74 protein-coding genes and 1 pseudogene (1 of these 75 running past the window's edge) are annotated in these 115,343 nt (G+C 47.5%); 64 read left to right on the top strand and 11 right to left on the bottom strand.

Translation table 11 applies throughout. The annotated features are described in order from the left end of the window. The coding region (locus AC1DLI_RS18415) for an alpha-glucosidase C-terminal domain-containing protein (protein WP_477605101.1) at positions 1–989 on the top strand (989 nt) is incomplete at its 5' end. A gap of 1 nt (position 990) precedes the next feature. Here AC1DLI_RS18415 and AC1DLI_RS18420 read toward each other — a convergent pair. Then, positions 991–1,956, bottom strand: coding sequence for a helix-turn-helix transcriptional regulator (locus AC1DLI_RS18420; RefSeq protein ID WP_477605103.1), 966 nt, complete (start codon positions 1,954–1,956; stop codon positions 991–993). A 348-nt stretch (positions 1,957–2,304) separates the two neighbouring features. On the opposite strand from AC1DLI_RS18420, the gene AC1DLI_RS18425 reads away from it, so the two are divergent. From AC1DLI_RS18425 to AC1DLI_RS18495, 15 genes are all read left to right on the top strand, one after another. Next, positions 2,305–2,727, top strand: coding sequence for a nuclear transport factor 2 family protein (locus tag AC1DLI_RS18425; protein WP_477605105.1), 423 nt, complete (start codon positions 2,305–2,307; stop codon positions 2,725–2,727). Between the two features lie 568 nt (positions 2,728–3,295). Next, positions 3,296–7,534 carry a GH32 C-terminal domain-containing protein gene (locus AC1DLI_RS18430; RefSeq protein WP_477605107.1) on the top strand — a complete coding sequence of 1,413 codons (4,239 nt, stop codon included), beginning with the start codon at positions 3,296–3,298 and terminating at the stop codon, positions 7,532–7,534. Between the two features lie 999 nt (positions 7,535–8,533). Beyond that, entirely contained in the window at positions 8,534–10,144 is a 1,611-nt protein-coding gene (locus tag AC1DLI_RS18435; protein WP_477605109.1) for a cellulase family glycosylhydrolase, read from the top strand. A 177-nt stretch (positions 10,145–10,321) separates the two neighbouring features. Continuing rightward, the gene (locus AC1DLI_RS18440) at positions 10,322–10,747 is read left to right on the top strand and encodes a VOC family protein (RefSeq protein WP_477605111.1); all 426 of its coding nucleotides are present in this window, start codon (positions 10,322–10,324) and stop codon (positions 10,745–10,747) included. A 281-nt stretch (positions 10,748–11,028) separates the two neighbouring features. After that, positions 11,029–12,345: an epoxide hydrolase family protein gene (locus tag AC1DLI_RS18445; RefSeq protein WP_477605113.1), complete on the top strand. Its 1,317-nt coding sequence runs from the start codon at positions 11,029–11,031 to the stop codon at positions 12,343–12,345. Between the two features lie 217 nt (positions 12,346–12,562). Beyond that, the gene (locus AC1DLI_RS18450; protein WP_477605115.1) at positions 12,563–12,745 is read left to right on the top strand and encodes a hypothetical protein; all 183 of its coding nucleotides are present in this window, start codon (positions 12,563–12,565) and stop codon (positions 12,743–12,745) included. A gap of 50 nt (positions 12,746–12,795) precedes the next feature. Further along, entirely contained in the window at positions 12,796–14,244 is a 1,449-nt protein-coding gene (locus AC1DLI_RS18455; RefSeq protein ID WP_477605117.1) for a spore germination protein, read from the top strand. Between the two features lie 11 nt (positions 14,245–14,255). Next, positions 14,256–15,404: a Ger(x)C family spore germination protein gene (locus AC1DLI_RS18460; RefSeq protein WP_477605119.1), complete on the top strand. Its 1,149-nt coding sequence runs from the start codon at positions 14,256–14,258 to the stop codon at positions 15,402–15,404. 7 nt (positions 15,405–15,411) lie between these two features. Then, complete coding sequence (locus AC1DLI_RS18465; protein ID WP_477605121.1) at positions 15,412–16,515, top strand: GerAB/ArcD/ProY family transporter; 1,104 nt, start codon at positions 15,412–15,414, stop codon at positions 16,513–16,515. Further along, positions 16,512–16,715 carry a hypothetical protein gene (locus AC1DLI_RS18470; protein WP_477605123.1) on the top strand — a complete coding sequence of 68 codons (204 nt, stop codon included), beginning with the start codon at positions 16,512–16,514 and terminating at the stop codon, positions 16,713–16,715. Before AC1DLI_RS18465 ends, AC1DLI_RS18470 begins: the two co-directional genes overlap by 4 nt. 1,225 nt (positions 16,716–17,940) lie before the next feature. Then, complete coding sequence (locus AC1DLI_RS18475) at positions 17,941–18,420, top strand: DinB family protein (RefSeq protein WP_477605125.1); 480 nt, start codon at positions 17,941–17,943, stop codon at positions 18,418–18,420. 75 nt (positions 18,421–18,495) lie between these two features. Continuing rightward, positions 18,496–18,834, top strand: a complete 339-nt coding sequence (ytxJ, locus tag AC1DLI_RS18480) for a bacillithiol system redox-active protein YtxJ (RefSeq protein WP_477605503.1) — start codon at positions 18,496–18,498, stop codon at positions 18,832–18,834. Positions 18,835–18,940: 106 nt separating this feature from the next. Next, positions 18,941–19,684 (top strand): SDR family NAD(P)-dependent oxidoreductase, encoded by a 744-nt coding sequence (locus AC1DLI_RS18485; RefSeq protein ID WP_477605127.1) that lies wholly within the window; start codon positions 18,941–18,943, stop codon positions 19,682–19,684. A gap of 439 nt (positions 19,685–20,123) precedes the next feature. Further along, on the top strand, positions 20,124–20,741 hold the full coding sequence (locus tag AC1DLI_RS18490; protein WP_477605129.1) for a TetR/AcrR family transcriptional regulator: 618 nt from the start codon (positions 20,124–20,126) through the stop codon (positions 20,739–20,741). 342 nt (positions 20,742–21,083) lie between these two features. Then, the gene (locus AC1DLI_RS18495) at positions 21,084–26,936 is read left to right on the top strand and encodes an OmpL47-type beta-barrel domain-containing protein (RefSeq protein WP_477605131.1); all 5,853 of its coding nucleotides are present in this window, start codon (positions 21,084–21,086) and stop codon (positions 26,934–26,936) included. 289 nt (positions 26,937–27,225) lie between these two features. Here the strand turns inward: AC1DLI_RS18495 and AC1DLI_RS18500 are convergent, their stop codons facing one another. Both AC1DLI_RS18500 and AC1DLI_RS18505 read right to left on the bottom strand, forming a co-directional pair. Continuing rightward, positions 27,226–29,577 carry an MMPL family transporter gene (locus AC1DLI_RS18500; protein ID WP_477605133.1) on the bottom strand — a complete coding sequence of 784 codons (2,352 nt, stop codon included), beginning with the start codon at positions 29,575–29,577 and terminating at the stop codon, positions 27,226–27,228. 47 nt (positions 29,578–29,624) lie between these two features. Then, positions 29,625–30,239 (bottom strand): TetR/AcrR family transcriptional regulator, encoded by a 615-nt coding sequence (locus AC1DLI_RS18505; RefSeq protein WP_477605135.1) that lies wholly within the window; start codon positions 30,237–30,239, stop codon positions 29,625–29,627. Positions 30,240–30,505: 266 nt separating this feature from the next. Between AC1DLI_RS18505 and AC1DLI_RS18510 the strand changes: the two genes are divergently transcribed. From AC1DLI_RS18510 to AC1DLI_RS18530, 5 genes are all read left to right on the top strand, one after another. Continuing rightward, entirely contained in the window at positions 30,506–30,940 is a 435-nt protein-coding gene (locus tag AC1DLI_RS18510) for a MarR family winged helix-turn-helix transcriptional regulator (protein ID WP_477605137.1), read from the top strand. 97 nt (positions 30,941–31,037) lie between these two features. Next, a complete protein-coding gene (locus AC1DLI_RS18515; protein ID WP_477605139.1) occupies positions 31,038–32,801 on the top strand; it encodes an ABC transporter ATP-binding protein in 1,764 nt (587 codons plus the stop codon). A gap of 43 nt (positions 32,802–32,844) precedes the next feature. Further along, a complete protein-coding gene (locus AC1DLI_RS18520; RefSeq protein WP_477605505.1) occupies positions 32,845–34,581 on the top strand; it encodes an ABC transporter ATP-binding protein in 1,737 nt (578 codons plus the stop codon). 338 nt (positions 34,582–34,919) lie between these two features. Beyond that, positions 34,920–35,495, top strand: a complete 576-nt coding sequence (locus AC1DLI_RS18525) for a LysE family translocator (protein WP_477605141.1) — start codon at positions 34,920–34,922, stop codon at positions 35,493–35,495. Between the two features lie 25 nt (positions 35,496–35,520). After that, positions 35,521–36,300, top strand: a complete 780-nt coding sequence (locus tag AC1DLI_RS18530; protein ID WP_477605142.1) for an AraC family transcriptional regulator — start codon at positions 35,521–35,523, stop codon at positions 36,298–36,300. Positions 36,301–36,400: 100 nt separating this feature from the next. Here AC1DLI_RS18530 and AC1DLI_RS18535 read toward each other — a convergent pair whose 3' ends face one another. Continuing rightward, on the bottom strand, positions 36,401–37,861 hold the full coding sequence (locus AC1DLI_RS18535) for an MFS transporter (RefSeq protein ID WP_477605144.1): 1,461 nt from the start codon (positions 37,859–37,861) through the stop codon (positions 36,401–36,403). 363 nt (positions 37,862–38,224) lie between these two features. On the opposite strand from AC1DLI_RS18535, the gene AC1DLI_RS18540 reads away from it, so the two are divergent. The 8 genes from AC1DLI_RS18540 to AC1DLI_RS18575 all read left to right on the top strand — a co-directional run bounded on the left by AC1DLI_RS18540 (position 38,225) and on the right by AC1DLI_RS18575 (position 47,051). Continuing rightward, positions 38,225–39,274 (top strand): ABC transporter substrate-binding protein, encoded by a 1,050-nt coding sequence (locus AC1DLI_RS18540; protein WP_477605146.1) that lies wholly within the window; start codon positions 38,225–38,227, stop codon positions 39,272–39,274. A 94-nt stretch (positions 39,275–39,368) separates the two neighbouring features. Beyond that, a complete protein-coding gene (locus AC1DLI_RS18545) occupies positions 39,369–40,880 on the top strand; it encodes a sugar ABC transporter ATP-binding protein (RefSeq protein ID WP_477605148.1) in 1,512 nt (503 codons plus the stop codon). A 2-nt stretch (positions 40,881–40,882) separates the two neighbouring features. Beyond that, positions 40,883–41,926, top strand: a complete 1,044-nt coding sequence (locus tag AC1DLI_RS18550) for an ABC transporter permease (RefSeq protein WP_308996793.1) — start codon at positions 40,883–40,885, stop codon at positions 41,924–41,926. Then, positions 41,916–42,884 (top strand): galactofuranose ABC transporter, permease protein YjfF, encoded by a 969-nt coding sequence (gene yjfF / locus AC1DLI_RS18555; RefSeq protein ID WP_477605150.1) that lies wholly within the window; start codon positions 41,916–41,918, stop codon positions 42,882–42,884. The genes AC1DLI_RS18550 and yjfF overlap by 11 nt, the downstream gene beginning before the upstream one ends. Before the next feature lie 35 nt (positions 42,885–42,919). Next, positions 42,920–43,963, top strand: coding sequence for an ABC transporter substrate-binding protein (locus AC1DLI_RS18560; RefSeq protein ID WP_477605152.1), 1,044 nt, complete (start codon positions 42,920–42,922; stop codon positions 43,961–43,963). Positions 43,964–44,163: 200 nt separating this feature from the next. Continuing rightward, positions 44,164–44,988, top strand: a complete 825-nt coding sequence (locus AC1DLI_RS18565) for a uroporphyrinogen-III synthase (RefSeq protein WP_477605154.1) — start codon at positions 44,164–44,166, stop codon at positions 44,986–44,988. Further along, complete coding sequence (locus tag AC1DLI_RS18570) at positions 44,985–46,148, top strand: benzoate/H(+) symporter BenE family transporter (RefSeq protein WP_477605156.1); 1,164 nt, start codon at positions 44,985–44,987, stop codon at positions 46,146–46,148. The genes AC1DLI_RS18565 and AC1DLI_RS18570 overlap by 4 nt, the downstream gene beginning before the upstream one ends. Before the next feature lie 120 nt (positions 46,149–46,268). Continuing rightward, positions 46,269–47,051, top strand: coding sequence for a PhzF family phenazine biosynthesis protein (locus AC1DLI_RS18575; RefSeq protein WP_477605158.1), 783 nt, complete (start codon positions 46,269–46,271; stop codon positions 47,049–47,051). A gap of 91 nt (positions 47,052–47,142) precedes the next feature. Here the strand turns inward: AC1DLI_RS18575 and AC1DLI_RS18580 are convergent, their stop codons facing one another. The 3 genes from AC1DLI_RS18580 to AC1DLI_RS18590 are packed head-to-tail and all read right to left on the bottom strand — an operon-like array spanning position 47,143 to position 51,499. Continuing rightward, the gene (locus AC1DLI_RS18580; protein ID WP_477605160.1) at positions 47,143–48,108 is read right to left on the bottom strand and encodes a sugar ABC transporter substrate-binding protein; all 966 of its coding nucleotides are present in this window, start codon (positions 48,106–48,108) and stop codon (positions 47,143–47,145) included. Position 48,109: 1 nt separating this feature from the next. After that, a complete protein-coding gene (locus AC1DLI_RS18585; protein ID WP_477605163.1) occupies positions 48,110–49,693 on the bottom strand; it encodes a response regulator in 1,584 nt (527 codons plus the stop codon). A 12-nt stretch (positions 49,694–49,705) separates the two neighbouring features. Then, positions 49,706–51,499 carry a sensor histidine kinase gene (locus AC1DLI_RS18590; RefSeq protein ID WP_477605165.1) on the bottom strand — a complete coding sequence of 598 codons (1,794 nt, stop codon included), beginning with the start codon at positions 51,497–51,499 and terminating at the stop codon, positions 49,706–49,708. 369 nt (positions 51,500–51,868) lie between these two features. Here AC1DLI_RS18590 and AC1DLI_RS18595 point away from each other — a divergent pair, with 369 nt between their 5' ends. The 10 genes from AC1DLI_RS18595 (at position 51,869) to AC1DLI_RS18640 (ending at position 71,131) form a co-directional block, all read left to right on the top strand. Further along, entirely contained in the window at positions 51,869–53,536 is a 1,668-nt protein-coding gene (locus AC1DLI_RS18595; protein WP_477605167.1) for an extracellular solute-binding protein, read from the top strand. Positions 53,537–53,620: 84 nt separating this feature from the next. After that, a complete protein-coding gene (locus AC1DLI_RS18600) occupies positions 53,621–55,369 on the top strand; it encodes a sensor histidine kinase (RefSeq protein WP_477605169.1) in 1,749 nt (582 codons plus the stop codon). Further along, positions 55,362–56,996, top strand: a complete 1,635-nt coding sequence (locus tag AC1DLI_RS18605) for a response regulator transcription factor (protein WP_477605171.1) — start codon at positions 55,362–55,364, stop codon at positions 56,994–56,996. Before AC1DLI_RS18600 ends, AC1DLI_RS18605 begins: the two co-directional genes overlap by 8 nt. A gap of 363 nt (positions 56,997–57,359) precedes the next feature. Further along, on the top strand, positions 57,360–58,352 hold the full coding sequence (locus AC1DLI_RS18610; RefSeq protein WP_477605173.1) for a hypothetical protein: 993 nt from the start codon (positions 57,360–57,362) through the stop codon (positions 58,350–58,352). Between the two features lie 259 nt (positions 58,353–58,611). Then, positions 58,612–60,639, top strand: coding sequence for a glycoside hydrolase family 43 protein (locus AC1DLI_RS18615; RefSeq protein WP_477605175.1), 2,028 nt, complete (start codon positions 58,612–58,614; stop codon positions 60,637–60,639). A 209-nt stretch (positions 60,640–60,848) separates the two neighbouring features. Next, on the top strand, positions 60,849–65,108 hold the full coding sequence (locus tag AC1DLI_RS18620; RefSeq protein WP_477605177.1) for an endo-1,4-beta-xylanase: 4,260 nt from the start codon (positions 60,849–60,851) through the stop codon (positions 65,106–65,108). A gap of 340 nt (positions 65,109–65,448) precedes the next feature. Further along, the gene (locus tag AC1DLI_RS18625) at positions 65,449–66,186 is read left to right on the top strand and encodes an ABC transporter ATP-binding protein (RefSeq protein ID WP_477605179.1); all 738 of its coding nucleotides are present in this window, start codon (positions 65,449–65,451) and stop codon (positions 66,184–66,186) included. Continuing rightward, on the top strand, positions 66,140–67,207 hold the full coding sequence (locus tag AC1DLI_RS18630) for an efflux RND transporter periplasmic adaptor subunit (RefSeq protein WP_477605181.1): 1,068 nt from the start codon (positions 66,140–66,142) through the stop codon (positions 67,205–67,207). The genes AC1DLI_RS18625 and AC1DLI_RS18630 overlap by 47 nt, the downstream gene beginning before the upstream one ends. A 150-nt stretch (positions 67,208–67,357) precedes the next feature. Continuing rightward, entirely contained in the window at positions 67,358–70,234 is a 2,877-nt protein-coding gene (locus AC1DLI_RS18635) for an ABC transporter permease (protein WP_477605183.1), read from the top strand. Between the two features lie 3 nt (positions 70,235–70,237). After that, complete coding sequence (locus AC1DLI_RS18640; protein ID WP_477605185.1) at positions 70,238–71,131, top strand: ABC transporter ATP-binding protein; 894 nt, start codon at positions 70,238–70,240, stop codon at positions 71,129–71,131. A gap of 123 nt (positions 71,132–71,254) precedes the next feature. Here the strand turns inward: AC1DLI_RS18640 and AC1DLI_RS18645 are convergent, their stop codons facing one another. Next, positions 71,255–72,016 carry a response regulator transcription factor gene (locus AC1DLI_RS18645; RefSeq protein WP_477605187.1) on the bottom strand — a complete coding sequence of 254 codons (762 nt, stop codon included), beginning with the start codon at positions 72,014–72,016 and terminating at the stop codon, positions 71,255–71,257. A gap of 279 nt (positions 72,017–72,295) precedes the next feature. Between AC1DLI_RS18645 and AC1DLI_RS18650 the strand changes: the two genes are divergently transcribed. The 17 genes from AC1DLI_RS18650 to AC1DLI_RS18730 all read left to right on the top strand — a co-directional run bounded on the left by AC1DLI_RS18650 (position 72,296) and on the right by AC1DLI_RS18730 (position 101,071). Then, positions 72,296–73,678, top strand: a complete 1,383-nt coding sequence (locus AC1DLI_RS18650) for an ABC transporter substrate-binding protein (RefSeq protein ID WP_477605189.1) — start codon at positions 72,296–72,298, stop codon at positions 73,676–73,678. Positions 73,679–73,776: 98 nt separating this feature from the next. After that, the gene (locus AC1DLI_RS18655; protein WP_477605191.1) at positions 73,777–76,662 is read left to right on the top strand and encodes an extracellular solute-binding protein; all 2,886 of its coding nucleotides are present in this window, start codon (positions 73,777–73,779) and stop codon (positions 76,660–76,662) included. A 45-nt stretch (positions 76,663–76,707) separates the two neighbouring features. Next, entirely contained in the window at positions 76,708–77,637 is a 930-nt protein-coding gene (locus tag AC1DLI_RS18660) for a carbohydrate ABC transporter permease (RefSeq protein WP_477605507.1), read from the top strand. Between the two features lie 4 nt (positions 77,638–77,641). After that, the gene (locus AC1DLI_RS18665) at positions 77,642–78,511 is read left to right on the top strand and encodes a carbohydrate ABC transporter permease (RefSeq protein ID WP_364153391.1); all 870 of its coding nucleotides are present in this window, start codon (positions 77,642–77,644) and stop codon (positions 78,509–78,511) included. A 16-nt stretch (positions 78,512–78,527) separates the two neighbouring features. Continuing rightward, complete coding sequence (locus tag AC1DLI_RS18670; RefSeq protein WP_477605194.1) at positions 78,528–79,994, top strand: hypothetical protein; 1,467 nt, start codon at positions 78,528–78,530, stop codon at positions 79,992–79,994. Further along, positions 79,987–80,613: a YIP1 family protein gene (locus AC1DLI_RS18675; protein WP_477605196.1), complete on the top strand. Its 627-nt coding sequence runs from the start codon at positions 79,987–79,989 to the stop codon at positions 80,611–80,613. Before AC1DLI_RS18670 ends, AC1DLI_RS18675 begins: the two co-directional genes overlap by 8 nt. A 16-nt stretch (positions 80,614–80,629) precedes the next feature. After that, a complete protein-coding gene (locus AC1DLI_RS18680; protein ID WP_477605198.1) occupies positions 80,630–83,188 on the top strand; it encodes a DUF5696 domain-containing protein in 2,559 nt (852 codons plus the stop codon). After that, positions 83,185–84,099, top strand: coding sequence for a carbohydrate ABC transporter permease (locus AC1DLI_RS18685; RefSeq protein ID WP_364153401.1), 915 nt, complete (start codon positions 83,185–83,187; stop codon positions 84,097–84,099). Before AC1DLI_RS18680 ends, AC1DLI_RS18685 begins: the two co-directional genes overlap by 4 nt. 16 nt (positions 84,100–84,115) lie before the next feature. Then, entirely contained in the window at positions 84,116–85,063 is a 948-nt protein-coding gene (locus AC1DLI_RS18690) for a carbohydrate ABC transporter permease (protein WP_477605200.1), read from the top strand. A gap of 104 nt (positions 85,064–85,167) precedes the next feature. Continuing rightward, the gene (locus tag AC1DLI_RS18695) at positions 85,168–86,451 is read left to right on the top strand and encodes an endo-1,4-beta-xylanase (RefSeq protein ID WP_477605202.1); all 1,284 of its coding nucleotides are present in this window, start codon (positions 85,168–85,170) and stop codon (positions 86,449–86,451) included. A 106-nt stretch (positions 86,452–86,557) separates the two neighbouring features. Then, positions 86,558–88,750, top strand: a complete 2,193-nt coding sequence (locus AC1DLI_RS18700; protein WP_477605204.1) for an ABC transporter ATP-binding protein — start codon at positions 86,558–86,560, stop codon at positions 88,748–88,750. Further along, complete coding sequence (locus tag AC1DLI_RS18705; protein WP_477605206.1) at positions 88,750–89,247, top strand: DUF1854 domain-containing protein; 498 nt, start codon at positions 88,750–88,752, stop codon at positions 89,245–89,247. Before AC1DLI_RS18700 ends, AC1DLI_RS18705 begins: the two co-directional genes overlap by 1 nt. Before the next feature lie 40 nt (positions 89,248–89,287). Next, positions 89,288–90,814 (top strand): glycoside hydrolase family 43 protein, encoded by a 1,527-nt coding sequence (locus AC1DLI_RS18710; protein WP_477605208.1) that lies wholly within the window; start codon positions 89,288–89,290, stop codon positions 90,812–90,814. A gap of 85 nt (positions 90,815–90,899) precedes the next feature. Next, entirely contained in the window at positions 90,900–91,886 is a 987-nt protein-coding gene (locus AC1DLI_RS18715) for a glycoside hydrolase family 43 protein (RefSeq protein WP_477605210.1), read from the top strand. A 133-nt stretch (positions 91,887–92,019) separates the two neighbouring features. After that, complete coding sequence (locus AC1DLI_RS18720; protein WP_477605212.1) at positions 92,020–93,036, top strand: endo-1,4-beta-xylanase; 1,017 nt, start codon at positions 92,020–92,022, stop codon at positions 93,034–93,036. A gap of 72 nt (positions 93,037–93,108) precedes the next feature. After that, positions 93,109–94,635, top strand: a complete 1,527-nt coding sequence (locus tag AC1DLI_RS18725; RefSeq protein WP_477605214.1) for a glycoside hydrolase family 43 protein — start codon at positions 93,109–93,111, stop codon at positions 94,633–94,635. 247 nt (positions 94,636–94,882) lie between these two features. Next, a complete protein-coding gene (locus AC1DLI_RS18730; protein ID WP_477605216.1) occupies positions 94,883–101,071 on the top strand; it encodes a family 43 glycosylhydrolase in 6,189 nt (2,062 codons plus the stop codon). A gap of 250 nt (positions 101,072–101,321) precedes the next feature. Here AC1DLI_RS18730 and AC1DLI_RS18735 read toward each other — a convergent pair whose 3' ends face one another. Next, entirely contained in the window at positions 101,322–102,383 is a 1,062-nt protein-coding gene (locus AC1DLI_RS18735) for an NAD(P)-dependent alcohol dehydrogenase (RefSeq protein WP_477605218.1), read from the bottom strand. Positions 102,384–102,432: 49 nt separating this feature from the next. Next, a pseudogene (locus tag AC1DLI_RS18740) lies at positions 102,433–102,609 on the bottom strand (Nif3-like dinuclear metal center hexameric protein); the annotation flags it as partial. A gap of 381 nt (positions 102,610–102,990) precedes the next feature. Here AC1DLI_RS18740 and AC1DLI_RS18745 point away from each other — a divergent pair. The 6 genes from AC1DLI_RS18745 (at position 102,991) to AC1DLI_RS18770 (ending at position 111,635) form a co-directional block, all read left to right on the top strand. Next, a complete protein-coding gene (locus AC1DLI_RS18745) occupies positions 102,991–105,201 on the top strand; it encodes a helix-turn-helix domain-containing protein (protein WP_477605220.1) in 2,211 nt (736 codons plus the stop codon). Positions 105,202–105,395: 194 nt separating this feature from the next. Next, positions 105,396–106,370 carry an ABC transporter permease gene (locus AC1DLI_RS18750; RefSeq protein ID WP_477605222.1) on the top strand — a complete coding sequence of 325 codons (975 nt, stop codon included), beginning with the start codon at positions 105,396–105,398 and terminating at the stop codon, positions 106,368–106,370. A gap of 56 nt (positions 106,371–106,426) precedes the next feature. Beyond that, positions 106,427–107,290: a carbohydrate ABC transporter permease gene (locus AC1DLI_RS18755; RefSeq protein WP_477605224.1), complete on the top strand. Its 864-nt coding sequence runs from the start codon at positions 106,427–106,429 to the stop codon at positions 107,288–107,290. A gap of 87 nt (positions 107,291–107,377) precedes the next feature. Further along, on the top strand, positions 107,378–108,961 hold the full coding sequence (locus tag AC1DLI_RS18760) for an extracellular solute-binding protein (RefSeq protein ID WP_477605226.1): 1,584 nt from the start codon (positions 107,378–107,380) through the stop codon (positions 108,959–108,961). An 83-nt stretch (positions 108,962–109,044) separates the two neighbouring features. After that, the gene (locus tag AC1DLI_RS18765) at positions 109,045–110,499 is read left to right on the top strand and encodes a glycosyl hydrolase family 28 protein (RefSeq protein ID WP_477605228.1); all 1,455 of its coding nucleotides are present in this window, start codon (positions 109,045–109,047) and stop codon (positions 110,497–110,499) included. Between the two features lie 215 nt (positions 110,500–110,714). Continuing rightward, a complete protein-coding gene (locus AC1DLI_RS18770; RefSeq protein WP_477605230.1) occupies positions 110,715–111,635 on the top strand; it encodes an NAD(P)-dependent alcohol dehydrogenase in 921 nt (306 codons plus the stop codon). Between the two features lie 220 nt (positions 111,636–111,855). Here AC1DLI_RS18770 and AC1DLI_RS18775 read toward each other — a convergent pair whose 3' ends face one another. Further along, the gene (locus AC1DLI_RS18775) at positions 111,856–112,668 is read right to left on the bottom strand and encodes an alpha/beta fold hydrolase (RefSeq protein WP_477605232.1); all 813 of its coding nucleotides are present in this window, start codon (positions 112,666–112,668) and stop codon (positions 111,856–111,858) included. Positions 112,669–112,871: 203 nt separating this feature from the next. Here AC1DLI_RS18775 and AC1DLI_RS18780 point away from each other — a divergent pair, with 203 nt between their 5' ends. Together AC1DLI_RS18780 and AC1DLI_RS18785 are read left to right on the top strand one after the other, a co-directional pair. After that, positions 112,872–113,240 (top strand): hypothetical protein, encoded by a 369-nt coding sequence (locus AC1DLI_RS18780; RefSeq protein WP_477605233.1) that lies wholly within the window; start codon positions 112,872–112,874, stop codon positions 113,238–113,240. Between the two features lie 141 nt (positions 113,241–113,381). Continuing rightward, positions 113,382–115,343, top strand: partial view of a winged helix-turn-helix domain-containing protein gene (locus AC1DLI_RS18785; RefSeq protein ID WP_477605235.1) — the 5' portion only. Its footprint extends 588 nt past the window's final position; 1,962 of the gene's 2,550 nt are visible here — the first part of the coding sequence; its start codon is at positions 113,382–113,384; its stop codon lies beyond the right edge, outside the window.

The following is a 115,343-nucleotide window of genomic DNA, read 5'->3' on the forward strand; positions in this document are numbered from 1 at the left end:
GGGTAATGAATCGCGGAAGCGTAGATCACATCCTGACCAAAAGCAATCCGGAATATTTTACACGAAATGAGAGAAACGAAGTTTATTATGAAGTTCCGAGTCGGGACTATTTTGCCGGATTAAGCTTTGATAACAGAGATATGAGAGCATACATCATGAAAGCGATGACGTATTGGATCACCGAGTATGATTTTGATGGATTTCGATTAGATGATTCAGATATCACTCCTTTTGATTTTTTATCAGAAATAAGACAGGAATTAAGTAAAGTGAAGGACGATATCGTCCTAATTTCACAATCCTACGATGAATATCACCATCTGGAATCATGTAATTTAACTTATGATGGCAGTCTTAGATTAGCGATTAAAGACATGGCGGATCGAAAAATAACCCAGAACGATTTTATTCAGATTTATAATTCCTATGTATACAGCTTCCCAAAAGGTGCATTACGAATGAGATGGCTGGAAGAAAAGGAATGCTCAAGAATCTGGGCCTGCTTGGGGGAGCAAATGGCAATACCCGCAGCGTCTATATTGTTGACCGTTGAAGGCGTTCCATTTATCATGATGGGGCAAGAATTTAACGAGCGAACTTTAGATACCTGGGCCTCTTTATTTGATGAATACCAGTTGAACTGGGTTCATTTTGATGAAAAGATGTTTAACCATTATAAATCCCTTATCCATCTTAGAACCAACCACACTGCTTTGTGGAATGGAGAGCTGCAATTTATTCATCATTCAGAAGAAATGGTTTTGTCTTATATTAGAAGGAGCGAGAAAGAGGAATTGCTGATCGTCGTTAATTTATCTGGCAATCCGCTCGTTGTAAGCTTTGAAGAGAGTAGGGCGGCGACTAAATATTTAAGTGAAAATAAAAATTTGATTTACCGATCTGGAGAAGATGAAGGCAGTCCCGAAATGGGGAAACATGATTTGTTTATTAATGCCTACGAAACTCAAATTTATCAACTGTCTAAATGATTTAGTGCGAGGTCGTGTAAAGACTTAATATATCTTTCGTGCGTTTGATGATCAAGTCTCGAATAAGTGCCGGCTCCATCACAACGGCATCCGTACCCCACTGCATAATGGTATCGACTACACAAGGCACATCGGAAGCTTGTATCGTTTTTATGATCGTCCCAGTTTCATCTTTATGGATCGTCATTCCTTGGGACATCCAGAAATCTGATTTACATTGCCATACGCCGCGTTTGTTCAATTCGACCTTTAGTGTCAGTGTTTGGTCTAAATCTGATTCCACTTTATTAGGAAATACCCAGTCGGTAACATGATGATTGCTTAAGTCCACCTTTTCCACGGCTTCCGTAGGAACAGCAAAGGAAAGGATACGGTCTACACGGAAAGTTCTGTAATCCTGCGATTTATAACAATAAGCCGGACAATACCAGAAGCCGTTCATTGTGTATACTCCAATCACCTGGATATCCCTGCTGGAAACACCATTCTGTGATTCATAGGAAACGGTGATTCTGCTCTGGTTGAGTGATGCCTCAAGCAAATCGGATAAAAACGGGGTTTTCAATGGGCGGTTGGGGACCCAGAAAAGGATTTTTGAACGCATCTGGTCTATTTTATTCTTAACTTTAGAAGGCAAATAATGATAAAACTTTTTCAAAGCGGCTTGTGTCTCTGATTCGAAAGGCAATTGGCTATAGTATTTTAATGATTCAGCGATAAAAAATAGCCCTATAGCTTCGTTCTTAGTAAAACGTATCGCAGGTAAGGTATGATCTTTAAGTATATGATATCCCCCGTTGATGCCTAACTCGGAGTATAAAGGGACCCCCATCTCAGATAGTTCCTGCAAATCTCTTAGAATTGTTCTTTTGGAAACTTGAAACTCCTCGGTTAGATCCTTTATATTAAATTTCTTCTTGGAACTGATCGTCATGAGAATGTTTAATAACCGCTGGGATTTATTCACTGGAGTCCTCCGCTCATTCTAACAGGTTAACAAATTATACTATAAATGTGCCGGTACTGTACCGGCTGCCTTCTATTTGGATAAAGGGGAAGTGTGACAGCGCTTCCTCGTAATTTGCCAGGACGAGTGGCAAGAACACTGTCAAAACGGTAATTTAGTATTTGATGACGTCGTTTGCTTGGAGAAGCCCCCCCCTGAGAGAGGATTAGGCAATCATTTGAGACGAATGGGATAACGGCCGCTTTTTCATTTACTGCATAATAGGAAAAGAAGAAGGAACTAGGAAGGATGATCTTCATATTCCAATGTAGGACTTAACAATATAGAGATCGCCGATCTGAGGTCCAAATGGTTAAAAGTAAAAGGATTGGATTAAAAATGATAGTAAAAAGGATTGATACAAATATGGAACAAGCAATTATAGATCTTTCAAAGAATAAATGGGACTGGATGAGGGAGAGACAACTAGACGATTTAAGTAATCTCTTTCACGAAAAAGCCGTTTTCGTGCACATGGGGGCTACATTTTCTAAAAACGAGGAAATTGACGTAATTAAAAACGGTTCTATAATTTATAAGAATGTAGATATTCAAGAAACATCTGTTCGGCTAATTGGCACAACTGCCATTCTTCTAAATAAAGTACGCCTGGTAGCTGTTGTTGGGGGAAATGAAGTGACGAATCCATTTGTGGTTACAGAGGTATATGTGTTACAGGAGGATCAATGGAAACTGGCATCAATGTCTTTCACAAGGCTGTTAGCACCATAAAGTACTATTGGTAGTAATATCAGTAATTCATAAAGCCGAGATCCAGTGCTGGAGTAACCAGTGTCGGGTGACAAGAACATTATCTCATTAAGTGCCGCGTATATCGCGGCTTTTTCATTTTATGGGATAAGGTTCTCCTAAATATAAATACAAATCTATAAACGACAAGGCTTTTATCCGTTTTATATACAGATGTATAAAATACAGAATTTATATGATAGTCCAAAGCATTATAGCGTTACTGTAATAATGTTTTATCAACGAGTTGAGCTCGTCGTGTAATGGAGCTGGTCTTCAGGTTGATAGTGGAGATACAAATAACTTTTGGAACTTAGTCCGCTGTCACTTTTAACGTAGAAATTAAAAGAAAAAATCCGAAGAAATTGAAAGTTTTCTGCTCAAGCTGACTATATACTGTCTGAGAAGGCGAGCACTCACTTGAGAATCGGCACGGAAAGTGTTGGTTCTGCATATCCGAAAGGAGGAGAATCGGACGGATAAGAGGTTTTACGCGATAAATTGTATACGCTTACATAATTAATTACACTATGATGGGAGAAGTCTAATCATGAGAAGAAATAAACTCTTCAAACTAGGCGCGCTTCTGGCTGCGGTCATTGTCAGCTCAATGCTTCTTGCGCTTCATACGTCTGCCGTTGCCGAGTTCTATTCGAACGTGCCAGGCTACGTGCCGGTTACGGGAACCTGGTCCGTGCAGACCGGCGAGGGACTTAAAGGAATCAGCGTCGCAAGCGCCAATGCGCTTAGTATGACGAATGCGGCAAGCGATACTAATTTTACGCTTGAAGCGGATGTGAAGGTAGACGCCTCCACTCCTTACGGCGTAGGCTCGCTCGTGTTTCGGGCGGCAGAAGACGGCAGCAAAGGCTACGCGGTGAGCATAGATCCGAATTTGGGACAGATCCGGCTGTTCGATCTGGCGACTGGCTCGAGCGTCGGGACTCCATACAGCACATCGCTAAATACGAATACTGCCTACCATCTGAAGGTTACGGCGGACGGACCTACGCTCAAGGTCTATTTGGGCGGCACGCTTGCGATTTCCGTCAGCGACACCAAATACTCCAAAGGTAACTACGGTTACAACGTTTTTAATGGAACAGCCTATTTCCAAAATGTAACCGCTTACGATGTATTTACAAATTTAACCGGTTGGATGGTTTCCTCCGGTACATGGACTTCGACCTCGCTCGGCCTGCGGGCTTCGGCGGCAAGCGGTCAGAATGGCTACTTTATGGCCGGCCAAAGCGCGGACAGCTTTACATATGAATCCGACGTGCTCATTGAAAGCAACTATGCCGTCGCCACGATGCTGTTCCGCTCCAATTCGGCCGGCACACAGGCCTATGGGCTGCAGGTTGACGCGAATATGGACCGGCTTCGCTTGTTTAAGACGAACGGCGATGTTACGTTGGCAACCCAAACCGTCACAATCGATACAGGTAAAGTATACCAGCTTAGAATTAAGGCAGATGGCAGCGCTATTAAAGTATATATTCAACAAGTAGGCTCGCAGATCTCGACCGGCTACACGCCGGCCATCTCGGTGACGGACTCCAGCTATATCTCCGGCCAACTGGGGCTCGCCGTCTACAACGGCAGTGCCGTGTTCCAAAATATCCGCATCAGCGATCTGAACACGAACTTGTACGGCTGGACCGACACGGGCGGATCCTGGACGCCGCACCTTGGTGGAGTCAAAGCCGTCAGCGCTGGTACAATCAATACGTTCCGTATGGCGGAGAACGCCTCGTCAGATTTTGTGCTGGAGGGCGATCTGAAGGTCGATGCTGTAACACCTCTCGGTACCGCCGCACTCGTCTTTAGGGGGAACGCGCAGGGCACCTCCGGCTACGTTGTGAACCTCGACCCGAACCTCGACCAGGTGCGCCTGTTCAACGCTAACGGGGGAAGCACGATTGCGTCGGCAAGCCATACGATCGATGCGGGCAAGTCATATCATCTGGAGGTCAACGCTGTCGGCTCCAGCATCAAGATTTACCTTGACGGCTATGCCACACCGGTTATCGCGGTGACCAATACCAGCTATTCAAACGGCAAAATCGGGATGAACGCCTACAATGGCAAGGCCTATTTCCAGAACGTATACGTCACGGAAGCAAGCGAATGGTACAACGAGCCTTATCGTCCGCAATACCATTTCACATCGCCGCGATACGCGGTCGCCGATCCGAACGGGCTGGTCTATTATGATGGGGAATACCATTTGTTCCATCAAGAAGGCGGCAAGTGGGCGCATACGGTCAGCACGGATTTGACTAATTGGAAAAACCTCCCGATTGCGATTCCTTGGAATGACATGGGGCATGCATGGTCCGGCTCGGCGATCGTCGATGAGGATGACGTTACCGGTCTGTTTGGTGGAGGTTCGGGGCTGCTCGCCTACTACACCTCGTTCAATCCAGACAAAACGAAGGGCAATCAGAAAATAGGCCTCGCCTACAGCACTGACAAAGGACGCACGTGGTCTCTCTACGGCAGCGACGCTATTATCGAAAATCCGGGAGGCGTAAATGGCAGCTGGGATTTCCGCGACCCGAAGGTGATGTGGGATGAAGACCATTCCAAGTGGGTCATGGTCGTCTCCGGCGCCGATCATATCCGGTTCTATACATCGACGAACCTGCTCGACTGGATGTATGCCAGCTCCTTCGGCTACGGCGATTACCTGCACGGCGGAATTTGGGAATGCCCGGATTTCTTCCAGCTCCCTGTGGACGGCAATCCAGCGAACAAGAAGTGGGTGCTGACGATTAGCACTGGAGCGATCCGGGAGACGGACGGATCGTCTTCGGAATATTTTGTAGGCAGCTTTGACGGAACGACGTTCACCAGCGACAATGCCGCATCAACGGTTCTTCGCAGCGAGCAGGGCAAGGATATGTACGCCGCTATGTCGTTCGCAGACATACCCGCTGCGGACGGACGGCGCATTCAGCTCGGTTGGATGACGAACTGGGACTACCCGTTCAGCTACCCGACTCGCTCGTGGAAAGGACAATTGTCCATCCCGCGCGTCATTACGCTGAAGAACTATGCAGGCGAAGGCGTCCGGCTCGTGCAAACGCCGGTGTCCGAGCTTCAGTCGCTGCGCGGAACGGCCGCTTCCTTCAGTGATACGACCGTCACCCCATCGACGTCAAATATATTGGCGAATTTCTCGGGCACAGCCTATGAAATCGTTGGCGAGTTCGAAATTCCGTCAACCGACGTCTCGACGGAATTCGGCTTCCGCCTTCGCGATCTAGGAGGTCAGAAGACGTATGTCGGCTACAAGCCTGGACTGAGCCAGATGTTCGTTAACCGGACCGATGCCGGAAAGGATGATTTCACCACCTACTTCTCAGGCTGGCAAGATGCAACGGTTGCGCCGATGAACAACCGGATTAAGTTGCATATTTACGTCGACCAGTCCTCGATCGAGGTGTTCGGGAACGATGGTAAAGTCGTGTTCTCCAATGTCATCTTGCCAGGCGATGCAAGAGATGGGCTCACCTTCTACACGAACGGCGGAAATGTGAAGGTCGTTTCGCTTCAAGTGTATCCGCTTGCAAACACGTGGCGGAACGAGCCATCCTCCGGCACGAATCCACAGAAGGTTGTCATGGATCGTACGCGCATGTTTCTGACGCCGGGGGCGACCGAGCAACTGTATATTGCCGTTCTTCCGCAGAGCACAACCAATAAAAACGTCACATGGAGCTCCAGCAACACGGCAATTGCTACAGTGTCGGCAGTGGATTCCAGAAGCGCAAACGTAACGGGGGTTGCACTCGGCCGGGCGGTCATTACGGCTACGACGCAGTCCGGTGGAATAATCGGCCAAACCGTCGTCGAGGTTGGAGGCGCTTTTAACACGAACCTAACCGGATTGGCAGAACCGGATACGGGACGCTGGTACAACTCTGCGGATGGCATTGCGGGCACTTTTGATCAAGATACGAACTACATCTCTACGGTTTCGGCAGACAATTTCACGTATGAAGCGGATATTCGTATTGATTCCTCGGGCGGAGCCGGCTCCCTGCTCTTCCGATCAAACTCGGATGGTTCAAGCGGGTATTACCTCAACGTGGACCCGAATTTCCGTATGATCCGGTTATTCTACAAGCTGAACGGAAGCTTTAGCCCTAGCCAGATGCTGGCAAGCGCTCCGGCCTTTATTCAGCCGGGCAGAACCTACCATGTCAAGATCATCGCCAACGGCACGAATATAAAGGTTTACTTTGACCATGCAACGTCGCCGTCCATCGATGTGAACGACAGCGCTTTCTCCAGCGGTTATTTCGGACTAAACGCCTTCGGAGGCATCGCCTATTATCAAAATGTATACTGGTGGACGGAAGTAACGAGCGGTTCCGTCTATCGGCTGGTCAACATAGGCAGTGGCAAGTCGCTTGATGCGTCCGGCACCTCAGACGGCTCCAACGTTCAAATCTGGTCTTCGCTTGGAGCTAACAACCAAAAATGGACGATAACGTCGAATACAGACGGTACGTACACGCTCACCTCGGCAGCCAGCGGCAAAGTGCTTGACGCGGCAGGTTCCGGAGATAGCTCCAACGTTCAGATATGGCAAAACTTCGGCAACGCCAATCAGAAGTGGAACATCACGCTGAATAACGACGGCACATTCAAGCTGAAGGCGTCGAACAGCGGCAAAGCATTGGATGTCGCAGGCGGAGGAACCGCCGACGGTACGAAGGTGCAAATCTACTCGAGCAACGGGTCGTCCGCTCAGAAGTGGCAGCTGATCAAGGTGTAATAGAACGGGGCAGGCGTCTTCTTGACGCTTGCCCTGAATAATATCATCTCATGTTTATGAGATCTCCCATCTGATTAGGGGAGATGAAAGTCAGTTTTGCCCGAAATCTTCCTATATTTCCAAGGAGGATTAGAACTATGGCGCGTCTGACGCAGTATCCAGTTGCAGGATTTATTAACCTTTATAACAATAAACTGTACATATAGCTGTACATATATATAGCTGTATGTATTTTGAGGCGCAGGTCGGACAAGAATTACAGGGTTCCCCCGGGAGGTATAGCACCACAGCATTGTAGAAGGATTGAAGCTATGCGTGCATCACTATCACTTCTGCGGTTACTGATCGAAAATATTCATAATGTTTATAAAAATCGAATCGCTTCGTGCCGGTCCGAAACGAGCTGCAGCACTGCGTTATTTCAATCAAGAGAGAGGCGTGCTTTGGATTCGCGCTCAAAAGAGTGCTGATGGAGCTGAGGTATGCATTTTACTGATAGAATCTTAGGTTTAAAGATGTTTCGAGTGAAAAAGAGTTTCTTGAATACTGTATAAATGAACTTCATCCGTTTCAGTTCGATGCAGTAGTCTAAAAAATTGATGTCCATACTTCCAGATTGTTCGGATACGATAGCTGTTTTGTGTATAAGTGAAAGTTGATTATAAAAGACTTTATTAAAATACATAAGAATACACATTATCATTTCCACGCAGTGTATCTTCGTTAGGATGAGGTCCTGACGTCATTTTCGCACAGCTTTTTCTACCGTTTCATTTTATGAAAGCACTTTCAATGTTTTTATATGATTTTTGTGGAAATTTATGGGGTAATTTATATGCTTCTATAATTGTATAATCAAAATGCACCACCAGTCTCCAGGAAGAAATTCCAAGAGACTACATAAATAGAAAGGGGGAATTAATAGAGTCGATTTCGGATGGGAGGTTCTTTCGTTGTAGTTATTTCATAATGAAGAAAAAAGAGACGGAGGTTTTTGGCATGTTGTCAAAAGTTAAGTCATTCAGGGTCTATTTATTAGCCATGGTATTGGTGTTTATAACGGTCATTTCCGGTTGGAGTCCGGTAGCATCAGCAGCAGTAACAGCTGATTTCACACCATTAAATGCTTCACAAATTGTTTTTGAAATGGGCGCGGGCTGGAATTTGGGAAACCAGCTTGAAGCCAATTCTAACGGTACACCTAGCGAAACGGCGTGGGGCAATCCTACTGTAACACAGGCTCTCATTCAAAAGGTGAAGGCAGCAGGATTTAAAACAATCCGTATCCCTGTTTCGTATTTGAATTATATAGGGAGTGCACCAAATTATACGATTAATTCTACATGGCTGAACAGAGTTAAAACAGTCGTTGACTATGCCTACAACGAGGGCTTGCATGTAATCATTAACATTCATGGAGACGGTTACAATTCAGTTACCGGGTCTTGGCTGTTGGTCAATTCAAGCGATCAAACAACGATTAGAGCAAAATATCAAAAAGTCTGGCAGCAGATCGCAAATACGTTTGTAAATTATGATGAGCATTTGATCTTTGAATCCATGAACGAAGAATTTGATGGTACTTATGGCACACCTAACACCACATACTATTCAAATCTTAATGCTTATAATCAAATCTTTGTAGATACCGTAAGACAAACCGGAGGAAACAATAGTGCAAGATGGCTTCTTATTCCTGGCTGGAATACTAACATTGATTATACAGTTGGTAATTATGGCTTTGTGCTTCCTACAGATAATTATAGATCTTCTTCTATTCCGAGTTCTGAAAAGAGAATCATGATATCCGTTCATTATTACTCGCCTTGGGACTTCGCTGGTGAGGAATCCGGCACAATAACCCAATGGGGAGCAACAGCTACCAGCGCATCGAAAAAATCAACCTGGGGACAGGAAGAGTATTTGGATTCGCAACTGAAGTCCACGTATGATAAATTCGTAATACAAGGATATCCTGTGGTCATCGGTGAATACGGTTCCATAGATAAAACTGCCTTTGATTCAACGAATAATACTTATCGTGCGGCATTTGCAAAAGCATTAAGCGGGACTGCAAGGAAATACGGTTCTGTACCTATTATTTGGGATAATGGAGTCAACGGACAGTATGGTTTTGGATTGTTTAACAGGTCTACCAATGCTATAACTCAGCAGGGAATTATTGATGCGATCATGAGTGTTATGGGTACTTATAAAATGAAGAATGTTACTACAGGTATGTATATTGACGGCATAGGCCGTACGACAAACGGCTCAAATGCAGGCCAATGGAGCGAAAGCTCCAGCATCAACCAACGTTGGGTAATGGAATTCTACGGAAGCTATTACAAAATAAAAAATGTAGCTACTGGTTTGTATATTGACGGAATGGGCCTTACCACAAACGGCTCCATTTGCGGGCAGTGGAGCAACGGTACCAGCAACAACCAGCGATGGGTATTGGAAGCCTATGGAAGTAATTACAGGATAAAAAATGTTGCTACCGGACTTTATTTGGATGGCGGGGGCAATGCTACAAATGGCTCCGACTTGAAATTGTGGAGCAGCAACACCAGTACCAACCTGCAGTGGCAGTTTGTTAATCCCTAATTGTAACAAAAACAAATGGATGGTTCGGAAGTCAAAAACATTGTCCCATTCCCGAGGGGAGGGAGGTAGCATCATTAAGCTAACGGGAGATTGGTTTAAAAAGAAATCGTAAATTTTGTGTTAATTTGTTTATAATAATTTGAGATTAGATCAAAATTTTAAATAGAGGTGTTTCTTATGATTTTAGGTATCAACCCTTATTTAATATTGAATGGAAATGGACAGGAAGCTGTTTCATTTTATGAACATGCATTCAATACAAAGACCCTTATTCTTCAAAGATTTGGCGACATGTCTGGGGAAGAAGATACAAATCGATCTGATGAAGAAAAAAATCGTATCTTACATGCACATCTCAAAGTTGGTTCAACAGATTTAATGATTTCTGACACATTTACAGGTCTACCATATCAAATTGGCGATCAAACCACCTTATCTATTTTAATTAATGACGTTGAAACAACGAAAGAAGTATTCGGCAAATTACAAGATGGTGGTAAAGTGATCATATCATTACATGAAACTTTTTGGAGTCCTTTATACGGACAAGTAATAGATAAATTTGGTGTTACATGGCAGGTTTCAACACAGTCAGCTCAATAGTGAGTATGGCAAGAAATCGCTCATAAAGGTGCAGAGTTGAAATTTGCTCCACATGGCAAGAGGATTCCAGGTCAGTTTAACTGGAATCTTTTTTTGTGCTATTCAACTACAAATCGGGGAATAACTTGATCACATAAGCTTTCTCGACAGACTGAGAATAAGTCGCCACATCGTATCGGCTTGTTTTGTTTATTTGGAAAAAGTAGGATAACTATTCCGGTTTTGAGGGAACCTAATGATAAGGTTGACCCTAAACCTTTCTGAAAGGAGCGTTACAACATTTGGATTTGAACTGCAGCAAGTTCTGGTTTCGTATTGCTATGCTTGTGGCGTTATCCCTGGAATTGACAACGTTCGGCGCGTTGACCAAAACGGTTAATGCAAATTCGAAATCATATGGAATCCCACAAGAATCCGAAGCAGATTCAACAGCCATTCGACCGTTTCAGGTGCATATTCCGGAGTCGGAGCTTACCGATTTGCATAGGCGTATACTTGCGACAAGATGGCCGGACAAAGAAACGGTGTCGGATCAAACGCAAGGCACGCAGCTTGCAACGATGAAGAACCTAGCCCATTATTGGGCGAACGATTATGACTGGCGCAAATTTGAGGCCAAGTTGAACGCTCTGCCGATGTTCGTCACCAATATCGATGGGGAGGACATTCACTTCATTCACGTCCGATCGAAGCATGAAGACGCGATGCCAGTCATCCTTATGCACGGATGGCCCGGCTCGATTGTCGAGAAGCTGAAGGTAATCGACCCACTGACCAATCCCACGGCCTATGGCGGGAAGGCATCGGACGCGTTCGATGTCGTCATTCCGTCGATGCCTGGCTATGGGTTTTCGGGCAAACCGACCACGACCGGTTGGGGCCCTGACCGCATTGCTCGTGCTTATGGAGAGCTGATGAATCGTCTTGGTTACAAGAAGTATGTGGCGCAAGGCGGCGACTGGGGCGCCATTATAGCAGACGTAATGGGTGTCCAACAGCCTAGTGGACTAATCGGCATTCACACCAACTTGCCCTTTGTAGTTCCGTCCGATCCCGATATGGCGCTTCAGGCCGGCCGGGGCTGCCCGTCTGGTCTGACTGGCGAAGAAAAACGCGCATGCGAGCAGCTGGACTTCTTTTACAAGCATGCTGCATACGCCCTGATGATGGGAACGCGCCCGCAGACTCTTATGGGACTCGCGGATTCGCCTGTAGGTTTGGCCGCCTTTATGCTGGACCATGACGCGAAGAGCCTGGCGCTGATTACTAAAGCTTTCAACGGACAACCAGTGGGCCTCTCACAAGACGATGTCCTCGACAACATCACACTCTACTGGTTGACGAATACGCCGATTTCTTCGGCTCGCCTCTACTGGGAGAATAAATACCCGTTCTTTGGCATCAAAGGTGTTAAACTTCCCGTTGCCGTGAGCGTCTTTCCCGACGAGCTCTATGAAGCGCCGAAGAGCTGGACACAGAAGGCGTATCCGAATCTTATCTATTTCAACAAGCTCGACAAAGGCGGACACTTCGCGGCGTGGGAGCAGCCAGCGCTCTTTGTAGATGAGCTGCGTAATGCATTTAGGTTGCTGCGCTAAATCGAGTAGGAGGCGGTGACCAACCGCCGACCTCTCCCACCACCGTACGTACCGTTCGATATACGGCGGTTCATGAAATATTCCGTAGTGAGTTTTATCTGTCCGTTAAACTCTTCAAACCATTGGATTTCCAGTACTGGTTGTCTAATGCTCGTTGTAGAATCGGACTGCCTGCAGTTCGCCAATACCCTTTTCGGGTATTTTCCCGCGAAATCGTATGAAGGGGGCCCCTGACTTCGTCATTCGGCTGTTCCCTCTCCGTGGATTTTCGGCTTTCACCTGCCTCTATCTATCCTCGATTGTGGAATCGGCTCTCGTAGATGAGTTTGTCGTCAAACTCATGCTTGCCGCCGTTCCAATCGAAGAGGAAGAGGAATACGATCTCGGCTGGCTTCATTAGTATATTTTTCTAATGGTCGTACACAATAACTAATGATGGAGGGTTCAACAGTGCCTAAACTTTCCGCTACCGAGCCGATGCAGGAGCAAATCCGAAATCGTATGAAGGAGGCCCCTGACTTCGTCATTCGGCCGTTCCCTCTCCGTGGATCTTCGGCTTTCACCTGCCTCTATCTATCATCGATTGTGGAATCGGCTCTTGTGGATGAGTTTGTCGTCAAACCCATGCTTGCCGCCGTTCCAATCGAAGAGGAAGAGGAATACGATCTGGACGACCTGGGCTGGTTTCTTCGCCACATCCCCTTCGTCCAAAACAAGGAATGGACAGATGCCGATGAGGGCATCCGCCTGCTGCTGGAGGGCCAGTGTCTGCTGATTCCAACGCACGTTAACCGTTTCCTAAGCTTTGACGTCAAACGCAGTGACTATCGCAGTGTAACCGAGCCTCAGTCGGAAGCCACAGTACGCGGACCACGGGAAGGTTTCGTCGAAGACATCGGTCGGAACGTGGCTCTCATCCGTAAACGGCTCAAAAGTGAACATTTAGTTTTTGAACAGATGACCATCGGAACTAAGACGAAGACAAAAGTGTATTTGACCTATTTGCCCGACGTAGCCCCCACTGGCGTCGTAGAAGAATTCCGTCGTCGGCTGCAGGCCATCCAAGCTGACAGTATTCTGGAAAGCTCTTATATGGAAGATTGGATCCAAGACAAGACGTTGTCACCGTTCCCGCAACTCATCGCGACAGAACGGCCGGACGCGGTGACGGGCAAACTGTTGGACGGGCAAGTAGCGCTTCTCACCGACGGCACTCCGATGGCATTGATCGCTCCAGTGACATTTTTCCAACTCTTCTCTTCACCAGAAGATTACTACCAGAGGCCGGATATCGCCACACTGTCGCGATGGTTGCGAATGTTCGCTTTCATGCTCTCGATCTTCATCCCTGCTTTATACATTGCGGTGGTCACATTCCACCAGGAGCTACTACCGACTCCGCTCTTGATCAACCTGGCCGCGCAGCGGGAAGCTGTGCCTTTTCCGGCGTTCCTGGAAGCAATGATCATGATGGTCACGTTCGAGATTTTGCGTGAAGCCGGTTTGCGGATGCCTCGGATTGCCGGTCAATCGATCTCCATCGTCGGCGCGCTCGTACTCGGCATGACCACAGTCGAAGCGGGACTCGTCTCCGCGGCCATGGTCATCGTCGTTTCGATCACGGCCATCTCCAATTTCGTGTCGCCAATTTACGGCTTTGGCAATGCGCAGCGGATCCTCCAGTTCGTGTTCATGTTCCTGGCCGGCTTTATGGGGTTATTCGGTATTCTGTGCGGAACATTTTTTGTTTTGGTCCATCTAGTCTCATTGCGTTCCTTCGGTGTGAAGTACATGTCTCCCATTGCGCCTTTGATGCTGTCAGACTTCAAAGACACTATCCTGCGCGTTCCTCGGTTCTGGATGAAACGAAAACCTCAGATGTTCTCTAGGAAAAAATAGGGGGGCGAACATTGCGGAAATTATGGCTCTTGATCTTACTAGCCGCCTTACTTCTCTGTTCAGGTTGCTGGGACAAGAAGGAAATTAACGAACTGGCAATCGTCACCTCAGTCGGCATCGACCGGGAACCATCGACTGGCATGTATATTGCTTATTACCAAGTAATCAACCCACCGGCTCTCTCCTCCAGGCAAGGTGGCGGATCCGTGGCATCGGTTTATACGTATCGTTTCAAGGAATATAGCTTGGGCCGGTTCATGCAGAAAACGGCCACGATGATGCCGCGTTTGCTTTTCACCTCACATTTGCAGTGCTATATATTATCCGAAGAGGTGGCCCGTCATGGAATCATTGATATTCTCAACTACTTGGAAACGAGTCCCGAACTGCGTATGAACGCTTATGTGTTTGTGACAGATTCCCCTCTACATGCCGTAATGAACAGCTTTACGACACTCGAAAAGGTGCCCGGGCGCCATGCCACCTCGCTTGTTCGCGTTCTTTCTCGGGGGTCCTTTACGGGGGGCGTAGAGCCGATTCGTGTCAAAGACATCGCGTCAGGTATGGAATTCCGATTGCCGACACTCATACCGATGATTCACTACAGCGGCAAACCGGCGGAAACTACAAAGAGAATGGAGCAGATTGATGTCAGTGAACAAGCACCGTCCTTGTTTGCGGACAGCGCGGTGTTCTTCAAAGGACGCATGGAGGGACGCTTGGACAGTCAGAATAAATACTATTTTCACATCCTGAACACGAAATATCGGAAATTCACAGAAACGGTTAAAGTAGGCGGAAGTTACGTCGACGTCGAGACGAATAATGTCCATGTGAAACGGAAATGGGACCGATCCGCCAACCGTCTCAACATCCTCATTCATGCTGATCTCCGCATATTGAACAACCAACAGAATACCAAATTAACGTTGCAAAACGTACACAAGATCGAAAAGGCGTTTAATCGCGTCGTAGCGGACAAAGCGGAGAAGATGGTTGTGTTGGGAAGGTTAAAAAACTGGGATCTGTTGGGCTTGCAGGATGAAGGGGCTACTTCGGATTCATGGCGTCGGACGTCGGTGAGTTTCTCGGTCACTTCTGACGTAACGACGACCGGCAACAAGAGTGATCCCTATACCAAGGAAGGCAAGGAAGGATGAAGAGCATATGGAATCCGTCCGGCTCAGCGCGTGGCAGTTTCACTTGTTGACGCAAATCTATGTCATCGGTACTGCGTTTATTTTGCTTCCCGGCCCAATCATGGCGAGCGCAAAACAATATGGTTGGGTTGTCGTCATTTGGGCGACCTTGTATGGGCTGGTGCTTGCTTTCGGCTACTCGTACCTTGCCAAGCTGTATCCAGGAAAGACACTTGTCGAGATCGCTTTGCAGGCATTCGGCAAGTGGGCCGGCGGCCTCGTCTCGTTACTGTATATCGTCTTTTTCATCCAAATCGCATCGTGGGTAACCGGCAACCTTGGCGATTTCATGCATATTAACCTCATGCCACGCACACCTATTTCTGTATTCCATATCATGATATTGCTCGTCAGTGCGTACACAGTGTCGAAGGGGATCGAATCAATCGCCATGGTGAACGAACTTCTGGTGCCTTACCTCTATTTAGCGTTCTGGGTTCCGATAGTCATCATGCTGCGGGAGTGGAATTGGCATCATTTTCACGTCGCCTACCCTTTCCAGCTGAGCGACGTTGTTATTCAAACCCGATACGTGTTGGCGTTCCCCTTTATGGAGACGGTGGCGTTTTTGATGCTTATTCCGTTCGTGCAGAGGAAAGTGAAAATCGCGTTTATTACGGGAATCGCTGTCGCCGGCGCAATGTTGACCGCTTGCGTTTTTATTTCGATTGGGGTTCTAGGCGTGTATCGCGGCCAGCAATTGGTTTACCCAATCTTTTCGATGTTCCGCGAAATGAGATTTACCGGCTTCACCGAGCATTTGGAGGCGATTCTGGCTGTTAATATCGTGCTGGTAGTATGTATTAAGCTGTGCATACTATTCTATTGCGTCGTATTGGGCGTCTGCCAGCTGTTCAAAATTGAGAGGCGAAACATCGTCATTTATCCGATGGTGTGGGTCATTTCTGCGTATTCGCTGCTGTTTATGAATATCATCGAAAATCTCGATTGGATAAAAAAATATTTGTTCGAATACTACTCCTTATTTGCCGTGGCTTTTCCCGTTCTCTTCATCGTCGCGGCCAAATGGAGAGATAACGGTCGGCGGATGAAGAAGGACGGCTCTGCATGACGATTCTGGCCGCCGTCTATGCCCTAACCATCGGAATCGGTTATGCGATGCGAAAATTCGGCACTTACAACGGCAAAGAGACTATAGTTTTCCTATCAATCGCAACTATCGGAGCCGTTTTGTGGCTCAGTATCATTCTGCGTCATCCGTTAGATTTGAATGATGCGATCGCCTTCATCATCGAGTGGGTCCTGCCTTAAATCCACATTATTTCATCGGGATGAGAGAAATGACTGAGTGGAGCGTAGGCGCGATGCCTGAAAATTAAATTCGTCAAACTATTAATTTGCGTAATTAAAATAATAGGCCGGTATCCCCAAAGATGCGGCTTCTTGTTGTCGAACGCCAGAAACATCTACCGATAAATGACAAAAATCCGTAATAACGGGTCCGAATTATCCTGCCCGGTAGCGGAAAGCCCTACGGTATATATTTATAATGTGGCTTTATCGGCAATCTCTTTATTTTTTCTCCATGCTTCCGCAGTTTGCTTGCAAGATTCGCACTCATCGCTACTCACCCTCCTAATATAGGGATCTTTGAACTTAGATCAAAGTCTCTCCTTTTTCGTGATTCTTCCTTTTATTGAAACAAATTGAAACGTAAGCTCCAAATTATTGGACTTACGCTTTCCCTTTCCTTTTCAAATATTATTGATAACCCACATACGCAAGCGTCAAAATAATAGCTGCGATAATTAATGGTTTAATGTATGGACCTGCTTTTTCATCAATCGTTTGCCATTTATCTTTGAGCAGCATACCTATGTAAACATATAGAATGGAGTATGGTATTAAGGCTAGACCCGTGTAAAGTGTAAACTTACCTAGAGGCATTATGGCCATAACACCGGGAAGAGATATCGAATGACATACAATCGGAATAAATCTAGCTGTGAAGATCATGCCTGTTCCATAGTAGCAGTACTTGAATAACGGAAGTATGATAGCGTCGAATAAATGAAGATAAAAATTTTTTTTGGAGTTGACAATCCAAAAACGGTTTGTTAGTATGAGCTTCTGAGAATGGATTGAACACTCCATAAAATGAAGGAGGGACAGAAGACAGGATACATGAATTCGAATCCATCTAAAGCACTTATTACAGGAGGAACATTGTTGATTAACTATCCTGCCCGTTAGCGTAAAGAATAGCTCCCTCGTGGTAGCCATTCGCTTTTCAACTATCGTTCCCCGTTAGTATATACGACATGATAGACCTGGACTTTAGCGCAGCGACTTGAATGCGGCGCGGAGTTCTGAAGAAATCGCCGTGTTCGTCAGCCAGTAGAGCGTGATGTTGTCGAGGACATCGTCTCGCGTAAGGCCTCCGGCAAAGGCCTGAGAGATCAGCTCCAGACTAACAATCGGGAAAACCGAGCAAAATAATACAAGTTGTCTTAAAACAGAAAAGGAGCGATTTTAATTGAAAACAAATCTTTTTAACGAATTGGCTTTTATCAGAACTCAAACACTAAAAGCGATGGAGGGCCTAACAGAGGAGATGGCGGATCGAATTCCGGACGGTTTCCGCAACAACATCCGTTGGCATCTTGGACATATCTATTTGGTTACAGAGTTCTTAGCGTTGTCACAATTGAAACTTCCGTTGAATTTGCCGGAAAAATTTCCTGATCTTTTTGGTACCGGAAAATCGCCGTTGGACGAAGACGCTCACTTATTCCCATTGCCAACATTGCCAGAATTGAAGGAGTTGTTGGCTGGACAAATCGAAAGAATTAGACAAATTTTACCAGTTGATCGTTTGAACGAAACTGTATCTACTATTACAACATCAGGTGGAAATGATCTGGTTACTCCGGAGCAAGCACTTGTTTATAACCTGTATCATGAAGGAATGCACTTCTCGACTCTATCCTTGTATAAAAGAATGTTATCCAAATAAGATTAGATAAATCAGGAGTAATATGCCCACATGGGCGTTGGGCATGCGGAGCGTATGGGAAAGGGGCTTATTGAAATGAATTGGAAAGAGATAACGACAATTGAAGAGTGGAACGGAGTATTGGCTAAGTCGTCAGAACGTGGACAGATGATTTTGAAACATAGTACGAGTTGTCCAGTTAGCGCCAATGCGCTTCGTGAATATGAAGATTATTTAAAGAGTAATCCGAATCAAAATGTTGATTACAATCTCGTGAAAGTTATCGAATCACGCCCTGTATCCAACCAAATTGCTGAGGATATAAATGTGAAGCACGAATCCCCGCAAATGATTTATATTCAAAATAAATCTAAATATTGGGCTACTTCCCACTGGTCAGTTACGAAAGCGCATATGACAGCAGTACTTGAATAACGGAAGTATGATAGCGTCGAATAAATGAAGATAAAAAATATAGAGTTAACAATCCGAAATGGAGAATGGTTTAAACACTCCATAAAATGATAGGAGACAGGATAACATGAATTCGAATCAATCAACAGCACTTATTACAGGAGGAACAAGCGGTATTGGCCGGGCAGTTGCGAATCAGCTCGCCGCGCAAGGCATCCACGTCGTGGTTGCGGGGCGCAATGCTGACCGTGGCGAGCAGACGGTTGCGGCCATCCGCGCAGCAGGAGGAAAGGCGGATTTCGTGCAGACGGATCTTCGCGACGCGTCGAGCGCAAGAAGCCTGGCGAAGCGCGCAGTCGAACTGGGTAACGGCAGAGTCGACATTCTTGTCAACAATGCAGGAATCTTCCCGTTGGGACCGACGCATGAAACGACGGAGGATGATTTTGAACGCACGTACGCACTGAACGTCAAAGCACCATATTTTCTAGTCGCCGAACTGGCGCCGCTGATGGCGGAAAGTGGCAAGGGGGCAATCGTCAACATATCGACGATGCTCGCCGATTACGGAATGTCTGGTGTGAGTCTATACGGTTCGAGCAAAGCGGCTATCAACCTACTTACCAAAGCGTGGGCGGCCGAATACGGCCCAAGCGGTGTCCGTGTCAATACTGTCAGCCCAGGACCTACGCGCACGGAAGGAACTGACGCAATGGGCGAAGGTCTTGATCAACTTGCTGCCCAAGCACCGGCAGGCCGTCCTGCTTCAGCGGATGAGATTGCCGAGGCAGTTGTATTCCTCGCGACGGATCGAGCCAGCTTCATTCACGGCGCAAACCTTGCCGTCGATGGTGGACAAACCGCAGTTTAATTATTGACAGTCTCTCAGTTTTTTTCAAAGTTAAACCGAACCGGCATTACTTGAAACAACATCATATAGGATCTCATCCAAGTTCAGAAAAGGGGCGTGTCTTTAGATCTCATGACGATCTGAAGACACACTCCTTTTTTAGGACATAAGAAAGCAAACGGTAAATCAGATTCGGTTAACGGTCGTAAAGAAAACGATTAGAATCAACCGAGAGATTTTGCTTGTGAAAAGAATGAATAAATCCATTCAACTCGACTTCTATGAGAGTTCGACATAGTTCAATCCGCCCAGCACCGCTGAATCGCGGTAACGTTCTACCAAGCGATAAACAGGTTCGATCCCGTTCAGAAGAGAAACCACCTTCGCGAACGGCACATCATAAAGTTTTTTTATGGATTGTACATTCCATTTTTGTTATACTACATGCATGGAAAATATAATGGATGTCAAAACACAAGAGCAGCGGCTGACGAAAAAGGGAAAAGAGACACGCGCACGTATCGTCGCAGCCGCGGCCAAATTGATGTTTGATCGCGGAGTTGCCGGTACAAGCGTGGAAGACGTGCAGCGGGAGGCCAAGGTCAGCTCCTCCCAGCTGTACCACTATTTCAAGGAGAAGCGCGATCTCGTATTGGCGGTCATTGTGTATCAGACCGAACAGGTGCTGGATGCTCAGGAGCCTCTGCTGAGCCATTTGGACAGCATGGAGGCGCTTCGAATGTGGCGCGATGCGATTGTGAAGCTTCAAATTGAACGGCAATACCAAGGAGGCTGTTCGATTGGCTCGCTTGCCAGTGCGCTGGCGGATACAGATCCGGCAGCTCGCAGCGAGCTCGCAGCCGGATTTATGCAGTGGGAGCTCGCTATTCGTAGAGGACTTCGCGCCATGTATGACCGGGGAGAGCTGAGAGCCGATGCGGATCCGGATAATCTCGCGCTGGCGCTACTGACTGCGCTTCAGGGAGGCCTTCTTCTTACTCAGGTTCGAAAGGAGACGAGCCCGCTCGAAGCGGTAATGGACACCATGCTCGCGCATATCCGTACGTTCATCGTCTGATGTGCTAACAGGCGAGCGTTCAGAAGAATCCACCGAACGAGCAGCGAAGAACGTTTTTCAGCTGCACACAGCTCACGCGGTCGAGTTCATCGTCAAATATTTGATTGCTTCACCCGTTCGTCTTTCAAGAAAGTGTAAATGACAAAACAGAAGCCAAAATCACTTCACAAACAGAAAACCACGTCCTCTGGACGTGGTTTTCTGTTTTATACAAGGCGATTTAAAGAAAACGGATGAAAACGAATAATATTGCAATAGATAAAGCGTTTTCATGATGATAGTGTTGATCCTGATCATACGGAATGCTGCTTTATGATTTTAGTATAAGAGGAGGTTTTATGAATGCGAGTAAAGTTTCGAAGCGGTTTGTTTGAGAACGATTTCTATCCTAGGGGGACTGTAAGCAGCAGTAAGCACATGACATCAAGGGAGGTGAAAATGATGTTTCTGAAAGGGGTTAATTTTGGTAAAAGGTTTAATAAGCGTTTATTGGCCTTCGTTGTTTCCATCTGTTTGTTGGCAACGATCCTGCCTTTACCGGCGGAAGTATCTGCAGCGGAAACAACAGAGCTATCGATTATTACCGGATATCAGCCCATAATTAATGAGGTAATCGATGAAAGCGGATTCAAACATCCTGGTGTCGGACTAACTAAGGATATTCTTGAAAATTTGAGGACACAGGTACTGGCGCAAAAAGAGCCTTGGTCTACCTATTTTAATCAAATGCTCTTATCTTCGGCCGCTTCAAAGACCGTCACGTCCATCAATCAGAGCGGCGCGGACCCAACAAAACCGGCAAGTGATGCCTTTAACAGCCAGGGCTTTAACTCAAGATTTATAGCCGATGGTTTGAAGGCATATACCCAAGCCCTTTTGTATGTCGTATCCGGTGATGAGGTATATCGGGCGAATGCGATGCGTATTATCCGAATTTGGTCGCAGATGGATCCTGGGAAATACGTGTATTTTAACGATGCACATATTCACACGGGAATTCCGCTCAACCGCATGGTTTCTGCCGCAGAAATCTTGAGGTATACAAGCACGCAAAACGAAGAACTAGAGTGGACGGAGAAAGATGTGACCGATTTTACGAATAATCTAATAAATCCGGTCATTGAAACCTTCCAACACACGAATGATCGATTTATGAACCAACATCTTTATTCGCTGCTGGGAGCCATGTCAGGTTATATATTTACCGGTAACAGGGACCGGTATAATGAGGGAGTCGAGTGGTTTACCGTTAACAAGACCGCCGTCGATCAGGGGCAAAATGGAGCTATTAAGGCATTATTCAGACTGGTAGATACGAATATATTGACAGGGGAAGAGGTTGATCCCCCAGTAGTTCAGCATGTCGAAATGGGTAGGGACCAGGCGCATGGCGCTGGCGACGTAACCAATATGGAAATTTTATCGCGTTTATTGCTAGCCCAGGAAACAAAGGTAGATCCGGTGCTTGGGACGGTTTCTACAGCACCGAATGCTGTTGGCCCCTACGAATTCCTCGATAATCGAATCTTAAAAGCTGCGGACTATTTTGCCCGGTACATGATTGGTCACGATACACCTTGGATACCGGTTGCGGCACATACAGATGTAAATGGAAGTCCAACCATCGTGTATAAACAATTGGCCGGCGGTTATAGAGGAAGAATTGGCGGTAATGTATATGACCTTTACTATTACTATAAATATACGGCAGGATTAAATATGGAGACAGAAGCTCCATACTTTACCGAGATGTTTGCCAAGAGATTGCCTTTCTACTGGGAGTCGCCTGATGGAGGCGGGGATTATTGGCTTTATATCCCTGAAGAAGCGGAGGCCGAGGGTACACAGAATATTCCGAAGGCGATAACAAATCCGGATTTGAGAGAAATAGAGGATCGATACACGAAGCTAGACAGTCATTCGACGACAAAACAAGAGGGAGAGACTACCTTCGCTCAGATTACGGCAACGGAAGAGGGAAGCAGAATTGCATTTGTTGGCGCCGGCAGCGGGGAGAGAACCATTGCATTCAAGATTCGGACTAATGGCGTAGCGAAAATGGAAGTGTTTGGCGATACCGTGACGCTTCCGGATACAAAGGGGCAATGGAGATACATCAGCTATGCGTTCAATAATTTCCAAGGGCTCGGCGATCTCGTTTATTTTAATATAAAAGGAGCCGGCACTACGGTTGATATCGACCACATTCATTTAAAAGCCGGAGTACAGCTGACGCCTCCAGTATTTACAGCAGGCAACGAGCCATTATCTCTATTCACCTATTTGGGGTCTACAAACGCTGTTCATTTCGATTTCTCTGCGACAGACGCTGGCACAACGGATGTAGTTACCTATCAGGCTGATCATTTACCTGCAGGTGCGGAGTTCGATGAGACCACCGGCGCATTATCCTGGTCTCCGACACAAGCGGGAACGTATTCCTTTGTAGTGGGAGCGTCAGACGGCACTTCGGTTACGACCAGGGACGTTACCATTGTAGCGGCAAACGATCGGCAATCTGCAGTTAACGCCGTAATTGCGCCCTATCTTGCAGACACACTTTATATTACGTCAACGCTTGATCATTATCACAATGTTTATGCGGACGTAATGAGTCAAATTTCAAATGCATCTGATGAGGTTTTCTATCAGAAACTATTTGACTTGAATCATGCGGTTCAAAGTCTTCAAGTATTGACGCCTTTAATGGAAGACGGAAGCGTTAATTTTACGAATATGTTTGTTAGTTCAACAATGGGCAATGCCGTTCAGAACTGGTTGGATGGTACGAATGATAGTTTTGTGGGCTTTTTTACAGCGCAAGATCGGACTCATTACATGGATTTAGGGCCCAATTACAAAATTTCAGCAAATGCCTTCGAGCTTCAGGTAAGAGCTAGTTTTCCGGAACGAATTGGCGGCGTTGCTATGTTCGGATCCAATGATAAAGAAAATTGGACAAGGTTAACACCCGGCCTTACAACGGTTACGGAAGATATGCAGAGACTTGAGGTACAAGCCGGGCTCGAAAATGAGCAATACCGATTCTTGAATATGCAAATGATAGAGCCGTCGAGTACCATGCTGGAAGTCGCTGAGTTTAGAATCTTTGGTCAGCGCCATGAGACGGTAAACAAACTGGAGTCCGTTTCCGTCAGCTCGGATCAAAGCCTGAAAAATCGAATTGTTCCAGGGGATACGATCCGTTTGTCCTTCAAGTCTACAGAAATGATCAATTATGTGAATGTAAATATTCAGGGCCAAACGATAGCTGCCAGCACTGTTGACAATATCAACTGGACAGCAACGTTCGTTACGGATCAAAGTACACAACCAGGTACAGTGAAATTCAGGATCAATTACAAAACGGCAGCTGGAATGGATGCAGAGGAAACCATTTTTACAACAGACGGCTCTACATTATTTATTGCAGACCAGACAGCTTATGTTTCTAATGTGCTAGAGATTGCCAATCTTATTGATTCCAGTGGAAGAAATCCGGCCGATCTTTTGGCAACGGCTAATGCATTGTTTGATAAAAATTTAGGTAGCGTTACGGATTTCCGGCTAAATGGCAGCGGATATGGCGCTTACCTTACCTTTGACTTTAAAGAAGGTGGCCAAGCATTGCTTTCGAAAGTGGAAGTGATCGCAAGGCAGGATGGTTATGCCAGCAGAATTAATGGCACAGTGGTGCAAGGCTCCAACGACAACGCGACTTGGACGAACATCTCGGGTGCAGCATGGAATACAACGGAATGGCAGACGCTTTCGATTAACAGCACAGTACCCTACCGTTATATCCGCATAACCAATGGAAACAACTGGTATGGGAATATGGCCGAACTGCGGTTATATGGCTCTGTTGAATCCACGAACAAAATCGAGACGCTTTCGATCAGCTCGGCTCAGAGCCTTAAAAGCAGGATTGTGCCCGGTAACACGGTAAAACTGTCCTTCAAAGCAAAAGAAGCGATCCAAAACGTAAAGGTTAAGATTCAAGGCTTGGATGCAACGGTTAGTTCTGCCGATAACATCAACTGGTCAGCAGAGGCGACCTTGAATCAAGGTACGGCAGCAGGAAACGTGAATTTCGCTGTTGATTACAAGGGGCAAAGCGGAGTGGATGGATACCCGGCGACATCTACGACAGACGGTTCCAAGCTGTACATTGTCGATGAGTCCGATGTGATTCGCAATGTGACAAGCATCGCCAATCTCATTGATTCCACTTCAGGGAGATCTGCAGCAGCAACTTTATCAATCGTGAATAGTCTTTTTGACAGCAATTTAGGTTCGATAACTGATTTCCGTCTGAATGGAACTGGAGCGGGAAGCTATATTACCTTTGACTTTAAGGAAGGCAATCAAGCTGTACTGTCGAGTGTGGAGCTGATTGGAAGACAAGAAAGTAATCTATTCAGCAGAATAAAGAATACCGTACTCCAAGGCTCGAACGATCATACGAACTGGACTGATCTTACAACAGCAGCTATAGCATCAGGAGATTGGCAAAGCTTCACGGTCAGCAGCAAAGTTCCGTACCGTTATATCCGTGTATACAATTGGAGTAATTGGTTTGGAAATATGGCTGAACTGAGATTGCATGGGGTTGTAAAAGCGGCAGACCTGACCCCTCCGGAGACAACGGATGATGCACCGCAGGGATGGGCTGACAAGGATACCAAGGTAACCTTTAATGCCGCCGATGCAGATTCCGGTGTTGCGGCAACCTACTTCACAGTAGACGGGGGGGCGCAGCAAACCGGGAACTCGGTTACTTTGACCAGTGAGGGAGCGCATACGTTAGTATACTGGAGCGTTGACTGGGCAGGCAATGTGGAACAGCCGCATACGGCTGCGGTGATCATTGACAAGATGGTCGCATCTGTAAATCCTGAAGTACCTAACGGAAGTAACGGATGGTATACCGTGCCCGTAACGGTGACGTTGTTGGACTACGGGAATGTGCAGTACAGCGTGGACGGCGGAAGCAGCTGGAGCGTTTACGACGCGCCTGTCACCTTAGGACAGGAAGGGGCGAACCAAATGCTGTATCGTCCTATAACTGTAACGGGTTCTGTTAAACCGAAGTCGGTGGAGGTGAAGATCGATCTGACCGCGCCTCAGGTGGAAATGATCGGAGAAGCGTCGTATACGATTGATCAGACAGTCAACATTACATGCAGCGCAGCCGACACCGTATCCGGCGTCACTTACTCGCCATGCGGCGCACCGCTCGCGGATATCAAGGCGTATACGCTGGAGCCGGGTGTTCACAGCGTTACGGCGGAAGCGGAAGATGCGGCGGGACACCGCGGGTTGGCTGAACATTCGTACAGCGTATATGCGACATTCGACAGCCTGTCTGCGCTGACTGGGACATTCGCGGTAGAAACCGGCGCACTGGATTCAGAAAGCGTAGTAAACTCGCTGAAGCAGCAGCTGGCTAACGCCAAAGCGAAAGCCGAGCAGCGCAAAGGTACGGAAGCCCGTTCACTGCTACAGGCGTATACCTTGGAAGTGAACAAGCAAAGCGGCAAAGTATTCACACCCGAACTAGCCGCGGCACTGACGCGCTGGGCACAGTGGCTGCATGATGTAACTCCGCTTGCAGGCGGAGCACCGGGGAAACCGGTACTGTCCGACAACAATGGACACGACACGGGATTGAAAGACGGCAGCTATAGCGTAACCATGAACCTGTGGTGGGGGAACAACGGTACCAAGTTTAAGCTGTACGAGAACGGCGTGCTGATCAAAACACAGACGCTGACAGACAGCTCGCCGAGTGCGCAGACCGTGCAAACGGATATTGCTGGCAAAGCGAACGGAACATACATGTATACTTGCGAGCTGGCGAACAGCTTCGGCACGACAGCATGCGACCCGCTTGTCGTCACCGTCACCGATGCTGCGCCGGGTAAGGCGGTATTGTCCCAGGACAACTGGGATGGGGATGGGAATTACGGCGTCACGATGAATCTATGGTGGGGAACGAACGGTTCGGAATACCGATTATACGAGAATGGAGTAGTGATCGATACGCAGACGCTGAGCGCAGGGACGCCTGCTGCCCAGAAGGCGGTCACGAATTTTTCTGGCAAGGCGGCGGGTGTATACGAGTATCGTGCCGTATTGGTCAATGCGTCCGGCGAGACGTCCAGCGAGAAGATCACCGTAACCGTTAAGTAAGAAAGTTGACCGGTGCTGCGGGGAGTAAGTAGCTGATCAAGAAGAGTGCCTCTTTCCATTCGGAATGAGGCACTTTTTTGCGTGCGGTGTATATTCATCAGAAAAGGCTATGGAAACAACAGGTTTGCGCCAAAAAATCAAGCGGCACGAGCAGAGGGAACCTCGAAATTAATGAAGTGTTGATGTCTCATTATGTTCGAGAACCAAAAAAACGCCGGAGAATCCCCCGCTGAGCAGGGAATTCTCCGGCGTTCTTTATTGCGGAAATTTATCTTCTTCAAGAAAGGAATCAGTAAGCCCGACTAGGGTTAGTCTTGATGTCAGCGGAGCTTTCCTGGTCCTTCAGCTCTGCAAGCAGCTTATCGCCTTCGACGTCCAGGTTCGGCAGCATGCGGTCTAACCATTTCGGAAGCCACCAAGCTTTATCTCCGAAGACCGCCATGACTGCTGGTACGAGCGCCATGCGGACGATGAAGGCGTCAATAAGGATGCCAATGGCGAGCGCAAAACCGATCTGTTTGATCATGATATCATGAGCAAAAATAAAGCCGGCGAAGACGGACACCATAATCACGGCTGCGGCTACAACAACGCGGCTGGCCTGATTGTATCCGTGAACGACGCTCTCCGTTCCACGATGACCATGGACGTAAGACTCGCGCATGGAGCTGACCAAGAAGACCTGATAATCCATCGCCAGCCCGTAAAGAATGCCGGTAACCATAATCGGCATAAAGCTGAGCAGCGGGCCGCCGGTATCAAAGCCGAAGAGGGAGTGAAGCCATCCCCACTGGTACACGGCCGTAGTAATCCCGAAGGTGGCGAGCACACTGAGAAGAAAGCCGACCGTAGCTTTGAGCGGAACGATGATCGAGCGAAATACGAGCAGCAGAATAATCAGCGAGAGGATAACGATAATGCCGACGTAGAGAGGGAACACCTCTGCCAGTTTCGACGACATATCGATGTTGATCGCGGTGAATCCAGTAACGCCAATTTTAACGTCATGCGACTGCGCCATGCTGGAGTCGTTGGCACGAAGTTCTTGCACCATATCTCTCGTCTCTTTGTCCGTTGGCCCTGTTTTCGGTATGAGGCTAATAATGGCCATATCACCGGTTTTGTTAACGCCCATAGGCGTTACTACTGAAACATTATCATTCTGCTGAAGCTCCTGAACCAGCCCGCCCAGCGTCTCCATCGTTATGGCGTCCGAGGAATCTTGCGGCTGGGCAACTAGGAGCAGCGGACCATTGAAGCCTTCGCCGAAACCGTTTGAAATGGCGTCGTAGCTCTGTCTTGATGGAGTATCCAAGTTCGCCGTTGCACCCGACGGGATGCCCATTTCCATGTTTGCGACCGGGAGCGCTGCTGCGCCAAGTATAACAATGACGCCAACAATAATTAGCCAACGGCCCTTGGAAACGCCCGTTACCCAGCGGTGTGAGAATCCATGAGAAATTTTATTCGTTTGGCTGCTGCTCTTCGTGCGCGCTTTTGCCGAGCAGATGCGTTCACCTAGCAGGCCTAGCAGAGCCGGCAACAGGGTAAGTGCAACCAAAACGTTGACGAGGACGGCCAAAGCGGCAACAAGGGCCATCGCGGACAAAAAGCCAATCCCAATCACAAGCATGCCGCACAAGGCAATGATAACGGTTAAGCCAGCGAAAAACACGGCGCTCCCGGCGGTGCCGACTGCTCTGCTTGCTGCTTCCCGAGCGCTTAGTCCCTGATCGAGAATCATGCGGCGCTGACGGTTCACGATGAACAGCGAGTAGTCGATACCGACAGCAAGCCCGACCATAAGCGCCAGAACAGGCGTGAGATCGGTCATATGGATGAATTTCGAGAAGGCATATGCTCCTCCTACGCTTATCCCTACTCCCATTAGAGCGGTCAGAAGCGGCAAGCCTGCAGCAACAACCGAACCGAGTGTCATGAAGAGAACAACGGCGGCGACGGCAATGCCGATGGCTTCCGTCGAGCCGATTGCAGGCTTAGTGGAAAGCGAGTCGCTTGGCAGTGCAGTAATCCCAGTCTTCTCGACATTCATAACAGCATCGATTACGGAATCGGGGACCGATTCCGGCAGCGACATTTGCTGAACCGTGAATTGGAATTGGAACAGAGCAACGCTGCCATCCGAAGCGATCATGACGCCTGGTACCGGAACACCATCCACCATCATCGGGCCGTAAGGAGGCAATTCGCCTGCTGTTCCTTGAGCGGACCCGGCAGTTGCTTCCCCTTGCGCTGTCTGGCTGCCTTGCGCAGCCGCGTCGGTCATCGATGCTCCGGCTTGTGCAGCCAGTTCGATCGGATTAATAACATACTCAAGTTTGTATACCTCGTTAACGGCTTCGCTGATAGAGCTCAAGCGCTCCGGCGTATCCAAACGCTCGCCCTTTGGGGCCGTAAACACGATGCTTGCTTGTCCGCCTGAAGCTTCAGGCAGCTCTGCTGACAATTGGTCTAGCACTTTCTGCGATTCCGTGCCCTCAATTTTCATATCGGAACTGACATGTATTCCGTTGACTCCGAGCAGGGCGAGCACAACTCCGAGAATCGCGATCCAACTGACAATGAAATACCATGGCCTGGTATAGGCTGACTTGCCTAATCTGTACAGGAAAGTTGACATAGGTTAATGCTTCTCCTTTGCATGTAGAAATAAAGTAAGGTAATGAACTAGAATCCGTTACGCAAGTAACCGAACATGGTGTCTAAATAGTGATCGAGCGTAATAGCCTCCGGGGTTTCGGCGGCTGATTGACCTGGAAGCATCACGTTCAGGCTGCCGTCAAGCAATGGCAGCACGGCTCCGTAAACAGCACCGACGAGAAGGTGGATGTAGCCCTCGGGATAACGTCCATGGGATAACCCGCTCAATGTCTCCTGAGCGGATATTTGCAAACGGCGCAGTCCGCTGAGGATGTATGGCTCAAGTGACGGGTACTGCTTCGAGAGTGATACAAGCTGTTGTAATTTCACGAAATGCTCTGCTGTCAGCTGCATCTTCATCAGATGGTACAGGATCTCAAGCGGGGAAATGTCCTCGTTTAAGCGTGCAATCCAATCCTCAATTTCATCGGCGCCTTTGAAGATAAGAGCCGCCGACGCTACCGCTTCCTCCTTGCAGGAGTAGTGGTTCGCGAACGTTCTTCTGGAGTAACCGGCGTACTGCACAACATCCTCGACGACGAAGCCGTCCATTCCCTTTTCCAGAGCTAGAGCGAACGCTGCCTCGGCAAGCGCATTCGCGGTTGCTTCCCTTTTGATATCGCGTAGGCTTTGTTTGTTCATCATATAACGCTTAAGCGTTCACCTCTTTTCTGATAGACTGGCAGCTTTTTCAAATATAAATCCATATCTATATTATTGCCCAATGGGCAATGATGCACAATGAGCAAGTTGTTACGGATTTGTGGCGTTGAGGGGCAAAGTTAGACAAAGAGTGAAAAAAAGTCGGGATAGTACTATCAAGTAGTCGTAATTATGTTAGCTAACTAACAAGTATTGTGATAAAATGAGGAAAAAGCTGAATTTTGATAGGTAAAAGGGGGGCAAAGATGGACGTTGACCGATCGGTTGCGCTGGAGCTCAGAACGTTAAGAAATTTGTTGAAAAGACAGGTTGACGGGTTTATTAATCAAAAATACGCAGATCAGTTGACAGGCATGCACGGATGGGCGTTGAAATACTTTGTTGATAACCGAGACAAAGAGATTTTTCAACGCGATTTCGAAAACGAGTTCTCGATTCGTCGTTCGACGGCGAGTAAAATTTTACAGTTGATGGAGAAAAACAATCTCATTACGAGACAAGCGGTTCCCTACGATGCGCGATTAAAGAGGATTATGCTTACGCCTAAGGCCATCGAGTTCCATGAAACCATTATAGGGAAATACGTTGAATTGGAGCGTGAATTGAAGAAGGGCTTGTCGCGAGAGGAGCTGGATACGTTTTTCGCTGTCTTGGATAAAATCAAAAACAATTTGGAGTAGCAGTCGTCAGTATTGTCGGGACGGCTTTAATTAAAGTAATATTGTTAGTAAGCTTACAGTTCCATTGCTAACTACAGGGAGAAGGAGCGTTGGGTAGATGCTTAAGATTCTAAAGTATTTTAATCCGAAAAATGTTTGGTTTATTCTCATTAGCACCGCGTTTATTGTGTTCCAGGTGTGGCTCGATCTGAAGCTTCCCGATTATTTGGCCGAAATTACGAAGCTGGTGCAGACAGAAGGCAACTCCTTAAGTGAGGTGTGGGAGCCGGGCGCCTATATGCTGCTGTGTGCGATCGGGAGCTTACTTGCTTCCTTCATCGTCGTCTATCTCGTCGCACAGAGCGCTGCGTCGCTCGCCAAGAGGCTTAGGAGCCTGCTCTTCGATAAGGTCGAATCGTTTTCGATGGCCGAGATGAACCAATTCTCTACGGCGAGCCTAATTACACGCTCCACGAACGATATTACGCAAGTGCAAACGATCGTGGCCATGGGGCTGCAGGTCATGATCAAGGCGCCGATTCTAGCCGTTTGGGCGATTGTGAAAATCTCCAGCAAGAGCTGGCAATGGACGCTTTCGTCCGGCATTTCGGTTGCGCTGCTTCTGTTCATGATCGCGATCATCATCTTTTTCGCCATGCCGAAGTTCAGAGCGATTCAAGGATTAACGGATCAATTGAACCGGGTAACGAGGGAAGGGTTGACCGGACTGCGAGTCATTCGTGCCTATAACGCGGGACCGAGCCATGAAGCGAAGTTCGATCATGCGAATCGGGAATTAACCGATGCGAATCTGTTCACCAGCCGATTAATGGCGTTAATGATGCCTGTAATGAGTCTCATCATGAGTGGATTAAGCTTGGCAATCTATTGGATCGGCGGCTATCTGATCGCTGGGGCGGATGCGCCGGCAAGGCTTGGCTTGTTCAGCGATATGGTCATCTTCTCTTCTTATGCGATGCAGATCGTCATGGCCTTCATAATGCTTTCGATGGTCTTCTTCATGCTGCCAAGGGCATCAGTCTCCGCCAAGCGCGTTATGGAAGTGTTAAATAGTGAACCAAGCATCAGGGATGGCAGTATGAAATCGCCAATTGGCGCGAAGGTCGGAGAGATTGAATTCCGGAATGTCAGCTTCAAGTATGCGGATTCGGATGAATATGTACTTAGGGACATCAGCTTCGTTGCGCGCAGGGGCGAGACGGTTGCGTTCATCGGCTCGACGGGCAGCGGCAAGAGTACGCTGCTGAACTTAATTCCGAGATTTTATGACGTGTCGGACGGAGAGGTGCTCGTCCATGGGTTGAACGTGAAAGAGTACGCGCTGCGGGATCTGCATAACAAGCTCGGCTACGTTCCTCAGAAAACCGTATTGTTCAGTGGAACCGTGACGACCAACGTAGCCTATGGCGATAACGGGCGAGCAGCAGGCTCGGCCGACGATGTGAAGAAAGCGGTAGCGATCGCCAAGGGTGAGGAGTTCGTTGAGAAGCTGGAAGGCGGGTATGAGGGGAGCATCTCGCAAGGAGGCTCGAACTTGTCCGGTGGACAGAAGCAGCGGTTATCCATCGCCCGGGCTGTATTCCGTAAGCCTGACATTTACATTTTCGACGATTCCTTCTCTGCGCTTGATTACAAGACAGACCGTCAATTGCGCTCCATGCTGAAGCAAGAAACGGCTGGCGCTACCAGCCTGATTGTGGGGCAGCGAATCGGAACGATCAAGGAAGCCGATCTCATACTCGTTCTCGACGAAGGCAAGATCGTAGGAAGAGGCACGCATCAAGAGCTGCTTCAGACCTGCGAGGTATATCGTCAGATCGCGAACTCTCAGTTATCGAAGGAGGAGCTTGAAATTGGCTAATCAACAGGTCGCAACCAAGCAAAACATCGATTTCAAAGGTACAATGGGCAAGCTAGTCGCGTATTGCAGGCCATACGTTCCTCTTATTGTCGTGGCTCTGCTGTTGTCCGTCGTGGGCACTATCTTTACGATCATCGGTCCAAGTAAGCTGGAAGACATGACGAATCACATTACCGAGGGTTTCATGGGCGAAATCGACATGGACGCGATTAGCCGTATTGGTATTCTGCTTGCCGTCCTGTACGGATTAAGCGTCATCTTCTCGTTTTTCCAAGGCTACATTATGGCTACGGTAACGCAAAAGGTAACGAGAAGCTTGCGTACGCGCATATCGCAGAAGATCAATAAGCTTCCGCTGAAGTATTTCGACTCCACAAGTAACGGCGACGTGCTTAGCCGCGTCACGAACGACATTGATACGATCGGACAAACGATGAATCAGAGCGTCGGGATGCTTGTGACGTCCGTCACGATGCTGGTCGGCTCCTTGGTTATGATGTTCTATACGAACGTTTGGATGACGTTGACAGCTATCATTTCGACTTTTCTAGGTTTTGCATTTATGACCCTGATGATCAAGAAATCGCAAACACATTTCGTCCACCAGCAGGCGAACCTAGGTGCGATGAATGGCCATGTCGAGGAAATATACTCGGGCTACGATGTCGTTAAAGTCTATAATGGAGAGCGGAAGGCGAAGGAAACCTTTAACGAAATTAACGATAAATTATATGAAAGCTCATGGAAGTCGCAATTTTTATCCGGGTTGACGATGCCGCTCATGATGTTTGTCGGAAACTTCGGCTACGTGGCGGTCTGTATTGTCGGCGGAGCATTAGCGATGAACAATCATATTTCGTTTGGTGTCATCGTCGCTTTCATGCTCTATGTCCGGCTGTTCACGCAGCCCCTTGGGCAAATTGCGCAGGCCGCGACAAGTCTGCAATCGACTGCAGCCGCAGCCGCACGCGTTTTCGAATTTTTGGAAGAGAAAGAGCTCGAGGACGAGAACCATAAATCGAAGGTGCTTAAGGATGTTAAGGGGCAGGTGGAGTTCCGGAACGTTACCTTCGGGTATGATCCGAATAAGCTCATCATTAACGATTTCTCAGCCCGTGCTTTACCCGGCCAGAAGATCGCCATCGTTGGACCGACGGGTGCGGGGAAGACGACGATCGTCAATTTGTTGATGCGATTCTATGAGCTGAACGGCGGAGAGATTGTCATCGATGGCGTTCCGATTCAGGAGCTCCAAAGGGAAAATGTGCATGAACAGTTCTGTATGGTGCTTCAAGATACGTGGCTATTCGAGGGCACGATCAAAGAAAATATCGTCTTCAACAAGCAAGGTGTTACCGATCGCGAAGTGAAGGACGTCTGCAAGGCCGTCGGCATTGACCATTTTATCCGAACCTTGACGTATGGCTACGACACGGTATTGAACGAGCAAGTGAACCTTTCCGCAGGACAAAAGCAGCTCATTACGATTGCAAGAGCGCTCATTGCGAACGCCCCGCTGCTCATCCTCGACGAGGCGACGAGCTCAGTCGATACGAGAACGGAGCTTCTCATTCAGGAAGCGATGGACCGACTGATGGCGGGACGAACTTCTTTCGTTATCGCACACCGGCTGTCCACGATTAAGAATGCCGACATGATCCTCGTCATGAAGGACGGCGATATCATCGAGAGCGGAAATCACCGAGAGCTGCTTGCTGCGAACGGCTTCTATGCCGATTTGTACAACAGCCAGTTCGAGACTGCGGAAGCGGTCGTATAATAAAGACGTATGCTCAAAAAAATGAAAGAGAAGGCAGCCGGCTACTAATATGCTCCCCTTACGGTAGACAGGTGAAATAATAAAACCTGCTTCTGTAAGGGGAGCTTTTTTATGTTTAAAGAAAATACGGTGCACAGAAGCATAATTGTCATTGCAGCTTAAACGCCTATAATGGGAGAGCAATTACTATGACAAAGAGTCGCTCTATGACAAATTGTACCGCAATATTTTTTGCCACATAGATCCATGGCGGAAGAAGCTTTATATCTGCAATAATATACTATAGGCATTTAAATTTTAGATGTAGGATATGAGAAGAACTTAAAAGGAGTTTTCTCATGGATGTTACATCTTTTTTGCTTTACTGTATGATTGCTACCTTTACACCAGGACCTACTAATATCGTTATATTGTCCACTGTGCATAATTTTGGGGCAAAAAAGGCAATGATGTATACGTATGGAGCAACGATTGGTTTTGCTTTATTGCTTGTTATTTCTGCTATGTTGAATACGATGCTTATAATGGTCATCCCGAAAATATTAATTGTGATGCAGATAATCGGGAGCATTTATATGCTCTATCTCGCTTATCGAATTCATAAAAAGGATACATCAAACAGAGCTGTAAACCAATCGGCTACCTTGATGTCAGGCTTCCTTATGCAGTTTTTAAATCCAAAGGTAATACTTTTTACAATGACTGTAATTCCAAGTTTTATTATGCCTTACTATAGCGCAATCCCAGCGGTGACGATAAGTATTATAGTGATAACTCTGATTGGATTTTCAGCATTCACTACGTGGGTTCTTTTCGGTACAATCTTCAAGGAGTTTTTACAGAAGTATAAAAAGACTGTTAATGTAATGATGGCCTTATCTTTAGCTTATGCTGCAATCATGATATGGAATTAGGTAAGCTTATTAAGAGGTGAATGGAATGAACAAGTTTATCTATAAAAAATCCGCTGGTATTACTGCGTTGTCTGCAAGTATGACTGATTTTACGTATAAAAAGCACTCACATCAGGAGTACGCGATAGGTGTAACATTGCGTGGTATTCAACAGTATAATTTGGATGGCAGTTTACAATTATCCTATCCAAATGGCGTTATGCTTTTTAATCCAGAACAGGCACATGACGGAATGGCGCATGATGAAACAGGCCTTGACTATATTATGCTATATATTGAGCCACAATTGCTTTTAGAGGTTATTGAGAAAAAGGATTTTGTACGTTTTTCAACCCCTATTGTGTATGATTATGGGCTTGAACAAAAGATTTTAAGCCTTTCTCATGCAATATTAAGCGAAAAAGATGAGGCTTTGTGCAGCGAATTACTTTTATCCCTCACGGATAGCCTTATTCAAACTAATCTTTCCACTGACGATAAGAAATGTAACGCTCTAATTGGAAAAGCAAAGGATATGCTTAATTCCAACTTAGAAAAAGTACTTAAACTTGACGAGATCAGTAAAGAGCTTGCTTTATCGAAATTCCAGTTTATCCGATTATTCAAGGCTCATACTGGAATTTCACCATACCAATATTTTCTTAACTGCAAGATAGAGCGTGCAAAGCAGTTAATCGAAAAGAATGGAGATATTTATTCAGCAGTAGCTGAATGTGGTTTTGTTGATTTAACCCATCTAAACAAACATTTTAAAAGCGTATATGGAACAACAGCATTTGAATATATATCACATATGAGCGTATGAAGCTACTGAATAGCTGAAGAGAGGCCGCCGATTATATCGGCGGCCTCTCTTCTTGTTGTTGGAAAGCGATGATTTCACTCTTATAATTTGGAGTCTTTCGCTAGCGATTCAATGCTCCAGCTCTTTGCTTGTTGAAGGAGACCAAAACGGCAAATAGCAGCAGGATGACTCCTGTAAACGTAAATCCTTCAATTATGGTGAACGGCAGCCAGCCTAACACGGAAGAGCCGGCAACAACACCGAGAGAGAAGAAGGCATAGAAGTAACCATAAGCTTTCCCGCGCAGCTCTGCTGGCGTGGCGTTAATGAGCATCGTATTAATAGATGGAAACAAGAAGGCAAAGCCTACTCCATAAAGGCCTAACACGGAGTAGAGTGCGAATGTATTCGTTGATTGGCTAATAAGCAGCTGACTTAATCCCATTAAACCGATTCCTATGGCCATCGTTTTTGATGAGGCAACACGATCGAAGATACGATTCGTAGGAAGCGCAAATATTAGGACGGCAATGATCCCAAAAGTGCTCATTAAGGTGCCGCTTAATTTCGAATCATAGCCAAGCGTTTGAATATGCAAGGGTAACAAATAAGCGATAACGCCTTGTGAGAACATTAAGAAAAAGGCGCCGCCGTAAGCCTTTATAACGCCTGCATTGAAAATCGAGCCCGATGACGGAACGATAGTCTCGTTTTTCTCTTTCTTCGATATTTTGTACTTGCTGAGAAAAATGGCGGACAGGATGGCAAGTGTAAAACCCATAATAGATACCCACGTAAAAACAAAAGGCACGGAGGTTTTACTCGCCATAATGCCGCTGAAAGCAGGACCTATAATAGCGGCTAGTCCAACAAATGTACCGGTGAAGGCAACTTTTTTCCCCTGCTGATCATTTATCGTCGTATTCGCAGAGAATGTAAACGCAGCTGGAACAATTAATCCGGCGACAAAACCATGTATGATCCGAACGATAATCAAGAATGAGGGTTGATCAACAAAATGATAAAGCAGCAGAGCGCTGCTTGATAACAGCAATCCGACCATTAATATTTTGAAAGGCCCGACCTTATCGGTCATAATACCGGATAAAATATTGCCAAGCGTATTGGCTAACGAATATAGCCCGATAACAAAACCTACAATAAACGAGCTAGCACCGACGGATGTCGCAAATGTGCTCATAACCGGCAGCTGTGAGAATAAATCAAAAAAAGAAAAAAACACGATACTATAAACGAGCAGGGCATAGTTAAAAGGCTTCACACTGTATTTGACCTGCGCCTTCTTTAACTGCCAGTCCAGCAAGAAGTTCCCTAATGGTACAAACGCTGCGATTAATGCGGCAGCAGCCCAAAGAGGGCTCCATTTCACTCGAATTGCCGCATAAAGGATGGCTAGTGCATATAAACTGAAAATCCCGCCGTGAATACTGCCTACAATCGTGACTGCTACGTCTATCCCCCAAATATATTTCAAAGGCATAGCGATGCTTAGTAATACTAGTAATGAAATACCATCAAAAAGTCCTGCTATACGTAAAATGTAGATTGGATGTGATCGCACTTATGCTGCTCCTAATTTAAATTTTAAACGGATTACTCTATCTCTATTCTAACATTTTATTAGGCAAGTAAAATAGGAGGGTTAAGGCAAGTGTATGAATAAAAAAATCACTTAACGCCAATGAAAAAGGGCTGGCAAAGACGCCATTTTACCGCGTCTTAGCCAGCTCTTTTTTTATTTTCCGCCATCGAAATCTAAAAACACAAGTTTAGAATAAAAAAGTACACAGTTTTAGCCGCTTACTTAAAAAAACAAAAAAATTTAAAGGGAAACCGAAAGAGCCTCCGTATATCGACTTCATGAAAGCGGTTTATAATTGCCATACACCAGAGATGGTGATAACGAAAGGGGATGAAAGAAGAAATGAAAAGGTACAGAAAACTAGGAGCGACTGTCGCTCTATCACTCATGATGATTTTTAGCGCTGCTTGCGGGAGTAATGCAAATAACGGTAATACGGGTGGGGAGAACGCGGGTACGAATGCAGAGGCTGGAGCTGCTGCTAACGATAATGCCGTAAAAGCAAGCGGGGACAAAAAAATCACACTTGGTTTCTCGCAAGTAGGTGCTGAAAGCGGTTGGCGCTCAGCAAACACCAAATCGATTCAAGAGTCTGCAGGTGAAGTGGGCTACGATCTAAAATTCTCCGATGCGCAGCAAAAACAGGAAAACCAAATTAAAGCCATTCGTTCGTTTATTCAACAAAAAGTTGATGTAATCGGCTTCTCACCCGTTGTTGAATCGGGCTGGGACACGGTTCTTAAAGAAGCAAAAGACGCGGGCATCCCGGTCGTCCTGACCGATCGCGCCGTTGATTCGCAGGATAAATCGCTTTATGTTACCTTTATTGGCTCTGATTTCGTGGAAGAAGGCCGTAAAGCTGGTCAATGGTTGGTTGATCAGTACAAGGATGCACAGGAACCGGTCAATATCGTAGAACTTCAAGGTACGACAGGATCCGCGCCTGCGAATGATCGTAAAGCGGGTTTCGAGGAATTGATTAAGTCAAATCCTAATTTAAAGGTTATCGCATCGCAAACGGGTGATTTCACTCGTGCTAAAGGAAAGGAAGTTATGCAAGCCTTTTTGAAAGCCCATAAAGATATCGATGTTCTATATGCGCACAATGACGACATGGCACTTGGAGCTATTCAGGCAATCGAAGCTGCCGGTCTTAAGCCAGGCGTAGATATTAAGATTATTTCTGTAGATGCGGTTAAGGACGGCATGCAGGCTGCAAGCGAAGGGAAAATCAATTTTATCGTTGAGTGTAATCCGCTGCTTGGGCCTCAATTGATGGAAGCCGTACAAAATATTATGGACGGTAAAGAGATTCCGGCTCGCATTGTGACGGTAGAATCGACATTCACGTCCGAGCAAGCGAAAGAGGCTTTGCCGACACGGGCTTATTAATTCAAACTTATTTTAAATCAAGCGAGAAAGTCACTCGATCCAGCCGAATGCTGCCTCCAGAGTGGCTTTCTCATTTGAAAAGGAGAGATATCCAGTGAGTGAGCTTCAACCTGTTCTGCAAATGACGGGCATTCATAAAGGGTTTCCAGGCGTTCGTGCATTATCAAACGTGAATTTCCGTTTATTCCCGGGCGAGGTTCACGCTTTGATGGGGGAGAACGGAGCAGGTAAATCAACGCTGATTAAGGTACTGACGGGCGTTTATTCCATCGATAAGGGAACGGTTCTTTTGAACAATAAGCAAATTTCGGTTCAAAACCCGCATGAATCACAAGAGGCCGGAATCAGCACCGTATACCAGGAAGTTAATTTATGCACGAATCTTACGGTGGCGGAAAACATCTTTATTGGAAGGGAGCCAAGAAGATTCGGCCGTATTCTTTGGAAGGAAATGAACCGAAGGGCAGAAGAGCTTCTGCGCGATCGTCTTCATTTGCAAATCGATGTGACGCAGCCTCTACATGCTTATTCGGTTGCTATTCAGCAGTTAATAGCCATTGCGCGGGCGCTCAACATATCGGCTAAGGTGCTCATTCTCGACGAGCCAACCTCAAGCTTGGACAGCAATGAAGTAAAGCAATTGTTCACCATCATGAGAAAGCTGAAAAGCGAAGGTCTAGCCATCCTTTTCGTCACGCACTTTCTAGATCAGGTATACGAAATTTCAGATCGGATAACGATCCTTCGTAACGGCGAATTCATTGGAGAGTATCCGGCAAATAAACTGGCTCGAATCGAACTCGTTTCAAAGATGATTGGCAAAGAACTTAATTTGCTCGAGGACCTTCCAAAATTATCTAATGAGGTAGAGTCCCATAGGAATGAATTAGTAGTAGAAGCATCTGGGGCAGGGAGAAAGGGAGCGATAGAGCCCTTTGATTTGAAGCTCCATAAAGGAGAAGTAGTTGGACTCGCGGGTTTGCTAGGGTCAGGGCGTACGGAAGCCGCGCGTTTATTTTTCGGAGCTGACAGACCCGACGTGGGATCAGTCGTTGTTTCGGGGACGAAGCAAGTGGTTCATTCCCCTAGGAAAGCAATCGAACAAGGAATAGCATTTTGTTCGGAAAACCGCAAGACCGAGGGCATAATCGATGATTTAACGATTAGAGAGAACATTATTTTGGCTCTCCAAGCGACTCGCGGCTGGCATAAGCCAATTTCCCGCAAGCGACAGGATGAAATCGCCAACGAATATATTAAACTTTTGAATATTAATCCTCCTAATCCGGAGCATCTCATTAAAAACCTAAGCGGTGGCAATCAACAAAAGGTGCTGCTGGCAAGATGGCTGCTGACGGATCCTAAACTGCTGATATTGGACGAACCGACAAGAGGAATCGACGTAGGCGCTAAGGCAGAAATTCAGAAGCTTGTGCTATCGCTCGCAAAGAAGGGAATGTCGGTTCTCTTTATTTCCTCTGAACTGGAGGAAGTGCTGCGGGTTAGCAATCGCATAGCCGTACTGCGGGACAGACGCAAGGTAAAGGAAATCACAGACGAAAAATTCAGTCAGCAAGAAATTATGCAGACCATCGCAGGAGGATAAACATGATGAAACGGATGTTCAAACACCATCTATTTTGGCCTTTGAGTGTTTTAGGCGGATTGCTTTTATTTAATTTATTTTATTCTCCGGACTTTTTCTCAATTGTCATGAGAGACGGACATTTGTACGGCAGCTTGATCGATATATTAAATTTCGGAGCTCCTTTGATGCTCGTTTCCATTGGAATGACCATTGTCATTGCAACGAAAGGCATAGACTTGTCCGTTGGCTCCATTGTGGCCATCGCAGGAGCAGTTACCTGCATGACAATAAGCAAGGGGGCTGATCAAAATGCGCTTTCGCTTGTGTTAACAGGAATTGGAATGTCTCTCGTCCTCTCTTTAGTATTAGGAGTTTGGAACGGCATTCTCGTTGCCGGAGCGGGCATACAGCCAATTATTGCAACTCTTATTCTTATGGTTGCCGGCAGGGGTATCGCACAGTTGATTACAAGCGGCCAAATTATTACGGTTTCCAGTCCGACATATGCGTATATAGGAACAGGTGCGTTAGCTTCTCTTCCGTTTTCTATATTTGTAGTCCTATTTATATTCGTCATAGCTGCTTTATTAACAAGAAAAACGGCGTTAGGTATATTTATTGAGTCAGTCGGATCTAATCCGAATGCAAGTCGTTTAGCCGGTATCCGTTCCAATTTCGTTATCATTTCAGTTTATGTGTTTTGTGGTTTATGCGCGGGTATTGCGGGTTTGCTGCTCAGCTCCAACGTTTCTAGCGCCGACGGCAACAATGCAGGTCTCTGGTATGAGCTGGATGCGATCCTAGCCGTCGTTATCGGAGGAACCTCACTAAATGGTGGACGTTTTTACCTGACAGGCACAATCATCGGCGCGTTGATTATCCAGACGCTGACGACAACGATATACATGATCGGGGTACCGCCAGAAATTACACTCGTCGTTAAAGCCTTTGTTGTACTTGCCGTTTGCTTGATTCAATCGGAAACGTTCCGGCAGTCGATCGTCAAGAGATGGAAAACAAGGCATTACCCTGCAGAAAAGGAGATCGTACGCCATGCTTCTTAACCGTAGATACATCCCGATTTTAGTTACATTTGGTTTATTCATTATTATGTTTGCGGCAGGTTCCTTTAGATATACGGGCTTTTTTTCTCTTCAGGTTTTACTGAATCTTCTCATTGATAACTCATTTCTTCTTATTGTAGCAGTAGGGATGTCATTCGTTATTTTATCCGGGGGCATTGATTTGTCTGTCGGTTCGGTCATCGCTTTAACGACCATGATTTCCGCTAGTCTGATCCAGCAGCAGGGATGGCCGCCTGCAGTGGTCATTCCACTAGTCTTAATTATCGGATCCGTATTCGGTTACGCAATGGGCGCCATTATTCATTATTTCAAAATTCAGCCTTTTATTGTAACCTTGGCTGGAATGTTTTTAGCGAGAGGTCTTTGTTACATGATAAGCATTAATACCATTACGATTGATAATCCTTTTTACACTTCAGTCGCGCAAACCAAAATCCCATTGCCCGGCGGCAGTTTTGTATCGATTAGCGTAATCATAGCTATAGTCGTCGTGATAGCAGCTATCTACGTCGCGCATTATACTCGCTTCGGACGCAATGTTTATGCAGTCGGCGGCAGCGAGCAATCTTCCTTGCTCATGGGATTGCCCGTAGCCAAAACAAAAATAATGGTTTATACGTTAAGCGGATTCTGTTCCGCCCTTGCCGGAGTTGTCTTCACGTTCTACATGCTGTCGGGTTACGGGCTGCACGCAGTAGGACTCGAGCTCGATACGATCGCTGCGGTTGTAATCGGGGGAACACTGCTTTCTGGAGGTGTCGGTTATATTGCAGGAACCTTCTTTGGCGTATTGATTCAGGGGGTTATCCAAACTATAATTAGCTTCGAAGGAACTTTGAGCTCTTGGTGGACGAAGATCGTTATTGGTCTGCTGCTCTGCGTTTTCATTCTTCTACAGAAGGTTCTTAGCGCAAGACGCTCCACGATAAAGGCTTAATCGTTAATATGATCTTCCATGATTGAGGGGGACTTATGCGTAGTATTTTAAAATGGATGAGTATTCCCTTGCTTGTTTTTTTCCTCAGCGGTTGTTGGTGGGGAGCACAATCGGAACGAATGGTATCGAAGGATGATACGATTACGGAAACAGACCTGTGGACACCTCCGATTACGCCCACTGATGGTTTAGGGGAGAGAATCAAGCTGGGCTTTTCTCAGCTCGGAAGCGAAAGTGATTGGAGAAGGGCAAATACGGCTTCAATCACCGAAGCGGCTGAAGAAGCAGGAATCACACTAATTATGGAAAATGCCGAACAGTCTCAGGAAAAACAGTTCGAGGCCATTCGAGCCTTTATTAAGCAAAAAGTGGATGTCATTGCAGTTGCCCCGGTTGTGCAATCCGGCTGGGAAGCTATTTTGAAAGAGGTTAAGGAGGCTGGAATTCCGGTCGTCGTCTTGGATCGATCCGTTAACGTAGAGGATACATCTCTTTATGTTACATTTATCGGGCCGGATTTTTACGAGGAAGGAATTAAGGCGGCCAAGTATGCTATTGATAAAATGCGCAATCATCCGGGACCTATCCGCATTGCGGAGCTGGAAGGCACGATAGGATCCACACCCTCAATCGACCGTGGGAGAGGTTTTAGGGATGCCATTGCAATTAGAGAAGATATGGATATCATCTGGAGCCGTCCGGCGGAGTTTACCTTAAAGGAAGGAACCAGAGTGATGAGGGAGTTTCTGAAGGAAGCGGGAAGCGAACGTCCCGAGCTCCTATTTTCACATAATGACGACATGGCGATTGGCGCAATCGAGGCGATAGAACAATCAGGGCTTATTCCTGGCGAGGATATTATTATCATATCGGTAGATGGCACACGGCAAGCATTCGAAATGATGGTAGAAGGAAAAATCAATGCGGTTGTGGAGTGTAACCCGCTGCTAGGCCCACTGCTCATGCAGGCTACTAAGGAAATCATGGCGGGAAGAACCCTTCCGAAAAGGATGATCCCGCCCGAAGATATCTATACCCAGGAGAATGCTGCGACAGAAGTAAAGAATAGGAAATATTAGTCTTTTATGAATACAAGTGAAACCGCTGATTTGAGATTCAGCGGTTTTTTGTTGTTTTTGCCTATGAGAGTCTATTCGGTGATACAGATTGGATGGGTGTAAATACTCCACTTTTGGATGGTTTGTTTTAACGCTTTTTCTTTTATCATAGTGGATACATTGTAAAGGATAGCATGATACATGAGAGAGGAGTATCCGTAATGGCCAAGGCGCTGGAGGGAAAACGAATTGTTATCACGGGTTCCCGTAAACTAAGCGAACTCAGTGAAATTATTGAAAGACAAGGGGGGAATCCCCTTATTCGACCCCAACAAGGTACCCTGCTGCTCGCAGAAGAGGAAGTTGAGCGTGATCTGAACCATCTGGTTGAAAGCGGGACAGATTGGATCATTTTCACAACGGGAACCGGGCTTGAAGCCTTGCTTCAGCATGCAGAATCAATCGGTTTATACTCTCGGCTGCTCGACATAATCAAGCAATCTAAAGTCGCGGCAAGAGGGTATAAAACATTTGCGATGCTGAAGAAATTAGGTATTAAGCCGATTGTCGTTGATGATGATGGGACGACGCAAGGGCTTATTCGACAACTCCAAGCCTCTGATTTTGAAGGGCAAGGCGTAACAATCCAACTGCATGGAGAAGCAATGCCATCATTGGTTACCTTTTTCGAAAAGAATGGGGCTGTAGTCAGAGAGATCTTGCCATACAAGCATGTTGCTCCAGAAGATGAGGTATCGCGTCAGTTATGCAGGGAGATTATGGAGGGCAGCGTAGATGCGGTCTGTTTTACAACCGCGGTTCAAGTACGATATTTTTTTCTTTATGCCAAAAAAATTGGTTGTTATTCGGAAATAAATAATAGCTTCAATGGTCGAGTGGTTGCGGCAGCGGTGGGAAGAGTAACGGCCGAGGCATTGAAGGAAGAGGGAATAAGGCTGGTCATAGTGCCTGAAAGTGAACGAATGGGCGCCATGATTATCGAGCTTTCGCATTACTACAAGTATCAAGCGAGCTTAACGAGATGAAGCTTTATAAAGAACATCTCCTGACTGGAATTTTATCTGCGCTGCTTGCTTGCACCGGCGGTGCCGTTCTCATCATTAACAGCGCTTTGAAAGCAGGGTTTACTAACCCAGAGCTCATTTCCTGGATGTTTTCTGTGTACTTTCTCGGTGGACTTCTGAATGTTGGTTTGTCTTTCATCTATAAAATCCCCTTTGGCGGAGCGCATTCGATAACGGCAGCAGCTTTTTTGAGCACATCCATCGTCTATTTCTCCATTGAAGAGTTGGCTGGTGCAGCCATTATGTCGGGTGCGGTCATCGCTTTTTTCGGGATTTCGGGTTTAGGGGAAAAGCTTTTAGCCTTCCTTCCAGTGGCGTTAATGGATGCCATGCTTGCGGGATTGATTTTTAACCATATTGTACAAATTATCCCTGCCATTAAAGAGACGCCTTTTTTTGGAATGTTTGCATTGGCGGGCTTTTTTTTGTTTCCAAAGCTGATCAATAAATGCCCCCCGATTTTGGGCGTGATCGGATTGGGGATGCTAGCTTTATTCATCGGTTATGATTTACCTGAAATGGATGATATCCCATTTTCCTTGCCTTATATGGTTACCCCGGTATTTTCATGGAACAGCTTTGTGTCGCTTTCGGTGCCACTTGCGTTACTGGTCATTAGCAATGATATATTCGTTGCTTTAGCGGTGCTTAGGAAGAATGGATATGAGCCTTCCGCGGCGAGAACGATAACGGTAACAGGAGCAGCGGCTTCTCTCGTTGGCTGGTTCGGCGGCCACTCCGTTAACATAGGCGGGATGATGACGATGCTCTGCAGCAGTGATGAGGCTGGCCCAAAAGAAAAGAGATATTTTGCAGCTATTGTATCAGGCTTGCTTGTAGCGTTGTTCGGGTTGATGGCGTGGAAAGTGATTGCGTTTATTAAGACACTGCCTATTTCTTTTATCTGGATGATTACTGGCTTTTCTTTAATGGCTGTATTCATGAAAAGCATACAGTCAGCCTTCTCAAAGCCAGAGTACCGCTATTCCACTGTGTTTACCTTTGCAATCGCGGTATCGAATGTTAGTTTTATGGGCATTTCCGCTCCGGTCTGGAGTCTAGCCGCCGGCTTGTTTACAATGAAATGGCTTGGAGAGGGCAGAAATGCCGATGAAGGATAAGATCGCCTATCTTTGATTTATAAGAAAATTGAATGTCATACAATTTTTTATTTGATGGCAAACAATGAATGTTGTTACAATTCTCTTATCAGGAGTATGAAGTAAGGAAGGTAGATGAATATGAAATATTATGTCGTTGATGCGTTTGCCGAGAACGTTTTTGAAGGCAATCCAGCCGGTGTCTGTGTTATGGATGCTTGGCTTTCGGAAGAACTTATGCAGAAGATTGCGATCGAGAATAATCTTTCCGAAACAGCGTTTGCGGTCAAAGAAGAGGACGAGCTTTATCGGTTAAGATGGTTCACGCCAGGAGGCGAAATTGATTTATGCGGCCATGCAACGTTAGCAACTGCCTACGTAATCACTAACTTTTATGATACGGATAGCAAGCGTATACGATTCAAAACGCTCAGCGGAGAGTTAACGGTAATAAGAAACGGGGAACTGTACGAAATGGATTTCCCGAGCAGAATGCCGGAGGCGCAACCATTAACGGATCAGATGGTTGAAGCCCTTGGTATCAGACCTTCTGAAGCTTATCTTGGCCGGGATTTGATGTTCGTATTGGAGTCAGAGTCGGAAGTCATTAACATTGAACCGGATTTCACCAAGTTAGCTGGGCTGCCGGAAGGGCTGGGCGTATTGGTTACTGCTAGAAGTGATGAGTATGATTTCGTATCTCGATGCTTCTTCCCCAAATTAAATGTCAATGAGGATCCCGTTTGCGGTTCCGCCCATTGCAATTTTATCCCTTTTTGGGCAGCGCGTTTGAATAAGCAGGAAATGACAGCAAGACAGGTCTCCAAACGCGGCGGTACGCTGTATTGCAAACTTGTCGGTGACCGGGTAGCGATTAGTGGCCGAGCCGCACTCTATTCGATTGCTGAGCTTTATGTTGGATAAGATAATGAAGATAAGCAATCGGGAAAAGATAATTCAATAAACATATAACATCTAAGGGAAGACCCCAATAGGATAAAAGGTGAACCTAAGTTCATCTTTGATCATATTGGGGTCCTTTTTCAAGCTTTAAAATCCCAGTATTAATCATCTCTGGAATGGTTTCGCCCTCACTTACTTTCATAAGAGTTTCTATGATCTTTCCACCCCATTGATTTTCATATTGCGAAATAATAGAGGTCACTTGGCCATTAAGCAGTGCTTCTTCGATATTAGGTGTGGATCCAATACTAAGGACATACCGATTTAACCCATTTGCTTTCCAGATCAAAATAGAAGCAGAACTGGAAACAAAATCAAGGCTTAGGAAAGCATTGAAATGCGGATGTGCGTTAATCATATCTTCTAATTCCGTAATGGCGAGATCTTCACGGCCATCATTGTAACGAACCTCCAACACTTCTATTTCAGTCTCAGAGTTTAAATAGTCCAGAAGGCCTTCAAGTCTCTCCTTTAGGCTAAACATTTCCGACATTCCCGTTCCTACCATGACCATACCTTTTCCACCCAGCAGGAGATCCGTTGCTTTGCCGAGTTGTCTGCCTGTATCGTAGTTGTCGGCGCCGATATAGCTGAGCCGTTTGCTGTTAGGGGAATCTGTTTCAAAGCAAATGACGGGAATCCCTTGTTCTACCGCTTTATTAATGACGGGGGCAAGTGCTTCAGGGTTCACGGGCGCGATAGCGATACCGTCAACTTTCTGCTTTATCATCGACTCCATAATACGAATTTGCTGCTCCAGGTTGGCTTCATCAGGAGCCGAGACTAGCAGGCGAATGTTTGCCGCTTTTGCAGTGTTCTCTGCATTTTCGGTTATTTTCTCATAGGCTGGAATGGCCATTGGGAAGATGATACCGAATACGCGGTCCCTATTGGATGGTATGGTGCTGGGCTCTGATGAGTTCACCAGGCTAGTTGGAGGAGCCGACTGGCAGCTCACTGTAAACAGTGCAAGGAGTAAGAATATAAAAAACCAACTGCGTCGTTTAGGGAGCAGCATGTTATTTTCCTCCGTCTTCCGGTACATGTATCTTTTCATTTGTACTGCCTTGGCGCCTAAACTCCATGGGCGTCATACCTGTTACTTTTTTGAAAATATTAGAGAAGTAATGCTGATCGTGGTAACCGACCTCAAACGCGATTTCAAACGTTTTTCTGCGAGTCGTTTTAAGCAGCTCCATCGCTTTGCGGATTCGGGATTGCGTTAAATACTCAGTTAGCGTTTGGCTTGTTTCTTGACTGAACACTTTGCTTAAGTGACTGGGACTGACCCCGACATGTTTAGATACGACGTGTAGTGATAATTGATCATCATTGTAATGCTCATTAATGAATTGCTTGACGCTGGCGATCAGCTCACCGTATTGATCGGAGCCTTTAGATCGCCACAGCCACAAACGGTCTAATAAAATAAGCAGATATTGCACGCAATCTTCCCAGCATGCAATCTCCCTAATCTGCTGCTGCAGCTCTTGTATCGTGTCTGAGGTATGGTTTGAAGCCGTGAAGCTTTGCTTTGCGACACGGAAGGCCTCGAGTGTAATATCGTTTAACAAATAGCAGCCATACATGGATGATTGCCAATCAAGACTCCTGAGCTCGGCTGCGAATTCATTTACGAATGGTTCAGCCTTTACAGAACTTCCAATCTTCATGAAATCAACGAAGAGGTTGCGATCCAATAAGATATTGCTGATAGAAGATGCTTTAATAAAGTCTTTAAATGCCAATTTGTTTTGATTGGAAAGCCGTTGTAGGTTTTTATCATCATCTGCTTCCAAGAAGGAGCTGTGTATGCCTTGGAGACGGTCTTGTATGCTACCTACCCCTATTGACAGATCGCAGTTAAATAGTTCCTGCAGCTCATATCTGAGCTTATTGACAATGATGTTCATTGCTTCGGATATGGCCGTTTTATCGTTTTCTTTGATAATCCAAATCATGTCCGATCGGTTGCGTTTGTAAGAAAAGCCGGTAATCAATCTTTCCATTCGTTCTTTAAGGACATGCTCCACTTGCTCAGTACGTAACGATTCTTCGGATTCATGAACTCGAATGTCAATGATGGCAACTGCATAGTAGCGAGCGATTAAATTAATTGAAATATTGCCTGAGGTTTCAATTGCATCTGAGGTACTGATCAGGCCGCCGCACAGGTCGGAAAGTAATTTATCACTCGTATAAGTTAACTTCTTCTTGTCTTGGCGTTCTTTGTCGATTCTTCTGCTAATTTTGTGCAGCATTTCTATCAAATCAGAGGCACCAACAGGCTTGAGGCAATAATCCTCAACGCCGATTCGTAGTGCAGACTGGGCATAATGGAATTCGTCATGTCCCGTAAGAATAGCTATTTTGATATCCGGCATACGCTGACGAACGATCGTGCTAAGCTCTAGTCCGTTCATAAAAGGCATTTTAATATCGGTAATTAAAATATCCGGCATCCACTCTGCGATGAGAGGCAGTGCCATTTCCCCATCGGGAGCATCTCCACAGTAGATAAAACCCTCTTGCTCCCAATCCACGCAATTTCTAATGCTTTCTCTAATTAAAATTTCATCATCAATCAACATCACTTTTTTCATGGTGCTGCCTCCTTATTTCTTTGGTATACGGAGGGAGATACGAGCCCCTTCTCCTTCGATACTATCTAATTGCAGTCCGTAATGATCACCGAAATAAAGACGAAGCCTTTGATGCACATTATTTAAACCAAACCCTCCTTCGCCGGGTCCATCAGGCAGCTCGGCGTCTTTTGGCTGCTCAAGCTGACGTCTTAGCTCGGCTAACCGTTCGGGTTTGATGCCTATACCGTTATCCTCGACGTTCAAAATAATATTTCTCTCATTCTCGACATATCCGGTTATTCGAATTTTTCCCATGCCTCTTTTGTTTTTGATACCGTGATACAGAGCATTCTCGACTAGAGGCTGCAGGGTCATGCCAAGCATTGGATAAACCTGCAGTTCGGCAGGGACGTCAATTTCATAGGAGAGGATGTCTCTATAACGCATTTGCTGAATCGTTAAATAACTTTGAACATGCTCCAGCTCGGTCTTTAATGATATCCATTCTCTTCCTTTGTTGAGCGTAAGCCGGAAAAAGCGAGAGAGTGCTTTCACTAATTTGATTACGCTTTCATTTTTGCCTGCTTCAGCCATCCAGATGATGGATTCTAACGTATTATACAAAAAATGTGGATTAATCTGCGCCTGCAGTGTTCGCAGTTCTGCTTTCTGAACTTGTTCTTGTTCGCGAATACTTTTTTCTAGAAGCAGCTTAATATTCTCAAGCATGATATTAAAGCTGTTGCTAAGATCTGTAATCTCATCATGACCAGCCGGCTTTACCTTTGCTTCCAGATAGCCGCTCGCGGCTTGCTTCATTTTATTTTTCAGGATTTGAATGGGTCGAGTCAGCCGTTGTGTCAGAGATATATAAATGGCAATTGCAAAAACCGCGCTAAGAATTACGCTAGCAATGATCAGCATCCTAATTTCATTCGCTTCGAAAATGATTTCCCGCAATGGTGCCATGCCAATGATGGTCCAATCCGTTGTCTGCGATCTCACATGGACGACGAGGTTCTTATTTCCATCAATCGTTTGGACGAAACTGCCAGAAGCATTAGTGAATGTATTTGGCATTCCATTCCCCGCAGGAATGTTGATCTGTTCACCGGCGGAAGGCATAAAAATCGGGACTCCCTGTGGATCCAGCACATAGAAGAAGCCTGTTTTTCCAATGGTGACATTATCGCAAAATTGTTCAATAATAGAGTCATCAAGGTCGATGACGATAAAACCAATCACTTCATTTGTAATACGCTGCTGGATAGGTGCAATAATGGAAATGACGCTTTTGTCAGGGTAAGTAAAGCCGTCCAACCTATCGAACTCGGAGGAAGAGGACGGAGGTACCTTTAATACAAGACTCGGATCATTCGTCAATTGAACAAAATGCGGATTTCTGAGAGGATTATGGTCAATTTGAAAAAGTCCTCTACGCTCGCTGATTCCTTTACCATAGAGATTTACCATTTGAATGTTCAGTACGCTATCGTATTTGTATGTATCACGGTACATCTCAAAGGTACGTACGATTTCTTTGGCCTCCGCGTTTGTTTCGGATTGCGAGATCAGAAAATGAAGAACCTTCGGATTATTTCCGAGTTCTAGCAGCTTTTGCGTATCCTGAAAAAGCACATCGATGTTTCGGACGAGTTGATCCGCAACAAGGATTGTGGAGGCCTTACTGTGATCGGATACGGTATGATAAGATTTTTGATAGGATACAAGACCAACCACGAGCAGCGGGATTGATGTCAAAATAATGAACATCACCAGCAGCTTTGCACGCAGGCTCGATGTAATATGTCGTATGAGCTTCATACTTTTTTTCCTTTCTTATTAGGCCTTAACCTTAACTCATATTGCAATTACATCATATATCAAAAACAGTAAGTTGAAAGGGGAAAATGGAATTGTCGATAAAAAATACAACTTTTAAATAAAATTGTACACTTTCCATTACACTCCAAAGAAGAGGGCCAAATCTATATGAGTTCAAGAACGATCGATTGCTCAACTACTGAAAAATGCCTTTGTGGGAAATTATTTTTGAAAAAATAAGTAAAGATCGGGTAACGAAATAAAGATATGTGTCTTGTATGATCAGAATGCAATTTAGATAATTGTAATGTTACGGTTGTCGCAATCATTATATGTGAAATGGGGTCAGAACTGTTGCGGGTACCTATAATGAATAAGGCCAAGCTCATGCTGACTGTATTATTGTCTGTTCAAATTTTATCGGCATGCAGTCAAAGCGACAGTACGAATAATCAAATTCCTGATGGGAACGATCACGTGACCGAGTATCAAGACCTAGGATTAAGCAAGTATGATCCGCCGATAGAAGTTACCTTTGTGAGGGAAACCAGCGTCGGTATGGAAAACTTAATAGGATTACTGCCGGGACAAACGTTGGAGGACAACACTTGGAGCCGTTTTTATGAACAGGTGCTCGGCATTAAAATAAAGTACGATTGGATTGCCAAAGGCGATCTCTATCATCAAAAATTAGGCGTTGCGCTTGCTTCGGGAGATATACCCGAAGTAGTAAGGGTCAATGCGCAGCAGCTCAGACTGCTCAGTAATGCAGGATTAATTCAAGATTTATCCGAGGTTTACGAGAAATATGCCACTCCGCTTACCAAGCGAATCCTTAGTCAGGAAGGAAACGGTCCTTTCGATGCGGCGACGATCGATGGAAAGCTGATGGGAATTCCGGAAACGGGCTCCTCTATTGAAGGAGCCCAGTATATATGGATCCGAACGGATTGGTTGGATCAGCTTGGTATTAAACCGCCCCAAACCATGGATGACGTTTTGGCGATTTCGAAAGCGTTTACAGAAAAGGATCCGGACCAAAACGGCGACAATGACACGTTTGGGCTTGCGATCACGCAATATTTGTGGGATCCCGTCATGGGAATAACGGCATTTATGGCAGGTTATAATGCGTTCCCGAATATTTGGATTGAGGATGATTCCGGTAAACTCGCCTATGGAGGAATTCAACCGGAAGTGAAAGAGGCGTTAAAAGTACTGCAGGTCATGTATCGAAAGGGTCAAATCGATAGCGAATTCGGGTTTAAAGACGGCAATAAAGTGAAGGAGCAAGTCGCTGCCGGGAAGATCGGAATGCTGTACGGGCAGCAATGGGGGTCGTTTTTGGTTCAAGTGAGCCGCGATAACAATATTAATGCCCAGTGGCAGGCATTTCCGATCGTTTCTTTATCGGGAGTAGCGCCGAAGGTACCGCTCAGTTTCAGCACAAATCAGTTCCTTGCGGTGAGGAAGGACTTTAAACATCCCGAAGCCATCGTTAAGCTTTTTAATTTACACCTGGAGAAAAATTGGGGAGAAACGGCCGAATATGAAACTTACTATATCTCTCCGCTCCCTATATGGCAGCTATCCCCTGTAACCCCTTATCCGGCAAGGAAAAACCTGGAGGCGTTTCGGCAACTAGACGAGGCCCGCCGCACCGGGGATACTTCCGTGTTAAAGGACGAAGCCAAAGCCATACAGAAGAACATTGATACCTATCTGTCCGGAGATAAGAATAAGGAATCAGGGTGGGGATGGGAAAGGACATACGGTCCCTCAGGAGCCTTTGCGATCCTTGACCAATACGAAAAGAATAACCAGCTATTGTACGAAAATTTTGTTGGAGCCCCCACGGAAACGATGATTGAGAAACAAGCCATTCTGGATAATCTTCAACACGAGACTTTTGTTGATATCATTCTTGGCAGGCCCATCGAAGAATTTGATCAATTTGTTGAAGAATGGCATAAGTTGGGCGGGGAAAAGATGACAACAGAGGTAAATCAGTGGTTTGCAGGAAGAGAAAGCAAGTGATGATAAGGTGGACAACCTCTGGCTTTGTCTGCTATCAGCTTAAACATTTTAAACATACTTTAAAGCGGCTACGGAGGCGTTTTCTTGCTTAAATTTCCCGCCATATCAATACGAAATACAATCTTCGTCCGGCTGGTCTTTACTTACCTTCTCGTTATACTCCCCATCATTTTACTTGGGGCGTATTTGTATAACTGGAGCTACAAAAATGCTAGCCAGGATATATCGAGAGCAACCGTTAAACAGTTGACTTATTATTTAGAAGGATTAAACCGTGAACTCGAGTGGATGGAGCTTCAGCAATTCGATATTTTGGAGGATAGCGAACTAAATAAGCTTGCAGCCACTTGGGGGATGATGGATAACGCAGAAAGAAGATCAGGTTTGATCTACCTGCTGCATCAGCTTACCTCTTTCCAAAATAGCAGCCCCTATATCAAAGATATTTATGTGCATATCCGTACCATTAACAAAACGGTCTCGACGGCTAATGCGATCTATGATTTTGATTCGGAAAGGTTCGATTATTTTCGCTCCACTGCCGGAGGAAATGAGAACCGGCTTATTAATTGGAATAACACGCTTTATATGAGTGCTTCTAAACAAAGCGGGAAAAAGGGAGAGGAACCTTTATTCCTTGTCGAAATCGAATTGGACACGGAGAAGCTAAGGGATTCTTTGCATCAGATCAACATTTATCCGGATAGCGGCTCTTTTCTGATCTCGGTTACGACGGGCTTTACGTTAATGAGCCAAGGGAACTCTAACCCTATTAACCAGGACTACATGAGGGTAGCGAATGCATCAAGCGGCAGCACTTTTTTATTGAATATGAATGGCAAAAAGTATCATTTCAATAAAGCCAATTCCGAGAAACTGGGACTTACCGTCGTTACCTATTTACCCGAAGAAACGGTCAAAAGACCACTGAGCATTTTTTATAGATGGGCTTGGGTGTTCGCCATAACGTCATTTTTTGCCGTTGTTATCTTTTCCTATTCTTCTTATAAGATTATCCATAAACCGCTGCTGTCTCTCGTCCAGAGCTTTAAACGGATGGAAGGAGGTGCATTGAACATTCGAATCGAACACGAACAGAAAGATGAATTTGGCTATTTGTATACAAGATTCAACCATATGCTTACGAAATTGCAAAGCCTTATTGATCAGGATTTCAAACAAAAAATGATGATGCAAAAGGCAGAGCTAAAGCAGCTGCAATCCCAGATTAACCCGCATTTTCTGTATAACAGCTTCTTCATTCTGAACTCATTGGCCAAAACCGGGGATGTCGATCGGATCGAACAATTTACCAATATGCTTGGCGAGTATTTCAGGTTTATTACCCGAAACGGGGAAGACCATGTTTTATTGTCGGAAGAAACGAGACACTCCCAAATGTATACGGAAATACAAAAACTCCGATTCTCAAGACGCATTCGAGTGCAATTTGATGACTTACCGAAGGAAATGGAGCAAATCAAGGTACCAAGATTAATCATTCAGCCCATTATCGAGAACGCTTACGAGCATAGTCTCGAGAAAATGACAGAGGAAGGTTTGCTTCGCGTTTCGTTCGAGATGGATTATGCCGAGGCTCGAATCATTGTAGAGGATAACGGAGACAGCATTAGCGATTCCGAGATTGAAGCATTAAGGGAGCGGCTGGATCCTGCCGCCGAATCCTATGAAATGACGGGCGTGATCAACATTCATAGACGCCTTGTTTTAACATACGGGGAAGGCAGCGGCTTGAATCTATCAAGGAGCGAGCTGAACGGCTTGAAAGTCATCATTAGAATCAAGCTGCAGGAGGAGATTTGGAATGTATAGACTGTTAATCGTCGATGATGAAGAAATTATTACGGATGGTCTATACGAGGTGTTTAATCAACTCATGCCGGAAACGCTGGATATTTGTAAAGCCTATTCTGGCAAAGAAGCGCTAAATTGGATGTCCCGTACGAGAATCGATATCGTTCTAACCGACATTCGCATGCCCGGGATGAGCGGTTTGGAATTAACCGAAGAAATTCAAACCTATTGGCCAAGATGCAGAATCATTTTTCTCACCGGATACAGTGAATTCGACTATGCCTATAAAGCGATTCAAATGTCAAATGTCCGGTATTTGTTGAAAACGGAAGGGTACGCGAAGGTAACCCAAACTGTGCAAGAGGTCATGCAGGAATTAAATCACGGCATTCAAATGAATGAATTATTGGAGCAGTCCCGCGAACAGAAGGATACGCTTGAATTTATGGCGCAAGGGGATTACTTTAGGCATTTCCTGCAAGAGAGCCATGGTTTTTATGAGAATCAAGAAGTGTTAGTCCAAGATTTTGACAAATTAAATATTAGTGTAGATCCTAAAGCGCCAGTCGTGCTGGCCCTTGGCCGCTTATCGTATCCCGCTGGGGCTTCCTATACCGAAAGAAGCCAAATCCTTGCTTCGTCTAGAATCATATGGAATTCCTTTATGATGGATCAGACACGCAGCATTGGAATCGTGGATAAGTACGGTGACATCGTATGGTTCATTCAGACATCGCTGCACTCCGAGGAGAAGTTCAACAATCATTTCATGCGCTATTTGGAGGGAACGCTGGAACTGATACAGGAAGCATGTCTCGCATCCCTTGGTTTGACGATCGGCTTTACGATAAGCGGTGCTTCTTGTGAATGGGGAGACGTAACTCCGCAGTATGAGAGGCTTCGACAGCTTCAGCAGTTAAAAATCGGCGACGGTATTTCCATGATCTTGATGGACCGTTCCGATCAATACAATAGCTCTTCTATTAAAGAAGGATTTGTGCCGAGCCATAAAGCCGAGATCATGGAGGCGCATCTTGAGGCAGGCAGGGCTGCGGAATTTTTTGAGGATTTGGAAGAAATGTCGAGGTCCATGCTGCTTGCAAACGGAAAAGTCCAGCGAACGATCGAAGGGTATTATTCAATCGCGCTTGTCCTGCTCTCTTACATCAACCGAATGGGGCTGCACTGTCAAATCGAGGATAACGGAAAGCTTATGCGTCTCGATGACCATGCCTCCATGAAAGAGGGATTCCTATATCTTAAACAAATCGCGGATGCGATATTTAAATTCAAGCGCAAGGATGAACGAGACAGAGCTTCTCATGTCATCGAGCGGATATGCCAATTTATCGAGGAGCATTTAAGCGAGGACTTGTCTTTGGTTCGACTAGCGGAGATCCACTATTTTAATCCGTCGTACTTATCCCGCTTTTTCAAACAGGAACGCGGGATTAATTTATCCGAGTATATCGATAAATGCCGATTAAGAAAAGCAAAGGATCTTCTTAGAGACGGAGATTTGAAGGTGCGGGAAGTGGCTTCATTCGTAGGTTACGAGGCAGCCCATTCTTTTACCCGTTTTTTCAAAAAAACAACGGCATTGACACCCCAAGAATACCGTGACAGTTTATCCGTAATCGAATAAGTTACGTTCATGGTGAGTTTGCGTTTACGTATAGGATGGCTCAAGCTTTTCAATTTTTTGAGTGACGCACTTCAGGAGAAATCCGAAGTAAGTCATTTTTTTGAGCCGAGAAAAATGTAAATTGGAGAATAGTTTTTTCTATGAGTTCGTGATAGGTTCGTAAGTTCTGTTATTATTAGTGCGAGTTCATATAACCTTTAGACAAACTTAACTCCGTATTAACAACAAACCTATACACTTAGATAAGGAGACAAAACGAGGAGGGCCGAAGGTTGAACTTATAACTTTATTTTTGTACAGTTTACGGTGTCAGTCCTATGAAATTAGTCCAATTATATTATTATTTTTAATGGAGGTATCCGTATGTTTCAAGATCAAGCGTCGAGCCTTATTAAAAGGCAATTAAAACTACTCACAACTGTTGTTCTCTCCATTCTTATTTGGGGGATGTCTGTTTTGCCGATATATGCGGCAACTCCTGTGAAAACGGTTAACGCTTCGGCAACACTCGCATACAATCTCAAAGGACTTAATCACAATGTGGCTGTTCAGAAAGCTTACATCGCTTCAACGTATCTTTACGTAACTCAGCGGTCTGGGGGAACATGCTATCTTTCAAGGCTGCTCATTAACGGAAGTGACGCAACATACGTTGATGAAATGACCGTCACCAATGCCGGACATTGCCAAACCTTAGACATGTACACATACAATGGTATAAATTTCTTTTATTTTAGTTCAAAGTCGGATCCTTCAACATCGTATTACTGGTCGCTACAGGCAGCAAGGCTTCAATACTCGCCCGGCGCGACATATGATTATACGGATCTTCATCGGTTTACCTATATGAATTACGCTAATAAGACCGGTACAAGATTAGGCGAGACATACCGCGTTGATGCCGGCGGCAACAGTACCCATACCGTCTTCCGCATACAAACTATAGAAGGAAACGTAACTTGGTCCATTTATGACACGGTAAAATTGAACCAGCTTCTTGACAGCAATGAACAGGTACGAATGGACAGTGCGGCGGCGGTAGGTGCCTGCGTTACCAGCTTTACGCAGTCGGGCAGTGCTATAGTCAGACCGAACGGATCATTCCAGGGTACTGATATGCTCGATAATACGGAAATCTATACGTCAGGCGGCGCAGAAGGCGATACTCCGCAGATTGCTATGATGTCAAACACAGGAACATACAAAACCCTTGTGAATATTACAAATGTGGGAACCCATGAAATCGAGGGAGTACAGACAAAAAACGGTAACGTTTATTTTACTATAGTTACAGACCCAGTAAACAAAACAAACACGCAGAAAGTTTATTACGTTCCTGATAGCCTATTTACCTAACCGCCAAACCGGTCAGCCCCCGAAAGCTGTACCAAACCTAAAGTTAGAATAGTTATAGTGCCTTCACCGCTGCTGGAAAGAGCGATTGAAAAAGCTGGCAAGTTGAAAGCCTGTTGAGGAACCTCAACAGGTTTTCTTTATGTTCATATCTAAAAAACCTATAAATTGACAGGTGATTTATTAGCAATCGGCAGGTTGTTGCCTCTATGTGTAAGCGTTACACTTTTTACATATAGGAAGGGCAGGAGGCTGGCGGAACATGCTTGTCAAAAGGAAGCCATTTCTATTGATGGCTGCGGCTTTGGTCGTGGCAGCAGCCTTGATCTTTATTCTAATTCGTCCATTTGATTCCAATCCTAATTCGGAAAGGAACACGGGCGATAGCGGTCATGAAGCAGAGGGAAGCGAAACGCCATCCGTGTTAAAGGCCTATTTGAAAGAAGACGCTGTAGTGCTTAGCAACGAAAAGGGAATTGTTTATGATTTTCAACTATTAGTAGATGAATTTCCGGATGATAGAGAAGTTCATCGAATCAACGCAACCGCTCGTATACCATCAGCATTCGAGGTCGTTAGCATTGTTCCGAATTCAACTAATCTAAAGGCAGCGAATGATTTTAATTCGGTAAACGGCCGGTTGGAGCTTCATATCCAAAACACGGATGATTCCGCTATTTCATTTGCGAATTCGGACGCAAGCAGAGAATTGGCGACCATCAGATTAAAACTTAATCGGGAGTTGACAGTAGTCATGAATGAAGAAATTAAAGTGAATAGCATGGAGATCGGTTACTCCGACAACAAAACGGACTCGTATGACGTTAGCGGTGCCGTTTCCAAAGTGAGCTTCGCTCCGCTTGCCGGGGCGATCGGGAAGCTTCCTCCGAACGGAAACCCGGTTGTCTCCCATAAATTCGGCGCGGATCCGTATGCATTGGTATTCAAGGATCGCGTGTACCTGTACAATACGAACGACGTGCTGGAATATGACGGGGATGGCAACGTTAAAGACAATAGTTACGGCAACATTAACAAGCTGTCGATCATTTCCTCCGATGACTTGGTGAACTGGACGGATCACGGCGAGATCAACGCTGCAGGCCCGGAAGGCGCGGCAAAATGGGCGACGCAATCATGGGCTCCTGCAGCCGCCCACAAAGTCATTAACGGACAAGATAAGTTTTTCTTATACTTTGCCAATAATGCCAGCGGCATCGGTGTATTATCAAGCGACAGTCCAATCGGACCGTGGGTGGACCCGATTGGGAAGCCGCTCATATCGAGATCCATGTCAGCCGCGGCGGATGTAACCTGGCTCTTCGACCCTGCCGTGCTGGTAGACGACGATGGCAAAGCCTATATCTACTTCGGCGGGGGCGTTCCGGAAGGGAAAGATGAAATGCCGAATACCGCGCGCGTCATGCAGCTCAGCGACGATATGATCGGCGTTGTCGGCGAAGCGGCTTCAATACCAGCACCCTTTATGTTCGAGGATGCTGGAATCAATAAATACAACGGCGTTTATTACTATACCTATTGTTCGAATTTCTACAATGGCGCCCGTCCGGAAGGAAGCCCGCCAGCTGGTGAAATTGCCTATATGACGAGCGACAATCCAATGGGACCTTGGACGTATCAAGGAACGATATTAAAAAATCCGGGACATTTCTTCGGAGTTGGCGGAAATAACCATCATGTTATATTCCAATTCCATGACGCTTGGTACATTGCCTATCATGCGCAGACCTTATCCAAAGCAATGGGTGTTCCAAAGGGCTATCGTTCGACTCATCTGAACAAGGTTCTCTTTAGCGAAGATGGTTCCATTGGGGAAATCGCCGCGGATATGAAAGGCGTAGAGCAAATCAAGGATTTCAATCCGTTTGTCCGCGTTGCAGCGGAGACGATTGCGTGGAGCGCAGGGATTAACACGCAGCCGCTCTTGACGGATGCTAAGGAGCAAACGTCCGTTAAGCGGGCTGTCTCCGATATTGGCAACGGGGATTGGACGGCGGTTTCAAAAGTAAACTTCGGCAGCGGGGCAACCTCGTTTATGGCATTGGTTGCGAGCACGGAGGACGGAGGCAGTATAGAGCTGCGCTTGGATGATCCGGAAGGCAAGCTGATTGGAACGCTTGCCGTGCCTTCGACGGAAGGATGGAATCAATGGGTCGAAGTGAAAACGGAAGTCTCGGGTGCCGAGGGTATTCACGATCTATATTTCGTGTTTAATGGAAAGCCGGGTACGGAGTTATTTAAATTTTGCGCCTGGCAGTTTAGTAAATAAGCTGCTGAACCAATAGCGAGCGTGGAAGGCGCCAATCGGATGATCCGATTGGCGCCGCCATCTATCGGGGGGAAGATGACTATAAAAGCAGCAAGTGGTACATGTGTAAGACGCTTGTTGTGGACGACGAACAATGATGCCAGGAAGAACGCCCCGAAAGGGGCGTTTTTATGGAATAAATAATTTGAAGGTGAGGTGTTTTTATGATCATGAATGGCTGGAAACGAAAAATTTCACTTCTGTTAGTCTACGTTCTCGCGCTGACATCCGCGACGCTCAGCGCGCCGATGAGAACAAATGCGGAGGCAGTCTCGCTGTCCTTTGTATTCGAAGATGGAACAACGCAAGGGTGGTACGCGCGCGGGGATACGTTGTCAGTATCCGGGGATGAGGCGTACAGCGGCAGTCATTCGCTCTTGTCCACGGGCCGCACCGCAAATTGGAATGGACCAGGCTATAACCTGCTGCCTGTGCTGAAGCCGGACACCGAGTACCAATTGGAGGCCTTTGTGAAGCTGAAGGCAGGCGAGGGCGACACAACCGCCAGCATGTCGATGCAGCGTGTGTCTGGGGGCGAGACGAATTACGACTCGATCGTTTACAAGACGCCGGTTACGTCCGGCTCGTGGACGAAACTGTCCGCGCCTTATACTTTTACTGGCGACGTCTCGGAGCTGTCGGTTTACTTTGAGCTGCCGGATTCGCTCGGCTCGTTTTACGTGGACGAAATTACAATTACGGAAACGGGCAGCGGGCTGCCGGAACCGAACGCGACAGATTTTGAAGACGGCACGGTTCAGGGCTGGTTCGGACGCGGCGGCTCAGAGGTGTTGACGGCAACGGCTGCAGCAGCGCATTCTGGCTCCTATAGCCTGCAGGTGGAGGGAAGAACGGAGGGCTGGAACGGTCCGATGCTCGACATGACGCCGATCATGGCAGCCGGCAAAACGTATGCGCTTTCAGCCTGGCTGCGTTTGCCCGAAGGTACGCAGAATGCCCCTGTTTCGATGATGATCCAGCGAACGACAGGCGGTATCAACTATTACGAACGCGTCGGCGCCTTAACCGTAAGCTCCGGCGGCTGGCTCAAGCTGTCGGGTGAATACAAGCTTGCTGCCGCGTCCGAGAACGTGGCTGTCTACTTCGAATCGTTCGACCACCCTACTCTTGGCTTTTACATGGACGATTTCACGATGGAACAAATTCCGGACCCGGTGCCGATCGAAATTCAGACCGATATCCCATCGCTTAAGGATGTTTTCGCTGACGACTTCATGCTCGGATCAGCGTTCCTGGTTTCTGAAATCGCAGAGCCGGACGGACCGCACGCACAGCTGCTCAAGAAACATTTTAACAGCCTGACAGGCGGCAACGAGCTGAAGTGGGACGCGACTGAGCCCCAGGATGGACAGTTCGACTTTACGCGTGCGGACCAATCCGTTAATTTCGCCATCGATAACGACATTGCCTACCGCGGACATACACTCGTCTGGCACAGCCAGACACCGGACTGGGTGTTCTACGATGACGAAGGAAAACTTGCAAGCAAGGAACTGCTCTTTCAGCGGATGAAGCGGCATATTGATACGTTGGTCGGCCGTTACAAGGGCAAAATTTACGCTTGGGACGTCGTGAACGAGGTTATTGAACCCGCAGATCGGAGTGGCATGCGGAACAGCCTATGGTATCAAATCGCAGGCGAGGAATTTATTGAGAAAGCATTCGAATACGCACATGCTGCGGATCCGGACGCCAAGCTGTTCATTAACGATTACAATACGCATCAACCGGAAAAACGGCAATATTTGCATGACTTAATTAAGCGTCTGAAGGACAAAGGCATTCCTGTGGACGGCGTCGGCCACCAAATGCATATCGATATTCAAAATCCGTCGGCGCAGGAAATCGACACAACGATCAATGCGTTCACCGATCTTGGCATTGAGCAGCAGATTACCGAGCTCGACATGAGCAGCTATACGAACGGCACGGATTCCTGGGAGTCGTTCCCTGTTGAACTGCAGATCAAGCAGGCTAATCGATATAAGGACATTTTCGACGTGTTTAAGAAATATAAGGACGAAATAACTGCCGTGATCTTCTGGGGCAAGGATGACGGGAACACTTGGCTAAGCACATTCCCGATCGTTCGACGTAACTGGCCGCTGCCGTTCGATGAGCGGCTGCAGGCGAAATATGCGTATTGGGGACTTGTCGATCCGAGCAAGCTGCCCGTCGAAATCAAGGATGCGACGGCAACCGCCGGAAGCGCGATAGTCGATGGTCAATCGGAAGAAGCGTGGAACCGGGCGCCGGCGGTGTCCATTCTCAAGGCCGGGGAAACCGCTGGTGCTTTCAAGGCGCTTTGGGATGATAGTCGTCTATACGTTACCGTAGACGTATTCGACAAGACGGTGAGCGACAACGATGTGGTGGAGATTTATATCGACGGCAATAACGGCAAAACGGTCTTATACGAAGCGGATGACATAAAATACACGTTTGGGCGGAGCGGAGCAACTCCGCAAAATACGGGGGATTACAAGGCCGTCAACACCGCTGACGGATACCGGATCGAGGCTTGGATACCAATGGAGGGCGCTGTGCTCGGCAGAGAAATCGGATTCGATGCCCGAATCGTTGACCAATCCGGGGAGAACTTGACGGTAACGTCGTGGAACGACACGACGGACTCGCAGGATTCCGATACATCGGGGTTCGGCGTGCTTGCGCTCGGCGAAGGCCCTCTCTATACGGCGGCGGTAAAAGGAACGCCTGTCATCGATGGCATCATCGACGCGCTTTGGGACGATGCGAATGAAATCGCAACCGACCGCTGGGTAATCGGGTCAAGCGGTTCGACCGCTAAGGTCCGGACGCTTTGGGATGAAGGCCGTTTGTACGTATTGGCCGAAGTGACTGACTCTCTTCTCTCGAAGCAGAGCGCCAATGTGCATGAGCAGGATTCGATTGAAATTTTCGTCGACCAGAACAATGCCGCGACCGGTTCTTTCGAATTGGACGACGGGCAGTACCGGATCAACTTCGACAATGAGCAATCCGTCAATCCGGCTTCAAAGAGCGGAAATCTAGACTCTGCTGCAAAGCGGACGGCGGACGGCTACATCGTTGAAGCGTCGATCGCATTGGATAAGATAGATCCTGCGCTCGGCAAACTAATAGGTTTCGACTTTCAAGTCAACAATGATCAGGATGGCGATGGCATAAGAGACAGCGTGGCCATCTGGAACGATCCGACAGGTTTGTCCTGGCAGAGCACATCCAGATACGGCGTACTGAAGTTCGCCGAAGCGGGAGACGGCACCGAACAGCCAACACCAACACCAACGCCAACGCCAACGCCAGAAACTGCAGCTCAGACCTTTACAGATGCTGCTTTCGCCGCTGCATTACGCAATGCGCAGGGGAATAAGCTTGTTCTTGAAGCGAAGGATACGGTGGGCGATAAGGTAACCGTTACCTTATCTGGGAGTCAAGTTCAACAAGCCGCAGTTGCCGGAATCAAAACCGTCGAAGTGAAGACGGCTTGGGCGGCCGTTCAACTTCCGATCTCCATCCTAACTGGCGCAGGCAGTCCTCAGCAGACTTCGCTGTCAGTGAGCAAGATCGATCCTGCAGCGTTATCTGAGGAAGCTCGCGAGAAGGTTGGAGATAACACGGTTTTTGACTTTACTCTCACTGTGGGCAGCCAACAAATTAGTCACTTTGGCGATAACCAAACCGTTCGGGTATCGTATCCGTACACCTTGAAAGCCGGCGAAAAACCGGGACAGGTTGTCGTGTATTATATTGCGGATGACGGAAGGCTGGAAGTCGTCAAAAACGGACGTTACATTCCGGGCACAGGAAAAATAGAGTTTAAAGCTAAGCACTTCAGTAAGTATGCTGCGTCAGCCGTGAAATCTTCCTTCACTGACCTGTACAAGGCAGCATGGGCAGCTGATGCAATCGAAGCGATAGCGGCTCGTGGGATTGTGAAAGGGGTATCCGCAGTTTCCTTCGCACCTAACGATGCGGTCACTAGAGAGCAGTTCATCCACATGCTGATTCAAACCTTAGGTCTGGAAACAGCGAGCGCAGGCCATTCCTTCAATGACGTGGCAAGCGGCGCTTATTATGAGCAGTCCGTATCCATTGCTGCGAAGCTGGAAATTGTGAAAGGCAAACCAAATGGCGTTTTTGATGTAGGTGCAAGCATTAGTCGCCAAGACATGGCGGTGATGACTTACCGTGCATTGCAAGCAGCCGGTCTGGCCTTGGAGAAGACCCAAGCTGAAGCTGCATTCGCTGACAGCGCGAAGATCTCCGCTTATGCAGGTGCCGGAATTTCCGAGCTGCAGCAAGCCGGTCTTATCAAGGGTAAGCCGAATAACAACTTTGATCCGGCAGGCACGGCTACCCGCGCTGAAGCAGCAGCGCTTCTGTTTCATTTGTTAGAAATGCAATAATAACAAGACAATAATGGATTCATAGCATCGAGAACCGAAAACCACCGATACGCTTGAAGAACTGCGCCAGCACGGCGCAGTTCTTTTTATTTTCCGGGCGGTAAGCGTCCGTTTGGCCAAACGGATAATTGCGCTCACGAGCTGAGCTCCCAAAGGACGGCGGCTGCAATTTATCGCTCCTTAAACCTATTATTTGTAAGGTGAATATACAAGAAACAAACGGGTTTTGTTCGCTAAATGAAAGCGCTAAAATTATGAGTGTTAGTATCGGATCGGCTTAAAATCCATGGTGGCATGACTTTACTGCATCAACAATTAGATGAACTGGAGGGGGATCGCGATGTCTACGAAGGTAGAAAGAATGATAGAAGCAAGCGGCGAAACGATCCTGAAGGCAGCCGGCATTAAACGAGTCTTTGGCAGAGGCAATACCGCCGTCACCGCGCTGGCGGACATTCATCTGACCATACCGGCCGGGTCTATGGTGGCACTCAAAGGCCGGTCGGGTTCCGGCAAGACGACCCTGCTGAATATTCTCAGCACGCTTGACGAGCCGACGGAGGGCCAAGTGTTCCTTCGGGGACGGGAGATTAGCAGACTTTCCGGCGCGCAGCGCAGCGCGCTGCGGCGCAAGGAGATTGGCCTGGTGTTCCAGTCGTTCGGCCTGATACCGTTAATGTCTGCTTACGAGAACGTGGAGTTCGGGCTGCGTATTGCAGGTACCCCTGTCAATGGCAACCGTGAGGCCGCGGAGCGTGCACTGGAGCGCGTCGGCATGCGGGAGAGGATGAAGCACCGGCCGACGGAGCTGTCTGGCGGCGAACAGCAGCGCGTGGCGATCGCCCGTGCGATTGCACACGAGCCCTCGCTGCTGATCGCGGACGAGCCTACTGCGGAGCTGGACAGCAAGATGGGACTGCAGGTCATCCGCGTATTCCGTGATCTTGTGAATAGGTCAGGCATGACGATCGTTCTGACGACGCACGACCCGGGCATTATGGAGCTTGCCGATTACGTTATCGCATTGGAGGATGGAAAAATTGTATCGCAAACGACTCATGAAACACCCGTTGTTTAGTCTGATTCCCCGCGCCAAGCACGTGGCCGTAATGCTCGCCGCAACGCTGGCGCTTACGGGCTGCTCGCTGCTCCCCATGGAGGAGGCGTCGCTTCAGCCGCCGCTTGTCCAGCCGGCCGAGGAAGAATTAGACATCGTGGACGCAGCCAAAGGAAACATTCAGACGTTTCTCAAAGGAACGGCGAATTTCGTGTCCTCCAGCATGGATACGCTCTCTTTCAAGGAATCCGGCGGGCGGTTGAAATCCATCAACGTGGCGGTCGGCCAAGAAGTGAAAGCCGGCGTCCTGATCGCCCAGTTGGAGACGGGTGACCTGGAACTTCAGATCCGCCTGCAGAGGCTGAGCGTGGAGCGCGCCCGTCTGCAGTATGAACAGGCTCGGGCTTCCGGCGCGAACGCAACCGATCTGCGCCTGCGGGAGATCGACTTGGAACGGGAATCGCTGATGCTGGATTCCATGGAGAAGCGACTCGACCAATCACAGCTGTACGCTCCGATTGCAGGGATCGTAACCTTCGCCGAATCACTGAATGCAGGCGACTTTATCAACGCTTACCAATCCATCGTAACCATCGCGGATCCGTCCAAAATGCAGCTGACTTATGCAGCGGCAAATTCGAAGGACCTGCTACCGGTAGAAGCGGGCATGCCCGTCAGCCTGAAGTATAAGGGTAAGGACTATAAAGGGAAAGTGCTGCAATCTCCTTCTAACGTGCCCCTCGGCGCTGACGATGCGAAGGCCGAACGCAATTCGGTGACCATCATTATCGGCATGAACGATAAGCCTGAGGGGGTACAGATTGGCCATAGCGCGGAGCTCAATATCGAGCTGCAGAAGCGCGAGAACGTCATCTTGCTTCCGCGATCAGCGATCCGCTCCTATATGGGCCGCAGCTACGTGCAGGTCGCGGAGGGCGATCGGCGCAAGGAGGTCGACGTTGAGTTGGGATTAACGACACCGACCGAAGTGGAGATCGTCCGCGGGCTGGAGGAAGGCGAGAAGGTCATCCTGAACAATTAAACGCAGGGCGTAAACGGCTGATGCCGTATTTTGAGGGCTCAGCCTACGTTTCAAGGTGAATTCTAAGCGCAAATAAAATTGGAACTTTATTAATTGTTAGAATCGAACAATAATGCCCGGACTGACCGGGCGCAAGAATGGGGTATACGTATGGCCTTATGGACGATGATTCTCCGCAAAATGGCAAATAACAAATGGCTGCAGCTGAATCTGTGGTTTGGCCTTACCGTATGCGTGGCCCTGTTCAGCTCTATGCCGCTTTATTCCGAAGCCATTCTGCAGCAGACATTGTTGAAAGAACTCCAGCAGGTGCAGAGTCAAAGCGCCGTTTACCCGGGCTTCGTCCGGGTTAGTACGACCGTTTCTTCATCAAAAATGGATAAAGAGACTTCTGAGGCGCTTGTACGGGCTGACCGTTTCGTGCAGACGATCCCGGACAGGGCGGGACTTGCGGCGATGTCATTCTACCAGCAGCGTTTCACGCAAAAAATGAAGGTGTACGGTGCCGACGCCTCGGATCAAGAGAAGCAGTCGCAAAAAACGGCAGGCAGCTTTAAATCCCTGTCCGGTATGGAGAAGCGGTTGCGGCTGATAGACGGACGGATGCCGGTTGACCGAACGGACGGCGTTTTCGAAGCGCTTGTAACCCAGAAATTTCTGTTTGCAACGAAGCGCGGTCTCGGAGAAGAGCTGGTGGCGGAATCACCTGAAGGGGACCGGAGCCGCTTTCGCGTCATTCCGGTCGGCATCATCGAGACGGATCCTGCCGGCGACCCCTATTTGCCGTATTTGACAACGGAGGCCGAAGACGGATTTATTATCCCGTTCGAGCAGTTCGAGCGCGAATTTACGAAAGGTGGCAAGGCGAGGTTAACCGACTTGGAATGGCGCTTCGCCCTTAATTATGAACAGATGAATGTCGACAATATCGACCAATTCATCGAAGCCAGCACGGATATCCGGCGCTATTTCCGAGGACGGCTCGGAGTTGAAGAGATTAATATCCCGGCAATTGAGACGGTCGGATCTTATCGGGGGAAACAAGCGAAGCTCGACGTAATGATGCTGTCCCTTTACTCCCCCGTCATGCTGATGCTGGCCTTCTATTTGTATATGGCTGCCAATCTCATCATCGAACGGCAAAAGACGGAAATTTCCGTTCTCCGCAGCCGTGGAGCCAGCCGATTGCAGATCATGATGGCCTACGCGCTGGAGAGCCTGTTCCTTGGTTTGAGCGCACTGGCCGTGGGACCTTTCCTCGGCGTTTCGTTCACGAAGGTGCTGGGCGCCTCGAGCGGTTTCCTGGAGTTCGTCCAGCGATCGGCGCTTGAAGTCAGCCTGACCAGCACCGCCTATAAGATCGCGGCGATTGCTGTGGGCGTGGCGATTGTGCTTATTCTGATTCCGGCTTTCCTGGCGACAAGGACAAGCATTGTGGGTCACAAGCAGCAAATGGCACGCCTGACCAGGATGTCGTTCTGGCATAAGACAGGTCTCGATGTCATACTCGTCAGTCTAGCGGTCTATCTGCTGTACAATTTCAACAAACGGCAGGAGGATTTGAAGCGGCTGGCACTCGATTCTGACGCCATGCAGCTTGATCCGCTGCTGTTCCTAATGCCTGCATTATTTGCGCTCGGAGGCGGTCTGCTGGTGCTGCGCGTGTACCCGTGGTTTATCCGTCTCATCTACTGGGCAGGCCGCAGATGGTGGTCGCCGGCGCTATACAATACGCTGGTTCAAATCAGCCGATCGTCCGGTCAGTATTTGACCATTAAGGTGTTTCTGATCATGACGGTGGCGACCGGCCTCTTCAGCGCGAATGCGGCCAGGACGATCAACGACAATATGGAGAGTAAGATCCAGTACGCCGTCGGCGCCGACATGGCGTTGACCATGCGGTGGAAGAGCGACGCGCCTCCTCCGATGTCATCAGGCTCTACGCAGCAGCCGCAAACCGAAACGGGCATCGCGGAAACGAGGCGGATCCAGTATACCGAGCCGCCGTTTCAGCCAATCCAGGAGCTGGAGGGGGTAGAAGCGGTCGCTAGAGTGTTCAAGAAGGAAGCGGTCAGGTTCAGTGCAGGCAGCAGCGGCACGACCGGAAAGACCGTGCTATTCGGCATCGATACGTTGGATTTCGGCAAGACGGCCTGGATGAAGAACGGGCTGCTTGAATATCCCATCAACAGCTATCTGAATCTGATAGCGCCGAATCCGAAGGCGGTACTGATCTCAAGGTCGCTCGCCGATGCGGCAGCGATCAAGCCGGGCGATCCGATCCGTGTCTCCTGGGATGGACTCGACCAGGCACAGTTCACTGTTTACGGGATTATCGACTACTGGCCGGGCTGGAATCCGCTTCCGTCAAGCGTAGATGCGAAAGACGGGCAGGCTGCAGAGTCTCATCTGATCGTCGGACATCTGGGCACGATCCAGAACCGGCTTGCGGTCGAGCCCTATGAGGTTTGGCTTAAGCTGAATGAAGGCGTATCCAGCCAGGTGATCTATGACCAACTTGCTGAGAAAAAAGTGCAGGTTGCCGGCCTTCGCGATGCGATACAGGAGCTGATCTTGTCAAAGAATGATCCTTTCAGGCTGGCAATCAACGGCGTCATGACGCTGGGCTTTGTGATCTCCATGCTGATCAGCTTCTTCGGCTTCTTGCTGTTCTGGGTGCTGACCCTATCGGGAAGGACGCTCCAATACGGGGTGCTGAGGGCCATGGGTATTCCATTCCGGCAGATTATTGGCATGCTAGTCAGCGAACAATTGTTCACCTCGGGTGCGGCGGTCATCATCGGCGTGTTTATCGGAAACTTGATCAGCGAAATGTTTATTCCCCTGTTCGAAATGTCTTTCTCGACCGCCGAGCAGGTGCCTCCGTTCGAGATCACATATCAGCTCAGCGATTACGTACAGCTTTACAGCATCGTCGGGGTCATGCTAACGATCGGCCTGCTGATTCTCGGCTACCGCCTGTCGAGGACCCGGATTGCCCAAGCGCTGAAGCTGGGAGAGGAGTAACCTATGATTCAATGTGAAGGACTCGTCAAAATTTATAAAACGGCGGATCTTGAGGTCGTCGCCCTGCAAGGGCTCGATATGAAGATCGAAGACGGCGAGCTGATGGCCATCATCGGCAATTCCGGCAGCGGCAAGTCAACGCTTCTCAATATGTTGGGCGGATTGGACAAGCCGTCAGCCGGAAAACTGCTTGTGGACGGAAAGGATCTGCTGACGTTTGGCGAGAAGGACCTGGTGAAGTACAAGCGGGATACGGTCGGTTTCGTATGGCAGAACAATGCGCGAAACCTGATTCCGTACCTGACCGCAAGGGAAAATGTCGAGCTGCCGATGCTGCTGTGCGGCAAACACCGCCGTGCACGGGCGATCGAGCTTCTCGAAGCAGTTGGACTTGGCCACCGAATGATGAATCGGCTGAGCGAGCTATCCGGCGGGGAACAGCAGCGGGTGGCGATTGCCATCGCCCTCGCGAACGAACCGAGGCTGCTTTTAGCCGATGAACCGACAGGCTCACTGGACACGAAAACGTCCAATCAGGTGCTGGATCTGTTCCGCACGCTGAATCGGACGATCGGCATTACGATTGTCATCGTGACACATGATCCGCTGCTGGCACGCAAGGTGGATCGAGTCGTTCAAATCCGTGACGGCAAGACGTCGGCGGAGATGATTCGCCGGGTATCGTATGCGGAAGAAATTGCGCTGCTGGACGCAGAGAGCGCCCGGCACGGGACAGAGAGCCATATTGAGTATGCCGTTGTCGATAAGGCGGGCCGGTTGCAGATTCCGGCCGGCTATCTCGACCTGGAGGGCTTCAAGGACAGTAACAAAGTGCGCGTGGAGATGGAGGACGGCCGCATCATTCTTTATCCGCCGGAGGCCAGGAAGACGGGCTGAACGATACAAGAACAAACTAAAAAGCCGCTTGCTTTGACAAACAAAGCAAGCGGCTTTCTTTTCTGATGATTAAAGGATTCCACGATCAAATGAGCTTATGCCGATATCGCAATCCATTACGGGTCATGCCGTAATCGAGATCATCTTTCTGTACTCGTTAGCGCTTACACCAGTGTACGACTTGAATTTTTTGTAGAACCAATCCATTTCTGTGTATCCGACTTCGTTAGCGATTTTATAAACTTTCATGTCAGTATGTTCGAGTAAGGATTTGGCTTTCTCCATGCGCTGTTGCAGCAGGTATTCGTTAAAGGTCATGTTCTCGTGGTATTTGAATTTTTGTCCCAGGTAAGAGCAGTTGAAGTGCAAAATATTGGATATTTCTTTCAAGGTAATGTTCTGATGCAACGTTTCTCCCACGTATTCCTTCACTTTATCGATAATGTTGCCCTGCGGGGAAGAATCATTTTCGGATAAGGACAAAGAATGCTCGTTATCATTCGTTGATAGGGCGGAGTCGAGCTCCCGCTTCAAATTTTGCATGCTTGCCGTTAACTCATCGATTGACAAGGGATCGGGCAAATAATCGCTGACTTGATAGTACATCGCCTTTCTTGCGAGCTGGAAGTCATTGCCCCCGCCAATGAGCATTATCGGCAAGCGGCTTTTGCTGCGGATCTGGTCGCACAGCTCCAGCCCCTCTGCGTGAGCGCCTTTCATATTGATCGCGATAAGCGAGAAACAATGCTGGGCGAATAAAGTCATGGCGGCTGCGGAAGCGTCGGCATAACCCTCCAAGGCAAACCCCATGCTGTTCCAATCAAGCGTATGTAGTGACTTATCTCCCGAATGATCATTCAGATCGACAAACAGTACCTTATACACAATGTTTACCTCCCATTGTATTCGCGGCACGCCTGACTCCCTCATGCCTGCAAAAGATTACGCTTTCATTATGTAAAATACACGAATGATTAACAATGTGCTTTTCTTTATATCGTTAGCCGTTGTTTACTACTTGTCTTTCCTTGCGGTTTTGGATTCGAAACGACAGCTCTCGACCTATAATTTGACGGGTGGAATATCTCGTTTTCGACAGGTTGTTGCTACAAAATGTAAGCGCTACACTTTTAATGTGTTCACAAATCTTAAGGGGGATTAAGTATGCAGATTCGCAAAATGATGGTTCTGTTATGCGCAATGGTTCTGGTTCTCGCAGCATGCAACAGCGGTTCCAACAGCGGCAACAACACCGGTAACAACAAGGGAACCAACGCCGGCGCGAACAGCGTCGCGACCGAGACGCCTGACAATGCGGCGGAGAACAATGCGGAAGAAGTGAACAGTACGCCGGAGATGGATTTCGATCTGGGCGGCAAGACGATCAAAATCGTTTCGTGGTGGGATATGACGATTCCGGAAGACAATCCCGACAACATTCAACGTAAGAAAAACCTGGATGCGTTAATGGAGAAGCATAACTTCAAAGTGGAATATGTCGCTATCGATTACGGCGAGTACCAGCAGAAAGTCACCGCATCCTTGTTGGCGGGCGAGCCGATTGGCGATATCGTCCGATTGGGCAAAACGTACACGGTTCCAACGCTTGTGAAACAAGATCTGTTGTGGCCAATCGACGAGTACACGAAGAACCCTAGGGCATTCAATCAGAAGGTCACGAATGAATATTACACGTATGAGGGCAAAGGTTACGGCTTTAGCGAGGGTCAGGCTAATCTGGTTCAGGGCATATTCTACAACCGTACGCTTATGAATCAGCTAGGCGCGAAAGCACTGCAAGAGTATGTGAACGAAGACAACTGGAATTGGGAAACGTTCATTCAAGTTGCCAAAGAGGCCAATAAAGATACGAATAACGATGGCAAGCTGGATACATGGGGTCTCGCGAATTCTTCGCTTATGGACCAGGCTCTGTATTCCAACAATACAGGACTCACCAAAGGAGACAAGCAAAATCTAGAGGATCCCGCGACGCTTGATGCGCTTAATTTCGTTTCCCGCTTGGCTACGGAGCAAATAGCGAGACCGACGGAAGGCGGCGATTGGACGGAGCCGGGTCAGTTCTTCCGTCAAGGCAATACGCTTATGTATGCAGGCGCTTTGTGGGAGCTAAGCGGCTTCCAGACGGATATGCCTGATTATGAGCTCGGTTTCATTCCGTTTCCGAAGGGACCGAATGCTACGACCTATCATTCCGCGGAAGCGCTCTTCCAAGCTTTGACGATTCCGAAATCGATCAAGAATCCCGAGCAGCTCTTGTATATCTGGGAAAAGATTAACGATATCGATTCCATGTATGATTATCCGGATCAAGGCTGGTATGAGACGTTGTTTAAAAATGAGGATGACATCAACAACGCCAAAATGGTTGCGCCGAATATGATCGTCCTCGACCACAATACGTTCCCGAATCTGAAGTTTTATGATTTCGTCGGCGAACTGAATAGCGGGGTTTCGGTATCCACAGTCGTCGAAAAGTATAAATCGGCATTCCAAGCGGCGATTGACGAAGTATTTGGCTCGTAACCATTAATAGCGATTGCCTTGCAGTCCCCATTTAGAAATTTTCTATAATGGGGACTGTTATTGGATTGAATACTTCATGCTGCAGGAGGGGAGAAAAATTGAACATCAGAAAGAAGAAGTATGTAATCGTCATCCTTGTTCTTGCCGTATTTGTATTGTCCATTTGGGCTTTTTACCCTTCAAATCAGACAAATAACGGGCAGGTTCGGGCCATGGTTGATTTTGAAGCGGAATCGGCTGGAGCAGAAGGTTATGACGAATATATAAATTCCCACTCGACAGCGAAGCGGCCTGAAGGGGTGATTCGAATCGAGGGGGAGAATTATGCCGAAACCGTCGGGGACGGTTTTGAAGTCGCAGAGAAGCTGCATGGTTTGGAAGGGAAAGCGGTAATTACACCGGAGACGGGATCTATTGATTGGGATGTTCAAATGGATCAGCCTGGTTTGTACAACGTTAGAATTCATTATTATCCGATCGAGGGAAAGAGCTCTGCCATTGAAAGACAATTTGCTATTAATCAGGAAGTCCCCTTTAAGGGCGCTGATATTATTTTGTTTGACCGGGTATGGGGAGATCGGAATGAAGAGATCAAGAGAGACGACAGAGGAAACGACCTGCGTCCGAGACAGGTTGAGAAGCCTGAATGGCAAATCACCGCGCTCACCGACAGATACGGTTATTATGATGAGCCTTATTCCTTCTATTTCGACAAAGGCATGCAAAGGCTTTCCTTGACGGCGTTAAGAGAGCCCATGGCGATTGATTATATTGAGCTATACCAAGATCAGGAGTTGAAGACTTACGAAGAGCTGAAGAGCGAGTATACAGCCGGAGGCATAAAGCCTGTCAAGGATCAATATATCCTCATCCAAGCGGAGGACGCAGAGTTCAAGTCTTCCCCGACCTTATATCCGATGTCCGACAGGTCTAGTCCAACGGTTATTCCATATGACGTTTCAAAAATCAGAATCAACACCATCGGAGGACTGAACTGGAAGCTGCCCGGGCAGTGGATCGAGTGGGAATTCGAGGTAGAAGAGGACGGTTTGTATCAAATTGCGTTAAAACAAAAGCAGGACCAGCTTCGCGGCGTCTACGCCACGCGGAGTCTTATGATCGACGGAAAATATCCGTTTGAGGAGATGAAGCGAATTCGCTTTAACTTTGAAAGGGATTGGCAGATGAATGTGCTGGGCGGCGATGAGCCCTACTCGTACCATTTGACCAAAGGCACGCATCGTATTCGAATGATGGTCTCCCTTGGCGATATCGCGCCTTTGCTTCAGACGATCGAGTCGAGCGTGCTGCAGTTGAATGAGATGTACCGGAAAATCTTAATGATTACGTCGAATAAGCCTGATCCGTTTCGCGATTATCAATTGGAGAAGCGGATTCCTGATATGGTAGAAGTTTTCACGGAACAAGCCGAAACGATTCAAAGCGTAGCGGACTATCTCGAGCAAGCGACAGGTGAACGAAGCGACAAGGTAGCCGTCCTTCATTCGATGGTTCGCCAACTGAAGGATTTGGCGGCATATCCTGAAACGGTTGCCAAGCGATTGGATGCATACAAGGTCAATGTCGGCGGTCTGGGAACGTGGATCCTGACCGTGCGGGAGCAGCCGCTTTCGCTTGATTATCTTGTTGTCTCTTCGCCAGGCCGCGAACTTCCGAGAGCGGAAGCCACATTGCTGGAAGAGGTAGGACATGAGCTCGGAGCCTATGCGGCCTCTTATACAGAAGATTATGACAACATCGGAAATACCGAAGAGAAAAATCGTGCGGTCACGGTGTGGATTACCACCGGTCGCGATCAGGCGCAAGTATTGAAGGGACTGATTGACGATTCCTTTACGCCGGATACGGATATTTCCGTTCAGCTGAAGCTCGTTCCGGGCAACATCCTTCTGCCGGCTACGCTTGCCGGCGAGGGGCCGGACGTGGCCATGCAGATCGGCGAAGATGTTCCGGTGAACTATGCGATGAGGGGCGCTGCGGCCGACTTGTCGCGCTTTGCGGATTACGATGAAGTCGCTTCAAGGTTCCGCGACAGCGGACTTACGCCTTACAAATACGATGATGGAGTATTTGCCCTCCCGGAGCAGCAGACATTCCCGATGTTGTTCTATCGCAAAGATATCCTCAAGGAGCTGAATTTGACTCCGCCGAAAACCTGGCAGGATATCTATAACATGATTTCGGTTCTTCAGAAGCACAACATGGAGTTTTATTTGCCGCTTGAGGCCACGAATGCGAGTTTGGTTCCGAATGCGACATTCTCTATGCTGCTTTACCAGAACGGCGGCGAATTTTATCGTGGTGACGATAAGAAGAGCGCACTCGATTCCGAAATTTCGATGAGCGCATTTAAAAAATGGACGCAATTTTATACAAGCTATAAGTTCCCGCTGCAAGCGGACTTCCCGAACCGGTTCAGAACGGGCGAGATGCCGATAGGCATTGCGGACTATACGACGTACAACATGCTGACGGTCATGGCTCCGGAGATCAAAGGCCTATGGGACTTCACGGTTGTTCCGGGCACGAAGCTTGCGGACGGCACGATTAACAATGAAGTAGCCAGCCACACAACCGGCGTCATGATGCTGGAAAATTCGGATGATAAAGAGTCGTCTTGGCAATTTATGAAATGGTGGACGGACAAGGAAACCCAAATTGCTTACGGACGTGAAATGGAAGGTCTTATGGGCGAGGCGGCTCGGTATCCGACGGCCAATATTGAGGCGCTTGAAGAGCTGCCTTGGCCGGTCAAGGATTACAACAACTTAGAGAGCCAGTGGCAGTGGGTCAGAGGCATTCCGCAGGTTCCGGGCGGTTACTTTACGGGCAGGCATTTGGACAATGCCTTCAGGAAAGTAGTTAATGCCAATGAGAATCCCCGCGAAGCCTTTTCGGATTATATCCTCTATATTAACGATGAAATTGAGATTAAGCGGAAAGAATTTAATTTACCGCATTAGTTAGGGGGAGGAAGCCGGGTGCAAGCAGAAACAACCGCTCAAGCCATGAAGGGCTCCATTCGTCCGAATAAGAGATCCAAGTTGGCTTATGTCGTGAATGAGTTGAAACGAAACAAGCATTACTACCTATTGATGAGTCCTTACATGATTATTTTTTTCTTATTTACCGTTATTCCGGTAGTTTTCTCGCTCTGCTTAAGTTTCTTCTATTTTAATATGCTTGAATTTCCGCGTTTTGTGGGCTGGCAAAACTATTCTAGGCTGTTTCTAAACGATGATGTTTTTATGATCGCCTTGAAGAACACGTTTATGTTCGCGGTCATTACCGGTCCTATCAGCTATATCGCCTGCTTCCTGTTTGCATGGATCATCAACGAGCTTTCGCCCAAGGTGCGCGCATTCATGACGTTGATTTTTTATGCGCCGGCGATTTCAGGAAATGTGTTCTTTATTTGGCTGATCGTGTTTTCCGGCGACAGCTACGGCTATTTGAACGGTTTCCTGATGAAGATCGGGTTTATATTGGAACCGATTCAATGGCTGCTGGACGAGAAATATATTTTGACCATTGTCATGATCGTTCAGCTTTGGCTCAGTCTGGGAACCAGCTTCTTAGCCTTTATCGCCGGTCTGCAAACGATCGATAGAACGCTGGTTGAAGCAGGGGCGGTAGACGGAATTAAGAACCGCTGGCAGGAGCTTTGGTTCATTACGCTGCCTTCCATGAGGCCGCAGCTTCTGTTCGGCGCGGTCATGCAGATTACCGGTTCGTTTGCCGTTGCTGACATATCGATCGCGCTTGCGGGATTTCCAAGCGTCAATTACGCGGCGCATACCGTCGTAACGCATCTGATGGATTATGGCACAATCCGTTTCGAGATGGGCTACGCGTCCGCGATCGCGACGGTTCTCTTCGGGCTTATGATCGGGACCAACATGCTGACGCAAAAAATGTTGAGAAAGATAGGTGAGTGACGACATGAAAATGATGGCGGCCTTTCGAACGCCCAAAAAGCTCAATCGCTCCTTTACCGTCAGCTTTTTGCTGTTCGTTCTCCTTGCCTTATTCGGGTCCTTTATGGCTCTGCCGTTAATTTATGCGGTGAACAATGCCTTTAAACCGCTTGACGAATTGTTCATTTTCCCGCCGCGGTTTTTCGTGAACAATCCGACATTGGATAACTTTTATGATCTGCTGTCCTTGATGGGGAATTCGTGGGTGCCGCTATCGCGCTATATCGCCAATACGCTGCTGATTACGGTTGTCGGCACCGTGGGTCATATCTTATTGGCATCCGCTGCGGCTTATCCGCTAGCCAAATACCGATTCATGGGATCAAAAACGCTTTTTTCCATCGTCGTGCTGTCCTTGATGTTTTCTCCGCATGTAACGGCCATTCCCAACTATATGGTGATGTCCTGGCTGGGATGGATCAATACGCATGCGTCTATCATTGTGCCGTCATTGGCTTTCCCGTTAGGGCTTTTCCTGATGAAGCAATTTATGGAACAAATTCCGGATGCCCTGCTGGAAGCGGCCAAAATAGACGGAGCTAATGAGTACCGGATTTACTGGAGTATCGTTATGCCCAATGTGAAGCCTGCATGGCTAACGCTCATGATTTTGCAATTTCCGATGCTGTGGGGAACCGATGGAGGCAGCTTTATCTACAGTGAGAATCTAAAGACGCTTCACTTTGCATTGGGGCAGATTACGCTTGGGGGAATTGCCAGAGCAGGGGTTGGAGCGGCAGTCGCGCTGCTCTTGATGATTGTTCCGATTTCGCTCTTTATTATTTCCCAGAGCAGCGTCATTCAGACGATGGCGACTTCCGGGATGAAGGATTAGAAGGGAGCCGTGCACGATGTTTAAAAGCATACAAAAAGTGAGAGCACACCTCCTTATTACGCTTTGTTGTTTACTGGGCGTTAGCATGGGAGGAGCGCTCGTCCAGGCTGAAGACGGAGCCGCCGCTTCCTATAATTACTCATTCTGGGGAGATACCGTTGCCTCGCCCGCCGCTTACCAGGCGACAACTTTATTGAGCGGGTTAGGCCTCGGAGTGGGGCCGTTCAAAGATCCGAGCGATCTTTACGTCACGCCGGACAAACAAATCTATGTGCTGGATTCCGGCAATAACCGGATTGTCATTCTGGATGAGAAATTCAAGCCGGTAGCCACGATCGATTCCTTTGAAAGGGACGGGCAAGCCGACAATTTTCAGAATCCGCAAGGCCTCTTCGTAACGGATCAGAAGCATGTGCTTGTTGCCGATACGGGTCATAATCGCATCGTTCATCTCGATTCGAATTTTAAGCTGGTGAAGGTTGTCGAAGCGCCGGAATCCGAGCTGCTGCAAGCTAATTTTCAGTTCCAACCCGTCCGGGTCATTATGGACAAGGCGCAGCGGACCTATGTGATGGCGACCGGCGTATTTGATGGCTTCATGGAATTTAATGCGGACGGGGCGTTCACTTCATTTATCGGCGCTAACCGCGTTTATGTCGATCCGGTTGAATACTTCTGGAAGCGGATGTCGACAAAGGCGCAGCGGAGCCAGATGGTTATGTTTACGCCGACGGAATTTACGAACCTGGATATGGATAACGAAGGGTTCATTTATGCAACCAATGGGGATCTTTGGGGAGACAATATCAAAAAGCTGAATGCGCAGGGCAACGATATATTGCGCAGAACCGGGTATTACAATCCGCAAGGCGATATTCGTTATTCGAGCGATATCGGCCCCTCTAGACTTGTGGATATCGATGTCGCGGACAGCGAGATGTATTCCGTTCTCGATGCCAAGCGGGGCCGGGTTTTCACCTACAGCGGCGACGGGCATTTTATGTACGTTTTCGGGGGGATAGGCAACCAATTGGGCGAATTCAATACGCCGGTGGCGATTGAACGGATCGGAGACGATTTCCTCATTTTGGATAAGGCGCTCGGCGAGATTACGGTATTCCAAACGACGGAGTACGGCCGGACGCTCAACGAAGCTGTTAGAAGCTATTACAGAGGCGAGGAAGAGAAAGCCTATCAATTGTTCAATCAGACGATCAACATGAATGCGAACCTTGAATTCGCTTATGCCGGCATCGGCAAGTCGCTTCTAAGGCAAGGCGATTACGAAGAGGCGATGAAGCATTTTAAACGGAGCATGGATCAAAAGAATTATTCGAAGGCTTTCCTGCTCTTCCGGAAACAAGTAATGAGAGAGCATTTCGCGACGATCATGACCGTTATCGTCTTGCTTGCAGCCGGTGCACTAGCGGTACGAAAGTATCGGAAAACGTCGGGAAGAAAGAGGGGTGTCTCTATTGAGTAAAGAGTGGATTAAATATCCGTTAAATCTCATCGTCCATCCTTTTAACGGCTACTGGGACCTGAAATATGATCGCAGTCAGAAGCTCAATTTAATCATTGCATTTGCGGTTGTGTTCCTGCTGGCCGTTACCAATATTTTAAGCAGCCAATACAGCGGTTTCCTCGTTCATTTATTCAATCCGAACGAGATGAACAGCTTCATGGAAATCATGTACGTGGTTGTGCCGGTATTATTCTGGTGCGTGGCCAATTGGTCGCTCACAACCTTGCTGGACGGGGAAGGGAAGTTTGTCGAAATCTTTACCTCAACTTGTTTTGCCTTGATTCCGCTGGTCGTTATTAACTTCCCGTGGATCTGGCTAAGCAACGTCATTTCGCTGCAAGAAACGACATTTTATTATTTTTCGAATAGCGTTGCGGTTATTTGGTTTATTTATCTATTATTTGTCGCGAATATGACGGTGCATCAATTTACGCCGTCCAAAACGATCGGGATCATCATTCTGACGGTCGTAGCGATGGGCTTTATGGCTTTTATCGGTTTACTGTTCTTCAGCTTGGTCCAACAGATCATCGCCTTCATATCCGTTATCTATCAAGAATTGGTTATGAGGAACTAAGGAAGGAGGAGGAGAGATGAACAAAGCTGCAAGGTACGTACTGCTTACCTCATGTTTATTGGTAGGGCTGCTCGTTGCCGGCTGCTCGGATGGGGGCACGGTTAATCAGGCGGAGGATAGCGCACAGCTTGCCGAGGCATTTACGCAAGGAAAGGCTCTGAGCGTTTCCTTCACGGATGCCCGCGTGGCCGGTATGAAAGGGATAGCTGAAAATGATTTATTGAAATTGTTTGTGGACGATAAGACAGGCGCTGTTGCGGTCATTCATAAGCAAAGCGGCGAAATATGGCACAGCAATCCGCCTGAACGCGAATCGGATCCGTTAGCTGCAGGGGTTAACAAGGGAGTATTGTCTTCTCAATTGAAAATCGATTTCTATAATTTGTTCGGACAGCTGAGCGCAGTCAATTCCTTTTCGGACAGCGTGGTTTACAAGCAGATCAAATTCGAAGAAATTCCAAGCGGCGTAAGGGTGTCGTATCAGTTCGGAACGAGCAAAAAAACGATGGACGACATGCCTATGAAGATGAGCAAAGCCCGTTTTGAAGAAAAAGTGTTAAGTAAATTGGATAATACGGGGAAGCGGGCATTGAAGATCGCCTATACCGAAAACAAAGAAAATTCGGTATATGAAAGAAACGACGGTGCGCTGAAAGGACTTCAGCTTGACAGGGCGCTCAAGGCGTTCGAGGATGCGGGTTATACGGAGGAGGATCTGGTAGCGGACATCGCGGAGAACCATCTGGATCAGACGAAGCCGGAGCCGCGGATTTTCCTTGCATCGATTGAATATGTCCTGGATGGGGATAGTCTCGTCGCCAAAGTTCCGGTTTCGAGCATCCAATATCCGGAGGAATACCCGGTGAACACGATTTCGCTCCTGAGCTTCTTTGGCGCAGGGGGGCCGGAGTCGAAGGGCTCCATCCTTGTTCCGGACGGGGCAGGGGCGCTGATCCATTTTAACAACGGCAAAACTAATTATCCAGCCTACCAGCAGCAAATATACGGAGCGGACCAGACGATGGATACGACCGAAAATGCGGTTAGAACGCAAGAGGCCAGGCTGCCGGTATTCGGAATGATCCGCGAGGGCGGCGCTTTTCTCGGCATTATTGAAGAAGGCGAGTCCGTTGCGACCATTAATGCCGATATCAGCGGCAGGCTGAACAGCTATAACTACGTCTATCCAAGCTTCTCTGTTCTGAACAAGGGCGATTTAAACCTGGATGCGAATGGACAGCAGCGCTCGCTGCCAAAGTTTCAAGAAAATCCGGTAATGAGCGACCTGACGGTCCGATATGCGTTTCTTGACGGCAAAGATGCTTCTTATCAAGGAATGGCTGCGTACTACCAGCAATATTTGATGCAGAACAACGGTCTCCCTCATCTGGAGGCGGCTGACGGAAAGGAAGATATCCCTTTTTATCTGCAGCTGATCGGAAGCATATCCAAAAAGAAGCATATCGCAGGAATTCCGTATCAAGCGCTGGAGCCGCTTACGACATTCGAACAAGCGCAGAGCATTGTTTCACAGATGCAGCAGCGTGACATTCACGAAATCAAGCTCAAGTACTCCGGCTGGTTTAACAAAGGCCTGGATCACGAGGTTCCGGATAATATCTCGGTCGACCGGGCGATCGGCGGGAGCAAAGGCTTGAAGGATTTTGTATCGTTTGCCAAGGACCAGGGAATTTCATTCTATCCGGACGTCGCGATTCTAACTGCCCATTCAGGGTCAGGATTCAATGAGACGAAGGAAGCTTCCAGAACGCTAAGAGGAGTTCCGGCAGCGCTTTATCCGCTCGACACGGCGCTAAACCGACGCGACCGGGACCGGTCGCCGTCCTATGTTGTTTCGCCGAAGATGGTTGGAAAATTCACGGATGCCATGCTGAAGGATTTCGGCGGCTTTAAGACCGGAGGCATTTCGCTGCGGGATTTGGCGGACCAATTGAACAGCGATTACCGCGAGAACAATCAAGTTGATCGGGCAGAGTCTGAGGGGATATCCGTCCAATCGCTGAACAAGGTCCGTGAAGCGGATCTCACGATGATGGCCGACGGCGGAAATGCCTATGCGCTTCCTTATCTGAGCGACATCACAAATGCGCCTATGTCGAACAGTAAATTTAAAATCGAGGATGAAGAGATTCCTTTTTATCAAATGGTCGTTCGCGGATTTATCGATTATACGGGAGCGCCATTTAATCTTTCTACCTTCACCGATGTAAAGCAATACGTGCTCAAATGCCTGGAATACGGTGCGGGCGTTTACTTTGAGTGGATCTATGAGCCGAATCATAAGGTGAAAGATACGGAATATAACGATCTGTACGCCGTTAATTACGAGCTGTGGATCGACCAGGCCGCCGAGATTTATCAGGAGGTAAACGGGGTTCTGAAAAATGTCCGGAATGAGCGGATCACCGGGCATGAGAAGCTGAGTGAAGGCGTGTTCAAAACGGTCTATGAGAATGGCGCTTATGTCATTGTGAATTATAACCGTTCACAAGTAACGGCGGGCGGCAGGACGGTCGAAGCCGAGAGCTATATTACGGGTGGTGGACAATCATGAAATCCTTAACGAAGCTCGGCATGAAACAAAGGACGTATGCGGAGCAGAAAGCGCTCTGGGGCTTTGTCTACGTCTTGCCTTGGCTGCTTGGATTTGTATTTTTCTTCTTTATTCCTTTGCTGTCATCCTTGCGTTACAGCTTCAGCACGATCAAGGCCAATGCGGAAGGCATCACGATCACGTTTTCCGGTTGGAAGAATTACGTAGAAGCCTTGACCGTCAATGCTACCTTTAATCGGATTCTGACGGAAGCGATCGTAAATATGGTGGTAAACGTACCGCTGATCGTTATATTCAGCTTGTTCCTCGCGGTATTGCTGAACCAGAAGTTTTTTGGCCGATCTGTGGCCAGGTCCATCTTTTTCTTGCCGGTCATCCTGGCCTCGGGGATTATTATGACCCTTGAGAGCACCAGCTTGATCCAAGCCGTCAATGAGCAAAATGCGGGCTCGGGCGGCGTTATGAATGCTTTAGGAAGCTTCGAACTTGCCAAAATGATGCTTCAAGCCGGCGTAAGCGAGACGATAGTAAACTATCTTACGGGTGCGGTAGACCGGATCTACCAAATCGTCAGTCAGTCGGGCGTTCAGATTCTGATTTTCCTTGCCGGGATTCAGACGATATCCCCTCAGCTGTACGAAGCTTCAAAGATCGAGGGAGCTACCGGCTATGAAGCTTTCTGGAAAATTACCTTTCCGATGGTCAGCCCGCTTATTCTGGTCAACATGATTTACACGATTATTGATTCGTTCTCGCGTAATGCGTTAACGGACTTGATTCGTGATACGGGCTTTGTCAAATTCAACTTTGGCCTCAGCTCGGCGATGGCCTGGATTTATTTTCTGGCGATTGCCGTCATTTTATTGATCAGCTCTTATTTTATATCCAAAAAAGTCTTCTACCACGAATAGAAAGAAGGTGTGTGAGATGCCCGTTTCTCGATTGTTTTCGTTAGAAAGCTGGAAGCGCTGGCTTTGGACATTCATTCGGTTAACGCTGATCGCAGGGTTATCGTTCGTTATCTTGTACCCGATCCTTCAGAAAATCTCGACAGCGATTAAGGACAAAACGGATCTCTATTCGCCGATCGTCGTATGGATTCCCAAGCACTATACGTTGGACAATTTCTTGAACGCGATAAGGATCATGGACTACTGGGAGACGCTGCTCAATACCTTTACGCTTTCGGCGACGACCACGGTTCTGACCGCGATTTCCTGCGCGCTCGCCGGATACGGGTTTGCCCGCCTGAAATTCAAAGGAAGCAATTTGCTCTTTGCTGGCGTCATTTTGACCATACTCGTACCGCCAACAACCATACTCATTCCGATTTATTTAAATCTGAAGGATTTCACCTTAATGGGGCTTATTCCTTTGCTTGCCGGGAAATCAGTTAATCTTCTCAACTCCTATTGGCCATTTATTCTGACGTCGCTTACAGCGAATTCGCTCAAAGCGGGATTGTATATTTTTATCTTCCGGCAATTTTTCAGGGGGATTCCCAAAGAAGTCGAGGAAGCGGCGTACATCGACGGCGCCGGGGTAGGGTCAACGTTTACGCGGATCATGCTGCCTAATGCGGTGCCGGCCATCATTACCACTACGCTCTTCTCGTTTGTATGGCAGTGGAACGACAGTTTCTTTACGACGACGTATTTAACCTCGAGTAAAGTCATGTCAACGCAATTATCGTCATTGCCGTACAATTTGGCGATTCAGCTTCAAGGCGGCGATGCGTCAAAGGCAGATCCGTTCTATATGAGCATGGTGCAGGATACGGGGATTCTGCTCGCGATTTTACCGCTCATTATTATTTATTTGTTCGTTCAGCGCTATTTTGTCGAAAGTATCGAGCGAACAGGCATAGTAGGCTAGCTTTTACCAGTATAGGGGAAGCGCCTTGCGGAGCTGAAACTTCCGCAAGGCTGTTCCCTTTTATGGTATCCATTGAAATTATCCATAGGAAGGTGGTTTCCGGCTTGTCCAGACCACTAATTAAACGAAGAAACGCCTTGTTAGTTATCTTGTTAGCCGCCGCAATTGTCGTTGCCTTGCTGCTGCTGAACAGGTTTGATCCAAGCGAGACGGAAGCAATAAGTACAAGCGAAAGCCTGACGGATCAGCAGGTGGATGGCCCAAAGGCGGAAGAGGCCGTGATCCCGATTGAACAAACCTCAGCTCCGGAGGAAGAAAAGGAGGGAGCGCTTCCGGAGCCGTCAGTCCAGACAGATATTCCGTCGCTCACGGAAACGTATGCTGAGTATTTCCCGATCGGAGCGGCCATCGAACCGTTGCAGACAACAGGACTCAAATCAGAGCTGCTCAAGAAGCACGTGAATTGGCTGGTCGCGGAGAACGTGATGAAGCCGGATGCCATGCAACCTTCAGAAGGCAGCTTCACTTGGGAAAATGCAGACCGGATCGTCGAATTCGCGAAGAAGAGCGGCATGGAAGTTCGATTCCACACACTTGTGTGGCATAGCCAAGTCGGAGCTTGGTTTTTTAAGGATGCCGATAGCAAACCGATGGTCGAAGAGACGGATCCGGGAAAGCGCGAAACGAACAAGAAATTGCTGCTTGAACGGCTCGATACGCATGTTCGAACCATTGTCGGACGGTATAAGGACGATATCCAATCATGGGACGTTGTAAACGAGGTCATTGAGCCGGGGGACCCGGGCGGCATGCGGGCCAGCGACTGGTACAAGATTACAGGTACCGATTACATCGAGACGGCCTTCCGCGCGGCGCGCGAAGCGGGCGGAGCGGACGCAAAGCTGTACATTAACGACTATGGAACGGACAATCCGGTGAAACGCGACAGGTTGTATGAATTGGTGAAGGAAATGCTGGACAAAGGGGTGCCGATCGACGGCGTCGGTCATCAGACGCATATCGGCATACACGGGCCAACGGTCGATTCCATTATCGATTCCATGCAGAAATTCAGCGTGCTCGGCCTTGACAATCTAGTTACCGAGCTCGATATGAGTATCTACGCTTGGAACGATCGCAGAGATTTCGAAGCGGATATTCCGGATGACGTGCTGAAGATGCAAGCAGATCGGTACCATGAGCTGTTCGAGGCGTTCAAGGCGAACAAGGACATTCTCAGCGGCGTCGTATTCTGGGGCATCGCGGATGATCATACGTGGCTGAGCTCGTTCCCGGTAAAGCGCACCGAGGCGCCGTTTCTATTCGATAAGCAGCTTCAGGCGAAGCCGGCGTTCTGGGCGGTCGTGGATCCTTCGAAGCTGCCGTAAGGCGGGGAGCTCTTCACCGCTGCGCGAACAAGGAGCCAAAGCGGAGTATTTCGAGTGTCTTCGGATCGTTGCTTAGTTGTAGATTAAGAAAGGGAGAATGATGTCCATGTCCAAGCAGGATATGCTTCCGGAGCATCTCCGGAAGCAGTTGACAGGCAATCTGTTGTTTAGTTTCAAGACAGACCTGCTGCCTGACGGCCGGTTCGGTGAGCAATGGATCGCCGTTACCAGCCGCGACATCATGATTATGCAGATGGAAGGTCCGACAGTCATGCAGCTATCGGCTGCGGAGCTTAAGGATGCGAGAGCCGTTGGCGCAGTAGGAGGCGGCACACTGGTAGCCGACATGCAAAGCGGACCGGTAGTCATTGCCCGCTATACCGCTGAGCTGACATCGGTAGCCGGCTTTGCCGCAAAGCTCTTAAGCGCGATTGCAAAGGGAGAGGAGCTTCCGGCCGTTTCGGAGCGCGATTTACCGCGTTATTGCCCGACCTGCGCCAATCCGCTCGGCGAAGGCACGCAGGTTTGCCAGCTTTGCTTGAACAACGGCAAGCTGGCCTCCCGGATGCTGGGATACGCAAAGCCCTATAAGCTTCAAATGGCAGCGGCCGGCTGTTTGCTTATTCTGACCACCTTGGTCGAGCTGCTGCCGCCGTTTCTGACGAAAATCATCATCGACGATGTGCTGCAGCCCAAAAATATGGGCTCAGCCTTGTTTACCGTTGTTTCAGGCCTCGGTCTTACCATGCTGCTTCTTACTGTTATGCAGACGGTGCGCGGGTATATCGGCATATGGGTCGGCTCCAAGCTAATGGGTGATGTCCGCAAGGATGTTTATGCGTCGCTCATGAGGCTTTCGCTGGCTTTCTTCGACCGCAGGCAGACCTCTCAATTTATAGGCCGCGTTAATAATGATGCAGAGTCGATGCGTCAATTCATGACGGACGGCGTCATTTTCGTCTGCGGAGAATCGCTTCGTGTCGTCATCATTTTTATCATCATGATGAGCCTGGATTGGAGGCTGTCACTGTTCGCGCTGCTGCCTGTTCCGGTTATGGTTGCGGCGTCCGTCACCATCTGGCCAAAAATCGGACGCCGCCTATACCAGCAGTGGCGATCGATCTTTCGCTTGAATATGCTGGTCGGCGATTCACTGCAGGGTATTCGGGTGGTGAAGGCATTTGGCCGTGAACGCGAGGAGTTGTCCCGCTATACCGAGGCGAACGCGGAAGTCGTGAAGAACAATGTCAAGACAGAAGGACTTTGGCAGTTTATATTTCCTGCCTTTAACCTTATTGCGGGAATAGGCACGCTTCTGATCTGGTATTACGGAGGAAGCAAGGTGTTGAACGACGAGCTGCAGCTAGGGGTGCTTATGGCGCTTGTCGCTTATCTTGGCATGTTATTCGGGCCTTTGCAGTGGGTCAGCCAGATGATTAACTGGGCCAGCAATGCGATGGCTGCCGCGCATCGGGTGTTTGAAATTATAGATACGCCGTCCGAAGTGCCCGATGTCCACAAGCCGGTGCGGCTCGGTACCATCAAGGGCGATGTCGTCTTCGAACAGGTCACTTATGGCTATGAGAAGCATCATCCAGTGCTTCGGAATATCAGCCTAAGTGTGAAAGCAGGCGAGATGATCGGCCTTGTCGGACATTCGGGAGCGGGAAAGTCGACGTTTATCAATTTGATATGCCGGTTTTATGACGCGGATGAAGGTTCCATCCTCATTGACGGTGTTTCAATCCACGATATCAGCCAATCCGATTTAAGAAAGCAGATCGGTGTTGTCCTTCAGGAAACGTTTCTCTTTGACGGCTCGATAGCGGAGAACATCGCGTATTCCAAGTCCGACGCGACACCTGAAGAAATTATGCGGGCAGCCAAGATTGCCAATGCGCATGATTTTATCGTCAGATTGCCGGACGGCTATGATACCCGGGTAGGCGAGCGTGGGCACAAGCTGTCCGGCGGGGAGCGGCAGCGGGTAGCCATCGCTCGCGCTATCATCCATGACCCCCGTATTCTTATTTTGGATGAGGCGACCGCTTCAGTCGACACCGAAACCGAGCGGCAGATTCAGGAGGCGATTTCCCGGCTAGTTCAGGGCCGTACGACCATTGCCATCGCCCATCGCTTATCCACGCTCCGCAACGCAGACCGTCTCGTCGTGCTGGAACGGGGTAAAATCGTCGAAGTCGGCTCTCACGAACAACTTCTTGAGAAAGAAAAGGGCGTCTACCGCAAGCTTGTTGACGCCCAGAAAGAGATGTCCAAAATAAAGGGGGTTGAGTGCTGATGGCGGATAGCTTTGCTATTCGGGTATTGTCAGAGGACGAAGCGAGCTTCAGCCGAGGCAAAGGCGGCGTGCTCCAGGGTGTCATTGACGGCAAGCCATATGATGAGCTTGTCGTCTACCGTACGTTCCCGTTTCAATACGACTCGCAGTATATCTCAATCCGTAATGCGAGCGGCGATGAGCTCGGAATCATCCGCGATATCGCGGAGCTTAATGAAAAAAGTGCCGCCGAGCTTACGAAGGAGCTTCAGTTCCGCTACTTCCTTCCGAGAGTAACGCGGGTGGAAAGCGTGAAATTCAAATCCGATCTGTGGCTGTGGGAGCTGCAGACACATCTTGGCCCCGCCCGAATGGCGATGCGAAATCTGCATGAGCATCTTCAGTATCCCGGCGGAGGCCGGATTATTCTGACCGATCTGAGCGGCAAACGCTGTGAAATTCCTGATTGGCACGCGCTTGACGCGCATAGCCGAAGATTGCTTGAAGAAGTGCTGTAAATGAAATCAAACTTATATCTACAAAGGAGTGTCTTACGAAATGACTTACCAAAATCCCGTTATTAGCGGCTTCCATCCCGACCCGAGCGTCTGCAGAGAAGGTGAGGACTACTACCTGGTGACCAGCTCTTTCGAGTATTTTCCGGGAGTACCGCTCTATCACAGCAAAGATCTTGTGCATTGGCAGCAGATAGGACATTGCTTGACCAGGCCAGAGCAATTGGATTTGCGTCAAGCGGGCAGTTCTGGCGGAATATTCGCGCCTACTATTCGTGTTCATAACGGTACATTCTACATGGTCACCACAAATGTCTCGAGCGGGGGCAACTTTTATGTGTATACGAATGATCCGCGCGGGGAGTGGTCTGATCCGATTTATTTAGATCATCCTGGGATTGATCCTGATCTCTTCTTCGACGAGGATGGGACGGTTTATATTACTTCATCCGCGAGTAATGATATAACGGGCCCGGGTATATACCAGTGCCGAATCGACTTGAAGACCGGGAAAAAAGTTTCGGAATGCGCGTTCCTATGGACGGGGACCGGCGGGCAATATCCGGAGGCTCCGCATATCTACCGGATCGGCGATTGGTATTACCTCCTCATATCCGAAGGAGGCACGGAATACGGCCATATGGTAACGGTGGCAAGGAGCAAAGGGCCGGCCGGACCGTTTGAGAGCTGTCCGAACAATCCGATTCTGTCTCATCGGAGCCTCTTCAAGCCGATTCATGCGACGGGACATGCAGACTTCGTCCAGACGCCGGATGGCGGCTGGTGGGCCGTATTCCTTGGCATACGTCCTGTCGGGTATCCGAATCGTCATCATCTCGGCAGAGAAACGTTCCTTGCACCCGTCACCTGGACGGAAGACGGATGGCCGATGATCGGCGAGAACGGCACCATAGGAGAGACGATGCCTTCCGCTGGGTTAACTCTGCAGCCTGTGACCGAAGAGCATATGGTGAGAGACGACTTCAACGCTTCCGCTCTTGCTCCGCAATGGAATTTTCTGCGTTCGCCGAACCCGGATAATTGGACGTTGACGGAGAAAGACAGCTGCCTGACGCTGTACGGCTCCCCGGCTACCTTAAATGCTGTTGACGCGCCTGCGTTTATCGGGCGGAGACAGCAGCACTTTGCATGCCGCGTATCCGCATATTTGACGTTTGCGCCGCAGCGAAACGGCGAAGAAGCGGGAATAACCGTATATATGAATGAGCGGTTTCATTACGAGATTGCAGTGACAAGAATTGCCGGCGAGCGCAAGATCATTTTCCGGAGAAGGGTCGGCAGTTTATGGAAGGTGGAGCATGAGGCGCCATGGTCGGCTGATAAGGTTGTGCTGACCGTCAAATCGGACAAGGAGCATTATGCCTTCGGTTTCTCAAGCAGCAGCCATGAGGAGCCTTTCTGGTTTGGCCAAGGCGAGTGCGCTTTGCTAGCCACGGAAGTAGCCGGCGGGTTTACGGGCGTGTTCTTCGCCATGTATGCTACGGGCAACGGCACTCGATCCGAGTCGCCGGCCCATTTTGACTGGTTCCATTATGAAGTCGTCGAGTAGGAGTTTTATCCGTCATCTACTGAAGATGGCTTCGCCGAAGTGTAAGTATGCCAGATCATTAAGGTTATAAAAAAGGAGAATTCGCATGAATCAAATACCAAAACCAAATCAACCGCTTGTCACCCATATTTTCACGGCTGATCCTTCTGCGCATGTATTCGATGGAAAAATTTATATTTACCCGTCGCATGATCTCGACCACGATGGACCTGATAATGACAATGGGGACCATTATGCAATGGAAGACTATCATGTGCTTTCCATGGACAATCTAGAATCTCCCGTCGTTGATCATGGCGAGGTTCTTCATTTAAGAGATATTCCGTGGGCCTCCAAGCAGCTTTGGGCGCCGGATGCCGCTTATAAGAACGACATCTATTACTTGTTTTTTCCCGCACGGGATCATGAAGGGATTTTTCGGATCGGTGTTGCGACAAGCGCGTCTCCGGCCGGTCCTTTTATCCCGCAGCCGGATTACATTGCAGGCAGCTTCAGCATCGACCCGGCTGTACTGATTGACGAAGATAATCAGGCCTATATCTACTTTGGCGGTCTTTGGGGCGGCCAACTGGAAAAATGGCAGACCGGCAGCTTCGAGCCGGAAGCTGCGGGGCCGGATGCGAGTGCTCCTGCTCTTGGTCCTCAGGTCGCGATATTGAGTGAGGACATGCTGTCTTTTCAAGGAGCTCCGCAGGAAATTTCGATCAACGATGAGGACGGCGGCCCGATTCTGGCCGGCGACGAGGATCGGCGATTCTTTGAAGGACCGTGGGTGCACAAGCATAATGGATGGTACTACTTGTCCTACTCGACCGGTACCACGCATAAGCTCGTCTACGCCGTCAGCCGGAATCCGCTGGGCCCGTATACCTTTAAAGGAACGATCCTTACACCGGTAATCGGCTGGACGACCCATCATTCCATCGTCCAGTTTGAAGACAAATGGTACCTGTTTTATCACGACTGTTCCCTCTCTGGAGGCGTCAACCATAAGCGGTGTGTCAAGTATACGGAACTGCATTATAACGAGGACGGGACGATTCAGACGAACGATCCTTATCCAGGAATCTAGTATTTGCCGGGTTAATGAACAAATAATTGACAGGTTGTTGCTAACGAATGCAAGCGCTACACTTTTGGTAAACAATTGCCTATGGCTTGTTTGAGCTTGAAGCATTACATAGGTAAGAGGAGGCGAACAAAGAGTGGTCAATTCTCATACGGATGCTTCCACAAAGCTGCATGAAGCGTTCAGTCAGCAGTTTTTAATCGGGGCGGCAGTAAATCCAAGGACGCTGGTCACGCAGCGTGAGCTGTTGGCGGAACATTTCAATAGTATAACGGCGGAGAACGAGATGAAGTTCGAGAGCCTGCATCCTGCAGAAGATCGATATACCTTCGAGAATGCGGATCGATTGATTGCGTTTGCCAAAGCGAATGGCATGGCGGTTAGAGGACATACCCTGGTATGGCACAATCAAACGCCTAATTGGATGTTTGAGGATCACACCGGCGGCGCAGTTAACCGCGAAACGCTGCTTGCGCGGATGAAATCCCACATCGAAACGGTGGTTGCGCGTTATAAGGGATGCATCTATGCATGGGATGTCGTAAATGAAGCGGTTTCCGACAGCGGCGGGGAGCTGCTGCGTTCGTCCAAGTGGCTGGACATCGCCGGAGAGGATTTTATAGCCAAAGCGTTCGAATATGCGCATGCGGCGAATCCGGAGGCGATGTTGTTTTATAACGATTATAACGAGTCCATCCCTGAAAAGAGAGAAAAAATTTATACCTTGGTAAAGTCGTTGAAGGAGAAGGATGTGCCGATCCACGGGGTCGGACTCCAGGCGCACTGGAACTTGGAGCATCCGTCCATTGACGATATACGCCAAGCGATCGAAAGATATGCAAGCCTCGGCGTGAAGCTGCATATTACGGAGTTGGACGTATCTGTATTCCAGCATGACGACCGGAGAACTGATCTGCTCGCGCCGACCAAAGAGATGCTCGTGAGGCAAGCGGAACGTTACAAGCAATTTTTCCAACTGTTTAAGGAGTACAGCGAATGTATCACGTCCGTAACATTCTGGGGAGCGGCCGATGATTATACTTGGTTGGATAACTTTCCGGTGAAAGGCCGAAAAAACTGGCCATTCGTCTTTAATATGGCGCATAAGCCCAAGCCATCCTATTGGGACATTTTGGACGCAGCACGTTATTGACCTCGGCCGGGCAAGCGTAAAACGTAAGATAATGTAACTGGTAGTATAAGTGTTTAATAAGGAGAGATAGGGATGAATAATACGATAATATCTAACCCGGTCATGTGGTCTGATGTTCCGGACGTAGATGTCATAAGAGTAGGCACATTTTATTATATGGTCAGCACGAGCATGCATACGATGCCCGGATGCCCGATCATGAAGTCTGAGAACCTGATGCATTGGGAGATCGTGAATTACGTGTACGATACATTCGAGGATAACGATGCACACAACTTGTTGGATGGGAAAGGCATTTATGGACAAGGGTCATGGGCCGCAAGCTTGCGTTATCATAACGGATTGTTCTATGTGTGCTTCTCAAGCAATGATATGAATCGTTTTTATATATACCGGACGAATGATATCGAGAATGGTCAATGGGATCGCTCCACGATTGAAGGGCTCTTTCACGATCCGGGCTTATTGTTTGATGAAGGCCGCGTCTACGTGATCTATGGTAACGGTGATATTTACATTACGGAGCTAACGGATGATGCGACAGCTGTAAAGCCTGGCGGAGTCAATCGGCTGTTGTTTGAAACGGAACGGGACGGCATTGGACTGCGATGTGAAGGGTGCCACGCGTATAAGATAAACGGCCGCTATTATCTGTTCTTCATCGAGTGGCCAAAGACCGGAAACCAACGTCGTAGACAAATTTGTTATCGCTCGGAAGAGCTTCTTGGTCCTTATGAAAGCAAATTGATTTTAGATGACGACATGGGCTATCAGAACAAAGGCGTTGCGCAAGGCGGCATCGTTGAAACGCCGGAAGGCAGGTGGTATGCCGTGCTGTTTCAAGATCACGATGCCGTCGGCAGAATTCCCTGCGTGCTGCCTGTATCTTGGGTAGATGAATGGCCTATCATCGGGGTGGAGGGGAAGGCGCCAGAGGAATTTGAAATCCCGTTGCCCGCCACATCTACTAAACCGTTGGTGATTAGCGACGAGTTTGAATACACGGAAAACAAGTTGGCGCTGAACTGGCAGTGGAATCATAACCCGGACAATCAACTTTGGTCGGTGACGGAGCGGCCAAGTTTTCTGCGATTGGAAACGGGCAATTTGACCGACAGCGTAGTACACGCGCGCAATACATTAACGCAGCGGACGGAAGGACCCGCCTGCAGCGGGATGACGTTGATGGACATTTCCCATATGAAACCGGGCGATCATGCCGGGTTGGTCGCTCTACAGAATCACTTCGGCACCGTTGGCGTTAAAGTTACGGAGAACGGCGACAGATTCGTTGCGATGTGTGTTAATCGTGGCGATGGCAGTGAAGAAGAGGTCGAGAATATTCGATACGAGCCCAGTCAGATTTTTTTAAAGATTGATTTTAATTTTGCGAATAGCATCGATACAGCAAATTTCTATTACGCTGCGGATGGAGTGAAATGGATTCAAATCGGCCGCCCGTTAGAGATGAAATATACGTTAGATCATTTTATGGGATATCGGATCGGGTTGTTTAATTATGCAACCAAGCAAATAGGCGGGTATGCTGAGTTTGATTATTTCCGTTATGCCAGGGTAATGAAACAAAGGTTCGAATAAATGAGGTCCGGTTAATGTTTATTGTTCATCAGTGCCCAACTTTGCGGCACTGATGTTTTTTTACACACAATTTGTATCCGCTTACAGCTAGTTGGTTTTAGAGGAAACCTAAGTCGAAATTTCGTATCAAATGATACTTTTCAAACAAGAAATTACATGGTTTGTACGTATTAACTACTATAAAATGAGCTCAGAAATAGATATTTTGTTGGAATTAGATACAATTAAGAGGAGGAGATACAAATCAATGTTTAAAAAGTCGTTTGCATTTTTATTAGCGCTTACATTATTCCTAAACCTTGTACCAAGCACGTCAGTCTATGCGCAGCAAGGCGAGAGCAATTTTGAGAACCCATTTATATGGGCGGATGTTCCAGACCTCGATGTCATTAGGGTGGGTGATGCGTACTATATGACGAGCACGACCATGCACATGAATCCTGGCGTGCCGATTATGAAATCATATGATCTCGTGAACTGGGAAATCGTCAATTATGTTTACGATATCCTTGCAGATAATGACGAACAAGCGCTCAGAAACGGGAAAAGCAATTATGGTCAAGGCTCGTGGGCCAGCAGCCTTAGATATCATAATGGAAAATTTTATGTGGCATTTCCTTCGTATGATACCGGCAAAACTTATATTTATCAAACGGAAGATATAGAGAAAGGCCCATGGACGCATTCAACGTTTGATGGCGTTTATCATGACATGTCATTGCTATTCGATGATGACGGACGTGTGTATATGGTTTATGGCGGCGGCGATATTAAAGCCATTGAGCTCACCTCGGATGCAACGGCGATCAAACCGGGCGGGCTTGATAAAATCATCATTCCTAATGCAAGCCTGGTTGCAGGGCCAAACGTTGGCCTGAATGCTGAAGGCACACATATTCAAAAAATTAAAGGCAGCTATTATGTATTCAACATCACATGGCCGAAAGATGGTATGCGTACTCAAATTGTTCATCGAGCGGACGCTATAGACGGCACATACACAGGACAAGTTGCCTTGAGGGATGCTGGTATCGCACAGGGTGGAATTGTGGATACGGTTGATGGGAAATGGTACGGAATGTTGTTTGGAGACCGCGGATCCGTTGGACGTATCCCCTACCTAATTCCCGTTACATGGGAAGACGGGTGGCCGATATTCGGGGTTGATGGCAAGGTTCCGCAAAGTATGCCTATTCCAGTTAATGGCGTGACATCGAAGAACCTCTTAGTAGATTCTGATGAATTTTATCAGAGACCAGAGAGAGTAGGAGCTTCACATACCGTATTCGGGGAAACAGCGAATATCGTTTCTAATCCATCATTTTCTGCTATACAAACCGCAGCAGATCCAGCAGCACAAACATTCGCTGCGGTAAGCGAAGGAAATGAACTCCTTGTAAACGGCGGATTTGAAGCCGGCCAAGAGCCGTGGACAGGACATGAGAATGCAACGGTTACAGCATCAACATACGATTCTTTCAGCGGCTCAAGCAGTTTGTTCATCAGCAACAGACAGGCGACTGGCGCAGGCCCGCAGCATGTGATTACCGGAAAAGTGAAAGCAGGCGGGGTATATGAATTTTCCGCAAGAGTGAAATATAACGGTAACAGCGCGCTGCCTGCAACCAAGCAATTTAACTTTGCTATCCAAGATGGCGATTGGACGACGATTAAGGTGCTTGGATCGACAACGGTAAACAAAGGGGAATGGGGTACCATTCAAGGAACCTATACCATTCCGGAAGATGCAGTGCTTAATGAACCGCTTATTTTTATTGAGACGGTTTGGACACCGCAACAAGATCCGACGTTAGATTTAATGGATTTCTATGTCGATGATGTATCGCTTAGAGACGTGACGCCGGATTCAAACCTGCTTGTAAACGGCGGATTCGAGAATGGCCGAGAGCCTTGGACGGGCCATGAGAATGCAGCGGTTGCGGTAACGGCGGACGAAGCATACAGCGGCTCAAGCAGCTTGTTCATCAGCAACCGACAATCTACAGGCGGGGGGCCGCAGCAATCGATTGCCGGAAAAGTGAAAGCAGGCGGAGTGTATAAGTTTTCCGCCAAAGTGAAATATGACGGAGACAGTGCGCTGCCTGCGACCAAGCAATTTAACTTCGATATCCAGGATGGCGACTGGACGACAATCAAGGTTCTTGGATCGGTTACGGTAAACAAAGGGGAATGGGGAACCATTGAAGGAACGTATACGATTCCGGATGATGCCGAGCTTCATGCACCGTTTATTTTTATGGAGACAGTTTGGACACCGCAACAAGATCCGACTTTAGATTTAATGAATTTCTATGTCGATGATGTTTCACTTGAAGATGTTACACCGGCCGGCGGGCTGGACAAAGCGAATATCGGTGAATACGATTATAATGGTTCTAATCTTGCATTAGTGTGGCAGTGGAACCATAACCCGGACAACAGAAATTGGTCGCTTACGGAGCGCCCGGGTTATTTAAGGCTAACGACCGGCAGAAAGAGCACTAATCTTCTTGATGCCAGAAATACGCTTACGCAAAGAACATTTGGACCCGAGAGCTCTGGAAGCATTGCAGTGGATATAAGCCAAATGAAAAATGGCGATTATGCTGGACTTGCTGTATTGCAAAAAGAATATGGCTATGTCGGCGTTAAAATGTCCGGGACTTCGAAAGCCATTGTTATGGTAGATGGCAGCTCCGGAACGGCAGTGGAAGTGGCTAGCATTCCAGTCACTGAGAAAAAGGTATATTTTAAAATTGAATTGGATTATAAAAATCAGACCGATAAGGCGTATTTCTATTACAGCCTTAATGGAGCTGACTGGACAGCGATAGGGAACACGCTGCAAATGCATTATACATTGCCGCATTTTATGGGCTATCGTTTTGCATTGTTCAATTATGCAACAAAAACGACAGGCGGATCAGTCGATTTTGATTATTTCAGAGTCGAGGATAAGATGACGGGTTCAAATGCGTCCGCAACCATCCTAAATGCGGAATTAGGAGATGTTACCGATGTTATCGGCGTCCAAAATATGGAGCTGGAAGTGTCTGTTAAAATGGATGCACTGCCGTCAGGACAATACACATCGATTTCGGCTTCCTTTAACATTCCGAAGTATCTATCTGTAACCGGAGTGGATTTCAATTCTGATAATATCGTGGGAGACCCTTCATTTACTTTCGCTGATAATCGGCTTCAGGTAAAGGTTTCTGGCGAAAATGTGAATTTCACACATCAAGCTTCCGATTTGTTTGCGACAATTAAGCTGAAGGTTGAAGGCTTCGTTCCAACAGATCAAACGGTTGCCATCCAGACCGATTATATTCAGGTCGAAGGCGGGAATATTGGCTACAATGTCCATGAAGCAGTGGCAAACGTAGGATTAAAGAAGCTGGATACAGGCGCCATTGCCAAAACTCCAGGGTATTCCAATCCGCTTATGGACCATAAATTAGGGGCAGACCCCTACGCATTGGCTTATAATGGAAGGGTTTACATCTATATGTCAAGCGATGATTACGAATATGACAGCAACGGAAACGTGAAAGACAATTCGTTCAGCAATTTGAATAGAGTTTTCGTCATTTCTTCTGATGATATGGTCAACTGGACAGACCACGGTGCAATTCCGGTGGCGGGTCCTGCCGGCATTGCCAAATGGGCAACGTTCTCTTGGGCGCCGGCAGCCGCACATAAGCAAATAGACGGCAAGGATAAATTTTTCCTTTATTTTGCAAATGGTGCTGGAGGTATTGGGGTACTCACATCGGATAGTCCGATCGGGCCGTGGACAGATCCGCTAGGAAAAGCACTGATTACGGGCAATACTCCTGGCGTTCCCGGCGTTGTATGGCTTTTTGACCCGGCCGTATTGGTTGACGATGATGGTAAAGGTTATCTGTATTTCGGCGGAGGAATACCTGGCGGTAACAATCCGACGCAAGCGCAAGTTGCAAATCCTAGAACGGGCAGAGTCATGGAATTAGGCGATGATATGGTCTCCACTGTTGGGGAAGCGGCTTTAATTGATGCTCCTTTCTTGTTTGAAGACTCGGGTATTCACAAGTATAACGGTAAATATTATTACTCTTATTGTTCGAATTTCGCCGGTACGCATCCGGAAGGGACACCTCCTCCAGGTGAAATTGCTTATATGGTGAGTGATAACCCGATGGGGCCTTTCACTTATGTCTCACCTATTCTGAAAAATCCCTATGAATTCTTTGGCGTAGGCGGCAATAACCATCATGCGATTTTTGAATTTAATAACGAGTGGTATGCGGTATACCATGCCCAAACCGTCAGCAAAGCGCTTCTAGGTGACGGAAAGGGATACCGTTCTCCTCATATTAATAAGGTTGAGTTCTACGAAAATGGATTAATCAAGGATATTAAAGGTGATATGGAAGGTATTTCGCAGATTGCGGATCTTGATCCATATAAGAGAACCGAGTCTGAAACCATTGCTTGGAATGCCGGCATTCTGACCGAGAAATCAGAAGCACCTGGCAGTCTGGTAGAAAGCATTAATCTTCACGTCACGGATATTGATAATGGAGACTGGCTTGCCGTAGCAAACGCTGACTTCGGTGAAAAGGGGGCGGCATCATTCGAAGCCAATATTGCGGCTGCTGCAGGAGGTACAATCGAAATTCGCCTGGATAGTCCGATTGGCGAAGTGATTGGCACTCTTGACATCGCTGCTGCAGGCGGAGAGCAAGTATGGCAGCTGCTGAAAACAAACGTAGATCATGTCAAAGGGATTCACAATGTCTTCTTTATGTTTAAAGGAGCGGGTACTAGTAACTTATTTAATATGGATTATTGGAAGTTTACAGCTGTTGATCCGGGACCAGATGTAACTCCTGTACAATCTGTTAGTATCACAAGTGAGGTAACAGGGGTTAAGATCGGTGAAACATTAACGGTAGGCTCGGCGATTAATCCATCCCAAGCAACAAACCCGATTTATCAGTGGACATCTAGCGGGAAGATTAGCATCGTTGGCGACAGCAACAAAGCTTCGGTTGCCATCAAGGGAGTTTCTGCTGGAACCGGCACGCTTACATTAACGGTTACTGCGGGCGGTTCGGAAAAGAAAGCCGAAATGGAATTCACGGTAACCTCTTCGAATAACGGCGGCGACGGTACACCAACTGCTCCGCCTGTTACCGGCAATACAGTCGTCGATATTCTTATCAACGGCAAAGCTGAAAGTGCGGGTACGGCTGTGAAATCCGAAAGGAATGGCCAAACGGTAACCACGATTGCTATTGACCAGATAAAGTTGGGTCAATGGCTTGCAGCGGAAGGAGATCAAGCAAGAATCACCGTTCCGGTTAATAGCGAGTCCGATATCGTAGCCCTGAAGTTGAATGCCCAAATGGTCAAAGAGATGGAAGTGAAGAAAGCAGTACTGGAAATACAAACGAATCGGGCAACGTATACCGTTCGTGCTCAGCAAATCGATAGCAGCGCAATTTCTAAGCAGTTCGGCGCATCGGTCGCTTTGAAGGACATCACGATCCAGATCGAAATCGCCGTACCGGATGCAGCAATGGCAGAATTGGTTGAGAATAAGGCAATCAAAGGAGAATTTACATTGGTTGCGCCGCCAATTAACTTCACGGTCACGGCCCAATACGGTGGCAAGACCATCGAAATTTCGAAGTTCAACGCGTATGTAGAGAGTATGATTGCGATTCCGGACGGCGTCGCTCCAAACAAGCTTACTACAGTCGTTGTGGTCGAACAGGATGGAACGGTACGCCATGTGCCAACAAAAATCATCACTATTGAGGGCAAGCTTTATGCTAAGGTGAACAGCTTAACGAACAGCACATACGCTGTTATCTATCATCCGGTAGAGTTCTCGGATGTCGCTCAGCATTGGGCGAAGGATGCTGTAAATAATTTGGGCTCGCGGATGGTCATCACAGGTATCGGGAATGACCGGTTTAATCCGAGCGCAGATATTACGCGTGCCGAGTTCGCAGCAATTGTCGTACGGGCATTAGGCTTGAAGCAGGAGAACGGTGCAACGCCATTCTCGGATGTGAAAGCTGAGGATTGGTACAGCAGCGCCATAGTGACGGCACAGTCATACAATCTGATCAATGGCTTCGAAGATGGCACCTTCCGTCCTCAAGATAAGATTACGAGAGAACAGGCTATGGTTATCATTGCCAAAGCATTGACGATCACCGGCCTGAAGGCAAATCTTGAGAACCAGACAGCTGATGTTGTATTGCGCCCTTACAAAGATGCTGCAGATGCGTCAAGCTGGGCGAAGAATGCAATCGCTGACAGCATTCAAGCGGAAATCGTATCAGGAAGAAGTGCTGCAGTGCTTGCGCCGAAAGCTTATATTACGAGAGCCGAAGTTGCTAAGATTGTACAACAGTTATTGCAAAAATCTGGATTAACTTAAACAGATGAGCAGCAAATTGACAACCTAGAATAATGAGCGCTTCATGTGCCCTATCCCTTAACTATCAGTTGATAACAGGGATAGGGCACATTTGTTTTCCGTACGAACGAACATTAATTTATATGAAAAAAGGCATGTGAAATCAAGCAGAGTCATAGGGTGACTCTGCTTGATTTGGCGTGCCAGGCTTAGGCGTCATCTGCAGGAAAGCCTAGCATAGTGAAAAGGGAGCAGCCATCCAGCTCCTATATTACTCTGCAGGAAGATTTGGATAGATCATGACTTTAATGCTAGTATCCTTTCTTGTACGTGCGGTCTCCACCGCTTCCTTGATATCCGTTAGCGAGTACCGGTGCGTGATGATGGACTCGATGTCTACGGAAGAATGCTGCAGGGCCTGGATAGCTGCCGGATAGGTATTCGCATACCTGAATACGCCATAGGCGTTGATCTCGCCGTCGATGAGGCTGGCCATATCCATTGGCACCTCATCTTTAGCTGGAAGCCCGACAAATACGATCCGACCGCCTCGCTTGACCAGCTTCACCGTATCAGCCATCGCTCTGGCATTGCCAGACGATTCCACGACGAGAGTGATGCCGGCACCTCCAGTCAGCTCATCCAGTCTCTCCGCCACCTGATCCGCAGACGGATCGAATACCGCCTTGAAGCCCATCTCAAGAGCAAGTTCCCGCCGATAAGCTACAGTATCAGTGCCGTAGATTTCGGTTATGCCGAACAATTTTGCCGCCTGTCCGGCCAAGAGGCCGATCGGACCGAGTCCCGTGATCAGCAGGCGATCGAACGGCTTGGCTTCACCGCGCAGCATCGCATGGAATCCGACCGACAGCGGCTCGAGCAGCGCGCCTGCCTCAAAGCTCATCGAATCTGGCAGCTTGAACAGGTAGTCACTCGGCATAACGATATATTCCGCCCAAGCTCCGTTCACGGGTGGAGTCGCTAGAAAGATAACATCGGGACATAGATTGTACCTTCCCGATTTGCAATATTCGCAGCGTCCGCATGTCACGCCAGGCTCCACTGCGACGCGGTCGCCCGGTGCTAAATGCGTGACCGCTTTACCGACCTCTACGATCTCACCCGCCAGCTCGTGGCCAAGCACAATCGGTTCCTTCACGATATAACGTCCGATTTGTCCATGCTCGTAGTAATGAATATCGGAACCGCACACGCCTATGCAGTGAACTTTAACCAATGCTTCGTTATCCCCGGGAATAGGGATGTCCACCTGCTTAACCGCTATAGACAACGGTTTGTCCATTATTGCCGCATTCATCATGCCTGTCTTCATATGCTTTCGCTCCTTTGGTATTAAAAATTTCATGATTCCGGATTATGGCTCAAACCACCCGAAACACCGGATTCACCGGTATAAAGTGAACGGGCAGGCTAGGATACGATTCCTGCAGCCGTTCTGCCAAATAACGCATGCCGGGCTCTTCGCTCTCCGCATGTCCTAGTACAAGCAGCGATTTCGGTAAGCCCTGATACGTTGAGTCCCTCACATATTCGGGCGTTTATCATCGACCGTGTTCTCAATCGGATGGACGGAAGAGCGCAGTTGATCGATTACATTTTGAATTGTAATCCTCATGGATCCTATTCCTTTCTACGAGAGTTAATCCGTCCTCCTACACTTCGATGCCTAGAGGCATAATCCTTGTTTTCTTGGCGTCGGTATTAAATAATGGCGATCAGTTTGTGGTTTTTTATTGTTTAGGTGGAGCCGAGCAAGCAAGCCGAATCTTGGCTGGAATGTGCCGTATTTCAGTTGTGATATTGTTAATATGAAGATTTTATAATAGCGAAAGCCGGTGCATTTTAGTATCTTTAATTATAATTGCTTTCATTAAAGAAAGTTACAGAGATAATGTAAAGTATTAGAGGGGGGTCTTGTGATGAAAATTGGTAAACAAAGAAATGGCGGCACATTATTTACTCATCTGATTTTTTCATTCACATTAATGGCCGTTGTCTTGATCGGTCTTGTGGGCAGCTATCTATATGTTCAGGCTAATCGCTTAATGGTGGATGAAATTGCTAGAGACAGCCGGCAACGAATAGAGACATCGAGTGATTTTGTCGAAAATACGGTGCTCCAAAAATACGAGAACAGTATCCGCAACCGTGCGGTATCCACCTTGTCGTTAGAGAGCCAATCCATGCTGAACTATTTGCTGGATAGCAAGTGGGAAGGTAATGCGGGCGGAATATTAGCTTTTCGCAAGGATCTTGAAATTTTCAAAGTTGCAAATGAAGGCGTTTACAAAATAACTGCGTACTTCGAGAAAGGCAATTATATCATTGATAATAGTCAGTTTTACTCGAAGCTGGACAATTCACCAGATGCCCCTTTCTTGAAAGAATCCCTTCCATCAGGTTTAAACCGATGGACGTACAGAACGTTATCTGATGGGACAGAAGTGTTGACTTATGCCATTGCCCTTCCATACGGTTCTTTGTCAAAAACGTCGGCAGGAGCAATGTATATTGACGTTAACTTAGAATATATCAATCAATTGGTATCGAGCACGATGAGCTCACCTATGGAAAAGTTGTACGCTTTTAATGAAGAGGGCAGCTCCATTATCCATTCGGGCCTAAATGACGAAGAGGGTCTTTCGATTGCGAAGCAGTGGCTGGAATCCGATGGGGGAGATAAGGATATCCATTATAATAAACGCGGCAAATACGTATTGTCTTACATGAATGATCAGACTTCGAATAATAATTGGAAATATGTACTCATTCGGCCGATGAACACATTCGTATCCTCATCGGAGCAGTTGAAAGGACAAATATTTAGCAGCTGCCTTCTCGTATTGTTAATCGGACTGCTATTTTCTTATTTGATTTCCAAACGCGTGTATGTTCCGATGAAGAAGCTTGTATCCAGCGTACGCAGCTTTTATCATCCGGGCTCAGCAAATTATTCACAAAACGAGTTTGCAATTATTGGAAGCACACTATCTACGTTAGGTCAAAAAATCGAAAATTTAGAATCCAAAGCTAAGGTAAATGAACTTAAAAACCTCGTATTAGGCGCAGGAATCGGCTCGGAGTATTACGATTATTTACCGCTGCAATGCCATTACATGATTAGCTATATTCGTATATTGGAAGGAGATTGCGAAGTCTTCAAAGCTTATTATGTAGAGCATGCTGCTTATAGTTATTATAAATTCGTAAGCTTAAATGCACAGGAAGCGGCGATTATCTACTTCAGTGAGCTGAACATGACGAACGAAGAGTTGGAGCAAACATTGCTGAACGAATTGAACCGCATGAAGAGCGTGACGGCCGAACCATTACGCTTTGGCGCTGCCATTGGTTCGCATGTTCAAGCTCCTGAAGAAATTCCTTTCTCGTATCAAAGCGCCTTACATGCGTATCGTTATCGGTTTTTTTATGGTTCGGAAGCTATTGTACGGCATTCGCAAATTCCGCCTAATCATCTAAAGCCGCATATCTTATCCTTTGATGTTTATAAAAATGCGTTGAAAGCGGGTAACGACGTTTCTATGAATCGGTTTATGGACGATTTCCAAAAGACAATGGAGAAAGGCGATATCCAATTGGAAACGGTTGAGCTAGGGCTTCTTCAATTAGTTACGGTGTTGTATCAGTCCGTTATTGAGCTTGATCTGCAACAAATCGTTCCGCCTTCGAGCCTATTCGATGAGTTGAAAAAGGAGACGCTCACAGACACGCTTGAATCGATTCGGGATTTATCCGCTCAAATTACGGCTCATGTTCAAGAGACAGGCAATCATGCGCATACGGAAATCATTCATAAATTAAAAACGTTTATCGATGACAATATTCATGAGGATTTATCGCTTCATAAATTGTCCGAGGTCGCTTCGCTTGCGCCATCGTATATCTCTACCTTATTTGGAACAGTCATGAACGAATCCTTTACTGAATATGTGACTCGGGTACGGCTTGAAAAGGCTGCTAATTTGCTAAGAGAGGATAAAAAGTTATCCGTGGCAGAAATTTCTGGAATTGTTGGTTACCGCAATCCGCAATATTTTCACAACAAATTCAAAACGCGTTACGGAGTTACGCCCGTTCAGTATCGAAATGTAGGCAATTCAAGCGCTTAGCGCTTAATAAATGGGGATGAAGCAATCGCGATGCGATTGCTTTTTCTTTTGTTCATAAAATCATATCCTTTATGCGAAGATACTTTAGTGATTTTAATGAAATTGCAATAGAAAAAGCGCTTACAATGGCCTAATGTAAGGGGTGTTCAGACCAAGTCTCAACGCAAAATCGTATTTGGAAGGAGAAAACAACTATGAACCCGGCAAGCGCTGCTGGCATTCACAAACAGGGAGAAGGCCTTGAACCTAAAGTCTCGAGGTGGACACTCACTTGGCGGCAATATAAGAAAAATAAGTACTTATTCTTATTGTTAGCTCCCGTGCTTATCTGGTATGCCGTATTTGCTTATGGCCCGATGTACGGCATCCAATTGGCGTTCAAAGATTATTTTATCCGTGATGGAATCTGGGGAAGTCCTTGGGTAGGCCTCAAGCATTTTGAATATTTGTTCACGGCGTCGCCAGACTTTTGGAAAATTATTAAAAACACGATTATTATCAGCTTTTACCATATTATATTCGGTTTTCCCGCACCGATTATATTAGCCCTATTATTTAATGAACTCAGGTTCTCACTCTTTAAGAAGATTGCACAGACGATATCGTATTTGCCTCACTTCTTATCTTGGATCGTTATCGGGGGGATTATGATCACGCTGTTATCCCCAAATTCGGGTGTGGTCAACTATATTATTCAGTGGCTCGGCTTTGATTCGATTTACTTTCTTGGCAGCGAGAAGTATTTCCGATTTACGCTCGTTATGTCAGGAATATGGAAGGAGATAGGCTGGGGAACGATTATCTATTTAGCTGCATTGACGAGTATCGATTCTCAAATGTACGAAGCGGCTGTCCTGGATGGAGCGAATCGTTGGAAGCAAACGCTGTACATTACCATTCCTTCTATTCTACCTGTTATTGCAATCCTGCTAATTCTTAGGGTGGGCGGCGTGCTGGATGCTGGATTCGACCAAGTTTTAACGCTTTATTCGCCTGCCGTATATGGGGTGGCGGATACGCTCGATACTTATGTGTACCGGATCGGCTTACAGAACTTCCAGTTCAGTTTGACGACGGCTGTTGGATTATTTAAAAATGTGGTTGGTCTTATGCTGGTTCTGTTTGCAAACGTCATTACGAAAAAAATGGGGCAGGAAGGCCTTTATTAAAAATAGGACGGCGATAGCCGTTTACGCTTGTTCATGTAAGAAAGGAGTAACTAAAAGTGAAGATATCCGCTGGCGAAAAAGTATTTCAAGTTTTTTTAATCGTATTTGTAATCATTCTTAGCGTCACGATGATTTACCCCTTTATGCACGTGCTATCCATATCGTTTAGCACACCTGCGGAAGCATTGCGGCCGGGTATTCATTTCTTTCCGAAAGAAGTTTCTTCCTTTGCTTGGAAGCGCGTGCTGACGACGGAAACGGTTTGGCAAACGATGGGGAATACCGTTTTCCGTACGGTTGTAGGAACGGCACTGACACTTGTTTTCCTATCGCTGGGCGCCTATCCTTTATCTCGCAAATATTTGCCGCACCGTGGATTTTATACGATGTTCATTGTCGTAACCATGTTTTTTGGCGGCGGGCTTATTCCTACCTATCTGTTGATCAAAGGACTCGGGCTTATTAATTCGGTATGGGTGTATGTTATCCCTGGGCTTCTCAGTACGTTCAATCTTCTGCTTCTCCGCAACTTTTTTATGGGCATACCAGAGGAATTGGAGGATTCAGCTAAGATTGACGGCGCCAATGATATGCGGATCCTATTCACGATCATTATTCCGCTTTCGAAGCCGGTACTTGCGACACTTGCGCTATGGACTGCCGTTGGCCACTGGAATGCTTGGTTTGATTCGATGTTATACATGCAGGACCAATCGAAGATTGTTCTTCAGCTCTTCTTAAGACGGCTCGTCATTTCGTCCGAGGGAGATCCGATGCTTCCGGTCCCTACGAACGAACAGGCTCCTGAAATGGTCAAAGCTGCGATCATTATGTTCACCGCTCTGCCTATATTAATGGTCTACCCGTTTCTTCAACGATTCTTCGTCAAAGGGATCATGGTTGGATCACTCAAAGGTTAGTTTTAATAGAACGGTTTAAACAGATCGCTATATCAGCGAGCTGTCTAAATATATAATAGGAATAGAAAAGGGAGGAAGTAAAAGAAAATGAACCACACAAAAAAGAAATGGTTGGGATTTGCCGCGATAGCCTTATCAGTATCGCTTGTCATGAGCGGGTGCAGCAGCAATAATACGGGGAATAACGGTACCAACGAGCCGAAGTCGACGAACAATGGGGAGTCGCCGGCAGCGGAGGCGCCGATTGAAATTACTTGGGCAAATAACTTTAATACGCCTGAGAAGGACGGCAACTATGTTCAAACCGAGCTTGAAAAGAAATTCAATGTCAAAATCAAAAACGTCAAATTGGAGCGCGGTACTTGGAAAGAGCAATTTTCGGTGCTGCTAGCTTCAGGCGATATTCCTGATATTTTCCCGATTGATGCAAACGAAACAGATATGGTGCAATGGGCAGATCAAGGCATCATCGCGGTTATTGACCAAGCTGAAATTGAAACCTATATGCCGAAATTTACGGCAGCATTAAATTCGGTTGATTCCGGCGCATGGGGTGTCGGCCAATACAACGGCAAAAACTGGGGAATTCCAAAAGTTTGGCCAGGCGGCCTTGACGGATTTATCCCGGGCTACAATGAAGCATGGCTGAAAAATATCGGCTACTCCGCACCTCCTAAGACACTCGAAGAGGTTGAAGACGTACTTACGAAATTCGTTAATGACGACCCGGATAAGAATGGGAAGAAGGATACGTATGGCCTGATCGGCCGCGGCAAGCTTACGGAGCAATTATTCACTAGCATTTTCTCGGCGCATGGCGTTTCGCCTTATCAGTTCAAGAAGGACGCATCCGGAAACGTCGTTTATGGCGGCATTACCGAAGAGACGCGTACAGCATTGACATTACTCAGCAAATGGTACAAAGCGGGTCTTATCGATCCTGAATTCATTACTAGCGATAATAACGAGATTAATATTAAATTTGCCGACCAAAAAATCGGTATGGTTGATAACGGGAAGTGGGGCAATTTTTACAAAGATTCAGGATTTGTTGCAAAACCTGGCCTTGAGAAGGGACAAATATTCCAGCCTGGAACGCCATTTACGGCATCAGACGGCATTGCTTATTCTTTCGCGTATGGCGCAAGACAGGCACCTGTATTGTTCGGCGTTCAATTAGAGAAGGATGATAAGAAACGTCAAAAAATTATGGAAATCCTTGAGTATGTAGCAACGGATTCCGAAGGTTTTCTGCTGACGGGCTTCGGTCAATTGGGCGTAAGCTATGATATGGAAAGAGACCTCGCCATTGCCAAAACGGATGAAGCGGTTGCCGCTCCGAAGATGGGAGCGGGTAACTTCTATAATCCGCTAAGCTCCACGGACGTATCGATGCAGAAGCATACGACAAAACAAGAGCTGCTGGATCTGAAGGATAAGCTAACTGTAGGAGTCACACCTTTACTTAATGTACTGGGTCCGGCAGTACTGACAAGCAAACCAAAATATTGGGGCAATCTGAAAACGTTGCAGGATACGTATGTGATCAAGGCGATTACAGGTGAAGCAAACACGGAGAAAGATTTTGACGGTTTCAAAGAAAGCTGGCTGAAATCCGGAGGCCAGGAAGTAACCGATGAAGTTAGTAAAGTGTTAGCGGAGCGCAAGTAGGGATGATAGGCTGGAGCATGAACATGCTCCAGCCTATTTATTAATAACAGAAGCAAGACGACCCTTAAATAACGGAGGAAAAAATGAGCGGATTAATCTTATATGAGCAGCCGAATGAGGCAATCGGCAAAGACGATTTTACCGTGAGTGTGCGAAAGCCTGGCGGGGTGTGGCAATCTCTGTTTGTTTTTGAAGCGAAAGTGGATATGCATCATGTTCGATCTGCATCTATGGTTTATTTTGACATGGAAGGTATAGTGGAGGTTTCTGTTATTTCCAATAAGAAGCGGATTGAGCAAGCGGTCATTCGCCCATTATCGGCACAAATCCCATTTCAAACCGAAAGGGATACGATTACTTTCACTTTGGATCGACCGTGCAAACTTTCAATTGAAATAAATGGGGAACGTTTTAGCAATTTGCATCTGTTCGCTAATCCGATTGAGACAGCACCGCCTAAACCAGATGATGCAAACGTACTGGCTGTCCGCGCAGGCACACACCGATTTGTTGATATCACAGCAAACGTACAGCGCCTGTCTGAGCCTGCTGACGGTGAGAAAAAGGTGATTTACTTCATGCCGGGCACTCATCATTTTGACAATCCGATGCTTCATATCCCGTCGGAAACTACGGTTTATATTGCCGGAGGCGCTATTCTGTACGCGTCCTTAATCTGCAAGCATGCAGAAAATATCGTGATACGCGGCAGAGGCGTGCTGTATATGTCCGATATGGAGAAAACGACTTATTTAAGAGGCGTCCAAATCCAATTTTCTAAACATATCGAAGTTGAAGGCATCATAACGCTTGATCCTCCTCATTACAGCATTTATCTCGGAGAGTCTGAGCATATTCGCATCAACAACTTCAAATCGTTCAGTACTCGCGGCTGGTGCGACGGAATTGATATGATGGCTAGCTCGAACGTGGAAATTCGGGATGTTTTTTTGAGGACGTCAGATGATTGCATTGCGATATACGGCAGCCGCGGTGAGTATTACGGAGATTCACGCAATATAACGATTAAGGATTCTGTCTTTTGGGCCGACGTCGCCCATGCCATGCATGTTGGCATTCATGGTGATCATCAAAATAACGGCGATATCGTAGAGAGCATTCTATTTGAAAATATCGATGTGTTGGAGCATCACGAGCCGCAGGAAAATTATTGGGGCGTCATGGCGATATGCGCTGGTGATAACAACACGGTTCGTGATGTGACATTTAATAATATTAGGGTGGAGGATTTTGAACTAGGTCAGCTTTTCGATGTCCGTGTAGTGTGGAATAAAACGTACAATCCGGTGCCTGGCCGATGTATCGAGAATATTGTGTTCAGCAATATCACCTATAACGGCAATAACACCAATCCTTCGCGTATATTGGGCTATGATGAGGAGAGGCGGATAAAAGACATTCATTTTAATAATGTCCGGATTAACGGTGAAGTTGTTGTCGGCCTGCTAGACGAACGCTTTATAGTGAATGAATTTGTGAGCGGTATTTATTTTGAAAGTGAAAAAGCATCAAGTTAAAGGAGGAAGGCCTTAGTGCCTTTCTCTTTTTTATGAACCGTCGCAAACGACAGTGCTCGATGTAAACCATACAACCTCACCATAACAATCCTCCAAAATAATACTTAAGTATCTTTATGGAACAACCGTATTGCAGTTATGCTATTACTAAATTATGTAATTACGTTATATGAGGTCAGAGAAGTTCGATAGAGCATAAACCTTGGAGGTGACTCATGAAAGCAATCGTATGCACAAGATACGGACCACCTCATGTTCTCCAGCTTAAAGAGGTAGAAAAATCGATTCCTAGAGACAATGAAGTACTCGTGAAAGTTCATGCGACTACCGTAACATCAGGGGACTGTAGAGTTCGAGGTTTTGAAAGTCCTATTTTATACTGGATCCCCATGCGCCTAATCTTAGGTCTCAGAAAACCAAGAAAACCTATACTTGGGGTGGAGTTGGCCGGAGAAATTGAAGCAATAGGCAAAGACGTCAAACGCTATAAGATAGGAGACCAAATTTTTGCATTAACGGGTATGAAGTTTGGTGCGTATGCCGAGTACACCTGTCTGCCTGAAGACGGATTAGTGGCAATTAAACCGGCCAATATGTCCTTTGAGGAAGCCGCTGCTGTTTCTTTCGGAGGAACTACTGCATTACATTTTCTTAGAAAAGGCAATATCCAGAGTGGAAAAAAGGTTCTTATTTATGGCGCTTCTGGAGCAGTAGGCACTTCCGCGGTACAGCTAGCAAAGTACTTTGGGGCAGAGGTTACCGGGGTATGCGGTTCTACGAATTTAGCATTGGTGAAATCTCTGGGCGCAAATAAGGTCATTGATTACACGAATGAGGATTTTACGGAAAGTGGGGAGCTTTACGATATCATATTTGATGCGGTTGGTAAAAGCGCCAAATCAGAATGCAAGAAAGCACTAACCCCAAACGGGGCATTCGTATCCGTTGAAGGGCAGGGGATGGCTAAGGAACGTACGGAAGATTTACTTCTTCTCAAGGAGCTTATCGAGACCGGGAAAATAAAATCGGTCATTGATAGAAGCTATCCGTTAGAACAAATTCCTGAAGCCCATAGATACGTGGAAAAAGGCCATAAAAAAGGAAATGTAGTCATAACAGTTAGTCATGATAAATAAAACAAGCATCATTCCCCTTGGCATATCCAAAATGAACATGCAGCAGCCCATAAAGGGCTGTTTTCTATTATGTCGGACCTTAGCCTTGAAGGCTTCGGCGCGTACTCGGGCAGCTAGAGCCGAAACGCACCGAAAGCCACCATTGCTGCGCTCCCCATGATTACTCCAATCCAAGTATTAATCCCCATAACCAAAATAATAAGGAGTGGCGCGATACGGCTTATGGATTGCCCATAAAAAATGCCGTAAGCTCGGTTGAAATCATTTTGGTATTGAGCTTCTTGGTATGACCGAGTCCCTTTTTGCTGAGCAGCTGCGCATTGGAGAGCACGCCGGCTAATGCTTGGGCTCCATGACGCAGCGAAGCCGGGCTTTCCGTGCCTTCCAGCACAAGCGTGGGCATTGTGACTTTACTCCAGATGTTGACAGGCAGCGGCTTTCCGTCCATATATCCATCCAATAAAGCTGCATCGTAGGGGAGTGTGTGCGCAACGGCCATGAGCCTGGACCACACACCCGGCATTATACGCATCAAGCCGACAACGAATGAAGGAGCACCCATACCCTTGGTCATAAAATACTTGATGGCTTCAGCCCGGCGGTTAGCGGAAATAAGCTCATTCAAGTGGCTTGCGAAATTTTTCGGCGGTTTGCGGTCCGCGGCACCAATCACGAATGGAGGTTCATGCAGCGCCAATTTCGTGATGTTTACCCCTGACGCTGCTGCCTGCAGAGCGAGCACCGCTCCGGATGACAATCCCCAAACATTTGCCGAGCCGCCGGCTTCAACAATCATGGCCTGAAGATCTTCAAGCTCGTGCGCGATGTCATATGACTGTGAGTCTCCGCTATCGCCGCGGCCGCGGCGGTCATAGTTGTAAACCGTGAAATGCTTTGACAGCAGATTAGCCAGCTGCACCTGCCCCGGAAATTTTCGATAGCTAAACGCACCTGCTACCAGTATGAGTGCCGGCCCTTGACCAACTTTGTCATAGGCGATCTTGGTTCCGTCTTTTGAAGTTAATGTGTACATGGGAAGTCTCCTTTGTGTTGGTGTATATGAAGACGACGAACCGCCGACGGTCAAATCGACACATCAGAAAATTTCTTTGAAAAAATGTTCATACATATCAAATTAGTTTATTTTCCTTAATAAAGGACATGCTGTTAATGGGAGAACGCATGTTCTTTTCTTGCGTTCATAACTCTAAATGAAAACGGAAATGAGATGATGCAATGCTTGAAATCATTGAGGATATTGAAACAAAAATTATTGGGCTGCAATCGCAAATACAAAACAGAAAGTCTTTCGAGAGGTATAATTTCAGTTACGAATCAGATAACCAGTATAAAATCTTTGTATTAACCTTGGAGCTGGAGAAGTGGGAAGCATTGATGAAGCTGTTAGTTACATATCAGAAGAAGAGATGTGTACCGTTCATAAGAAAGAGTAAAGATTTTGAAAGAACAATACAGCTTCAAATCAAAGACTATCCTGGATCCATTCGTAAAGAAACCTGTTCATCTATGATTGAATATATGAAGCAATTAGAATGGGAAATTGAGAATAGGAATGGATTTTTATTAGAGGGCTCGGGGCATTAGGTTTATCCATTGACGGCGGAGAGCAGCGATTATTATAATTGATCCATGATAATGCCAATTTTAACCACTAAATTATATATCCCGCCGCCCCGGCCTAAAGTTATCCAACGACCGAGATTAATCGAGAGATTGAATGAAGGAATGCACGGCAAACTGACGCTAGTCTCTGCCTCTGCAGGCTTTGGCAAAACGACGCTGGTCAGCGAATGGGTTGCCGGCTGCAGGCGGCCGGCCGCATGGCTCTCGCTGGATGAAGGAGATGACGATCCTTCGCGTTTTCTGAGTTACCTCATTGCTGCCATTCGGACGATTAGAGTAAACATTGGAGAAGGCTTGTTTGGTGCGCTTCAATCCCCTCAGCCGCCAATCGAATCGATTCTGACGAATTTGATTAATGAAATCACCGCTGCTCCAGACCCATTTATTCTCGTCCTTGACGACTACCACATGATCAATGCTAAACCGGTTGACAATATCCTCATCTTTCTGCTCGAGCATCTGCCTCCACAGATGCATCTAGTCATCGCAACCCGTATGGATCCAGATCTCCCTCTAGCCCGGTTACGCGTCCGGGGCCAATTAACCGAGCTGCGCGCAGCAGATATGCGCTTTAATCCTACAGAAGCAGCCGGATTTCTCACCCAAGTGATGAGCTTAAAACTCTCATCGGAAGAAATCATCCTGCTTGAAACCCGCACGGAAGGCTGGATTGCCGGCTTGCAATTAGCCGCGATTTCATTGCAAGGGCATAAAGATGCAGCCAGCTTCATCAAATCCTTCACCGGCAGCCACCGTTTCGTACTGGATTATCTGGTTGAAGAAGTGCTGCAGCAGCAATCCGAAAGTATTCAGACTTTTTTGCTGTACACCTCTATATTAGATCGCATGTGCGGTTCCCTTTGTGATGCTGTTTTGTCCTTCAACCACGATGCTTTCGGTCAAGAAACGTTGAAATATCTCGAGCACGCCAATCTGTTCATCGTCCCGCTCGACAGCGAGCGGCGCTGGTATCGTTATCATCATCTCTTCGCTGATTTACTGCGGCAGCGAATTCACCAGACGCCTATCTTGCATGGAAAAGTGGCTGATTTGCACAGGCTTGCCAGCGTGTGGTATGAAGAGAATGGCCTGGAGCTTGAAGCCTTTCACCATGCTGCGGCCGCTAATGATGTGGATCGCGCCGCGCGCCTGATGGAAGGAGGGGGCATGCCCTTGCACTTCCGCGGTGCGGTTACCCCGGTACTAAAATGGTTAAAGGTGCTGCCGGCAGCGGTACTGGATGCGAGACCCTCGTTGTGGGTGATGTATGGCTCAGCGTTATTAATGGTCGGACAAATGAACGGCGTCGAACGGAAGCTGCTAGCTGCCGAAGCAGCCCTGCAAGCCGCCGAGCAAGATGATAACACTCGGGACCTTATCGGACACATCGCTTCCGTAAGGGCGGCGTTAGCTGTCAGCCAGCATCAGATTGAAATCATCATTGCCCAGTCGCACCGCGCACTGAAGTATCTGCATCCAGGAAACCTGCCTGTCCGCACGGCCACAATCTGGACGCTGGGCTATGCCTACCAACTTCAGGGAAACCGCGCGGCAGCCAGCGAGGCTTATACCGAAGCCATCTCGATCAGTGAGGCGATTGGACATATGATCATCACCATATCCGCTACAATTGGCCTAGGCAATCTGCAGGAAGCAGATAATCAGCTCGATCTTGCAGTGCAGACCTACTTGCGCGTCCTTCAACTGGCAGGCGATCCTCCGCTGCCGATTGCCTGCGAAGCGCATCTTGGCCTGGCCCGAATATTCCTTGAATGGAACGATATGGATAGGGCTGCGCAGCATGCGGAGCGTAGCATCCGACTGGCGCAGCAGATAGAAAACACAGACAGATCCATTGCTTGTGAAGCTTTTCTCGCCCGTCTGAAACTTGCCCAGCGAGATGCGGCCGGTGCGGAGGCTATTCTAGCTAAGGCTTCACAGCTCGTGATCAGGTATAACTTTGCACATCAGATGCATGAAGTCGCTGCCGCGCAAGTACATACGCTGCTACGCCTTGGCAATCTGACGGCAGCTGCCCATCTGGTTCATAAGCATGACCTCCCC

Source organism: Paenibacillus sp. 01T443, assembly GCF_056398325.1.

Bases quoted from the DNA above. Each gene is read 5' to 3' on its own strand.
- AC1DLI_RS18610 (WP_477605173.1), top strand. From the start codon at position 57,360: ATGTTTCAAGATCAAGCGTCGAGCCTTATTAAAAGGCAATTAAAACTA.
- AC1DLI_RS18500 (WP_477605133.1), bottom strand. From the start codon at position 29,577: ATGTCAACTTTCCTGTACAGATTAGGCAAGTCAGCCTATACCAGGCCA.
- AC1DLI_RS18575 (WP_477605158.1), top strand. From the start codon at position 46,269: ATGAAATATTATGTCGTTGATGCGTTTGCCGAGAACGTTTTTGAAGGC.
- AC1DLI_RS18615 (WP_477605175.1), top strand. From the start codon at position 58,612: ATGCTTGTCAAAAGGAAGCCATTTCTATTGATGGCTGCGGCTTTGGTC.
- AC1DLI_RS18700 (WP_477605204.1), top strand. From the start codon at position 86,558: ATGTCCAAGCAGGATATGCTTCCGGAGCATCTCCGGAAGCAGTTGACA.
- AC1DLI_RS18525 (WP_477605141.1), top strand. From the start codon at position 34,920: ATGGATGTTACATCTTTTTTGCTTTACTGTATGATTGCTACCTTTACA.
- AC1DLI_RS18590 (WP_477605165.1), bottom strand. From the start codon at position 51,499: ATGAAGCTCATACGACATATTACATCGAGCCTGCGTGCAAAGCTGCTG.
- AC1DLI_RS18650 (WP_477605189.1), top strand. From the start codon at position 72,296: ATGCAGATTCGCAAAATGATGGTTCTGTTATGCGCAATGGTTCTGGTT.
- AC1DLI_RS18715 (WP_477605210.1), top strand. From the start codon at position 90,900: ATGAATCAAATACCAAAACCAAATCAACCGCTTGTCACCCATATTTTC.
- AC1DLI_RS18710 (WP_477605208.1), top strand. From the start codon at position 89,288: ATGACTTACCAAAATCCCGTTATTAGCGGCTTCCATCCCGACCCGAGC.
- AC1DLI_RS18630 (WP_477605181.1), top strand. From the start codon at position 66,140: ATGGAAAAATTGTATCGCAAACGACTCATGAAACACCCGTTGTTTAGT.
- yjfF (WP_477605150.1), top strand. From the start codon at position 41,916: ATGCTTCTTAACCGTAGATACATCCCGATTTTAGTTACATTTGGTTTA.
- AC1DLI_RS18620 (WP_477605177.1), top strand. From the start codon at position 60,849: ATGAATGGCTGGAAACGAAAAATTTCACTTCTGTTAGTCTACGTTCTC.
- AC1DLI_RS18530 (WP_477605142.1), top strand. From the start codon at position 35,521: ATGAACAAGTTTATCTATAAAAAATCCGCTGGTATTACTGCGTTGTCT.
- AC1DLI_RS18490 (WP_477605129.1), top strand. From the start codon at position 20,124: ATGGATGTCAAAACACAAGAGCAGCGGCTGACGAAAAAGGGAAAAGAG.
- AC1DLI_RS18465 (WP_477605121.1), top strand. From the start codon at position 15,412: ATGGAATCCGTCCGGCTCAGCGCGTGGCAGTTTCACTTGTTGACGCAA.
- AC1DLI_RS18765 (WP_477605228.1), top strand. From the start codon at position 109,045: ATGAGCGGATTAATCTTATATGAGCAGCCGAATGAGGCAATCGGCAAA.
- AC1DLI_RS18560 (WP_477605152.1), top strand. From the start codon at position 42,920: ATGCGTAGTATTTTAAAATGGATGAGTATTCCCTTGCTTGTTTTTTTC.
- AC1DLI_RS18760 (WP_477605226.1), top strand. From the start codon at position 107,378: ATGAACCACACAAAAAAGAAATGGTTGGGATTTGCCGCGATAGCCTTA.
- AC1DLI_RS18665 (WP_364153391.1), top strand. From the start codon at position 77,642: ATGAAAATGATGGCGGCCTTTCGAACGCCCAAAAAGCTCAATCGCTCC.
- AC1DLI_RS18585 (WP_477605163.1), bottom strand. From the start codon at position 49,693: ATGAAAAAAGTGATGTTGATTGATGATGAAATTTTAATTAGAGAAAGC.
- AC1DLI_RS18435 (WP_477605109.1), top strand. From the start codon at position 8,534: ATGTTGTCAAAAGTTAAGTCATTCAGGGTCTATTTATTAGCCATGGTA.
- AC1DLI_RS18660 (WP_477605507.1), top strand. From the start codon at position 76,708: ATGAAGGGCTCCATTCGTCCGAATAAGAGATCCAAGTTGGCTTATGTC.
- AC1DLI_RS18425 (WP_477605105.1), top strand. From the start codon at position 2,305: ATGGTTAAAAGTAAAAGGATTGGATTAAAAATGATAGTAAAAAGGATT.
- AC1DLI_RS18725 (WP_477605214.1), top strand. From the start codon at position 93,109: ATGAATAATACGATAATATCTAACCCGGTCATGTGGTCTGATGTTCCG.
- AC1DLI_RS18470 (WP_477605123.1), top strand. From the start codon at position 16,512: ATGACGATTCTGGCCGCCGTCTATGCCCTAACCATCGGAATCGGTTAT.
- AC1DLI_RS18450 (WP_477605115.1), top strand. From the start codon at position 12,563: ATGAAGGGGGCCCCTGACTTCGTCATTCGGCTGTTCCCTCTCCGTGGA.
- AC1DLI_RS18745 (WP_477605220.1), top strand. From the start codon at position 102,991: ATGAAAATTGGTAAACAAAGAAATGGCGGCACATTATTTACTCATCTG.
- AC1DLI_RS18705 (WP_477605206.1), top strand. From the start codon at position 88,750: ATGGCGGATAGCTTTGCTATTCGGGTATTGTCAGAGGACGAAGCGAGC.
- AC1DLI_RS18565 (WP_477605154.1), top strand. From the start codon at position 44,164: ATGGCCAAGGCGCTGGAGGGAAAACGAATTGTTATCACGGGTTCCCGT.
- AC1DLI_RS18440 (WP_477605111.1), top strand. From the start codon at position 10,322: ATGATTTTAGGTATCAACCCTTATTTAATATTGAATGGAAATGGACAG.
- AC1DLI_RS18595 (WP_477605167.1), top strand. From the start codon at position 51,869: ATGAATAAGGCCAAGCTCATGCTGACTGTATTATTGTCTGTTCAAATT.
- AC1DLI_RS18605 (WP_477605171.1), top strand. From the start codon at position 55,362: ATGTATAGACTGTTAATCGTCGATGATGAAGAAATTATTACGGATGGT.
- AC1DLI_RS18505 (WP_477605135.1), bottom strand. From the start codon at position 30,239: ATGAACAAACAAAGCCTACGCGATATCAAAAGGGAAGCAACCGCGAAT.
- AC1DLI_RS18635 (WP_477605183.1), top strand. From the start codon at position 67,358: ATGGCCTTATGGACGATGATTCTCCGCAAAATGGCAAATAACAAATGG.
- AC1DLI_RS18540 (WP_477605146.1), top strand. From the start codon at position 38,225: ATGAAAAGGTACAGAAAACTAGGAGCGACTGTCGCTCTATCACTCATG.
- AC1DLI_RS18680 (WP_477605198.1), top strand. From the start codon at position 80,630: ATGAACAAAGCTGCAAGGTACGTACTGCTTACCTCATGTTTATTGGTA.
- AC1DLI_RS18670 (WP_477605194.1), top strand. From the start codon at position 78,528: ATGTTTAAAAGCATACAAAAAGTGAGAGCACACCTCCTTATTACGCTT.
- AC1DLI_RS18485 (WP_477605127.1), top strand. From the start codon at position 18,941: ATGAATTCGAATCAATCAACAGCACTTATTACAGGAGGAACAAGCGGT.
- AC1DLI_RS18690 (WP_477605200.1), top strand. From the start codon at position 84,116: ATGCCCGTTTCTCGATTGTTTTCGTTAGAAAGCTGGAAGCGCTGGCTT.
- AC1DLI_RS18510 (WP_477605137.1), top strand. From the start codon at position 30,506: ATGGACGTTGACCGATCGGTTGCGCTGGAGCTCAGAACGTTAAGAAAT.
- AC1DLI_RS18685 (WP_364153401.1), top strand. From the start codon at position 83,185: ATGAAATCCTTAACGAAGCTCGGCATGAAACAAAGGACGTATGCGGAG.
- AC1DLI_RS18515 (WP_477605139.1), top strand. From the start codon at position 31,038: ATGCTTAAGATTCTAAAGTATTTTAATCCGAAAAATGTTTGGTTTATT.
- ytxJ (WP_477605503.1), top strand. From the start codon at position 18,496: ATGAATTGGAAAGAGATAACGACAATTGAAGAGTGGAACGGAGTATTG.
- AC1DLI_RS18735 (WP_477605218.1), bottom strand. From the start codon at position 102,383: ATGAAGACAGGCATGATGAATGCGGCAATAATGGACAAACCGTTGTCT.
- AC1DLI_RS18580 (WP_477605160.1), bottom strand. From the start codon at position 48,108: ATGCTGCTCCCTAAACGACGCAGTTGGTTTTTTATATTCTTACTCCTT.
- AC1DLI_RS18750 (WP_477605222.1), top strand. From the start codon at position 105,396: ATGAACCCGGCAAGCGCTGCTGGCATTCACAAACAGGGAGAAGGCCTT.
- AC1DLI_RS18730 (WP_477605216.1), top strand. From the start codon at position 94,883: ATGTTTAAAAAGTCGTTTGCATTTTTATTAGCGCTTACATTATTCCTA.
- AC1DLI_RS18770 (WP_477605230.1), top strand. From the start codon at position 110,715: ATGAAAGCAATCGTATGCACAAGATACGGACCACCTCATGTTCTCCAG.
- AC1DLI_RS18520 (WP_477605505.1), top strand. From the start codon at position 32,845: ATGGGCAAGCTAGTCGCGTATTGCAGGCCATACGTTCCTCTTATTGTC.
- AC1DLI_RS18780 (WP_477605233.1), top strand. From the start codon at position 112,872: ATGCTTGAAATCATTGAGGATATTGAAACAAAAATTATTGGGCTGCAA.
- AC1DLI_RS18625 (WP_477605179.1), top strand. From the start codon at position 65,449: ATGTCTACGAAGGTAGAAAGAATGATAGAAGCAAGCGGCGAAACGATC.
- AC1DLI_RS18775 (WP_477605232.1), bottom strand. From the start codon at position 112,668: ATGTACACATTAACTTCAAAAGACGGAACCAAGATCGCCTATGACAAA.
- AC1DLI_RS18640 (WP_477605185.1), top strand. From the start codon at position 70,238: ATGATTCAATGTGAAGGACTCGTCAAAATTTATAAAACGGCGGATCTT.
- AC1DLI_RS18570 (WP_477605156.1), top strand. From the start codon at position 44,985: ATGAAGCTTTATAAAGAACATCTCCTGACTGGAATTTTATCTGCGCTG.
- AC1DLI_RS18550 (WP_308996793.1), top strand. From the start codon at position 40,883: ATGATGAAACGGATGTTCAAACACCATCTATTTTGGCCTTTGAGTGTT.
- AC1DLI_RS18430 (WP_477605107.1), top strand. From the start codon at position 3,296: ATGAGAAGAAATAAACTCTTCAAACTAGGCGCGCTTCTGGCTGCGGTC.
- AC1DLI_RS18495 (WP_477605131.1), top strand. From the start codon at position 21,084: ATGCGAGTAAAGTTTCGAAGCGGTTTGTTTGAGAACGATTTCTATCCT.